Raw genomic sequence first — 110,456 nt, forward strand, 5'->3', positions numbered from 1 at the left:
ACGCCCTCCCCACTGCTATTTAATCCGGGTCCCCGCTTGAAATGGTGGGTGGGGGGGGGGGGGGCCGCAGTGGCCACCCCCTCCTCCTCGCTCACGTCCTGCCCGTCGGGGCTAGTCGGTGCCGGACTCCATCGCGGCGCGGTCCAGGAGCTCGTCGTCCTCGGAGACCTCGCCACGGGAGGCGATGACCTCGGCGCCACCCTCCGGCATTGCGCCGATCAGGCCGGTCGCCGCCGCCTGCGCGGCGCCGATCAGCTCGGGGTGCGTCGTGCCGACGATGCCGAGGCCCGCGTACTGCTCGAGCCGGGCGCGCGAGTCGGCGATGTCGAGGTTGCGCATGGTGAGCTGGCCGATCCGGTCCACGGGGCCGAAGGCCGAGTCCTCGGTGCGCTCCATCGACAGCTTGTCCGGGTGGTAGCTGAACGCCGGGCCGGTGGTGTTGAGGATCGAGTAGTCCTCACCCCGCCGCAGCCGCAGCGTCACCTCGCCGGTGACGGCCGAGCCGACCCAGCGCTGCAGCGACTCGCGGACCATCAGTGCCTGCGGGTCCAGCCAGCGGCCCTCGTACATCAGCCGCCCGAGGCGCCGGCCCTCGTTGTGGTACTGCGCGAGGGTGTCCTCGTTGTGGATCGCGTTCACGAGACGCTCGTACGCGGCGTGCAGCAGCGCCATGCCCGGGGCCTCGTAGATGCCGCGGCTCTTCGCCTCGATGATCCGGTTCTCGATCTGGTCGGACATGCCCATGCCGTGGCGGCCGCCGATCGCGTTCGCCTCCATGACCAGGTCGACGGCGGAGGCGAACGCCTTGCCGTTGATCGTCACCGGGCGGCCCTGCTCGAAGCCGATCGTCACGTCCTCGGCGGCGATCTCCACCGACGGGTCCCAGAACCGCACGCCCATGATCGGCTGAACGGTCTCCACGCCGGTGTCGAGGTGCTCCAGCGTCTTGGCCTCGTGGGTGGCGCCCCAGATGTTGGCGTCGGTCGAGTACGCCTTCTCGGTGCTGTCGCGGTACGGCAGGTCGTGGGAGACCAGCCACTCCGACATCTCCTTGCGGCCGCCGAGTTCCGTCACGAAGTCGGCGTCGAGCCACGGCTTGTAGATGCGCAGGTGCGGGTTGGCCAGCAGGCCGTAACGGTAGAACCGCTCGATGTCGTTGCCCTTGAACGTCGAGCCGTCGCCCCAGATCTGGACGTTGTCCTCGAGCATCGCCCGTACCAGCAGGGTGCCGGTGACGGCGCGGCCCAGCGGCGTCGTGTTGAAGTAGGCACGGCCGCCCGAGCGGATGTGGAACGCGCCGCACGCGAGCGCGGCCAGGCCTTCCTCCACCAGCGCCGCACGGCAGTCGACCAGGCGCGCGATCTCGGCACCGTAGGTCTTGGCACGGCCGGGCACCGACGCGATGTCGGGCTCGTCGTACTGGCCGATGTCGGCGGTGTAGGTGCACGGGACGGCACCCTTGTCGCGCATCCACGCGACCGCGACGGAGGTGTCGAGGCCGCCCGAGAAGGCGATGCCGACGCGCTCGCCGGCGGGAAGGGAGGTGAGAACCTTAGACATAGGAAGAGTATGCATCCCAAAGAATGATTATGCAAAGGGGGGTGTCCCTTTGCGACGCCTTCTTCTGTGACGCCTCCTTCATCGTGAACGCGGAGAAGGCGCGGCGCACCGCGGGGCGACCCGGGTTCAGGCCGCTTATCCCTGGGCGTCCCCGACGATCCCGTAGGTGAGCGCCGCGAGGCCGTCGCCGACGGTGCGGGTGTCGAGGAGGCGCAGCGACAGCTCGTCGCCTGTCTCGCCGAAGAGGCGCTCGCCGGCCCCCAGCACGACCGGGTGGACGATCAGCCGCAGCTCGTCGGCCAGGCCGTGCTCGAGCAGCGTGCGCACGAGCCTGCGGCTGGCATAGACGACGATGTCCCCGTCCAGCTCCCGCTTCAGTTTCGAGACCTCGGCGACCACCTCGCCGTCGAGGACCGACGAGTTGTTCCACACGGGGTCGACGAGGGTCGAGGACACGACGTATTTGGGCAGGGCGTTCAGCCGCTCCGCCCACGCGCCGCTCCGGGACGGCCACCGGGCCGCGAACCACTCGTAGGTCCGCCGGCCGAGCAGCAGCGCCTCCGTGCCGAGCGCCTCGTCGAACTCGACCTTGGTCCACTCCAGCCGGTCCTTGTCCGCCATCCGGTCGAACCAGCCCCCGCGCCTGAAGCCCTCCTCGCCGGTCGGGTCCTGGACGACCCCGTCGAGCGAGACGTTCTCGCTGATCACGATTTTTCCCATGTCGGTCTCCTTCGGTACGGGCTAGTGTCGGGGCGGCGCGTGACCCAAGAGGAGTGAGAAATGCCCGGTCGTACGCGCACGCTTTGACGCTGCAGGCCGTGATCGGCCCGTCATCGCGTGCTGCCCTTGTCGCGTGGCACAGCGAGCTCTCTCCTGCCTGAACCGTCGGTGCGCCTTCTGCGCGCCCGGTGGCGGGCCTCGTCGTCTGCACTGCAAGGGTTCCCTGTGCCCTCCGCGTCCTCTGGTTCGTCTGCGTCCTCTGGGTCCTCCGGTTTCTCTGCGGGATCCGCTTCCTCCGCCGGATCCGCTTCCGATCGGCCTGCTTCCCCAAGCCTGTGGCGGGACCGTGACTTCCGCCGACTCTGGGTGGGCCAGACGGTCTCCCAACTCGGCGAACACACAACTCTGGTGGTGCTGCCGCTCTGTGCCGTCCTGACGCTCGGCGCCGGCGCCGGTGAGCTCGGCGTCCTGCGCGCGGTGGGGCAGGCGCCGATCCTGCTGCTGTCGCTCCTGGCCGGCGCGTGGGTGGACAGGTGGCGGACCCGCACGGTGATGGTGCTGGCCGACGTGGGCCGCGCGCTGGTCCTGGGCGCCGCCGCCGCGGCAGGGCTCCTCGGCGCGCTCGGCCTGCCCGTGCTGCTCGTGACCGGCTTCGCCGTCGGGGCCTTCTCCGTGTTCTTCGACGTGGCCTACCAGGCATCTCTCGTACGGCTCGTAGAACGCGATCAGCTGGTGCGGGGCAACAGCGCGCTGGAGGGCAGCCGCTCCGCCGCCCAGATCGCCGGCCCCGCACTCGGCGGGGCGCTGGTCTCACTCCTGACGGCGCCGATCGCTGCCGCTTCCGGCGCTCTCCTCTTCGCGCTGTCGTTCCTGTCGATCCGACGGATCCGCCGCGGCGAGTCGGTCCAGGAGCCCACGCAAGAGCGCTCGCAGCGTCTCCAGGAGCCCACTCGACCGGCCTCGCAACGCCCTCCGCGGGTGTGGCGGCGGATCCGCGAGGGCCTTCGCTTCGTCGTCGGCGACACCTCGCTGCGGGCCGTGTGCCTTGCCTCGGCCGCGTTCCAGTTCTCGCTGGCGGCGACGATGACCGTCTATCTGCTCTTCCTGCCACGGGAACTGCATCTGTCCGGCACGGAGATCGGTCTCGCGCTCGCGGCAACGGGGCCGGGCGCGCTCCTCGGCTCGCTGCTGGCCGCCCGCCTGCCGGGCCGGTTCGGGCACGGTGTGGTGCTCGTGTCCGCGGCGGCACTCGGCGACGGCGTGTTCCTGTGTGTGCCCGCGCTGCACGGCTCCTCCGCGGCGACGGTTCTCGCCCTCGTCGCGGTCAACCTCGTGTTCGGGACCTTCGGCCAGCTGGTGAACGTCACGGTGATGGGCGTCCGGCAGGCCCTGACCCCGGACGGGATGCAGGGCCGGGCGGCGGCGACCATCACGTTCGTCGGCATGGGCCTGACCCCGCTCGGCTCCCTGCTCGGCGGTTTCCTCGCGGACGAGTGGGGGCTGCGCCCCAGCCTCGCGGTGACGGCGGCAGGGATGCTGCTGTCCCCGTTGCTGATGGCGCTGTCCCCGCTGGCACGCCTGGGACGGACGCTGCCGGTGCGCCGGGCTGTCATGGACTGATGCGGCAGCCAGGTTCCTCCGGGCGGGGTGCTGACCCCGTTCCTGGACGGGGCGGGTCTCAGGCGGTCCTTATCGACCGGTTTTCCTTGAACCGGCTGTAGATGCGCTCCGGCGTCAGGGGCAGTGCGCGACAGCGAACGCCCGTGGCGTCGTGGAGCGCGTTCGCCAGTGCGGGGGCCACCGGGTTGATGCAGCATTCCGCCATTCCCTTCGACCGCATGGGCCCGAAGGAATCCGCCGACTTCGCCAGGAGCAGTTCCGTGCGGGGGACGTCGGCGTAGGTGGGGATGCGGTAGTTGCGGAGGTTCGGGTTGGCCATGGCTCCGCCCGCGTCGACCTGGTAGTTCTCGGTCAGCGCGAAGCCGATGCCCTGGGCCACCCCGCCCTCCACCTGACCCCGGACCTGCGCCGGGTTGATGACGACGGCCGCGTCGGTGGCCTGAACGCTGTAGAGGATGCGGATCTCGCCCGTCACCTGGTGCACCGCGATCTTGAATCCCTGCGTGTTGGACACGACGCTCCGGGGCGATCCATAGGCCTTGCGTGCGGCGGTGAACCGGATTCCGCGCGCGCGGGCCAGCGCGACGAGTTCGGCCAGCGGCACGTGCTGGTCCCCGCAGACGACTTCCCCGTCGCCCAGTGAGCACATGACCACGTGGACACCCGTGTGCGCGGCGGCGAATTCGAGAATGCGGTCGCGTACGGCGTTGGCCGCGCGGAGTACGGCGTTGCCCGCCACGAAGAGTCCCGCGCTCGCGAACGCGCCCGTGTCGAATCCCGTGCGGTCGGTGTCCGACTGCACAAGGCGAATACGCGAAGGCGTCGTCCCCAGTTGGGTGGCCGCGATCTGGACGTGCGCGGTCGATGTGCCCTCGCCGAACTCGACCGTGCCGACGGCCAGTTCGTACACGAGGTCGTCGCCGAGCGTGACCCAGGCCTCGGAGATGTGCTCGGTCGGGGGCGCGGTCTCGTGCAGGGAACTCGCGACCCCGGAGCCCATGAGCCAACCGGAGCCGGGTGGCGGCTCGTTGGCGGTACGGGCCATGGCGTGATCCACGAGATCGATGCACTTGCCGAGCCCGTCCTCGTTGAACATCACGTCGTCGGGACCGTCGTGCATGGCGACGAGCGGATCGCCCGGCCGCACGATGTTGCGCCGTCGCAGTTCGAGCGGGTCGAGGTGCAGGGCGCGGGCCAGCTCGTCCATCGCCGACTCCACGGCGAACGCCGGCTGCGTCATCCCGTAACCGCGCAGCGCCCCGCTCGGCACTGTGTTGGTGTAGACGGAGAACCCGTCGTACTTCTTGTTCGGGCAGCGGTAGATCATGACGGCGGCGCCGCCCGCGTACAGGGTCTCGCCGCCGTGGTTGCCGTAGGCTCCCGTGTTCGACACATTGCGGACCTGGAGCGCCGTGAGGGTGCCGTCCGCCTTCGCGCCGAGCTTGACCGTCAGCTTCATCGGGTGCCGTGGCGAGGCCGTGGTGAACTCCTCCTCGCGGGTGTACTCGAAGCAGACGGGCCGCCCGGTGTCCAGGGCGGCGAGCGCCGCCAGATCCTCCGAGATCACTTCCTGCTTGCCGCCGAAGCCGCCACCCACCCGTTTGCAGAACACGCGGAGCTGGTCCGGGCGCAGCGCGAAGAGATGCGCGAGCTTGACCTTCGCGATCGACGGCGACTGCGAACTGGTACGCACGTTGAGACGGCCGTCTTCCAGCCAGGCGATGGAGCCGTGGGTCTCGAGATGCGCGTGCTGCACCCGGGGCGACGAGTACGTTCCTTCGTGGATCACGTGGGCCTCGGCGAACCCCGCGTCGACATCGCCGATGTGCGAATGGATCTCCAGCAGGGTGTTGCGGACGGAATCGCGGACGAACGGGTCGTCCGTACCGTGCAGTTGGGGAGCGCCGTCGGCCATCGCGGCCTCGGGGTCGAACACCGCCGGCAGCTCCTCGTACTCCACCTCGACCCTGCGGCAGCCCTCTTCCGCCGCGCCGACCGTGTCGGCGACGACTGCGACGACCCGCTGGCCGACGAAGCGGACCGTGTCGTCGAGGATGTACGTGTCGTCCGGATCGACGAGGTGGTCGGTGTGGATCGCCGTGGAGAACCGCCTGCGCGGCACGTCCTCCCAGGTGTAGACCCGATGCACGCCGGGCACCGCCAGCGCGGCGGTCTTGTCGATCGAGATGATCCGGGCGTGCGCGTACGGCGAGTGCAACACCTTGAGGTGCAGCATGCCTCCGATGCGAGTGTCCATCGTGAACTCGGCGCGACCGGTCACCACGTCCTCGGCCGCCGGTGCGCCGACGCTCGTGCCGACAGCCTTTCCCGGCGCGGCGGTCTCGACGCCGACGACGCCCTTCACCGCGTCCTCGATCGCCCGATAGCCGGTGCAGCGGCAGAGGTTGCCCTTCAGTGCGCGAGGCAGGTCCGCTTTCTGTGCCTCGGTGAAGGTCGCCGACGTCATGATCATCCCTGCCGTGCAGAATCCGCACTGGAATCCCGGCGCATCGCGGAACTGCTGCTGCATCGGGTGCAGTTGGCCAGGTGAACCGAGCCCTTCGATCGTGGTCACCTCACGGCCCTCGGCGCGGAAGGCGGGGGTGATGCAGCTGTGCACCGGACTGCCGTCCAGCCACACCGTGCACGCGCCGCAATCGCCCGCGTCGCACCCCTTCTTGACGCCGTGGTGGCCGAGCGACCGCAGGAAGGTCCGCAGGCACTGGCCGGGGTCCGGCTGTTCGTCGAAGTTCTTGCCGTTCACGAGGTAGGTCATGACACGTCACCGGCTGAGAGTTCGCGACGAATCTCCTCGGCGAAGTGCTTCGTCAGATGGCGCCGGTGATCTGGGGTCCCATTGGGATCTGCGAACCAGAGGCCGTCGGGAACAGCGTCGATACTCCGCCGCAGAGTTGAGGAATCGGGCATGGCGTCGAAAGCCATGCGTACGGGCCGTGTCGTACCGGCGGTGACGGTCAGCAGCAGGTCGCTCGTGCCCGGTGTCCGAGTACCGATGAGGAAGACCGTCGAACGGCCGAGGCGGGTCAGCGTGAAGCGGCGGTACGCGGCGCGTTTTCTGAGGGCATGCGCCGGAATCTCGATGCGTCGCAGTATTTCCCCGGGACGGAGAACGTTCTGATGGTCGCCGGTCACGAAGTCGAGGGCATCGACGGTGCGCGTGGACCCGTCGGCAGCCCACAGCTCGTACCGCGCCTCCAGGGCGACCGCCAGCGTGATCATGGGGCCGGCAGGCAGGGACAGGCAGATGTTGCCGCCCACGGTCGCCGAATTCCACACCTTGAACGACGACAAGAAGGCTTCGCAGCTTTTTGCGAAAAGGGCGCCCGCAGTCCAGTCACCCGGAAAAGCAAAGGAATGCAGATCGCGAATGGTGCACGTCGCACCGATTTCTAGGCCCGCCCGGCCCGGGACGAGGGGATCCCAGCACAGCGCCGTCAGGTCGACCAGCCGGCGCAGACTCGGCTGCTCCACGGAGAACAGCCACGTACCACCCGCAAGCCACGCATCGCCTTCACGCCAGTCCACGCCGGGCCAATCGAGCGGGCGCCGGACGACTTCCGTGATGGTGTTGAGGTCCATGGAGACTGATCTCTCGCGCGATCATCGTGCGACGGATATTCCCCGAGCGTCGTGAGAATTCAAGTGTCGTTGGAATTCCCTGTGAACTAGACTACGCCGTATGGGTATCCGTGCAAGCGGCTGTGCCACTGTCGTGACTTCCCAGAAGGTGCGGGACGGTCTCGACGAGGAGTACGACCGCTGGCAGGAGAAGGTGAACCGGGCCGTCCGCGACTTCGACGGATTCGAGGGGACCGAGACCTATCCACCCGGATCCGGCGAGGAACACGAATGGGTAGTGGTGTTCCGCTTCGCCGGCACGGACCAGCTCACCGCGTGGCTGGACTCGACCGCCCGCCGGGAACTACTGGCCGAAGGCCGGGCGCTGCTGGACGGCACCCCGACACAAGAGGTCCTCGCCGGCGGTCACATCGAGGAGCCCGACCCTGTGGAGGGGGTCACGGCGGTCATTTCGCACGACGTACGGCCGGGCAAGGAGGAAGATTTCGAGCACTGGCAGGAAAAGGTCCTGAGGGAGCAGGAGAAATATCCGGGCTTTATGGGGACGGAATTCTTCCGGCCCGTCGAGGGGATCCAGGACCATTGGGTGGTCGTTTTCCGGTACGACACCCGTGAACATCTGGACGCCTGGCTGGACTCCAGCAGAAGAGAGCACCTCTTGAAGGAAGGGCGTGACTACTTCGCGTCCTACGACGTCCGCAAGGTGGGGACGGCGTTCGGCGGCTGGTTCCGGTTCGGCGCGGGAGAGGAAGAGAAGGTCCCGCCCAACTGGAAACAGGCCATGACGGTCGTGCTGGCCCTCTATCCCACTGTCATGGTGCTGAATCTGACCGTGGGTCATGAGTTTGCCGTCCTGGGCGTACCCGGATACCTCGGCCTGTTCTTCAGCAACGTACTGAGCGTCAGCATTCTGAGCTGGCTGCTCATGCCCCTGGTGAACCGGGCTCTGGCCTTCTGGCTCCGGCCCGGCCGGACCCGCACCGTACGCGTCGACGTGGCGGGCGCTGCACTCGTGGCCCTGTGCTGGGCCCTGACCATCCTCATCTTCGCGCTGACGACGGGCTGACGCCCGCGTTCTTCCCGCGACACATGATCATTCGAGGAGACCGAATCATCTGAAGACGCCGTTCCGCCGGCCGGCACAAGGATCGTCGACCTCCTGTGGTCGCAGTGGCGGTGACCTGCGGCGAAGCCGTGCCGCGGGGCCGCAGGCGTAACCTTGAATGCAGACATTTCAGTACTGGGCAGGTCGCATGGCCACGATGCACGCATCATGCGAGACCGGTCATCAGAACCCTTTCGACACGACCACGGCAGCGATGATCGTGCTGGATGCGCAGGGGAGAGTGACTGGCTGGAGTCCTGGAGCCCGCAATCTCTACGGTGCCGACACCCGAGATGTGCTCGGTCGCTCGGTGAGCGAGGTGCTGCGCGATGTTCGGGCCCGGGGCGACACGCTGCAAGGCCTCGGGGCACCGGGGGCACCGGCACACGGGGACGCCCGGACCGAGAGACGTACCGTTCGACGCCCGGACGGGGCGCTGGTGGAGACGGTCCTGCGCGTCTTTCCGGTGGAGCAGGACCGGAGGAGGCCCGCCTGGGTCGTGATGGCGGCGGCGAGCGACCGCTATCAGAAGTGGGTGACCGACCAGTCGATGCTGTCCGGGCTCTTCACACAGGCCCCCGTGGGGCTCAGCGTCTACGGCCCTGACGCCCACCTCAACTGGGCCAACGACGTCGTGCAGCAGGTCATGGGCTGGCACGCCGGTGAATGGGAGGGCCAGGCCAACAGAGTGCTCTATCCACACGGCAGCATCCTGTCCCCTCCGGGTTACCACGAGACGGAGGAGGTACTGGAGGAAGTGCTGCGCACCGGCGAAGCCGTGCTCGACGTCCATTGGCGCGGGCCCACCCCCGCCGCCTGCGAGTACCACCGGGTCTACTCGTGCTCGTACTTCCGCCTGCAGGACGAGGCGGGCCACCCCCTGGGCGTCTGCGAGGCGTCCGTCGATGTCACCGATCGCTACGAGGCACAGACTCGCCTGGCGCTGCTCAGCCGAGCCAGCGGGATCGGTACCACGCTCGACGTCGGGAAAACGGCGGAGGAAGTCGCGGGCCTCGTGGTTCCGGATCTCGCCGACTCCGTACGCATCGAGGTCGCGGAGTCGGTCCTGGCCGGAGAAGAGGCCCCTTCCTCGGCCTCCGGCGCACCGACAGGGCTGCGGCTCATGGCAGAGCGCACCAGGAGCGCCCCGTCCGTTGCGCAGAGTGATGCGCTGCTGGGTGTCATCGGCAGTCGGCCGATGACCGCGCACCGACGCCTGCTGGCCGTGCCCCTGCTCCTGGGCGGCACCACGCTCGGCACGGTCACCCTCCTGCGGCGGCCGCCCCGCGCACCGTTCACCGAGGAGGACCGCGCCCTCGCCGAAGAACTGGCATCGCGCACCGCGGTGTGCGTGGACAACGCCCGCCGCTACGTCCGAGAGCACACCACGGCGCTGAAACTGCAGCGCGACCTCCTCCCGCGAGAACTGCCGCAACCCAGTGGCATCGAGCTCGCGCACCGCTACATCCCCACCACCGGTCCTCTCGGAGTCGGGGGCGACTGGTACGACGTGATTCCGCTGTCGGGCGCCCGCGTCGGGTTGGTGGTCGGTGACGTGGTGGGGCACGGGGTGGACGCCGCGGCCACCATGGGACGGTTGCGCACGAGCGTGAGAGCACTGGCCGCCCTGGACCTGCCGCCGGACGAACTCCTCACCCGGCTCGACGACTTGGTGGGGCAGGCGCGCGTCGGAATACACCGGACGCCGGGCGACGAGGGGACGGACAGGGCGCTCGGGGCGACCTGCCTGTACGCCCTGTACGACCCCACCTCCCGTACCTGCGCCGTGGCCAGCGCGGGCCACCTCCCGCCGGTCGCCACCGGCCGTGGGACAGGAACCCGGCACGCTGAACCGCTCGACCTGCCCACAGGTCCCCCACTGGGCATCGGCGGGCTGCCTTTCGAGAGCGTGGAATTCGAGTTCGCCGAGGGTGCTGTGCTCGCCCTGTTCACCGACGGAATCGTCAAGGCGCGCGGCCGGGACGTGGACGAGGGAGTGGCAGATGTGTGCGGCGCCCTGGACGCCTCGGCCGGATCCCTGCAGAAGGCGTGCGATGAGGTCGTCTCTCTGTGTGCCCAGGGATCCGCCGATGACGATGCCGCGCTGCTGCTGGTGCGCGTCCACGCCTTCCCCGAGGACAGCGTGGCCTCCTGGGATGTCGCCTCCGACCCGGCCGAGGTGGCCGGAGTCCGCGCACTCGTCCGGGGGAAGCTGGAGGACTGGGGGCTGGACGAGGCGGCGTTCGTCTCAGAGCTGGTCGTGAGTGAACTCGTCACCAACGCCCTCCGATACGGCCGCCCCCCTGTCTCCCTGCGCCTGCTTCGGGACGTCGACCGCACACTGATATGCGAGGTTTCGGACGGGGGCCACACCTCTCCGAATCTCCGACACGCCGGCGACGAGGACGAAGGAGGGCGGGGCCTCTTCCTGGTGGCGCAGCTCACCGCCATGTGGGGCACGCGCTACGAGCGCCAGGGCAAGACGATCTGGGCCGAGATCGGGCTGGGGCAGGAAGTACCGCTGGACCTGATTCTGGAGTCGTGAGTTCGACCCCTGGTCCGGCCAGGAATCCGAGGAGCCTCTCGCAGTGCGGAATCGCGCTCTCGGATCTTCCTCGCGTCCCTTTCGCCCCGACCTGACGTGACGTGACCGGGATCTCACGGCGCAGAGCCCCGGAATCCCACAGCGGACGACACCGTGACGGGAGTCCAAGCGCCGAAGTACGTCCGCGAGAGGGTGGTCACCCTGTCCCTTGTAACGCGCCGCGCGCGAGGGGGAGTTGCGGCCGATGGCCTGGGCCGGGATGAGCGCCCAGGCGTGCCGTGGGGCGGTGATGTGGAGGAGGTGTGTGTGGCGGACGACGTGTGAACCTTCATATAAACAGTGCGTGTTAGCCTGCCCGCGGTCGTGATCGAACGCATACGGGGGAGGCGCGGTGGGCTCGGACGGCTACCAGGTCAAGGCAGGTATGACCGGCCAGGCCCAGCAACTCGACGACGCCGGCACGGACATGGACGGCGTCAGCTCGGCCGTCAAGTCCCGCACGAGTTACTCGTACGACCACGTCGGCGGCGATGACGCCGCGTCGGCGCTGAACGCGTTCGTCAAGGCGTGGGAGGCGGAGACCAAGACACTGGCGTCGGCGTTGCACGAGCTCGGTGGCAAGGTGCAGTTGGCCAAGAAGACCTACCACGGCACCGACGGCCTGGTGAAGACGCACGCGGACAGCGTCCCCGTCGGCGGCACGAGCAGCCTCACCGGCACATCGACCCAGGGCGGGCGCACCTCGGCCCTGTCGAGCTACTGAGGAACGGGCCGATGTCGTTCTTCTCCTCTCCCCTCAACTCCCCTTCCTTCCGCCTCGCGTGGCTCGCCGGGCTGTCCAAGAAGATGCTCGGCGCCGGAAGCAAGAACGACCTCCTCGACCTGATCGACGACGCCCTCTCGGTACCCGAACCGGGCGGCGACCAGGGCGTGCTGGAGGGCCTGGCAAGTCTCTACCGAGGCCAGGCCGACCCGGTCGGCAGCGTCTTCGACCAGGTCGACCGGGTGGGCCGCAAGGGTCTTCCGGAGGTGTGGGTCGGCGACACGAGCGTCCTCGCCTCCGACGTGGTGAACGCCGCCGGGCGGTCCGCGACCCAGATGGGCGAGGCGTTCCAAGGCTGCGCCACGGTGCTGCTGACGCTGGCCGACGCGATCGGCGCCGCGCAGCGCAAGGACGAGCAGGGCCGCGGACAGCTGCTGGAGCAGAAGAAGACGCTCGGCGGCAAGGACGGATTCTTCGACGACCTGCACGAGAACGACGAGGAGGAGTGGGACCGCAAGAACGCCGCCCACTTCGGCTCCTACGCGGTCGACCTGATGCACGCCGCCGTCTCCGACGCGCAGGAGGCCACCCGCGTCGCGGCCCGGGACCTGAACAAGTGGGCCGCCGAGGCACGGGCCGGGAAGATGGAGACCAGCGAACTCACCGCCATCGACAAGCTGATGCTCGCCGACACCGGCGTCGCGGGTGCCGACACCGAGCTGAACGAGATCCTCACGGCCGGCGACCTGGCGCGCGCGTCGACGCGGATGGACCTGCTGAACCTCGACGACGAGACGGCCATGGAGCGGATGCTCGCGAAGTCCGACAACCCGCAGGAGCGGGCCTACCTGATGAAGGCCCTGGCCGCCGGCCACAGTGTCGCCGAGATCGGGACGTTCCAGGACAAGATCCACGGCAAGGACCCCGACTGGCTGCGCCGGCATCTCACTCCCGTGGTCACCGCCACGGACAGCATGAACGACGAGGGCCTGGCGTCGGACGGCTCGAACAACAACAAGGACTACGTCACTTTCGACGGCCAGCTGTGGATCCAAGGCGGCGACGGCTCCGAGGGCACCTGCGTGGCCTCGTCCACCGTCACGTCCCGCGCCATGGTCGACCCCCTGTACGCGCTCGACCTCACCGGCGGCCCCGACGGACAGCAGGACGACCCCGACGCCTTCAAGCAGCGCCTGGTGGCCGAACAGCACCGGCTGCACACCGAAGGCGACGGCGGTAAGAACTGGGGCGGCATGGGCCCCGAGGGTCAGGAACGGATCAACGACACCACCGTCGGCAGCGCCACCGGCACGGACTACCAGCGCCAGGACCTGAACAGCGCCGACGACCGCAGGGCGGCCCTCACCGAAGTCGAGAACTCGGTGGCGCAGGGACGGCCGGTCCCGGTCGACGTCTCGGGCAAGGAGGGCGCCCACGCCATGACCATCATCGCCCAGGAGGGTGACAAGCTTCAGGTGTACAACCCCTGGGGCCAGACCACCTGGGTCAGCGAGGACGACTTCATCAACGGCCACATGGGCAAGGCTTCCAACAGTGATCTCCCCAACGCGTACAGCGTCTATCTTCCGCGGTAGCAGGGGCGGTGCCGTGATCGCGGTGACCGCGCTCCTCGCTCTGGCCACGGGCTGCGGCTCGGGCACCGACGAACCGGCCGGCGGTTCCACCAGCACCGCGAGCCACCCCTCGGGCGCCACGGGCCGCCCGACGAACCACCCGGTGAAGGACACCAGCATCACCGCCGAGCCGGGCGAGCGCTTCACGCTCACCGTCGACCAGAACGCCTCCACGCGCGAGTACTGGTACCTCGTCGACCCCGAGCCCGACAGCTCGGTGCTGGTCAGCCGCGGCCAGGACGACGCGTCGGACTCCGGTGACGAGCCGGCGGCCGGCGCCGGCCACCGGCTCACCTTCACGTTCGAGGCCAAGGGCAAGGGGACCACCCGGTTCACGCTGCTGCACTGCACTTTCACCACCTGCCAGGGCAACACCTCGACCCTGCCCCCCGAGACAACCGGACCCTCCGCCACCCCGACCACGGGGGCGGCCACCCCCTCCCAGGCCCCCGAGCGCATCACCTACACCGTCACCGTCAACTGAGCCGCAGCGAACCAGTCAGATGAGACGAGACACCCGAGGCCCCGCCATGAACGACGACGCCCCGTACCCGCCGGACCGCACGGACGACGAGCTGGCCCGGCTCGACATCACCGTCCTGCTGCGTTACGGCCTCACCGCCGCACCCGGCACCCGGCGCACCGCCCTGTTCGGCGACGGCGCAGCGGCCGCAGCCGTCATCCTCGACCGCCTCGGCACCGAGCCGCGCTCGGTCGCCTTCCTCGCCGACACCGTGCGCGCCGGCGGACTCGCCCGCGCCGCGGAGCTGCCCGAGCCCCTGCCCCGCCGGGAGGCGGCCGTCCTCGTACGGGAGTGGCTGCAGGCCGGCACCGAACTCGTGGGCGGGATCGCCGCCGACGACACCGCGGCCGGCTGGCTGCACGCCGTCGCGACCATCATCGAACTGAAGCAGCTGGCCCGGGCGCGGGGCCGGTGTACGTGATCTGAGCAGCCGATCCGAGTACGGCGGCGGGTGTGAGGCCACCGGGCCTGATGTGTCGTCAGGAAGTAAGCATCTGATCAGTATCAGTCCTCGCACATTCCGGGACGGGTGTCCGAACAGGCGCTTGGCCGGCGGCGTCACAACAGCCTGGTTCGCGCGGAACCGCAGGCACGGGGCCTTCTCCCAGGAGTGAACCGATGTTTCCTCACACTCTTCGAGTCCGACGCGTGCCGATGTAGAGTGCAGAAGGCCCTTGACCTGCAAAAAGCGGGCAGGGAGCGAATTTCGGGAGTGCTGAATGCTGCGCACCATGTTCAAGTCCAAGATCCACCGTGCCACCGTCACCCAGGCCGACCTGCACTACGTCGGGTCCGTCACCATCGACCGCGATCTGCTCGACGCCGCCGATCTGCTGCCCGGCGAGCTCGTCCACATCGTCGACATCGACAACGGCGCCCGCCTGGAGACGTACGTCATCGAGGGGGAACGGGGGAGCGGTGTCATCGGGATCAACGGGGCCGCGGCCCATCTCGTGCATCCCGGAGACCTCGTGATCATCATCAGTTACGCTCAGGTCGACGACGCCGAGGCGCGTGCGCTGCGGCCCCAGGTCGTGCACGTGGACCGGGAGAACCGGATCGTGGCCCTGGGCGCCGACCCGTCCGAGCCGGTTCCGGGCGGGGACACGGAGCGCAGCCCCCAGGCGGTGGCAGCCACCGCCGGCTGACCGGCCGGCCGCAGACGCGAGGAGAGCCCATGAGCGACATCGAGATCCGCGACGAACGGGACAAGGGCCTCCTCGTGGCCGGTGCGGCGGGAGAGCCCGAAGGCGCCGTCTTCGGGTACATCGAGTACTTCGTCCTCGACTCGCCCGAGAGGGCCCTCGTGCCTGTGCACACCGTCGTGGAGCGCGAGCACGAGGGCCGGGGCATCGCAGGATCGATGGCCCGCGAGCTGTACGCCATCGCCGCCCGCGAGAGCATCGCCGTCGCGCCCCTGTGCCCGTTCGTGGTGGAGTGGGCCGCACGCCACCCCGGAGAGGCCCCCGTCGCCCCGCCCGAGCTGATGGACGCCGCACAGCGCGCGCTCGCCGACGACCCGTCCAAGTGGTGACCCCATGAGCCTCGCTCTTCTGCACACTTCCCCGGTCCATGTCCCCGTCTTCGACGCCCTGCGCGACACCGATCACCCCGGCCTCGCCCTGCGCCACCTCGTGGACGAGAGCCTGCTCGAACGGGCCAGGACCGCCGGGCCCGACGCCGTCGCGGACGACGTACGCGCGCTGCTCGAAACCGCCGTGGCCGACGGGGCGGACGCCGTGCTCTGCACCTGCTCGACCATCGGCGGCGTCGCCGAGGACCAGTCCGCCGCCGTCGGCGTCCCCGTCCTGCGCGTGGACCGGCCGATGGCCGCCGCCGCAGTCGAAGCCGGACGGGCCGTCGCCGTGGTCGCCGCGCTGGAGAGCACCCTCGCGCCGACCGTCGCCCTCGTCGAGGAGGAGGCCGCCCGCGCCGGCCGCCCGGTCGACATACGCACGGTGCTGGTGGCAGGGGCCTGGGAGCGTTTCGAGGCCGGTGACCGAGAGGGCTACCGGGACCTCGTGGCCGCCGGCGTGGACGCCCTCACCGATGTCGACGTCGTCGTGCTCGCCCAGGCCTCCATGGCACCCGCCGCCGACCGGACCACCGCGACGGTCCCCGTTCTCTCCAGCCCTCGCCCCGGCCTGCGCGCGGCGGCGGACAACACGGCCTACGCTGAGCCGAGTTCGTACCGAGTGACACCGGCTTGAGCTGAACGAGGAGAGCCAGATGGCCCAGGACGAGACCGGCACCGACGTCGTGATCAGCCCCACGGGCTGGGTCGCCGAGCAGGCCCGCCTGTACGAGGAGTCCGGCGGCACCGAGGGCACCACGATCCCCGGCCCGATGAGCGCGCCCTGTCTGCTGCTCGACTACCAGGGGCGTCACTCCGGTAAGTGGCGCCGCACAGTGCTGATCTACGACCGCGACGGCGACGACTACCTGATCGTCGCCTCGAAGGGCGGCGCCGACCAGCACCCCGAGTGGTACCTGAACCTGGAGGCCAACCCGGACGTGCGGCTGCGCGTCGAGACCGAGCGGTTCGCCGCCCGCGCCGAGACCCTCTCCCAGGAGGAAAAGGCCAGGGTGTGGCCCCATCTCGTGGAGATCTTCGCCCCGTACGCGGACTACCAGAAGAGGACCGAGCGGGACATTCCCGTCGTACGCCTCACCCGCATCAAGGGCTGAGAGTCGCCGGGGGCGGTGTGTGGACCCGGCGGGCGTGGGCACGCGTGCCGGGAGACAGTGGCAGGGACCGGCCGCGCCCCGCCCGGAGCGCGGCCGGCCTCCGACCCCCCTGGAGGAATCGATGACGCATCCCTTCCCCGACCCCGTCACCCCGCCGACGCCGGGGCCCGGCGTCCCCGATCCCGGGCCGTTCCCGGCCCCGATCCCGACGCCCCCGTCGCCCGGCCCCGGCCCCACGCCGCGGCCCTCGCCGCCCCCGCCGTCCCCGGGCCCGCCGAGCCCCGACCCGGAGCCGGCGCCGCCCGAGCCGGAGCCTTCACCCATTTGACGCCCTTCCCTGCCCGAGGGCAGGGAATTCCGGTCCGTACTGCTACGCCGTACCACCTTGGGTTCCTGTTTCACGGGCCTCTGCCGACCGGTGAGGGTCGGTCTTACAAGGCCTCCGCAGGCCTGACTTTCCGCCCGTCCGGCGGTAGATCCGACAACTCCGTTGTCGGACAAGGCGATCCTAGCCATGCCACTGCGCCCCTCCGGGCCGCTACGGGCAGGATGCCCTACACCTCCACCCTGAAGGGGGGAGGTGTAGGGCAAGTGTTCGGTAGCGGCAAGGTCTTACGCCGACACCTCGGACCGGTCGCCGCCCCACAGCGTGTGGAACGCGCCCTCGCGGTCCGTGCGGCGGTAGGTGTGGGCGCCGAAGAAGTCCCGCTGGCCCTGGGTGAGTGCGGCCGGGAGGCGGTCGGCGCGCAGCGCGTCGTAGTACGCGAGTGCGGCGGCGAAGCCGGGCGCCGGGACGCCCTCGACCGTCGCGGCGACCAGGACGGCACGCCAGTCGTCCTGCGCCGCGCCGATCTCCTGCGCGAACGTCTTGTCCGCGAGGAGGCTCGGCAGGTCGGGCCGGGCGTCGTACGCGGCGGTGATCCGGTCGAGGAACGCGGCCCGGATGATGCAGCCGCCGCGCCAGATCGAGGCGACGGCTCCCAGGTCGATGTCCCAGTCGTACGCCTCGCTGCCCGCCGTGATCTCGTGGAAGCCCTGCGTGTACGACACGATCTTCGACGCGTACAGGGCCTGCTCGACCCGGTCGGCGAACGCCGCCGCCTCCGGCTCGCTCAGCGTGGTCGGCGTCGGGCCCGCCAGGTCCTTCGAGGCGGCGCGCAGGTCCGCGTGGCCGGAGAGCGAGCGCGCGAAGACGGCCTCGGCGATGCCCGACACCGGGACGCCCAGGTCGAGGGCGATCTGCACGGTCCAGCGCCCCGTGCCCTTCTGCTCCGCCTCGTCGACGACGACGTCCACGAAGGGCTTGCCGGTCGCCGCGTCCACGTGCGACAGGACCTCGGCTGTGATCTCGATCAGATACGAGTCGAGCCGGCCCGTGTTCCACTTCCGGAAGATGTCGGCGATCTGCGCGGGGGAGTAGCCCGCCACGTCGCGCAGGAGCTGGTAGGCCTCGCCGATGAGCTGCATGTCGGCGTACTCGATGCCGTTGTGGACCATCTTCACGAAGTGGCCGGCGCCGTCCGGGCCGACGTGCGTCACGCACGGGGCGCCGTCCTTGGCCTTCGCGGAGATCTTCTCCAGCATCGGGCCGAGCGCCGCGTACGACTCCTCGCTGCCGCCCGGCATGATGCTCGGCCCGTTCAGGGCGCCCTCCTCGCCGCCGGAGACGCCCGTCCCGACGAAGTGGATGCCGCGCTCGCGCAGTTCGCGCTCCCGGCGCCGGGTGTCCGCGAAGTGCGCGTTGCCGCCGTCGACGATCATGTCGCCGGGCTCCAGGAGCGGCGCGAACTCCTGAATCACCGCGTCCGTGGGGTCGCCGGCCTTGACCATGATCACCAGGCGGCGCGGCCGTTCCAGCGCCGCCACGAACTCCTCCGCGGTCTCGGTGGGGACGAACTCGCCCTCGCCGCCGAATTCCGCCACGAGGTCGTGCGTGCGGGACGCGGTGCGGTTGTGCAGGGCGACCGTGTAGCCGTTCCTGGCGAAGTTCCGGGCGAGGTTGCGCCCCATGACAGCGAGCCCCGTGACACCGATCTGGGCTGACTTGCTCATGCCTGTCGCTCCTGACGTAGGGAGGTGATCGTTCTTGTTCATTTGTAGCGTGGTAAGGCGTACCGTGACGCTGCGACGCTCTCTCGAGCCCGCAGGACTCGCTGCGGAAGTCTCTACGGATATCTCTACGGAGAAGGAGCTGCCCGTGCCTCATTTCGACCTGCCGCCCGACGAACTGCAGTCCTACCGGCCGACATTGACGCGGCCCGAGGACTTCGACGCGTTCTGGGAGAAGACCCTGGCCGAGGCGCGGGAGCACGACCTCGACGCACGCTTCGTCCCGGTCGATGTGCCGCTGTCCGCGGTCGACGTCTTCGATGTTACGTACGCCGGGTTCGGCGGGCATCCGGTCAAGGGCTGGCTCGTCCTGCCGTCGGGGGCGACCGGGCCGCTGCCCGCCGTCGTCGAGTACATCGGCTACGGAGGCGGACGCGGCCTGCCGCACACGAACCTGATGTGGGCCGCGGCCGGCTTCGCGCACTTCGTCATGGACACCCGCGGCCAGGGCTCCGGCGGCCGGGTGGGCGACACCCCCGACCCGGTCGGCAGCGGACCCGCGCACTCCGGCTTCATGACGCGCGGCATCGAGGACCCGCACGAGTACTTCTACCGGCGTGTCTTCACCGACGCCGTGCGCGCCGTCGAGGCGGCCCGTGCGCACCCCATGGTCGACGCGTCGCGCGTGGCGGCCCTCGGGGGCAGCCAGGGCGGCGGCATCACGATCGCGGTCGGCGGCCTCGTGCCCGACCTCGTCGCCATCGCGCCCGACGTGCCGTTCCTGTGCCAGTTCCCCCGCGCGGCCACCCTCACCGAACGCCACCCGTACCGCGAGATCGCCCTGTATCTGAAGGCGCACATCGGCGCCGACGAGCAGGTCTTCCGCACGCTGTCGTACTTCGACGGCGTGCACTTCGCGGCGCGCGGCACCGCGCCCGCCCTCTTCTCGGTGGCGCTGGAGGACCAGACCTGCCCGCCCTCCACGGTCTTCGCGGCGTTCAACTCCTATGCAGGCCAGGACAAGACGATCAAGGTGTACACCTTCAACGACCACGAGGGCGGCGGGCCCTTCCACCAGGCCGCCCAACTCGACTGGCTGCCCTTGAGGTTGCGCGGCTGATTCGCGAACTACGCCTGGGGAAAGCCCCCTTGGCCCCTCTTGGCTGCCCGTGTCACCCCTGTGCGGGTCTTGTCATGAGTGTGCCGGAGCGGCTAACTTGCCGCTTCTGACGTGTGCCTGAGGGGGCTTCCATGGCCGTACGCGGTCGGCATCGCCGGTATCAGCCGAACCGGATCAACCGGGCGTCGCTCACCGTCACCGCGGGCAGCGCGGGTATGGCGATCCCTCTCATCGGCGCGGGCGTGGCGCACGCCGCCGACGCGAACACCTGGAACAAGGTCGCGGCCTGCGAGTCGAGCGGCAACTGGAGCATCAACTCCGGCAACGGCTACTTCGGCGGGCTCCAGTTCACACAGTCCACCTGGGAGGCGTACGGCGGCACCGCCTATGCCGTGCGCGCCGACCGCGCCACCAGGGACCAGCAGATCGCCGTCGCCGAGAAGGTCCTCGACGGGCAGGGTCCCGGCGCCTGGCCGGTCTGCTCGGCCCGCGCCGGCCTCACCCGCGGCGGCGACACTCCGGGACCGCACACCGAAACCGTCCGGCAGAAGCCCCAGCGCACCGTCAAGGATGTCAAGCCCGAGGTCACGCCCCAGTCGACGGCGGGCACGGCCCAGATGTACACGGTGGTCGGCGGCGACACCCTCTCCGGTATCGCCGACGCCCGCGAAGTGCCGGGCGGCTGGCGGAAGTTGTACGAGGCGAACCGCCGCACCATCGGCTCGGACCCCGACCTCATCCTGCCGGGACAGCGGCTCGCCCTGCGCCCGTCGGCGAAGCCGCGCGACCCGGCCGCCCCGCAGGGGCGTGAACGGCAGGCCCAGAAGCCCGCCGGGAAGCACGAGGAGACCGACAGGAAGAGCGACCAGAAACGGGACGCCGCCCCCGCTAAGAAGACCGGTACGACCACCGCCACCCGGTCGCGGACCGAGAAGCCGGCCGCGTCCCAGGACGTCATCGCCCCCGTCTCGGCGAGCCTCAGCACCCCCTACCGCGCGGCGGGTTCCTCCTGGTCGAAGGGCTACCACACGGGCGTCGACTTCGCCGTGTCCACCGGCACCACTGTCAAGGCCATCGCCGCGGGCCACGTCGTCTCCGCGGGCTGGGGCGGGTCGTACGGGTACGAGGTCGTGATCCGGCACGCCGACGGCAAGTACAGCCAGTACGGCCATCTCTCGGCGCTCAGCGTGAAGGCGGGACAGCGGGTCGTGGCCGGCCAGCGCATCGCGCGCTCCGGTTCCACGGGCAACAGCACGGGCCCGCATCTGCACTTCGAGGTGCGGACGGGGCCCGGCTTCGGTTCCGACGTCGACCCGCTGGCGTATCTGCGGGCGCACGGCGTCAGGATTTGATGCGCTCGTCGCGGGGGCTGTACCACTCGTCGTAACGGCCGCCCTTGCCCTTTCGGCCCCGCGGATCGGCGTCCCGCACGGGCGCCTCGACGCGCCGCATCAGCGGCTCGCCGTCGGTGATCGCGCGCGGTGACTTGGGCGTGGGCTGAGCGGGCACCACCGCTGCGACGACCGACTCGGCGGCCGCCTTGCGCGACCCGCTGATCCGCTCCGTCGTCAGCAGGATCAGGCCGCCCGCGGCGACGACACCGCACGCGAGCGCGAGGGCGGTGCCCGTCGTGCCGTATCGGAACGTTTCGCCGAACAGCGTGAGACCGACCGCCGCCGCGACCACCGGGTTCACGACGGTCACCGTGGCGAGCGGAGCCGCGAGGCCCGCGCCGCGGTACGACGCCTGGGACAGGAGCATGCCGGACGTGGCGAGCGCCGCTATCACCAGGAAGCTCGAGAACTGGGCGAACGTCCCGTCCTCCGTCCACTCCACCGCGACGGACTTCGTGAACACGGACGCGATGCCGAACGCGACGCCGGCCGCGCCCGCGAGGAGAATGCTGCGCACCACGGGGTGGCGGTGCACGGCGTGGGCGAGCGTCATCAGGGCGAGGACCGTGCCGGCCGTCACGAGGGCGACCATCAGCCGTTCCGTGCCTTCGAGGGACTGCTCGGACGCCGACCCCGTGAGGGAGAGCAGGCCGGCGAGACCCACCGTGGCCATGATCGCGCCACGCCAGGCGGTGGCCCCGGCCTTGCGGTGCACGAAGAGCGCCGCCATCGGCAGCGCGAACACGATCGTCAGCGCGCCCAAGGGCTGGACGAGGCTCAGCGGGCCGTACGCCAGGGCCACCACGTGCAGGAGCGCTCCCAGACCGTTGAGCGCGACCGCGCACCACCACACCGGGCGGCGCAGCGGCGCGTAGGTGTGCTGGGGCGTGGAGACCGCGACCCGCTCCTGGAGGATCGCGCCGCCCGCGTAAGCGACCGCGGAGACGAGGGAGAGAAGCACGGCCAGCGTGAGTGCGCTCATCGGCCGCTCCTCACTGTGCGGCAGCGCATCCCGTGGCGCGGCGAACGGTCGGTTTCCATACCTCTACGATCTCTCTTACCGGCGCTCACGTCGTCGTACCTGAGCACGCATTGGGTCCTACTGCCGATGGAGTACGACCCGCCCCCGGTCCTCCACCCGGCGGGGGACACGGGGTGCACCCCACCCGTGACCTGCGGACGCCTACTTGCTGTACTGAGGCCGTGACAGCCCACATCGACCTGCGCGAACTCGGTTCCCTCGGCGGATTCTTCGCCCTGTGTGACGCGAGCGCGGCAGAGAGTGATCTCTCGACCCTGGAGTGCGTTTATCAGACCGACGCACCGGTCCGCGACCCTCTCGCGTACCGCGTCGAGAAGGTCGCGCGGGCACTCTCCGTGCCCGAAGCGCGCGTTGCCGTGTCCGTCGCCCAACTCGGACTCGCGGCGCGCCTCTGGTCGCTGTCACTCGGCAGCGCCGCCCTCTTCGGGCGCGTCCCCGACCTCGACCCCCCGCTGCTGCACTGGAACCCCGACGCCGGTGCGCCCGACGACCTGTTCCTCGCCGGTACGGGCCAGCTCCCCGCCGACAGCGCGCACATCGCGGAGCTCGTACTCGACCGCCACCTCGAACCGCTGTCGGCCGCACTGCGCGCCCGCTACCGCGTATCGGCCCCGCTGCTGCGGGGCAACGCCGGGTCCGCGCTCGCCGGCGCGGCCCGCGAGATCAGCCGCTGGGCGCGCCGCGCGGGGCGCCCCGACGTCGCCGCCCGCGCCCGCCTCCTGACCACGGAACTCTTCGAGGACCCCCGCCTCGCCGCGACCGGCACGCGCACCGGCACCGCCTTCCGCCGCATGAGCTGCTGCCTCATCTACCGCGCCCCGGGCGGCGGTCTCTGCGGCGACTGCTGCTTCGAGCGGCCGCCGCAGCACTCTTCCCCACCGGCCGCTTCTGGGTGACCTTGACGCTCCCCTCCCTTCAGGGAGGGGATCCTTACGGCTCGCGCCGTGAGGTTTCCTGTTTCATCGCCGACTGCCCGCCCGGAGAACTCCGTTGAGGTCTTACATCAGCTCCGCAGGCTGCAACCGCCCGCCCGGCGGCCAAAAGGTTCTTCGCTGCGTTCACGTCCCGGTCATGGGTCATGCCGCACTCACACGTCCACGTACGGACGCTGAGCGGCATCTCGTCAGCCAAGGTGCCGCAGGAGGAGCACAGTTTCGAGGAGGGGAACCACCGGTCGACGGCGATCACCTCACGCCCGTACCAGGCGGCTTTGTACTCCAGCATGCTCCGGAACTGAGACCACGCGGCATCGCTGATGGCGCGGGCCAGTTTCCCGTTCTTGACCATGTTGCGCACGGTCAGGTCCTCGATCACGAGCGTTTGGTTGTCGCGCACGAGCCGAGTGGTGATCTTGTGGAGAGCGTCGCGTCGGCGGTCTGCGATCCGGGCATGGATCTTGGCCACTTTGCGCCGCGCCTTGGTCCGGTTCGCGGAGCCTTTGGTTTTCTTCGCCAGCCTGCGCTGAGCTTTCGCAAGGGCGACCCGGTCGCGGCGCTCGTGCCTCGGGTTGGCGATCTTTTCGCCCGTCGAGAAGGTCAGGAGGTGGTCGAGACCGGCATCGATGCCGATGGCGGCATCAGTGGTGGGCAGGCGCTTGATGCTGGGGTCGTCGCACAACAGGGAGACGAACCAGCGTCCGGCCGCGTCCTGCGACACGGTCACCGTGGAAGGGCTCGCACCGTCCGGCAGCGGTCTCGACCACGCGATGCGCAGGGACTCGCTCATCTTCGCGAGTCTCAGCTCACCGTCCTTGAAACGGAACGCCGAGGTGGTGTACTCGGCGGACTTCCGCGATTTCTTCCGGCTCTTGAAGCGCGGGTATTTAGCCCGCTTGCCGAAGAAGTTCGTGAACGCTCCTTGCAGGTGCCGCAGGGCCTGCTGGAGCGGGACCGACGACACCTCGTTCAGATACGCCAGTTCCTCGGTCTTCTTCCACGCCGTCAGCATCGCGGAGCTCTGGTTGTAGTTGATCCGCTCCTGCCGCGCCCACGCTTCGGTCCGGGCGGCAAGCGCCATGTTGTAGACCTTCCGCACGCATCCGAACGTGCGCGACAGCTCCGCTGCCTGCGCATCCGTCGGATAGAAGCGGTACTTGAACGCCCGCCTCACCTGGCTCGTGGTCACACTCGCAAACTACCGTCGCCACACCTGACGTTCAAACCTGCGGGTCACAGCATTGCGATCCACACTGGCCGCGAATCCCAGCCCGCTGCCCTGCTCCGCAGGAGTCCGATTCATCTCCGCCCTGAAGGGCAGAGTATCCACGGAGGTATCCGATGAGAGTGGGGCTGCTTACCCGGGAGTACCCGCCGGACGTCTACGGCGGCGCGGGCGTCCATGTCGAGTTCCTCGCAAGGGAGTTACGGTCCCTCGTCGACCTCGACGTGCACACCTGGGGCGAGGGCGGCGCCGAAGGGCTGCGCCGGCACCGCGCCTGGCAGGCGCTCGACGGGGCGAACGACGCACTGCGCACCTTCTCCGTGGACCTGTCCATCGCCGCAGCGCTCGAAGGCCGCGAACTCGTCCACTCCCACACCTGGTACGCCAATCTCGCGGGCCACCTGGGCAAGTTGCTCCACGGCATCCCGCACATCGTGACCGCGCACTCGCTCGAACCGCTGCGCCCCTGGAAGGCCGAGCAACTCGGCGGCGGCTACGCCCTGTCGGGCTGGGCCGAGCGCACCGCCGTCGAGGCGGCCGACGCGGTCATCGCCGTCTCCGGAGCCATGCGCGACGACATCCTGGCCTGCTATCCGGCGATCGACCCGGCGAGAGTCCGCGTCGTCCACAACGGCATCGACTCCGCCCTCTACCGCCCCGACCCCGCCACGGACGTCCTCGCCCGCATCGGCATCGACCAGGAGCGCCCGTACGTCGTCTTCGTCGGGCGCATCACCCGGCAGAAGGGCGTTCCCCATCTCCTGAGGGCGGCCAAGGAGTTGGACCCGTCGGCGCAGCTGGTCCTGTGCGCCGGAGCCCCCGACACCCCCGCCATCGGGCGTGAATTCCGCACCCTGGTGGACGAGTTGCGCGCCCTGCGGGACGGCGTCCACTGGATCCCGCAGATGCTGCCCCGCACCGAAGTGGTTCAACTCCTCACTCATGCACGGGCGTTCGTCTGTCCGTCGGTGTACGAACCCCTCGGCATCGTGAACCTGGAGGCGATGGCGTGCGGTACCGCCGTCGTGGCCTCCGCCGTCGGCGGCATCCCCGAGGTCGTCGCCGACGGGACGACCGGCCTCCTCGTGCCCTACGAGGAGCGGGACCCGCAGGCGTTCGAGAGCGGGCTCGCGCAGGCCCTGAACCGGCTGGTGGCCGACCCCGGAGAGGCGGCCCGCATGGGCGCCGCCGGACGTGAGCGCTCCGAGCGCGAGTTCGGCTGGGACATCGTGGCGCGGCGCACGGCCGAGGTGTACGACGAGATCCTCAAGGCGAAGTAGTCCGTCAACAAGGCCAATTAGATCCTCAAGGTGAAGCTGGGGGCTGGGATGCGCGGTGGACCTTCGGTGCTCGGGATCGTACTGGCGGGCGGGGAGGGCAAGCGCCTGCTGCCACTCACCGCCGACCGGGCGAAACCGGCGGTCACGTTCGGCGGCACGTACCGTCTCGTCGACTTCGTCCTGTCCAACCTCGTCAACGCCGACATCCTGCGCATCTGCGTGCTGACCCAGTACAAGTCGCACTCGCTCGACCGGCACGTCACGACGACCTGGCGCATGTCGAGCCTGCTCGGCAACTACGTCACGCCTGTCCCGGCCCAGCAGCGCCTCGGCCCGCGCTGGTACCTCGGCAGCGCGGACGCCATCCTCCAGTCCCTGAACCTGGTCCAGGACGAACAGCCCGACTACATCGCGGTGTTCGGCGCCGACCACGTCTACCGCATGGATCCGCGTCAGATGCTCCAGCAGCACATCGAGAGTGGTGCGGGTGTCACGGTCGCGGGCATTCGCGTACCCCGCGCGGACGCCTCGGCGTTCGGGATCATCACTCCGGCCGGTGACGGCACGCGCGTGGACCGTTTCCTGGAGAAGCCGGCCGACCCGCCCGGCATCCCCGGCTCCCCGCACCAGGTGTTCGCCTCCATGGGCAACTACGTCTTCACCACGAAGACCCTCATCGACGCGTTGCAGCAGGACTCCGAGACGCCCAACTCCGTTCATGACATGGGCGGTTCGATCCTTCCGATGCTCACCGAGCGCGGCGTCGCCCAGCTCTACGACTTCGACGGCAACCACGTCCCCGGCGAGACGCCCCACGAGCACGGCTACTGGCGGGACGTCGGCACCCTCGACGCGTACTACGAGGCCCACCTCGACCTGCTCTCGGACAAGCCCGCCTTCAACCTCGACAACCGGCGCTGGCCCATCTACACGCACCCCGGGCAGCTGCCGCCCGCCAAGTTCTGCGCGGGCGGCATCGCGGGCCAGTCGATCGTCAGTCCGGGCTGCGTCATCCGCGGCCAGGTCACCCGCTCCGTACTGTCCCCGGGCGTCACCGTCGAGGAGGGCGCAGTCGTCCAGGGCTCGGTCCTGCACGACAACGTCCGGATCGGCAGGGGCGCCGTGGTGCGCGGAGCCGTACTCGACAAGAACGTGGACGTCCCGCCGGGCGCGACCATCGGCGTCAACCCGGAGCGGGACGCCGAGCTGTACACCGTGTCGAAGGGCGGGGTGATCGCGCTGGGCAAGGGCCGACAGGTCGTGGCCTGACGGTTCCTGACCTCTCGTCCGCGGGTTCCGTCTGCCATGCATTGTTCGCAGGCTCCCGCTGTCGTGTCCCTTGACGAGTGCACGCACGTGACAGAAGAATGATCGCGCTGCGCTTTGACAACGTTGTCTAGGACTCGAGGAGGCGGTCTCGCCATGAGATGGACCCAACGGCTGCGCGGAGCGGGGACGGCGGTGGCGGCGGCCGCGCTCCTGGGCGGTGCGCTTGCCGTGCCGTCGGCCCAGGCGGCTGCGGCCTCCGACGAGGGCCGGCTCACCGATCTGGTCAACCCGTTCATCGGTACCGAGAACGACGGCAACACCTACCCGGGCGCCGCCGTGCCCTTCGGCATGGTGCAGTTCTCGCCCGACACGGGTCACAACACGGGCTACGACTACTCCGAGAACCACATCCGTGGCTTCTCCACCGTGCATCTGTCCGGTGTCGGCTGCGGCCTCGGCGGCGATCTGCCCGTGCTGCCCACGACCGGCGACATCACGTCGACCGACTACGCCAAGTACGCGGCCGAGTTCAGCCACGACGACGAGAAGGCGAGCCCGGGTTCGTACAAGGTCGGCCTGAAGACGGGCATCGAGGCCGAGCTGACCGCGACGAAGCGGACCGGCGTGCAGCGCTACACGTTCCCCGCCACCGACAAGGCCAACGTCCTCATCAACGCCGGCCAGTCGCTGCACAAGACCCTGAACACCAAGGTCGAGATCCTCGACAACCGCACCGTCCGCACGGCCATCACGGGCAGTGGCTTCTGCCAGGACACCAAGCCGTACACGGTGTACACGATCACCCGTTTCGACCGGCCGTTCAAAACCTCGGGCACGTGGAAGGGCGACGCGGTCACCGAGGGCTCGAAGGAGTCGACGGCCGGCGGTGAGCGCAGCGGCGCGTTCGTGCGCTTCGACACCTCCAAGGACCGCAGCGTCGAGGCGACCACGGCGATCTCGTACGTCGACGCGAAGGGCGCGGCGCTCAACCTCCGTTCCGAGGGCGGCCGTTCGTACGACCGCGTCGAGCGCGCCGCGCAGGCCGCGTGGGAGGACCGGCTCGACGACGTCAAGGCGCAGGGCGGCAGCGACACGCTCCGCCGCACCTTCTACTCGTCCCTGTACCGCTCGTTCCTCGCGCCGAACATCGGCAGCGACGTCGACGGCCGCTACACCGGCTGGGACCAGAAGATCCACCGGGCCAAGGGCTACACGTACTACCAGAACTGGTCCCTGTGGGACACCTACCGCACGCAGGCGCAGCTCCTGTCGCTGCTCGCGCCGCGTGAGTCCCGCGACATGGCGATCTCCGTCATCAAGATCGACGAGGAGAGCGGCTGGCTGCCCAAGTGGGGCTACGGCACGGTCGAGACGAACATCATGACCGGCGACCCGGTCACCCCGTTCCTCACCAACGCGTACCAGCAGGGTCTGCTCAAGGGCTACGAGGAGCAGGCGTACCGCGCGCTGAAGAAGAACGCCGACGGGGTCCCGCCGGCCGACTCCGCGCCGGTCGGCCGTGAGGCCAACAAGGAGTACATCGCGGACGGTTTCGCGCCGTACATCAAGGACCGCGCGCATGTGAAACCGGGCGACTCCGACTACGACCACGGCGCCTCCGCGACCCTGGAGTACGCGCTGTCCGACGCGATGCTCGGGCAGATGGCGAAGGACCTGGGCCACAAGGACGACGCGGCGCGGTACACGCAGCGGGCGCAGAACTACCGGAAGATCTTCGACAGTTCGACCGGCTTCTTCCGGGCGCGGGACGCGGCGGGCACCTTCACCGGCCCGGCCGACCCCGCCAAGAGCGAGGGCTTCCACGAGGGCACGTCCTGGCAGTACCAGTGGCTGGTCCCGCAGGATCTGCCCGGCATGGTCGGCCTGATCGGCGGCACCAAGTCGGCCAACGACCGCCTCGACTCGTTCTTCGCGTACGACCAGCTGGTGCAGGACCCCGCGAAGACCGCCCGTGAGGTGTGGGTCAACGGTCCCTACGACTACTACAACGCGGACAAGTACAACCCGCAGAACGAGCCCGACCTGATCGCGCCCTACACGTACCTCTCGACCGGCCAGCCCTGGAAGACGACGGACGTGGTGCACGCCGCGCTCACGCTCTTCACGGACGCCCCGACCGGCATGACCGGAAACGACGACCTCGGGACGATGTCCGCCTGGAACGTCCTGTCGTCGATCGGCATCTTCCCGGTGCAGCCCGGCACGGACACCTGGGGCCTGTCGACCCCGGTCTTCGAGCGGGTGGACGTGACCCTCGACCGGCGCTACTACCCGAACGGCCGCCTCGCGGTGAAGGCTCCGGGGACGTCGGATACGGCGCGATACATCCAGTCGGCGCAGACCGACGGGACCACTTTCGGGAAGACGTATCTGACGACGGATGACATCCGCGGGCTCCGGGAGCTGTCCTTCGCGGTCGGCGACAAGCCCTCCACCTGGGGTACTTCCGCCGACGCGGCGCCGCCCGCGCTGAAGTAACAGCACCACACGCCCCACCAGCACCACGAGACCCGCCCCTTCACCGAAGGGGCGGGTCTTAATCTGTTGTTTACTGTGTGTAGCTTGATCGTACTTGACCGTAATCACTGGAGAGCGGTTGACTGCTTTCCCCAGTCGTCGACGCGAGAGCGGCCTCAGTGAACTCTCAGCAGTCCCAGCACTCTCGGCCCGCGCCGAGCCCGGACCTCCTCGCGCCACTCGACCTGGCGTTCTGGAACATCGAGACCGCCGAACACCCGATGCACCTGGGCGCGTTGGGGGTGTTCGCCGCGGGGTCGCCGGGCGACGCCCGGCACGCGGTGGAGCTTCTCGCCGCCCGCGCCCCCGCGGTCCCCGGCCTGCGCATGCGCATCCAGGGGGTGCGGATCCCCGTGGGCGGCGCGGCGCGCGTGCCCGTACCCGACTTCGATCCACTCGACCACGTACGGCTCAGCGAGCCCACCGCGGACTTCCACGCGGCGGCCGGTGCCCTGATGGAGCGGCCACTCGACCGGGCCAGGCCCCCGTGGGAGGCGCATGTCCTGCCGGGCGCGGACGGCACCTCGTTCGCCGTCCTGTTCAAGTTCCACCACGCGCTGGCCGACGGACTGCGGGCGCTGACGCTCGCCGCCGGGGTGATGGACCCGATGGATCTGCCCGTCTCCCGGACGGCGCCCGCCGCCGAAGCGCCCCGCGGGTTCCGGCTGCCCTTCCCCGGCATGCGCGACCTCCGGCTCGGCGACCTCGACCCGCGCAAGCTCCCCGGACTCCTGCGGGACAGTGCCTCCAGCGCCGTCACGGCCCTCGACATCGGCACCTCCGTGGTCCGCGCCACCTGGGACGTGCACACCTCGCCCGCCCTCTCCTCGAACGCCACGGGCACCCGCTGCACCGAGGGCGTCGTCCTGGAGCTCGACGATGTGCACCGGGTGCGCAAGACGGTCGGCGGCACCGTCAACGACGTCCTCATCGCCGTCGTCGCCGGGGCGCTGCGGCGCTGGCTCGAGGAGCGAGGCAACGGCAGCGAAGGGGTGCGCCCACGGGCCCTGATCCCCGTCTCGCGTCGCCGTCCCCGTACCGCCCACCCCCAAGGCAACCGGCTCTCCGGCTACCTGGTGAAACTGCCCGTCGACGAGAGTGACCCACTCGCCCGGCTGCGCTCGGTTCGCACGGCCATGGACCACAACAAGGACGCGGGCCCGCAGCGCGGCGCCGGCGCCGTGGCCCTGCTGGCCGACCATGTGCCGCCGCTCGGCCACCTGATCGGCGGGCCCGTCGTCGCCCAGGCGGCCCGGCTCCTGTTCGACATCCTCGTCACGAGCGTTCCGCTGCCGAGCCTCGGCCTGCGGCTCGGCGGCTGCCCGCTCACCGAGGTCTACCCCCTGGCGCCGCTGGCCCAGGGGCAGTCCCTCGCGGTCGCGGTGTCGACGTACCGAGGGCGTGTCCACTACGGCCTGGTCGCCGACGCTGCCGCGGTCCCCGACCTGGACGTGCTCGCGGCCGGGATCCGCGAGGAGCTCGCGGCCCTCGTGCGGGCCTGCGAGGTGCAGGAGCGGCCCGTCTGACAGGGTCCGGCAGCCCGTCGCGTGGCGGCTTGGCGCCACGGCGCCTTTCCGCCCGCTCCGGGCGCCCCGCACGGGCCTCCGCGCTGGAATCCTTCCGTCCATCCGACCAGGTGGACAAGGGAGTTGGACAGTGCCCTCTTCGTGGCAAGTGCCCTCTGCGCGGCCCCCGATACACAGCTCGACAGAAAAGCCCAGCTCCACAGACAGGCCCGGCTCGGCAGACAGACCCGGCTTCACGGTCGGTTCGCCACGCGGCGCGAAGCGGTCCGCACGGCGCGGCAGATGGTCGGCGGCGGGTGCCTCGGTGCTCGCCGCCCTGCTCGTCGGCGCGGCGATACCCGCCACCGCCGCCGGGGACGCGCCCGTCTTCGCCGACCCGGGCGCCCAGGCGACCCCGACCGGCGGCCACACCGTCACTCTCCTCACTGGTGACGTCGTCACCTACAGCGGCACCGGCAACTCGCTCCAGATCGAACGGATCGTGCCCGGCGAGGGGCGCGAGGGCATGGGCTTCACACGCCACCATGTCGACGGGCACGAGTACGCCGTACCGATCGACGCCGCCGAGCAGATCGAGCGCGGACACGTCGACCAGCGGCTCTTCGACGTGACCGAGCTCGTGGCGTCGGGGTACGGCGACGGGGACACGAGCGCGCTGCGCCTCGTCGTCGGCGACGCGCCGTCCGTCGCGGGCGGGCCCCGGGCACCCGAGCACGCGCGCGTGGCCGACCGGTTCGACACCGCGCGGGCCGCCGTGCTCTCCGTACCGAAGAAGAACGCGGGTGCCGTCTGGGAGCAGCTGGCCACCACGTCGTCCGCCGCCCGCTCCGCCGGCATCGGCAAGGTGTGGCTCGACGGCCGGGTGAAGGCCAGCCTCGACGAGTCCGTGCCGCAGATAGGCGCCGACGAGGCCCACCGGCGCGGCGCCACCGGCAAGGGCGTTAAGGTCGCTGTCCTGGACACCGGCTACGACAAGGGGCACCCCGACCTCAAGGGCCGGGTGGTCGCCGAACAGGACTTCACCGAGGACGGTGAGGGCGTCCAGGACCGCCAGGGCCACGGCACCCACGTCTCGTCGATCGTCGCCGGGACGGGCGCGGCGTCGAGCGGCCGGTACGCGGGCGTCGCCCCGGGCGCCGACCTCGTCGAGGGCAAGGTCCTCGACAACAGCGGCCGCGGCTACGACTCCTGGATCATCGCCGGCATGGAGTGGGCGGCCGACCAGGGCGCCGGCATCGTCTCCATGAGCCTCGGCGCGAATCGCGCTTCGGACGGCACCGACGCGATGTCCGCAGCCGTCGACCGCATCTCCCGCGAGCAGGGCACCCTCTTCGTCATCGCCGCGGGCAACACCGGCGACCGCACGATCGGCGCGCCCGGCGCCGCCGACGAGGCCCTCACCGTCGGCTCCGTCACCAAGTCCGGGGCCCTGTCGTCCTTCTCGTCGCGCGGCCCGCGCGAGGGCCGCTGGGCGGTCAAGCCGGAGATCGCCGCGCCGGGCAGCTCCATCGTCGCGGCCCGCGCCGCCGGCACCCTCGGCGACGCCGCGGTCAGCTCCTCGTACGCGTCCCTGTCCGGCACGTCGATGGCGACACCCCATGTCGCGGGCGCGGCGGCGCTGCTCAAGCAGAAGCACCCGTCCTGGACCGGACAGCAGCTGAAGTCGGCCCTGGTCGGCGCGGCGTCCGACGTGCGGGGCACCACCGTCGACGAGACGGGCGGTGGGCTCGTCGACGTGCCCGCGTCCCTGGACGCCGAGGTGACGGCCGCACCCGCCACGCTCGCGGCCCGCGCGTCGGGCACTGCCGAGACCCGCGAGATCACCTGGACGAACACCACCGGCAAAGCGGTCCGCCTCCACGTCACCTCCGACAGCGACCTGGTGAAGCCCGGTCAGGAAAGCGTCACCGTCCCGGCGCGCGGCACCGCCACCACCACGGTGCGTCTCGCCCTCGCGCAAGTGGGCGCGGGTGCCTCGCTCGGCGGGCACGTCGTCGCCGACTGGCCCGGCAAGGGACACGTGAGCGTCCCCGTGTCCGTGACGGCCGCCGACGAGACCGGAGTCCTCACCCTCACCGGGCCTGCCCCGCGCGAGGGCGCCGAGGACACCTCGACCACCGTCGTCGTCCAGAACGAGAAGACGGGCGATTCCCTGCTCACCGGCGTCAGCGGCACCGGATCTCGCAACGCAACGCTCCCGCGCGGCAGTTACCGACTCCTCGTCAGCACCTGGGAGTACGACAAGGTCGGCAGGACCGTCGTGGGCCTGACCGCGATCCACTCCGTCCGGCACATCACCCTCGGCGAGAACGCCACCGTGCGGCTGTCGACCGACGGCGCGAAGCCCGTACACATGGGCGTCGATGACTCGGGAGTACGCACCACCACCAGCGGCGCTACCGGCCTCGTCTCCTCGCTCGGCGGCGGCGACACCGGCCTTGTCGCCACCAGCGCCGCGGGACCGTACGCGGTGCAGGTGGTGCCGACCCCCGAGGGGGAGACCTACGACGGGCTGATGCTGTTCGGCGGCACGTCCTGGCAGCAGCGTGAGATCGATGCGCACGAACCCGGCGGAAAGCCCGGTGACCTCGGGCTCCAGCTGTCGCAGTACAGCATCTACCGCTGGACGGGCAGCGTCACCGGCAAGGTCACCGACATCGGCGGCGGCACGGACGAGGAGCTCGCAGGCAAGGACCTCAAGGGCGCGATCGTGCTGTGGCAGCCCACGAAGTCCTCGCCCTCGGTCAACAACCCGATCTACCAGAAGCTCACGGACGCGGGCGTCGCCCTGATCCTGTACCAGGGCTACGGCCTGTCGGTGTACAAGCCGACACCGATCGCCGCCGTGAACGCGGAGTCGATGCCGTTGCTGAAGGACCGGCTCGCCCAGGGCCCGCTGACGCTGACCGTCGACGGCGTCGACACCTCCCCGACCGCGTACTTCCTCTTCCACAAGAGCGACGGCGCGATCCCCGCGGGCGCCGACTGGTACGACCGCCGGGCGGACCTCGCCCGCATCCGCACCACCGAGCGCACCCACGGCTACCCCGGCGACCCGAAGGGCCTCTACGCCTGGACGACCTGGCACGGCCTGCGGCTCGTGCAGCAGATGACGCGCTACCGCGTGCCCGCCGCACAGGACGTCTACGTCACGCCGGGCGTGCCGTGGACCACGGCGACCTTCCACTACCAGTACGACATCGGCGATACCGTGTTCCCGCTGGGCACCCTGCTGACCGCGCCCACCGTGTACGAGGCGGGCCGCACCTACGCCGACGACTGGATGTCGGCGCCCTTCAACCCGGCGCCCGGCGACAGCTCCGTCATGCGGGACGGCGACAAACTCCGGGTCGCGCTCCCGGTGTTCTCGGACGCGGCCGGGCACCAGTCCGAGTACGCGCCCCAGGCCGACCAGGGAACCACGGTCCTCGCCGCCGACGACGGCACCGTCGTCGACAAGAACGACCGCCCGGGCCAGGCCGTGTTCGACCTGCCGCGCGGCGACCGCTGGTACCGCCTCACCGTCGACGCCCAGCGCGACGGCGGCGACCCGGTCACGTGGCGCCTCGGCACCCGCATCACCAGCGAGTGGCGCCTGCGTTCTGGCCACGCGGCACATGTCACACCCGCCCGGCTCGTCGACCTCGACTACGACCTGCCGCTCAGCGGCACCAACTCGGTAGGAGCGAAGGACGACTTGAGGTACACGGTCGGCGCCGCGAAGGGGGACAGGCCCGTCACCTCGCTCAAGGTCTGGTACGCCACCGACGGTGCCACCTGGCACCGGGCCGACGTGGTGCGCGGTGACGGAGGGCACTGGAAGGTGACGGTCCCGGCCGCCGGTACGGCCAAGGTGTCGCTGCGCACCACAGCCACCGACACCTCCGGGGCCGCACTCACCGAAACCCTGACCGACGCCTATAACTCGGGCTGCCCCGACATGTGGTGCGACGAGCAGGGCTGATTTCGGCCCTTGATCAGGACCGGGCCCGCTGAGCGATGATCGGTGCATGACCGATGCACCAGGATCGCTCGGCGGGCTCGGCCTCGGCGCCGACGAGGAGAAGCTCTACCGGCGCCTCGTCGAAGAGGGGCCCGCGGACGCTGGACGCGACCCGGCCGCCGCCCGGCTCTGCGCCCTCGGACTCGCCGATGAGGCCGACGGTCTGCTCACGGCCGTATCACCCCAACTCGCCCTCACCGAACTGGTGCTGACCCAGGAGCGCGCCGTGCTCCAGGCCAGGGCGGGGGTCGAGGAGCTCACCGAGGTCTTCCGCAGGCGCACCGCGACCGCCGGCCCGGCCCTCGAAGTGGTGCGGGGGCGCGAGCGCGTCGGGCGCCTCATCCAGCACCGGCTGCGCGGTGCCCGCGGCGACGTCCGCTTCTTCGCCAAGCCGCCCTTCGCCGTCATCGGCGTCCAGGACACCAGCGACGCCGACGAGGCGGACCTCAGCCGGCGCGGCGTCCGCGAACGCCTGGTCATCGAGCGCGCCGTCCTCAACGAACCCGGGGCGCCCCAGGAGATCCGGGCCTCCCTCGACCGGGGCCAGGAGATCCGGTTCACACCCGAGCTGCCCTGCAAACTGCTCATCACCGACGACGACCTCGCCGTCGTCCAGCTCGACGCGAGCGGGGGCGACCGGGACGGGGTCCTGCTGGTGCGCCCCGGCGGGCTGCTCACCTCCCTCATCACACTCTTCGAGCTGCAGTGGGAGCGTGCGGTGCGGCTGCGTGAGGACGGCGCGGGCCGGCTCACGCCGAGCCCCGCCACGGCCGACGAACTCCCCGACGAGGAGGACCGCAGACTGCTCGCCCTGCTGCTCGCCGGGCACACGGACGCCTCCGCCGCCCACCACACGGGCCTGGGCCGCCGCACCGTGCAGCGCCGCATCCGCCGCCTGATGGACCTGGCGGGCACCGACTCGCGCATCCAGCTGGGGTGGTACGCGCGGGACAGGGGGTGGTTGTAGGGGGGGCGATGGGTGGTTGTCAGGGCGGCGGGCGCGATGCCCGCCGCTTTACGGATCACGTGTCTTCGGTCACACGGACGTCGCGCCCCGGCCGTGGCCCTGTCGGGGTTCGCCCTGCTTGCGCGGCCGCACCGGACCGAGGTCCAGGACCGGCGTTCCCGGTAGGGCCCGGGAGCGGGATAAACTGCCCACTTGGCGGAATGTCGACAGCAGGTTGTAAGGTCCCGCCTTTTGGGAGCATCGCGGTCACTCACAGCACGCCGCGGTCCGAGTGACGCGAGGAACGCAGCGGCGATGACGATGACAGAAGACAGCCCGACGGGCGCCACCGACGCCACGGTGGTGTCACAGGAGTCGTTCGGCCCCGGGATCGACCCCGAGCGGCTCGCCGTCTGCCTGAGCGTGCTCGACGAACTCGACAAGCTGGATGTCGACCACCCCGACGCGATCCAGGTCCGGCGGGCCACGGCCGGTGTCTACCGGACCGTGAAGCAGCGCCGCCGCCAGGACCGCCGCGCCGCGAAGACCGCCCACGACAAGGCCGTCACCGAGGCGACCGCGACCGGCTCCGCCGAGCGCATCGACGACGAGACCGAGGGTCTCCTGCCGTCCTCGCAGGTCCAGGAAGGCAAGCTCGCGGGGATACTCCAGCGTCCCCGCTCCTGCTACACCTGCAAGGCCCGGTACGTCGAGGTCGACTACTTCTACCACCAGCTCTGTCCCGAGTGCGCCGCCATGAACCGCGCCAAGCGCGACATCCGCGCGGACCTCTCCGGCAAGCGCGCCCTGCTCACCGGCGGCCGCGCCAAGATCGGCATGTACATCGCGCTGCGTCTGCTGCGTGACGGCGCGCACACGACGATCACGACGCGATTCCCCAAGGACGCCATCCGCCGCTTCAAGGCGATGGACGACTCGGCGGACTGGATGGACCGCCTGGAGGTCGTCGGCATCGACCTGCGGGACCCGGCCCAGGCCGTGGCCCTGTCCGAGCAGGTCGCCGAGCAGGGCCCGCTGGACATCCTCATCAACAACGCGACGCAGACCGTACGCCGGCTGCCCTCCGCGTACGCCGCCCTCGTCGAGGGTGAGAGCGCCCCGCTGCCGGCCGGTGAGCTGCCCGCCCACCACGTCATCGGCGCGTTCAACTCCGGCGCGGTCGACGGCCTGACCGCGCTGCCCGCCGGTATCTCCGGCATCGACGCCCAGAAGGTCGCCGATCTCGCCCTGGTCGCGGGCAACGCCAGCGTCGCCCGGCACCGCGACGGCAGCGCCATCGACGCGGGCGGCCTTGTCCCGGACGTCGTCGAGAGCAACACGTGGGTGCAGACGATCGAGCAGATCTCCCCGGTGGAGCTCCTCGAGACCCAGCTGTGCAACTACACGGCGCCGTTCATCCTGATCAGCGCGCTGCGCCCGGCGATGGCCGACGCCGCGAAAAAGGCGTCGAGCGGACGCGCCTACGTCGTGAACGTCTCGGCGATGGAGGGCGTATTCGGCCGCGGCTACAAGGGCGCGGGGCACCCGAACACGAATGCCGCGAAGGCCGCCATGAACATGGTGACGCGGACCAGCGCCCAGGAGATGTTCCAGACCGACGGCATCCTCATGACCTCGGTCGACACGGGATGGATCACCGACGAGCGCCCGCACTACGACAAGCTGCGCCTCGCCGACGAGGGCTTCCACGCCCCCCTCGACCTGATCGACGGCGCAGCCCGCGTCTACGACCCGGTCGTGCGCGGCGAGGCCGGCGAGGACCTGTACGGCGTCTTCCTGAAGGACTACGCGCCCGGCAAGTGGTAGCGGCTCAGCGAGTGTCCGGCAGCCGGTGACGGAGCTGCTGGTGGACGGCATCGGTCAGGCCCGGCGACGCGGCCCTGACCCGGGTTCCGCCGTCCACCAGGAAGTCGGCTCCCGTCACCCAGGCCGCCTCGTCCGACACCAGCCAGCGCACCGCCCGGGCCACGTCCTCCGGCTCCCCGATCCGGCCCAGCGGCAGCCCCGTCGCCACGGACTCCTCGGCGTGCTCCCACACGAAGCGCGCCATCTCCGTGCGGACGAGCCCGGGCGAGACGGAGTTGACCCGCACCAACGGGGCCAGTTCGCCCGCGAGTTGCTGCGTCAGGTGCAGCAGCGCCGCCTTGCTGGTTCCGTAGGCGCCCACGCGGGGGCCGACGTGCCCGGCGCCCTCGGTGCAGATGTTCACCACGGCCCCGCCGTGCTCCGACATCCAGGCTCGCCAGGCGCACTGGACCAGCCGCAGCGGCGCCTCCACGTTGACCGTGAACGCCTCGCGCCAGACCGTCGGGTCCGCCTCCATCAACGGCCCGTAGGGCTGGTTCGTGGCCGCGTTGTTCACCACGATGTCGAGGCGGCCGAAGGAGTCCAGCGCCCGCTCCGTCAGCTCCCACAGATGCGCGGGATCCGCGACGGACCCGGCCAGTCCCGTGGCTTCGGCGCCGCTCTTCGTCAGCGCGGCGACGGTCTCGCGGACCCCGTCCGGATCACGCGCCGTCACACACACTCGCGCCCCGGCACCCGCGAGCGCCACGGCGACGGCCCGGCCGATGCCCCGCGACCCCCCGGTCACGACGGCGACCCTGCCTTCCAGCGAGAGCTCCGAAGTCATGGGGCGTACGGTCTCATGACGAGGCGTCAGTCCGACATGTCAACTACGTAGGGATGGTGTGAAGTTGGTGGACCGATACCCCTGCGCCACCAGCTCCATCACTGGCCGCCAGTCCTCCATGACTCCGGCGTCGAGGCCCACCACCTTGCCCGCGTCGTCCGCCTGACGCAGCGTCACCGCATCGTCGGCCAGCGGGTCACGGGCGAACGCCAACGCCTCCTCGGGCGTCATCGGTCCGCCCTGCGTCTCCAGCGTCAGCGCGCTCTGCGGCGACAGGCCGCGTGCCGGGTCCGATGTCGCCAGGTAGCGCTTGGCCGGGACGTGCAGCTGCACCAGGCGCGCGACCCGCTCACCGAGCAGCCCCCGCACCGCGGCCGCCGCGGTGTCCGCGTGGCCCGCGTCGTCGCCGGGGCGCAGCAGGTGGCCTATGTCGTGGACGAGCCCCGCGAGCTGGAGCTCCTTGTCGCTGGGGTGGCCGCGGCGCAGCAGCGCGGCGGTCTGCAGCGCGTGGTCGTGCAGGTCGACGGGGTCGCCGCTGCGGTCGGGGGTGTCCCACGCGCCGCGGCAGGCGTGCAGGAGATCCATCAGTTCGTCGACGCTGCGCAGCTCGACCCGTGTCATGTGTGACTCCTCCCTGGGACCCGTATGCCGGTGTTCCGGCAGGACACCATGGCCATCTTTCGCCGGGGACAACGGGACATTAACGGCGCGTCCGGACCGGCGATAGGCTGACCGTCGGCAGTGATCTTCAGTGGTGGCGCGGCGCCGGGGCCGAGGAGGAGACAGGTACGGATGACAGGTGGGCACTCTCCGGCGGTGGACGAACCCCGTGATCCGGACGTCGATCTGCGCGTGCCGGCCCAGAGGCGCGCGGGCCTGCGGGCACAGGGCCCGATCGTGGCGGTCGTCTCGCTCGGCGGAGCCCTCGGCGCCTGCGCCCGCTACGGCGCCGCGCTCCTGTGGCCCACGTCGCCCGGGGCGTTTCCCTGGACGACGATGTGGGTGAACGCGCTCGGCTGTTTCGTGATCGGCGTGTTCATGGTGATCATCACCGATGTGTGGGCGGCGCACCGCCTGGTGCGGCCGTTCTTCGGCACCGGAGTCCTGGGCGGCTTCACCACGTTCTCGACATACGCGGTGGACATCCAGCAGCTGGCTGTCGGCGGCCGGGTCCGTACGGGCCTGGTCTATCTCGCGGCGACGCTTCTGGCGGCGTTCGCCGCGGTCGGGCTCGGGGCGGCGCTGACGCGCCGCGTACTGGCGTGGAGGAAGTGATGACGCGACTGACCGGGCGTGCCCTGCGACTGACGGTCTTCGTCGGTGAGAACCACACGTGGCACCGCAAGCCCCTGTACAGCGAGATCGTGCACCGGGCGCACAAGGCGGGACTCGCGGGGGCGAGCGTCTTCCGTGGCATCGAGGGGTTCGGGGCGTCGTCCCTGATCCACACCTCGCGGCTGCTCTCGCTCAGCGAGGACCTGCCCGTGGCCGTCGTGATCGTCGACACCGAGGCGCGGGTCCGGGCGTTCCTGCCGGAGCTGGACGAGCTGGTGTCGCAGGGCCTGGTCATGCTCGACGACTGCGAGGTCATCCGTTACGTGGGCCGGGAGAAGGGCGGAACGCGGGCGTGAACTGGCTCCTGGTGATCGCCGGCGCGATGGTCGGCGCACCCCTGCGCTATCTCACCGACCGGGCCGTGCAGACCCGCCACGACAGCGTCTTCCCGTGGGGGACGTTCACGGTGAACGTCTGCGGCTGCCTCGTCCTCGGCCTGCTGACCGGCGCCGTCGCCGCGGGCGCTGCCTCGTCGCAGGTGCAGCTGCTCATCGGCACGGGCCTGTGCGGCGCGCTGACGACGTACTCGACGTTCTCGTACGAGACTTTCCGCCTCGGCGAGGACGGGGCGCGGCTCTTCGCTGTGGCCAATGTGGCCGCGAGCGTCGTTGCCGGTCTCGGCGCCGCCTTCGCGGGGGTCGCACTCGCCGACGCCCTTTGGGGGTAGACCGAAATAGAGGGGCGCGAAAGTCTGAACGCCACGCCCGTCACGTCCGTACCCTCCCGTACCAACAAGTAGCTCGCCCCCGAGGCGAGTTGACGCCGGTATCGGGAGGATTGCTTGCGACGCATCAACGGGACCGCGCTCATCTTTGCCGCCCTGGTCGCCACCCTGGGCGCACTCGCCTTTCCGATCTGGTCGTACGCCGACCGCTCGGGCACCGGGCCGGCCAACCTGAACGCGGGCAGCGTGGCCACCCAGTGGGGTCCCCTGTCGGCCACCGACCGGGACTTCCTGGTCAAGGTGCGGCTCGCCGGGCTCTGGGAGATACCGGCCGGCCAGCAGGCCATGGAGCGGGCGCCGACGCAGGCGATCAGGATGGCGGGCGACCACCTCGTCGTCGGCCACACCGACCTCGACAAGCGTGTCCGCTCGGTCGCGGGCCGGCTCGGCGTCGAGCTGCCGAACCAGCCCAACCCGCAGCAGCAGGGCTGGCTCGACCAGCTGACCGCCGCGAGCGGCAAGGACTACGAGAACAAGTTCGCCAATCTGCTGCGCGACTCTCACGGCAAGGTCTTCGCGCTGATCGCCCAGGTCCGCCACACCACGCGTAACACCCTTGTCCGCGAGCTCGCCACGGACGCCAACCAGACCGTCCTCGACCACATCACGATGCTGGAGAACACGGGCGACGTGGACTTCGACGCCATCGCGAACGAGGCCGCGGGCACCGCGACCGCCAGCCCCACCGGACCGCCGCCCCCGGGAGGCGTGCTGCCACCCGCTCCGAACCCCGCCGAGCCCTCCGGCTCGCCCTATGTGACCTCTCAGCCGTCGGCCGAGCCGACCGACGATCCGGGGCGATCGATCAACACGGCCCGGCCGGACCCCACGTAGTCGTGGCCCAGTCGGGTGTCATATCTCCGGTGGCCGAATGAATCCCCGGCGACCCCCAGCCGTCTCTCTGGTTTCGGCCCCATCGAGCGGGACCCTGCTCATATGGTTACTCTGTCTGTAGCCGACGACAGCACAACGTGGTCCTACCAGTACCCGTGGTCCGTCGCGGGACGGCCCCATCCCGGGCCGCCCATGCAGAAAACCGGCGCCACCGCGCCCGAACCGGTATCGAAACCAGGCCCGACCGGGCGCCGGACGCCCGACGGGAACGCCGGGGCGGACGCGCCGGACAGGGTTACCCGACACACAAGGAGTGCGCGGTGACACCAGAGAAGACGAATCGCGAGCAGCGCCCCCGAGAACGCACGGAGCGCGCAGGGCGGCGGCCCGAGAAGCTGGGCAGCCTCGACGTGTGGGCCCGCTCGGCCCCGATCAGACTCGCGGGCTACGAGGACGACCTCGCGGAGCCCCACATCCTCCCGAGCGTGGACTGACCGGCCCCCCGGCCCCGTATCCGTCCCTGACCGGTCGCGTGCCAGAGTCACGTACATGCTGATCAGGGACGCAGAGGACAAGGACTGGGCGCAGATCTGGCCGTTCTGGCGGCAGATCGTCGGGTCCCGCGAAACGTACGCCTGGGACCCGAAGACCCCCGAGGCGCTTGCCCGGACCCTGTGGATGGGTCCGGGCAAGCGTGCGTATGTCGCCGAGGTGGACGGCGCTGTTGTCGGCTCGGCCTACGTCGCGCCGAACTACGGTGGTCCCGCCGCCGGCATCGCCAACGCGGGATTCATGATCGACCCCGCCCTGGGCGGCCGCGGCATGGTGTTCAACGCGGTCGTCGAGACCAACCCCGCCGTCGGCCTGTGGACCTCCCTCGGCTTCACGATCCTGGGCACGGTCCCGGACGCGTACGAGCACGCCCGGCACGGCCGGGTGGGGCTGAACATCATGTACCGCGCGCTGTGACGCGCCGACTCCCGACGGTGCCACGTCCCCGGAGACCGGTTTCGCGCCTTCTTCGCACGCGCTGACAGACGGCCGTTTTCGGACATTCGTTGCGGGTGCCGCTCTGGGCCCGGTGCCGATGAGCGGTCATCGGATCACTCTCTCAACTACCGCCTCTGCGCGGCCCATTGACGCGCTCACAGACCCCTACCATCATCAGACCTCCGATGAATGCCCAGCCTTGAGCCGCATCAGGGAGTGCTGAGTATGAGTTCGTACCCAAGACGCCAGGTCCTCGGGACGGCCGCAGCCGTGGCAGCCGCCGCCGCAGTGCCGCTCGCCGCCGCCGGTCCGGCGGCCGCGTCCGACGCGGCGGCCACCGCCCGGACCGCGTCCGCGGATGCCGACTGGGGGCCTGTCCCCGACCCGGTGCCCGTACCGCTCGACGCCCATTTCGACAACGACGGCGTCGACACCTCGGCCGCCCGTGGAGGCGACTTCGACGGCAGCGGCTACACCTTCCCCGGGGAGGAACTTCCCGCAGGGCCCGTCGAACTCGACGGGATCGCCTATGTCTTCCCGTCCTCGGCGGCGGGCGCGAAGAACAACGTCGTGGCCATGGGGCAGCGCGTCGACCTCCCCAAGGGCCGTTACCTGTCCGCCCTGTTCCTCACCGCGGGCAGCTACGGCAACGCGTCCGGCAGCGCGACCGTCCACTACGCCGACGGCTCCACCACGAGCGCCGGACTCGGCGGCGCCGACTGGTACTCCTCCGGCGGCCCGCTCTCCGCCGCCTACCGTTACAAGCCCGACGGCACCAAGGACACCAGCCGCGTCGGCATCGGCACCAGCGAGATCCCCCTCGACCCGCAGCGCGAGGCCGTCGCGATCACCCTGCCGAAGCTCAACCCGGCCGAGGCGAACAAGACCGCCCTGCACGTCTTCGCGCTGTCGCTCCAGCCGGCCGCGCAGGGCCGGGCGCTGGCGCTGCGCGACGCGCACTCCACGTTCTCGCTCCTGGAGTCCACCGGCGCGCAGAGCGTCGAGGCGACCGTCGTGAACGCGGGCACCGTCGGCATCGTCACCGCCGACGCCCTCACCGTCAGCGTCGACGTGCCCGGCGCGCGCACCGTCGAGCCCGCCCGCGTCAGGCGCCTCGCCCCCGGTGAGCAGGCCCGCGTCCGCGTCGGCATCCGCAACCGCGCGGGCACCGCGCCCGGCACCGTCCAGGACGGCAAGGTCGTCGCCACGGGGCGCGGACACCAGGCCGCGGCCAGCTCCGGGAAGCTCACGCTCGGTGTACCCGACTACGAGCCGACCGACGCGTCGCTCTCCGGCCACCAGGCCCCGTACTGGTTCCACTCCGCGAAGTTCGGCATCTTCATCCACTGGGGCGTCTACTCGGTGCCCGCGTGGGCGCCGGTCGGCAAGCAGTACGCCGAGTGGTACTGGGATCAGATGCAGGACCCGAACAACCCGACGTACGCCCACCACAAGGCCACGTACGGCGAGGACTTCGCGTACGACGACTTCATCCCGATGTTCACCGCGAAGAAGTGGGACCCGCGCGCGTGGGTCGAGCTGTTCCGGGACGCGGGCGCCCAGTACCACGTCCTCACGTCCAAGCACCACGAGGGCTTCGCGCTCTGGGACACCAAGCTGTCGGACCGCAACTCCGTGAAGATGGGGCCCAAGCGGGACATCATCAAGGAGCTCTTCGCCGCGTCCCGCCGCTATACCCCCGAGCTGCACCGCGGTCTGTACTTCTCGATGCCCGAGTGGTTCAACCCCGACAATCCGTGGATGGGGCACGCCCCGCGCAACCCCTACACCCTGGAGCCCGTCCCCTACACCGGCTACACGTCCGGCAAGGACTACGTGAAGGGCTTCCAGGCCCCGCAGATGCTGGAACTGATCCACGACTACGACCCGCAGCTCCTGTGGTGCGACATCGGCGGTGTCAACGACTCGCGCAACGTCCTCGCCGAGTTCTTCAACCACGGCAAGAACCGCCCGAAGCCGTACGAGGTCGCCGTCAACAACCGTTCCGGGATCGGCTTCCACGACTTCACGACACCCGAGTACACGACGTACGACAACACCGTCGTCGCCAAGTGGGAGTCGAGTCGCGGGCTCGACCCGTACAGCTACGGCTACAACGCCGAGACGCCCGACGACCGCTACATGAGCACCGAAGAGGTCGTGCACAGCCTCGTCGACATCGTGTCGAAGAACGGCAACTTCCTCCTCGACATCGGGCCGCGCGCCGACGGCACCATCCCGGAGATCATGCAGACCCGGCTGCGCGAGACGGGCCACTGGCTCAAGACCAACGGTGAGGCCATCTACGACACCACCTACTGGTCCCGGATGGCGCAGCTCGGCGAGGACCTGCGGTTCACGGTCAGGCCGAACAAGGCGTTCTACATCCACTCGCTCGCCGAGCCGGGCGCGACGCTCACGGTTGAGGCAGCGGTGCCGGTCAGGTCCGGGGACAAGGTCACGATGCTCGGCTACGACCGTCCGCTGAACTGGCGTACCACGGGCGGGTCGTTCGTCGTGGATGTGCCGGCGGCGGCACGCGCGGCGGGCGAGCACGTGTGGGTGTTCAAGGTGGAGTGGAAGGGCTGAGACGTGACGGGGTGAACCCGTGAGTGAGCGGCGGCGGGCGGGTGCGGGGTCCGTCCGCCGCCCGTCGTGCGTTCGGTAGCTCAGTCCTCTGATTCATCCGATGAGTTCTACGAGATGTCCAAGTAATCGCAAGGAACGATCCATTGACACTCCCTCCGGAGGGCTTGAATCATCGGACCTCATGACGGATCCGAGCTCCAAGATCGCGCCCCGGCGACGCAGACACCGACTGATCGGCACCGTAGCGGCGTTCCTCCTGCTTGCGGCACCGGCCCCCCTGGCGCGGGCGGCACCCCAGGACCCCATGCCCCGGACCTTGCCGAGCCTTGCCAACTGGACGTCAGGGCACGGTACTTACTCCTACGGTCCCGGCGCCCGCCTGGTCGCGCACGACGCCGCCTCGCGCCGCGTCGCCACCACCCTCGCCGATGACCTGCACGCCGCGGGCAAGGGCACCGTGCCGGTCACCGGCGGTCCGTCCCGCGCCGGCGACATCGTGGTCGATGTCGAGCCGTCACGGAGCGGATCCCTGGGCGCCGAGGGCTACGAACTCCGCGCCGCACAGCGGCTCGAGATCACCGGAGCGGCCGAGGCCGGAGCCTTCTACGGCACCCGCACCCTCCTCCAGCTTCTCGCCCAGGGCGACCAGGTGCCGGCCGGACGCACCGTCGACGTACCCCGGTACAAGGAACGCGGCGTCGGCGTCTGCGCCTGCTATGTGCACATCTCCACGGACTGGATGGAGAACCTGGTGCGCGACATGGCGTACCACAAGCTCAACCAGCTGCTCGTCGAGCTGAAGGTGAAGAGCGACCGGCACCCCGAGGCCAACACCTGGGGCTACTACTCCAAGAGCGAGATCCGCCGCCTCGTCGCGCTCGGCGAGAAGTACCACGTCACCATCGTTCCGGAGATCAACTCCCCGGGTCACATGGACCCCTGGATCGAGAACCGCCCCGACCTCCAGCTCACCGACTCCGACGGCAAGCCGCAGCCGTCCCGCCTCGACATCACCGCACCCGCGGCCTTCGACTACTACAAGAGCCTCATCGACGAGTACGGCGAGGTGTTCCCCGCCAAGTGGTGGCACATGGGCGCCGACGAGTACATGCTCGGTTCCGACTTCGCCAAGTACCCGCAGATCGACGCGTACGCGAAGAAGAAGTATGGCGAGAACGCCACGCCCCAGGACGCGTTCATCGACTTCGTCAACCGTGTCGATGAGTACGCCGCGAGCAAGGGCAAGCGGCTGCGCATCTGGAACGACGGCCTGACCGGCGCCAACACCGTCCCGGTGACGGCCGGCACGGCCATCGAGCACTGGCTCGGCGTCAAGGTGAAGCCCAGCGAGCTGATCGCACAGGGCTACCCTGTGATGAACGCCGCCTACGCCCTCTACCTCGTGCGCGGCGGCTTCCACACCGACACGCAGAAGCTCTACGACGAGCAGTGGGATCCGCGCAGCTTCGAGGGCGAGAAGCTCGCCTCCCGCGACGGCATCACCGGCGCCAAGATCAGCCTGTGGCCCGACAACGGGCGGGGCGAGACGGAGAACGAGGTCGCCGCTGCGGCCCGGCTGCCCCTGAGCCATATCGCGCAGGCGACGTGGAGCGACCCGCACCCCGACGCGACGTACGCCGGCTTCACCGCACGGGCCGAGGCCGTCGGCCGGGCACCGGGACAGCGGGACCTGACCCGGCCGCCCGTCTCCGACGGCACGTACACCCTCGCCGACACGCGCCACCGCACTCAGGCCGCAGGCTTCGAGCTCACCCGCACCCCGGACGGCTATCTCACCCTCAAGTCCACCGCGACCGGGAGCTGCCTGGAGACCCGCAGCGGAAGGCTCACCCTCAACGTGCCACTGCAGCCCGGATCGGCGGTCACGCAGGAGACCTGCGACGCGAAGAGCACCCTTCAGCGCTGGCAGGTGTCCTGCGCCGGCGGTGGCTACGTGCTCACCAACGCCATCACGCGCATGACGCTCAACGCGACATCCGACGGACGTCTGGTGCAGAACCCGCCCGACCAGCAGACCCCGACCATCTGGACGCTGACCCAGCGCTGAACCGGCGCTGTCCCGAAGGGATCCCACCCGCAGATGACCGTCAGCAGACGACTCTTCATGGCCGCCGCCGTGACCACTGCCGTGGCCGCGTCGAGCAACTCCCTCGCCCTGGCAGCGACCCGCACCACGGCGGAAGAACCCCACTACCGTATCCCCATCAGCACCGCGGATTCCCCGGAGGAACTGGTCGCCAAGGCCTCCCAGGTCCGCCCGACGAAGCGTCAGATCGCCTGGCAGAGCCTCGAGAAGACCGCCTTCCTGCACTTCGGCGTGAACACCTTCACCGGCCTCGAGTGGGGCACCGGCGACGAGGACCCGAACGTCTTCCAGCCGACAGGCCTCGACACCGACCAGTGGGCACGCGCGCTGCGCGACGGCGGATTCAAGCTCGCCATCCTCACGGTCAAGCACCACGACGGCTACGTCCTCTACCCGTCCCGCTACACCAAGCACAGCGTCGCGTCGAGCAGTTGGCGCGACGGCCGGGGCGACGTGCTGCGCTCCTTCGCCGACTCCATGCGCAAGTACGGCATCAAGGTCGGCGTCTACATCTCGCCCGCGGACGAGAACCAGTACCTCGACGGCGTCTACGCCAACGGCAGCAAGCGGTCCGCCCGCACCATCCCCACGCTCGTCGACGGCGACGACCGGGCAGGCAGCCACCCGCGCACGTTCACCCTCGACGCGACGGACTACGGCGCCCACATGCTCAACCAGCTCTACGAGGTGCTCACCGAGTACGGGCCCGTGGACGAGGTGTGGTTCGACGGCGCGCAGGGCCGCATCCCGCCGGAGAAGGTCGAGACGTACGACTGGGACAGCTGGTACGCGGTGATCCGCGCGCTCGCCCCCGGCGCCACCATGGCCGTGCGCGGACCGGACGTGCGCTGGGTGGGCAACGAGGGCGGGCTGGCGCGCGAGGACGAGTGGAGCGTCGTCCCGGTCAAGGACTCGGGCAACGGAAGCGTCGACTACGCCCTGCGGTACGACACGCCGGACCAGGGCAGCCGTGACGCGCTCGCGCAGTCGCGCTCCGTGGCCCAGTACCTCCAGTGGTGGCCCGCCGAGTGCGACGTGTCCATCAGGCCCGGCTGGTTCTACCACGCGGACCAACAGCCCAAGAGCGTCGACCAGTTGGCCGACATCTGGTTCCGGTCCGTGGGCCGCAACTCCGTGCTGCTGCTCAACATCCCGCCGGACACGGACGGCCTGTTGCCCGCGGCGGACGTGGCGCGGCTCGAGGAGTTCCGCGAGCGCATCGACCGCGAACTGCCCGAGGACCTGGCGGACGGCGCCCGTGTGCGCGACGACGGCGAGGGCACCCGCACCGTCGACCTGCGCACCGCCCGGGAGGTCGACCGGATCCGGCTAGCCGAGGACATCCGGCACGGCCAGCAGGTGGAGCAGTTCGTCGTCGAGGCCAAGACCGGCGGCGGCTGGACCGAGGTGGCGCGGGCCGGCACGATCGGCGCGAGCCGCGTCCTGGTCCTGCCGGCGCCGGTGACGGCCCGCGAGTGGCGCCTGCGGATCACGCAGACCCGCACCGGCCCGCACATCGCCCGGTTCGGGCTCTACCGCTCCCGGGTCTGAGGGCGGGGAACGGGACGTGGGGTGGCCCGCCGGACGCGGGCCGCCCCACGCGTGCGAGGATCGGCGGCATCGGTCCAGTGCGTTGCGTTTGCGTGTACGAGGCGGAACCTTGACATGCTCCCCCTCCTGAGGGGGATTCCTACGGCTCGCGTCGTGGGGTTTTCTGCTTCGTCGCCGACTGCCTGCCCGGAGTTCTCCGTTGAGGTCTTACACCAGCTCCACAGACTGTCACCGCCAGCCCGGCGGCCAGAAGGTTGCGTGCTGCGTTCACGTCCCGGTCGTGGGTCGTGCCGCAGTCACACGTCCAGATGCGGACGTTGAGCGGCATCGTGTCCTGCAAGGTGCCGCAGTGGGAGCACAGCTTGGACGAGGGGAAGAAGCGGTCGACCGCGATCACTTCCCGGCCGTACCAGGCGGCCTTGTACTCCAGCATGTTCCGGAAGTTCGACCACGCCGCATCCGAGATGGCGCGGGCAAGGCTCCGGTTCTTGACCATGTTGCGTACGGTCAGGTCCTCGATCACGATCGTTTGGTTTTCACGAACGAGACGAGTGGTCAGTTTGTGCAGGTGGTCGCGGCGACGGTCGGCGATCCTCGCGTAGATCTTGGCGACCTTGCGCCGGGCCTTGGCCCGGTTCGCACTGCACTGTTCCTTCTTCGCCATGCGGCGCTGAGCCTGGGCGAGGGCGGCACGGTCCTTGCGTTCGTGCCGGGGATTGGCGATCTTCTCCCCGGTGGACAGGGTCAGCAGGTGGTGTAGACCGACGTCGATTCCCACGGTCGAATCGGTAGCGGCAAGTGGCTTGACGGCCGGGTCCTCGCACAGCAGGGAGACGAACCAGCGCCCCGCGGCGTCCTGCGACACGGTCACCGTGGACGGGGACGCGCCCTCTGGCAGCGGGCGCGACCACACGATGTCCAGCGGCTGGGCCATCTTCGCCAGAGTCAGGCCACCGTCACGGAACCGGAAACCGCTGGTGGTGTACTCGGCGGATTTCCGCGACTTCTTCTTCGACTTGAAACGCGGATACCTTGCCCGCTGGGCGAAGAAGTTGGTGAACGCCGTCTGCAAGTGCCGCAGACACTGCTGGAGCGGCACGGAGGAAACCTCGTTGAGGAACGCCAATTCCCCGGTCTTCTTCCATGCGGTCAACATGGCCGACGTGGCGTTGTAGTTGACCCGCTCCTGCCGCGCCCACGCTTCGGAGCGGGCGGCAAGCGCGAGGTTGTAGACCTTGCGCACGCATCCGAACGTGCGCGACAGCTCGGCTGCCTGCGCATCGGTCGGGTAGAAGCGGTACTTGAACGCCCGCTTCACACACGTCGTGGCCACGCTCACAAACTAGTGTGACTGCCACATAAGACCAAACCTGCGGGTCAGAGCACGGTCTTTCGCCCTGGGAGCGAAAGACCACAACCTTGCCCTGCACCGCAGGAGTCCGTTTCCTCCCCTGCCTGAAGGCAGGGGTATCCACGGAGGAACCCGATGACTGCGGAAGACGTGACCCCGAAGGCCTGCTGCGCCGCGCGCCGCGAAGGCGGCGGCGATCCGCAGCCCGCACCCCTCGCCCCGACGGCCCGGCGCGCCTCCGGCAAGGGCATGGCGACCCTGCCCGGCGGCACGTTCCGCATGGGCAACGAGGACGACCGGGCCAACCCCGGCGACGGCGAGGGACCGGTCCGCGAGGTCACCGTCGGCCCCTTCCGGATCGACGAACACGCCGTCACGAACGCCCAGTTCGCGACGTTCGTCAAGGACACCGGCTTCGTGACCGCCGCCGAGCGGTTCGGCTGGTCGTACGTCTTCGCCGGCTTCCTCGACCCGCACGTCGCCCGCGCGGCGCCCGCCCCCGCCGGCACCCCCTGGTGGCGGGGCGTCGAGGGCGCGACCTGGCGCGCGCCCGAGGGACCGGGCTCCGGGATCGGGGACCGGTCGCGGCACCCCGTGATCCACGTCAGCTGGGACGACGCGAGCGCCTACGCCGCCTGGGCCGGCAAGCGGCTGCCGACCGAGGCCGAGTGGGAGTACGCGGCCCGCGGTGGACTCGACCAGGCCCGCTACCCATGGGGCGACGAGCTGACCCCGCGCGGCCACTGGCGCTGCAACATCTGGCAGGGCGAGTTCCCCGTGGTGAACACGGGCGAGGACGGCCACACCGGCACGGCGCCTGTCGACGCGTACCGGCCCAACGCCTACGGCCTCCACAACACCGTCGGCAATGTGTGGGAGTGGGTCGGCGACCGGTTCACCACTGACCACCCGGCGGCCCCGCTCACCGATCCGCGCGGTCCCGCCGAGGGTGACACACGTGTGATGCGCGGTGGCTCGTACATGTGCCACGACTCGTACTGCAACCGCTACCGCGTGGCCGCGCGCACCGCCAACACACCGGACTCCAGCAGCGGGAACTGCGGTTTCCGGTGTGCGGCGGACGTGTAGGAACCGGTTACTCGGCGGCGTACACCCGCTCGCCGCCCACGAACGTCTCCAGGACGCGCGTCGCGCCGATCTCTTCCGTGGGCGCCGCGAACGGGTCGCGGTCGAGGACCACCAGGTCGGCGAGGCGCCCCGCCGTGATCGAGCCGGTCACGTCGTCGAGGTGGTTCACGTACGCGCTGCCCGCGGTGTACGCAGTGAGCGCCGCGTCCAGTCCGATCCGCTGCTCCGGCAGGAACACCGGGGTGCCGGGCGCCGCGTCGGGCAGGACGCGGTTGACCGCGACATGGATGGCCTCGATCGGGTCCGGGCTGCTCACCGGCCAGTCGCTGCCGGCCGCGAGCGTCGCCCCCGAACGCTGAAGATCACCGAACGGGTACTGCCACGCGCTGCGCTCGGGGCCGAGGAACGGGATCGTCAGGTCGTCCATCTGCGGCTCGTGCGCCGCCCACAGCGCCTGCATGTTCGCCGTCGCGCCGAGCTCCCTGAACCGGCCGATGTCGTCGGGGTGGACCACCTGGAGATGGGCGAGGTGCGGGCGGGTGTCGGTGCGCCCGTTGGCGCGGCGCGCCGCTTCGACGGCGTCGAGTGCCTCGCGCACCGCCCGGTCGCCGAGGGCGTGGAAGTGCACCTGGAAGCCGCGCGCGTCCAGCTCGGTCACGTACTTCTGGAGGTCGAGCGGCGGGACGAAGCTGATGCCGCTGTTGTCGGAGGCGCAGCCGCAGCCGTCCAGGTAGGGGCCGAGGAGGGCCGCCGTGCCGTTCTCGGCCACGCCGTCCTGCATGATCTTCACCGTCGTGCAGCGTAGCCGCCCGCGCGTGCCGGCCGCGCGACGCGCCACGAGCTCGTCGATCTGCTCGGTGCCGCGCGAACGGTCCCACCACAGCGAGCCGACGACCCGCGCGGTGAGGCGCCCGTCCGCGGCGGTCGCGAGATACGCGTCCGTGGGGTCGGTGAGGTTGGCGTGCTCGCCGAGGAGGGCGTCCTGCCATGCGGTGACGCCGAGGGAGTGCATCAGCGCCTGGGCCCGCAGCAGGCCCGTGATCCTCTGTTCCAGCGTGACGGGGGGCAGCAGCCGTCCGATCAGGTTCGCCGCGCCCTCCTGGAGCATGCCGGTCGGCGCCCCGTCGGCGTCGCGCTCGATGCGGCCGTCGGCGGGGTCGGGGGTGCGGGCGTCGATCCCGGCGGCCTGCAGGGCACGGGAGTTGACCCAGGCGCCGTGGTGGTCGCGGTTGACGAGGTAGGCCGGGCGGTCGGGCACGAGGGAGTCGAGCTCGGCGGCCGTGGGCAGGCCGCCGGGGAACGCCTCCATCGACCAGCCGCCGCCGGTGATCCACTCGGTGTCGGGGTGCGCCTGCGTGTACGCGGCGATGCGGCGCCGGTACTCGTCGAGGGTCGTCGCGCCGCTCAGGTCGCACTGGCCGAGCTCCAGGCCACCGCCGACCGGATGCGCGTGCGCGTCCTGGAAGCCGGGGATGAGCAACTTGCCCTTCAGATCCACCACTTCGGTGGACGGGCCGACGAGTTCGCGTACCTCGTCGTGGCCCACGGCGACGATCCGCTCGCCGCGCACGGCCACCGAGGTCGCGCGCGACCGGGCGGGGGAGAGGGTGTGGACCGGGCCGCCGGTGAAGACCAGATCGGCGGGGGCGGTGTCGGGCATGGGACGTGACTCCTTGTGGTGAGGGGACGGGTGCTGGTCAGGAACGTTCGGCGGTCAGGGGGGCCGTCTCGGGAGCGGTGGCACCGCCCTTGACGAAGTACGGGGAGCGGCGCACGTACTTGGCGTACGCGGCCATCACCAGGCCGGACGCGACGATGGCGACCGGTACCGACAGCATGAACCACCCGTTGTCCGGGCTGAGTTCGAAGCGGTCGCTCATCGTCACGTACGAGCGGGCGAGGTAGACGCCGATTCCGAGGAGCGCGATGCCGCTGACCCCGGGTGCCACGACCGCGCGCAGCGCACCGGACAGCGGACCGCGCAGGGCGGCGCGGAAGCGGACCGCGCAGGCGAGCGCCGTCAGGCCGTAGTACAGGGCGACGACCAGGCCGATGGAGTTGACGGCGGCGAGGATCATCTCGTTGAGCTTGGGGATGGCCAGCGCGAGCACGGAGACCGCGGCGGAGATCGACATGATGAGGACCGTGCCGAGGGCCGGGGACTCGTAACGCGGGCTGACGCGGGTCCATATCTGGCCCATCGTGCGGTCGCGGCCCATGGCGAGGAGGCCGCGGGCCGTCGGGATGACGCTCGACTGGAGCGAGGCCACCGCGGAGAACATGAGCGCGAGCAGCGGCAGCGTCGCCCACGGCTCGTCGGCGAGCTTCGCGCCCAGATAGGTCAGGCCCTGCGGGCCCTGGGCGACCAGCTCGGGCAGGCTCATCTCGCGCTGGAAGGCCACGGCACCGTAGAGGAACATCGCGAGCATCGTGAACAGCGCGATGAAGCCGCCCCGGCCGGCGTCGCGCACGTTCTTCGTCTCCTCCGTGACGCTGAACGCCGCGTCCCAGCCCCAGAAGAAGAACACCGCGAGGACGAGGCCCTGGGCGAAGGCCGTGCCGTCGTGGATCGCGAAGGGGTTCAGCCACGACCACTGGAAGGCGTGGCTGCCCGAGACCAGGGCCCAGCCGCAGAACGCCAGCAGGACCGCGTACTCGAAGACGAGCAGCCAGGTCTGGAGCCGGGTGGCCTTGCGGACGCCGGTGATCGCCGTGTACGTCACGACGGCCAGGACCAGGAGGCCGACCACGGTGCTCAGGGCCGTCGAGTTCGGGTCCAGCGTGAGTCCGAGGGCGTGGTGCCAGCCGGCCTTGTTCGCGAACTGGAGGAAGACCGACCCGGTCACGGCGCTGGTGTACGCCATGAAGATGACCGTGCCGACCAGGGTGACCCAGCCCGTGATGAAGCCGGGCCACGGGCCGAGCGACTTGCCGACCCACACATAGCCGCTGCCCATGTTCGGCTCGGAGCGGTTGAGGCGGGCGTACGCGGAGGCGATGCCCAGGATCGGAAGGAACGCCACAAGCAGGATCGCCGGGGCCTGGAGGCCCACCGTCGCGGCGAGCGCACCCATGCCGATCCCGATGCTGGTGGTGGCCGCGGTACTGGACGCGGCGATGGCGACGCCGTCGACGACACCGAGGGAACGGCGCAGGCCAGGGGGTTCGCTGCTCATTCGGACACTCCTGAAACCGGAGGAGGGGAGGGAGGGTGCGATCAAACAGGCCTTGTCAATGTTGCGTCAATGGTGTTGACATAAGGCGAACGGGCAGCGCGGACGGAAGGGGATTCGGTATGACCGAAGGGCGGATTCCGGTGGAGCGGCGGCGCCGCAAGCCGACCAAGTCGGGGGTGCTGCTCTCCGCCGACCTGATCGTCGACTGCGCCCTGCGCCTGGTCGGCCAGCACGGGCCCGACGCGCTGAGCGTGCGCAGACTGGGCGCCGCGCTCGGCTGCGACCCGAGCGCGGTCTACCGCTACTTCCACAACACGGACGACCTGCTCCTCGCCGTCGCCGACCGGATCATCGGCGAGAGCATGGCCGGCTTCGCACGGAGCGACGACTGGGTCGCGGACCTGCGGACCATGGCGCGACGGATCCATCGCGCCTACAGCGAGCACCCGCGGATCGCGGCCATGGCCGCGTACCGGGTGACGCGTCGGATCAACGAGGTCAAGGCGGTGGAGACGGGAATCGGGCTGCTGCGGAGCGCGGGCTTCGACGCGGCCACGGCCGTGCGGTACTACGCGGCGTTCGTCGACACGGCGCTCGGGCACGCGGCCCTGGACGCCTCCCATCTGGCGCTGCCGCCCGAGCGGCGCGCCCAGGACCACAGTGCCTGGACGGACACGTACCAGTCGCTCCCGGCGGACACGTACCCCCAACTCGACGCCGTGCGAGAGCACTTGCCCCTGATGGCGGAGAGCTCCTTCGAGACGGCCCTGGGGCTCCTGCTCTCGGCGCTGGCAGCACAGGCGCCGCGCTGACCCTCCTTCTTGCCGGGCGTGCTCAGGCCGGTTCGGCGTCGAGCTGGCTGCGCATCCAGGCCTCGACCTCGCCCACATGGGCCGCCGCCGCGGCGCGCGCCGCCTCCGGGTCGCGGGCGACCAGCGCGCGGTGGATGCGGGCGTGCTCGCGGCCTGTGCGCTCGAAGGCGCCCTCTTCCTGGTAGCCGCGCCACACTCGGGCCCGGAACGTCCGTGACGACAGCCCCTCCAGGATCGCGGCCATCGTGTCGTTGCCCGCGGCCGTGGCGATCACCCGGTGGAACGCGAGGTCGTGAGAGAGGATCTCCTCGGGGTCGTCCGTCGCCGCCATCGCCGCCAAGTGCAGCTCGACCTCGGCGAGTTGCTCCGGCGTGATGCGCGCGGCTGCCAGCGCGGTCGCGGTCGACTCGAGCACGCGGCGCACCTCCATCAGCTCCACAAGACGGGCGCCGCGCGAGAGATCGGCGACGACGCCGAACGTCTCCAGGAGGTCCCCGGCGTTCAACTGCGTGACGTAGATGCCCGATCCGTGCCGCGCCTCCAGGACGCCGAGGACCGTGAGCGCCCTGATCGCTTCACGCATGGAGCTGCGCGAGATGCCGAGCTGGGTTGCCAGGTCCCGCTCCGTCGGCAGCCGCTGGCCCGGCTCGAGCAGTCCCTCGCCGATCATCGCCTTGATCTGCTCGATGGCCCGCTGCGTCACGGTGCCCTTCTGCGGGGCTGTCTGTTCCACGGACGCTCCTCAATATGCCGGGTGCGCCGCAGTCTAGCCAGAGATGTGGTCCGACCACTACGGCCTGAAACACGGAAAAGTTGGCGCCGAGGGGTGTTGTGGCCGCCAAGTGGTCTGATAAATATTTCCGCCATCAGGTACCAGAAGTCGCTCGATCTCGCTCGATGAGGAGCCGTCAGATGGCCGGCAGAACAATGCGCAAGCGGAACAGGTCGCGGATCGTCGGCGCGGCGGCGGTCGCCGCTTGCGCCGCCCTGGTGCTCTCCGCGTGCGGCAGCACGAAGGACGACGTCGCCTCCGGCGGCAAGGGCGGCGGCGACGGAAAGGGCAAGGTCGGGGTCATCCTGCCCCTGCTCACCTCGCCGTTCTGGCAGTCGTACAACGACTACGTACCGAAGATGGCGAAGTCCGAGAGCGTGGACGCGCTCAAGACGGTCAACTCCAACAGTGACCCCTCGCAGCAGATCACGGACATCAACAACCAGCTCAACCAGGGCGTCAAGGGCCTCGTCGTCGCGCCCCTCGACAGCGCCGCGATCTCCGCCGGCCTCGACCAGGCCGAACGCAAGGGCGTCCCCGTCGTCGCCGTGGACGTCGCGCCCGAGAAGGGCAAGGTAGCCATGGTCGTACGCGCCAACAACGTCGCGTACGGCGAGAAGGCCTGCGAGTACCTCGGCCAGCAGGTCAAGACCGGCAAGGTCGTCCAGATCATGGGTGACCTCGCCTCCGTGAACGGCCGCGAACGCTCGCAGGCGTTCCGCGACTGCGTCAAGAAGAAGTACCCGGACCTCAAGGTCCTGGAGATCCCCGCCAAGTGGGAGTCCGACACCGCCGCGTCCAAGCTGGACACCCTCCTCAACGCCAACCCCGACATCAAGGGCATCTACATGCAGGCGGGCGGCGTCTACCTCGCGCCCACCCTGCAGACCCTCAAGTCCAAGGGCCTGCTGAAGAAGACCGGCGAGAAGGGCCACATCACGATCGTCTCGAACGACGGCATCCCGCAGGAGTTCGCCGCGATCCGCAAGGGCCAGATCGACGCGACGGTCTCCCAGCCCGCCGACGCCTACGCCAAGTACGGCATGTACTACATCAAGGCGGCGATGCAGGGGAAGACGTTCAAGCCCGGTCCCACCGACCACGACTCGGAGATCGTCAAGCTGCCCAGCGGCATCCTCGAGGACCAGCTGCCCGCGCCGCTCGTCACCAAGGACAACGTCGACGACCCGAAGCTCTGGGGAAACACGGTCAAATGAGCACCTCGACGACAACCACGCCGGCGGTCAGGCCGCTGGTCGAGGCGTCGGGCATCGCCAAGCGGTACGGTCCCACGGTCGCCCTGCAGGACGGTCGCCTGACCGTCCTGCAGGGCGAGTCCCACGCACTCGTGGGCCGCAACGGCGCCGGCAAGTCCACCCTGGTCACGGTCCTCACCGGCCTCCAGGCACCGGACGCGGGCACCCTCCTGTTCGACGGCGAGCCCGCGCCCCCGCTCAGCGACCGCGACGCCTGGCGCGCCAAGGTCGCCTGCGTCTACCAGAAGCCGACCGTCGTTCCCGAACTCACGGTCGCCGAGAACCTCTTCATCAACCGGCAGCCCGGCAGCCGCCACGGCTTCTTCTCCTGGCGCAAGCTCCAGGAGGAGGCCGCGCAGGTCCTCGACACCTGGGACATCCACGTCGACCCCGACGCCCGCACCGCCGACCTCAAGGTCGAGGACCGCCAAATGGTGGAGATCGCACGGGCGTTGAGCGGCGGCGCCCGCTTCATCGTCCTCGACGAGCCCACCGCCCAGCTCGACAACCGCGAGATCGACCGCCTCTTCACCCGCATGCGGGCACTCCAGGAATCCGGCGTCACGTTCCTGTTCATCTCGCACCACCTCCAGGAGGTGTACGAGGTCTGCCAGACGGTGACCGTGCTGCGCGACGCCCGCTGGATCACCACGGCGCCCGTCGCGGAACTGCCGCGCGCCGCGCTGGTGGAGGCGATGGCAGGCGAGGTCATCGCCGAGGAACGCGCGGCAGCCCGCGCCGCCGTGGAACACGAGCCCGACGCCACCGTCCTCCTCGACGCGCGCGGCCTCACCTCGGAGGCGTACCACGACGTCGACCTGGCCATCCGCAGCGGCGAGGTCGTCGGGCTCGCCGGATCCAGCGGCAGCGGCAAGATCCAGCTCGCCGAGGCGTTCGCCGGACTGCACACGCCGTCCGCGGGAACGGCCCGACTGGACGGCAGAAAGCTGCCGTTCGGTGATGTGGGCGCCGCGCTCGCGGCGGGCGTCGGCTGCGTGCCGCGCGACCGGCACGACCAGGGACTCGTCACCGGCATGACCATCGGCGACAACGCCACCATGAGCGTCCTCGGCCGCCTGGGCCGCTACGGCTTCGTCGGCACAGACCGCAAGCGCCGCTTCGCCGCCGACCTGATCGACCGCCTCGACATCCACGCGGAGGGCCCCGACCAGCCCGTGTCCGACCTCTCCGGCGGCAACGCCCAGAAGGTCGTCATGGCCCGCGCCCTCGCCTCCGACCCCCGCCTTCTCGTCCTCATCAACCCCACCGCGGGCGTCGACGTGAAGTCCAAGGAGTCCCTGCTGTCCCGCATGGACAGCGCCCGCGAGGACGGCACCGCGGTCCTCGTCGTCTCCGACGAGCTCGACGACCTGCGCCGCTGCGACCGGGTCCTCGTCCTCTTCCACGGGAAGGTCGTCGCCGAGCACGCGGCCGGCTGGAACGACCACGAGCTGATCGCCTCCATCGAAGGAGTGGACCATGGCTGACACCAAGGCCCCGTCGGCCTCACCAGCCACCCCCGTACGGCTGCCCGGCAAAGGGTCCGCGAAGACGGTCCTGCTGCGCCGGGCCCGGGAACTCGCCCTCGTACCTGCACTGTTGCTGCTGATGGTGCTCGGAGCGGTCGTCAACGACTCGTTCCTCACCGAACGCAACCTGATCTCCATCCTCGGCGCGTCCGCCGCCCTCGCGATGGTCGTGCTCGCCGAGTCTCTCGTCCTGATCACGGGCAAGTTCGACCTGTCCCTGGAGTCCGTGGTCGGCATCGCACCCGCCGTCGGCGCCCTGCTCGTCCTGCCGGTCGCCCAGTCCGGATTCGGCACCGAGTTCCCGACCGTGCTCGCGCTGCTCGCGATCCTCGTCGTGGGCGCGGCGATCGGGGCCTTCAACGGCATCCTCGTCGTGAAGTTCAAGCTCAACGCCTTCATCGTGACGCTCGCGATGCTGATCGTCCTGCGCGGACTGCTCGTCGGCGCGACCAAGGGCAAGACGCTGTTCGGAATGCCCGACGCGTTCTTCTCCCTCGCCACCACGACGTTCCTGCGGATCCCGATGTCGGTGTGGCTGGCCGCCGTTGCCTTCGGCGTGGTGGGCCTCATCCTGAAGTACCACCGGATCGGCCGCGCCATGTACGCGATCGGCGGCAACGCCGACGCCGCACGCGCGGCGGGAATCCGCGTCGAGCGCGTGATGCTCGGCGTGTTCGTCGTCGCGGGTGTCCTCGCCTCGGTCGGCGGGATCATGCAGACCGGCTACGTCGGCGCGATCAGCGCCAACCAGGGCAACAACATGATCTTCACCGTGTTCGCGGCGGCGGTCATCGGCGGCATCAGCCTCGACGGCGGCAAGGGCACCATGTTCGGCGCGCTCACCGGCGTCCTGCTGCTCGGCGTCGTCCAGAACCTGCTGACCCTCGCCCAGGTTCCGTCGTTCTGGATCCAGGCCATCTACGGCGGAATCATCCTCCTCGCCCTGATGATCGCCCGTGTGACGACCGGCCGCGCCCAGGACTGACCCCCGCCTCAGCAAGAAAGGCCACCCGTGTCTCCAACTGCCGCCCGAATCATCGCGGTTGACACCTTCGACATCCGGTTCCCGACCTCCAGGGAGCTGGACGGATCCGACGCCATGAACCCGGACCCCGACTACTCCGCCGCCTACGTCGTGCTCCGCACCGACGCCGCCGACGGAGTCGAGGGGCACGGATTCACGTTCACCATCGGTCGTGGCAACGATGTCCAGGTCGCCGCGATCGACGCCCTGCGGCACCACGTCGTCGGCCGGGGGGTCGACGAACTGTGCGCCGACCCGGGGACGTTGAACCGCGACCTGATCGGCGACAGCCAGCTCCGCTGGCTCGGCCCCGAGAAGGGCGTGATGCACATGGCGATCGGTGCCGTCGTCAACGCCGTGTGGGACCTGGCGGCCAAGCGCGCCCGCAAGCCGCTGTGGCAGTTCCTGGCCGACGCGACGCCCGAGTGGCTCGTCTCGCAGATCGACTTCCGCTACATCACCGACGCGCTCACCCCCGACGACGCCCTCGCGCTCCTCAGATCGGGCCGTGAGGGCGCGGCGGAACGCGAGAGCGCCCTGCGCGAGCGCGGCTTCCCCGGCTACACCACCTCACCCGGCTGGCTCGGCTACTCCGACGAGAAGCTCGGCCGACTCGCCCGACAGGCCGTCGCCGACGGCTTCCGGCAGATCAAGCTGAAGGTCGGCGCGGACCTCGCCGACGACATCCGGCGCTGCCGCACCGCCCGCTCGGTGATCGGCCCGGACATCCGCATGGCGATCGACGCCAACCAGCGGTGGAACGTCGGCGAGGCCATCGAGTGGACCAAGGCGCTCGCCGAGTTCGACCCGTACTGGGTGGAGGAGCCGACCAGCCCCGACGACGTCCTCGGCCACGCCTCGATCCGCAGGGCCGTCGCCCCCGTGAAGGTGGCCACCGGCGAGCACGTCCAGAACCGCATCATCTTCAAGCAGCTCCTCCAGGCCGGCGCCATCGACATCCTGCAGATCGACGCGGCCCGCGTCGGCGGCGTCAACGAGAACCTCGCCATCCTGCTGCTCGCCGCCAAGTTCGGCGTCCCCGTGTGCCCGCACGCGGGCGGCGTCGGACTGTGCGAACTCGTCCAGCACCTCTCGATGTTCGACTACATCGCCGTCGCGGGCACCACACAGGACCGCGTCATCGAGTACGTCGACCATCTGCACGGCCACTTCATCGACCCCGTCGTGATGCGCGACGGCCACTACACGGCGCCCACCGCGCCCGGCTTCTCCGCCGCGATGCGGCCCGAGTCCATCGCGGAATACACCTACCCCGACGGCGCGTTCTGGGCCGCCGACCTCGCCCGGCAGGGCACCACCGACCAGAAGGGTGCAGCGGCATGACCGACGCCAGCGACGTGCAGGACTTCGCGGGGCTCAAGGCCCTCGTCACCGGCGGAGCGTCCGGGATCGGCCGGGCCACCGCCGAACTCCTCGCCGCCCGCGGCGCGAGCGTCGCCGTGCTCGACCTCGACCCGGGCAGCGTCGACAAGCCGCTGCGCGGCTACACCGCCGACGTCAGCGACGACGCCTCCGTCCGCGCCGCCGTGGCCGCCGCAGTGGCGGACCTCGGCGGCCTCGACGTCCTCGTCAACAACGCGGGCATCGGCGCCCAGGGCACCGTCGAGGACAACGACGACGACCAGTGGCACCGCGTCCTCGACGTCAACGTCCTCGGCATCGTCCGCACCACGCGCGCAGCCCTGCCCCACCTGAGGAGCTCCGCACACGCGGCGATCGTCAACACCTGTTCCATCGCCGCGACGGCCGGCCTCCCGCAGCGCGCCCTGTACTCGGCGTCGAAGGGCGCCGTGCACTCCCTGACACTCGCCATGGCCGCCGACCACGTCCGCGAAGGGGTACGCGTCAACTGCGTCAACCCGGGGACGGTGGACACCCCATGGGTCGGCCGGCTGCTGTCCGCCGCCCCCGACCCGGCCGCCGAGCGCGCGGCCCTCGCATCCCGTCAGCCCACCGGCCGTCTCGTCTCCGCCGCCGAAGTCGCGGGCGCCGTCGCGTACTTGGCGAGCCCGCTGTCCGGCGCCACCACGGGCACCGCCCTGGCCGTCGACGGCGGGATGCAGGGCCTGCGGCTGCGCCCCGCGGGCCAGTGACCGCCATGCGCACCCGCGCCCTGGGCCGCAGCGGCGTCGACGTCACCGAGCTGTCCTTCGGCGCCGCCGGTATCGGCAACCTGTATGCGCCCGTCACCGACGAGGAGGCCCGGGCCGCTGTCGACGCGGCCTGGGACGCGGGCATCCGCTACTTCGACACGGCGCCGCACTACGGCATCGGCCTGTCCGAGCGGCGTCTCGGCGAGGCACTCGCGGCCCGGGACCGGTCGGCGTACACCGTCTCCACCAAGGCGGGACGCCTCCTCGTACCGGCCGGGGATAGCGGGAGCGACGACCTGGAGAACGGGTTCGCCGTGCCCGCCACGCACCGCCGTGTCTGGGACTTCAGCGCGGACGGGGTGCGCCGCTCCCTGGAGGACAGCCTGACGCGGCTGGGCCTCGACCGCATCGACGTCGTCTACCTGCACGACCCGGACGACCACGGTGAGCAGGCGTTCCGCGAGGCCTACCCGGCGCTTGAGCGGCTGCGAGCCGAGGGTGTCGTCGGGGCGATCGGCGCCGGCATGAACCAGGCCGCGATGCTCACCCGGTTCGTCCGCGACACCGATGTGGACGCCGTCCTGTGCGCGGGCCGCTACACCCTCCTCGACCAGGAGGCGCTGACGGAACTACTGCCCGAGGCGCAGGCGCACGGCACGTCGGTCGTCATCGGCGGCGTGTTCAACTCCGGCCTCCTCGCCGACCCGCGGCCGGGCGCGACGTACGACTACGCGACGGCACCCCGCGAAGTCCTCGACCGTGCCTACCGGTTGAAGGATGTGGCGCAGCGGCACGGCATCACCCTGCGGGCGGCAGCGCTCGCCTTCCCGTTCGGTCATCCGGCGGTGGCGAGCGTCCTGGTCGGCACCCGCTCGCCGCACGAAGTCTGCGACACCGCAGAGCAGTTCACCGTCGCCGTACCGGCCGCGTTCTGGAAGGACGCCCGCGCCGCGGGACAACTTGCCGACGGCGTCCCCGTACCCGGAGAGGAGCACGCGTGAGAATCGCCCTGCACACCAAGGTCCGCGCCGACCGCGTCGACGCGTACGAGGCCGCCCACCGCGAGGTCCCGGCCGAACTCCGGAAGGCCATCCGCGCGGCCGGTGCCACGTCGTGGACCATCTGGCGCAGCGGGACCGACCTGTTCCACGTCCTGGAGTGCGAGGACTACGCCCGCATGCTCGCCGAGCTGGACAAGCTCCCGGTGAACATCGCCTGGCAGGCCCGGATGGCCGAACTGCTCGACGTCGTCCACGACTACTCGGCCGACGGCGCCGACGCGGGCCTGCCCGTCGTGTGGGAGCTGTGATGCCCGCGATCGTCGACGCGCACCACCACGTCTGGGACCTCTCCGCGCGCGACCAGGACTGGATCACCGGTGACCAACTCGCCCCGATTCAGCGGAACTTCACCCTGGACGACCTGGCACCCCTCGCGCGCAAGTCCGGTGTCACGGCCACCGTCCTCGTGCAGACCGTCACCGTCGAGGAGGAGACCCCGGAGTTCCTCGCCCTCGCGCACGACAGCGACCTCGTGGCCGGCGTAGTCGGCTGGGCCGACCTCACGCGCCCGGACATCGGCGACGCCCTGGCCCGGCTCGCCGAACTCCCGGGCGGGCGTTACCTGAAGGGCATCCGCCACCAGGTCCAGGGGGAACCCGACCCCGAGTGGCTGCTGCGGCCCGACGTGCGCCGGGGCCTCGAGGCCGTCGCCGACGCCGGTCTGGTCTACGACCTGGTGGTCCTGCCGAACCAGCTCCCCGCCTGCGCCGCGGCGGCCGCCGCTCTGCCCGGCCTCACCTTCGCCCTCGACCACTGCGGCAAGCCGCCCATCGCGTCGGGCGTCACCGAGCCGTGGACCGACGACCTGCGCGCGCTGGCGGCCCTCCCCAACACGGTCTGCAAACTCTCCGGCCTGGTCACCGAGGCCGACTGGGCGACCTGGACGCCGGGGGCGCTTCGGCCGTACACCGACACGGTTCTGGAGGCGTTCGGGCCCGACCGCGTCATGTTCGGCTCCGACTGGCCGGTGTGCACCCTCGCCGCGACCTACGAGCACGTCATGGAAGCAGCACAGGAGTTGACCGGATCGCTGACCACCCCTGAGCGTGACGCGGTCTTCGGCGGCACGGCGACCCGCGCCTACCGGCTCTGAATCCGGGAGGCGGCAAGGCGCGTCGGCCTCAGGAACTCGCGTACGTACGTCCGCTCCCAGCAGGCACCCGTCGCCCGCAATTCGCGCCACGTGGTGAAGCGGTAGCGGTAGAGCCGGGCCCGGACGTACGTGGGCGGGGCGTCGGCGGGGAACGGGGAGCGGCGCAGCAGCCGCAACGTGTCGCGGTCGCCGGTCAGGAGGCGCTCCACCAGGCCTCCGAACCAGGACTCGGCGTACATGGGGGAGAGCGCGGCGAACCACATCATCCAGTCGAGCCGCAGATGGTAGGGGGCGAACTGGCGTGGCCAGCGCCCCGGATCGCCCGGCTTGCCCCTGAACTCGTAGACCAGCCAAGGGGATTCCTCGCGCGGCAGCGGGTCGGCCGTGCCCTCGATGACGATCTCGTGCCGGATGCGCCCGACGGAACCGAAGGCGCCGTACGCGTTGACGAGGTGCAGGGAATCGTAGGAGCGGTTCATGGACTGGCGGCGCGACAGCAGGTTGCGTGCCGGGCGGTAGCTCAGCGCGACGACGAGTGCGGTGAAGGCGATGACGGCGCACTCGTACCAGAGCGGGGCGGTGGCCAGGTGCGGCGGCTCGCGCAGGAGGGAGAAGTCCACCGCCGTCACGGCGAGCAGGATCGTCAGCCAGTTCAGCCACGAGAAGTTGCCCGACAGGACCAGCCACAGCTGGGTGAGGATCATCAGGCAGGCCGCGCCAGTCGCGATCGGCTGCGGGGTGAACAGGAGCACGGGCACGACGAGTTGGGTCACGTGGTTGGCCCCGGCCTCGACGCGGTGCAGGGGGCGCGGGAGCCGGTGGAAGAACCAGCTCAGCGGGCCCGGCATCGGCTGTGTCTCATGGTGGTAGTAGAGGCACGTCAGCTTCCGCCAGCACTCGTCGCCGCGCATCTTGATCAGGCCCGCGCCGAACTCGACGCGGAAGAGGACCCAGCGCAGGAGCACCAGTACGAGCAGTGGTGGTGCCACCCGCTCGTTGCCGAGGAAGACGGCGAGGAAGCCCACCTCCAGCAGGAGTGACTCCCAGCCGAACGCGTACCAGGTCTGCCCGACGTTCACGATCGACAGATAGAGCACCCACGGCACCACCCACAGGGCCATGGCTGCCCACAGGGGCACCCGGTCGGCGAGGCCCGCGACGAGCGCGGCCGACACCGCGGCCCCGCCCCAGGCGACGCCCGCGAAGAACCGGTCCGAGTAGTGCGCCCTGAACAGCGTCGGCGCCTGCCGCCACGGCACCCGTGCCAGATAGCGCGGAACCGGCAGCATCCCGCGCTCGCCGATCAGCGCCCGGAACTGCAGCGCCGCCCCCACGAAGGCCACGAGATAGAGCGCCGCCAGACCGCGCTGGAAGATCAGGCGGCCGAGCCAGTACCCGGGCGAGCTGAACCACTCCACCTCTCCAGTGTGACGGAGGGTGAGCGCAAAGCGCGTGCGGGATCGCATTGCGCTTGCGAGATGCCAGATTTCGCCGCAGACAATGGGGCAAAGTGCCCATATGTAGGCGGGAGAACACGGTGCGCTCACCCACCAGGACCTTCGTCACTGCCTTTGCGATATCCGCCGCGCTCCTGGTCGCCGGATGCTCGGGGAACAGCGGCAACAACGCGTCGGCCGACAAGGGGGAGCTCTTCCTTCTGCCCGTGGCCGAGACGGGCCCCGACCCGTTCACCGACTCCACCGCCAAGACCACCGAGACCCCCGCGCCCGTCACCCGAACGCCGCAGCCGCCGTCACCGAGCGGCACCGCCTCAGCGACCAAGCAGGGCATGCACCCCGTCGACGGCGCGACCCCCGGCCTCTACGGCGGCACGCAGTCCGTCGGAAGCTGCGACGTCGAGAAGCAGGTCACCTTCCTCACCGCGGACCCGACCAAGGAACGCGCCTTCGCCGACGTCGAAGGCATCTCCGCGGCCTCCGTCCCGGACTTCCTGCGCGGCCTCACGCCCGTCGTCCTGCGCGCCGACACCCGCGTCACCAACCACGGCTACCGCTCCGGAGAGGCGACGAGCTACCAGTCCGTGCTCCAGGCGGGCACCGCCGTCCTCGTCGACGACCGCGGGATGCCCAGGGTGCGGTGCGCGTGCGGCAACCCGCTGAAGCCGCCCGTCGCGTTCAAGGGGACGCCGAACACCCAGGGACAGCAGTGGTCCGGCTACCGGCCCACGCAGGTCGTGGTCGTCACGCCGGCCCCGGAGGTCATCACGAACATCGTCATCGTGAACATCACCAACAACACATGGATCGAGCGGAAGGTCGGTGACGACGGGCAGCACGACAAGCGCGTACCGCCGCCCCCGATGCCGAAGCCCCACCCCTCCGACAGCTCGGACAGCTCCGCGTCGCCCTCGCCGTCGTCCACGTCGCCGAGCTCGAGCAGCAGCACCGGCCCGTCGGAGTCCTCCAGCAGCGCCAGCCCTCCGTCGTCACAGCCGCCCTCCCCGGAGAAGTCGGCGCCGGCCTCTGAGCCCGCGAGCCCACCGACCAGCGCGCCCGGCGACACCGGCGCCCCCACGGACTCGCCTCCCGGCGACACCGGCGCGCCCACGGACTCGCCTCCTGGCGACGGCTCCAGCGACCTCGGCCCGGACACCGTTCCCGACAGCCCCGACCTGCCCGACGGCAGCGGGCTCATCCCCGACGTGCCGTCCGCCGCGAACGTCTTCGACGGCTGACGGGCCCCATCCCCCGCGAAGCGCGTCGCCGGTGGTCGGCGCACCGACGGCTCCCGGCGCGCTCCGGGGTGCGCCCAGGCCCGTCCGGAGTACGCCGTGCCCCGCATGCGAGTGATTCGCTCTGCGCCTAGCGTGGCCCCATGGAAGCCGCCGGTACGGGGGGCGGGGAGCCGATCGACTGCACGCACTGCGGCAGTGCGACAGGGGGCGCCGCCTGCTGCTTCCTCGCCGAGTTCGGGGACCACCTGGGCATCGGCAGCTTCGACTGGGACCTCGACACCGGCCTGATGCACATGGACGCAAAGGCCCACGAGATCTTCGACGTACGCCCCGACGAGTACGACGGGCGTCCCGAGTCGCTCGACATCCGCATCCCCCCGACCGAGGCCACCCGCCTCGACGAAATCGTGTCCACGGCCCTCAAGAGCAGCGACGAGAACTACGGCGCCTACTTCCGCATCAAATGCCGCGACGGCAGGATGCGCTGGACCCACACCCAGGGCTACATCAGACGCGACGACATCGGCCGCCCGCGCCGCATCATCGGCATCGTCCGCGACGCCACCCAGGAACTCAGCGACAGCTCGGCCCGCCGTGAACAGGACGCCCTGCGCCGCCGCCAGACCAGCGTCGTCCAGGGCACCACCGCCGCCCTCGCGCACGCCCGCACCGTCCAGGACGTCATCGACGTGCTCAAGGACAGCCACGGCCTCCAGCACCTCGGCGCGACCAGCCTCGTCATGGGCCTCGTCAGGGCCGGCCGCATCCATCTGGTCGCCGACGGCCCCGAGGGCAGCTTCGTGCCCGGCACCAAGGTCACGCGGATCGACGAGCCGTACCCCATGGGCGACGTCGTGCGCACGCTCGCGCCCCGCTTCATCGAGTCCCCCGACGATTTCGCCGATTCCTACCCGCTGCTGTGGCCGCACATCACCCAGCTCGAGATCACGGCCGCGGCCTACCTGCCGCTCATCGCCCAGGCCCGCCCCATCGGTGCGCTCGGCCTGCTCTACACGGACAAGCGCGGCTTCACCGAAGAGGAGCGCAACGTCCTCGTCGCCCTCGGCAGCAGCATCGCCCAGAGCCTCCAGCGCGCGATGTTCTACGAGCAGGAGAAGGACCTCGCCCAGGGCCTCCAGCAGGCCATGCTGCCCCGCACCATCCCCGCCGTCTCCGGCGCCGACATCGCCGTCCGCTACCGCTCGGCCGCCCTCGGCCGCGACATCGGAGGCGACTGGTACGACGTGATCCCACTGCCCGGCGGACGTGTCGGCGCCGTCATCGGCGACGTCCAGGGACACGACACCCACGCCGCCGCCGTCATGGGACAGCTGCGCATCGTGCTGCGCGCGTACGCCGCCGAGGGGCACACGCCCGCCACCGTCATGGCCCGCGCCTCCGTCTTCCTCCACGAACTCGACACCGAGCGGTTCGCGACCTGTCTGTACGCGGAGGCCGACCTGTCGACCGGGGTCGTCCAGCTCGTGCGTGCGGGGCACCTGGACCCGCTGCTGCGCCTCACCGACGGGACCTGCCGCAGACTGTCCGTCGACGGCGGCCTGCCGCTCGGCCTCTCCGCCGAGTTCGGCCAGCTCGAATACCCGGTCGGGACCGTCGAACTCGACCCGGGCCAGGCGCTGATCCTGTGCACCGACGGCCTCGTCGAACAGCCGGGCACCGACCTCGACGACGGACTGCAGGCCCTCACGGCCCTCGTCGGCACCGGCCCCCACGACCTCGGCGACCTCGGGGACCTGCTGTGCGAGAGCGTCGACGAACGCGGCGGTGACGACGACGTCGCCCTGCTCCTGCTGCGCCGCCGCGGCATCGGCGCGCCCCAGTCCGGCGGCCGCCTCCAGCAGCACGTCGCGCCGAACGACCCCGAGGCCCTGAGAGAGGCCCGGCACATGATCAGGGCCGCCGTCCGGGCCTGGGGCGCGGGCGGGCGGGCGGACGAGATAGAGCTCGTCGCCGACGAGATGATCACCAACGCGCTGATGCACACCGACGGCCCCGCGGTCGTCACCCTCCGCGTGATCACCGCGTCCGACCGCAGACTGCGCGTGGACGTCGAGGACACCTCCAGCGCGCTCCCGCGCCGGCGCGATGCGGGCGAGGACGGCGTCTCGGGGCGCGGCCTGCTCCTCGTGGACCGGCTCGCGGACGTGTGGGGCGTGGAGGCGCGGGGGAGCGGCAAGTGCGTGTGGTGCGAGTTCGTGGTGCCGGCCAGGGACTGACCGGGGCCGTGGCGATGGCTCACCTGGCGGTGTCGGTGCCCGGTGGCACTCTGGACGTATGCCGGAACTTCCCGAGGTCGAAGCGCTGACGGACTTCCTCACCGAGCATCTGGTGGGGCACGAGATCGTCCGCGTCCTGCCCGTCGCCGTGAGCGTCCTGAAGACGTACGACCCGCCGCCCGCCGCCCTGGAGGGCCGCACGGTCACGGGCGTGACGCGGCACGGCAAGTTCCTCGACCTCGACGCGGACGGGCTGCACCTCGTCACGCACCTCGCCCGCGCGGGCTGGCTCCACTGGAAGGACCGGCTCCCCGACGGCCCGCCGCGCCCCGGCAAAGGACCGCTCGCCCTGCGCGTCGCCCTGGAGGACGGGGAGGGCTTCGACCTCACCGAGGCGGGCACCCAGAAGAGCCTCGCGGTGTACGTCGTCCACGACCCGGCCGATGTCCCCGGCATCGCGAGACTCGGCCCCGACCCGCTCGCCGACGGCTTCGACGAGGCGCGCTTCGCCGCCCTCCTGGACGGCGAGCGGCGGCAGATCAAGGGGGCGCTACGCGACCAGAGCCTCATCGCGGGCATCGGGAACGCGTACAGCGACGAGATCCTGCACGCCGCGAAGATGTCCCCCTTCAAGCTCGCGTCGAGCCTGACCGCCGACGACGTGTCCGTCCTCCACAAGGCCCTGCGCTACACGCTGACCGAGGCCGTCGAGCGCTCCCGCGGCGTCGCGGCCGGGCGACTCAAGGCCGAGAAGAAGAGCGGGCTGCGGGTGCACGGCAGAGCGGGCGAGGAGTGCCCGGTGTGCGGTGACACGATCCGTGAGGTGTCCTTCCACGATTCGTCGCTCCAGTACTGCGCGACCTGCCAGACGGGCGGCAAGCCGCTCGCGGACCGCAGGATGTCGAAGCTCCTGAAGTGACCGCCCTTGGGGGCGCTGCCCGAAGTCGCAGGCCAGGAACGGAGGTTCACGGCATAGGGATGGTCACCAGACGCGTTCCGTCCGTGGTGCGTACCTCGAAGCGGGCGATCTCCTGAGGATGGAGCGCCACCGCGCTCTGCGTCGTGGTCGCCGCGGCGTCATGGGCCCGCGCGGCCCAGGTCGTCACCGTCTGCCGCGAACCGTCCTTGCCGACGGCCACGAGCTCGCACACGCGGGGACCACGCGCGTCGCGGACCTCGATCCCCAGCGCGGTGCCCCACTCGCGGCCGGACGCCGTCACAGACGCCGACACCCCGGTCCGGGCGTCCCGCGCGTCCAGACGCACGGCGCCGTCGCCGGATCCGCCCAGGACCACAACACCCGGCCCCGCAACGGCGAGCACGACCGCCGCCGCCATCGCACACAGCCACCGCCTGCGCCCCGCCCGGCGCACCCGCTCCATTCGCGAGACCAGTCCGTCCAGGAGCACGGAACCCGCCTCGGCCACGGTCTCCACGGCGGGCGGCGTCGCCCGCGCGTACAGCGCGAGAGCCGCCGTCGTGGACCCGAACTCCCTGACCCGCGCCACGCACCGGGGACACTGCCCGAGATGGTCCTCGAAGCGGAACCGGTCCGCCTCGTCGAGGACGCCCAGCGCGTAGGCGCCGACGTCGCGATGCCGATCCAGGGACCTCATGCCGTTCCTCGCGTCGTACGTGTCTGACCTCTGACCGGACGGTGTGTGCCGCTCGCCCTCCCGTACGCAACCGGCCGCCGAATCACTCAAGTCCCACCAGGATTGGCCACCACGGGACAACCACCTACACTCCAGCCGCATGCTGCGCGTACTGGCCGTCGACGACGAGGAACCCGCACTCGCCGAGCTGCTCTACCTGTTGCGGGCCGACCCGCGGGTGCGCGCCGCCGAGGGCGCCACCGACGCGAACGAGGCACTGCGCCGCATCGGCCGCGCCCTGGACGCGGGAGGCGACGACGCCAACGCCATCGACGTGCTCTTCCTCGACATCCAGATGGCCGGGCTGACGGGCCTCGACGTGGCGCGGCTCCTCGCCGGGTTCGCCAAGCCGCCGATGATCGTCTTCGTCACCGCCCACGAGGACTTCGCCGTGCAGGCCTTCGACCTGAAGGCCGTCGACTACGTCCTCAAACCCGTGCGCAGGGAGCGCCTCGCGGAGGCCGTGCGGCGCGTCGCCGAACAGGCCGCCGTCGCCAGGCCCGCAGTGGACCTCTCCGCCGACCGGATTCCTGTCGAACTCGGTGGCGTCACCCGCCTCGTGGCCGTCGCCGACATCGCGTACGCCGAGGCCCAGGGCGACTACGCGCGCCTGCACACCGCTGACGCCAGCCACCTCGTGCGCATACCGCTGACCACCCTGGAGGAGCGCTGGCAGCCGTACGGGTTCGTCCGGATCCACCGCAGCCATCTCGTCGCCCTGCACCGCATCGACGAACTCCGCCTCGACGGCGGTGGCATGAGCGTGCGGATAGGCGACGCCGAACTCGCCGTGAGCCGCCGCCACGCGAGCCGCGTGCGCGAGCTGCTCATGCGGCGCGCGAGCGGCTGACCGGAAACCGCGTGACCTGGGCCGATACCCGTCGACCCCTTTCGCTCGGCCCGCACCGCCGCCTACACTCCGGCCGTGTCCGCCAGCGCTGAGCCCGCACCCCGCCGCGAGGTCGTGACCGGCGAGCCGCGCGCGGTGCGCCGGCTGCCCGGCCACCCCACCCAGTGGGAGATCGACGAACAGACGACGCTGGGCGCGGCCTATGTCCGTTCCCTGATGCGCAGTCAACTCCGCACCGGACTCACCGCGTTCGCGGTCCTCGCCCTGCCCGTGGTGACCCTGCCTCTCTTCTTCGGCGCCCTTCGCAACACCACCGTCGTCTGGATCGTCCTGGGCTTCGGCTGTTACCCGGTCCTCGTCCTCATCGCCTGGTGGTACGTGCGCCGGGCCGAGCGCAACGAACGTGACTTCGCGCGCCTCGTGCACGGCCGGGCCGTCCGCGACCGCCACGGGGCGTCGTGAACGAGGCGTACGCGATATCCGCCGTGGCCGTGGTCGTCCTGGCCACGGTCTTCATCGGCGGTTTCGGCCTGCGCATCTCCCGCACCACCTCCGACTTCTACGTCGCCTCGCGCACCGTGGGCCCCGGCCTCAACGCCGCCGCGATCAGCGGCGAGTACCTCTCCGCGGCCTCCTTCCTCGGCGTCGCCGGACTGCTGCTCGTGCACGGCCCCGACATGCTCTGGTACCCCGTCGGTTACACCGCCGGATACCTCGTCCTGCTCGTGTTCGTCGCGGCCCCGCTGCGCCGCTCCGGCGCCTACACGCTGCCCGACTTCGCCGAGGGCCGCCTGGAGTCCCGCAGCGTCCGCAGGGTCGTCAGCATGCTGGTGGTCGGCGCGGGCTGGCTCTACCTCGTGCCCCAACTCCAGGGCGCGGGGCTCACGTTGCAGATCCTCACGGGCGCGCCGCGCTGGTTCGGCGGGGCGCTCGTCGCGGCCGTCGTCGTCCTCGCGGTCGCCGCGGGCGGCATGCGTTCCATCACCTTCGTCCAGGCCTTCCAGTACTGGCTGAAGCTGACCGCGCTGCTCGTACCCGCGTTCTTCCTGATTCTCGCCTGGCACGGCGACGGCGGCGCCCCGCCGCCCGCCGACGGCCTGCCCTGGTCCGGCGCGGGCTCCGGGCAGCCGCTCGCCACCAGCCGCGCTGACCACCCGCTGTACGCGACGTACGGTCTGATCGTCGCCACGTTCCTCGGCACGATGGGCCTGCCGCACGTCGTCGTCCGCTTCTACACGAGCCCGAACGGCCGTGCGGCCCGCCGCACCACGGTCGCCGTGCTCGCCCTCATCGGGCTCTTCTATTGTCTGCCGCCGGTCTACGGCTGGCTCGGCAGCCTGTACGCGCCCGAACTGAGCGCCACCCAGGACGCCGACGCGGCCGTCCTGCTCCTGCCGGGGCGGGCCGTCGGCGGCCTCGGCGGGGACCTGCTCGGGGCGCTCGTGGCGGGCGGCGCCTTCGCCGCGTTCCTGTCGACCGCGTCGGGCCTGACGATGGCCGTCGCGGGCGTGCTCAGCCAGGACGTGCTGCCGGCCCGCGGCGTACGGCACTTCCGCCTGGCGACACTCCTCGCGATGACCGTGCCGCTGGGCGGGGCGCTCCTGGTCAGCGGGGTGCCGGTGGCGGACGCCGTAGGGATGGCGTTCGCGGTGTCGGCGTCCTCGTTCTGCCCGCTGCTCGTCCTCGGCATCTGGTGGCGGCGGCTCACCCCGCCCGGCGCGCGGGCCGGGCTGCTCCTCGGCGGCGGCTCCGCGCTCGTCGCGGTCACCCTGACCGTCGCCGGCGTCGCACAAGGCGGCTGGCTGCACACGCTGCTCGCCTGGCCCGCCGTGTGGTCGGTGCCGGTCGGCTTCCTCGCCATGATCCTCGTGTCGCTCGCCACCCAGGACTCCGTGCCGCCGCACACCAGCGCCACGATGACGCGACTCCACCTCCCGGAGTCGCTCAGCGCGCACGGGACGATCGCCACGGGCGAGCCGGGAGCCCGGTCGTGACCGCCACCGCGGTGCTCCTCGCCCTGTGCCCGCTCCTCCTCGCGGGAGGCTTTGTCCTCGGCCGGCGCACCGCGCACCCCGGGGGCCGCAGCGACGTGGGTACGCCGGTGGAGCGGGCCACCTTCGACACCCTGCACACCGCCTCGCTTGCCGCGCCGCCGCTGCGGGCCGGGCTGACCGAGGAGTCGGCGCGCAGGTCGGCCCGCAGGCTGCGCACACTCCTCGGCACCGACGCGCTCTGTCTGACCAATCGCGCCGCCGTGCTCGCCTGGGACGGCGCGGGGGACCAGCACGGCAAGCAGGTCATGGGGCAGCTCGAGGGGCTGCTCGACACCGGGCGCAGCGCCGCGTTCGGCTGCGGATGCGGCGCCGTGGACTGCCCGCTGCGCTGGGCCGTGGCCGCCCCGATCGTCACCGACGGACGGGTGCTCGGTGCCCTTGTCGCGTACGCGCCCCGCGAGTCGGCCGTCCTCGCCCGGGCCGCCGACGAGGTCGCCCGCTGGATCTCCGTACAGCTGGAGTTGGCCGAACTCGACCGCTCCCGCACCCGGCTCATCGAGGCGGAGATCAAGGCGCTGCGCGCGCAGATCTCGCCGCACTTCATCTTCAACTCGCTCGCCGCCATCGCCTCGTTCGTCCGCACCGATCCCGAGCGGGCCCGTGAACTCCTCCTGGAATTCGCCGACTTCATCCGTTACTCGTTCCGCCGTCACGGCGACTTCACCACGCTCGCCGACGAGTTGCACTCCATCGACCAGTATCTGGCCCTGGTCCGGGCCCGGTTCGGAGACCGGCTCTCGGTCACGCTCCAGATCGCGCCCGAGGTGCTGCCGGTGGCGCTGCCCTTCCTGTGCCTCCAGCCTCTCGTCGAGAACGCCGTGAAACACGGCCTGGAGGGCGCCGTCACCCGCAGCCGCATCACGATCGGCGCCCGGGACGCGGGCGCGGAGGCGGAGGTCGTCATCGAGGACGACGGGGTCGGCATGGACCCGGGCGAGCTGCGCGCGATCCTGCGCGGCGAGGGCGGCACCTCGACCGGGATCGGCCTGTCGAACGTCGACGAGCGGCTCAGGCAGGTGTTCGGCGACGACTACGGCCTCGTCATCGAGACCGGCACCGGCGCGGGCATGAAGATAACCGTGCGGATCCCCAAGTACCGTGCGGGCGTGCACTCTTCAGGCGTCGAGGTCGAGTAGCGGGCGCAGAGGCCGCAGGGGCCTCAGAACAGATGGATCGCCAGATGGCCCAGCGGCAGCCCGAGCTGCCACGCGGGTGTCCACACCTGCGGTCCGTCGTCCTCTTCGTCGGGCAGCGGCCCGCGGCCCGGCACGGAGTCCAGATCGGGCGCGAGCAGCTCCGTCTCCTCCAGCCATCGCCACGCCGCCTCGGCCAGTTCGAGGTCCGGCGAAGGTCTGTTCTCATCGAGCGCCTGCGCGGCAAGGCGCCCCATGTGCTCCCGCACCCAGTACTGCCACGGCTGGTCGTACGCCGTCAGCGACAGCCAGGTCTCCAGCTGGGACACGACCCGGATGCCGGACAGCTCGCCGTCCGTGTCCGACAGGAAGATCGTCAGTGCGAGTGCGTCGCGCCCGGCCCGGAACTCGAAGGACGTGGGCGGCATCAGATCACCGGTGCGCAGCAGCTCATCGGCGATGTACTCGGCGTACAACCACGCCATCGGCACCGTCAGTTCGCCGCCGCCGGCGCCCGATGTGCCTTCCTTGCTCCCGTGCAACATCCCTTCCTGCCTTCCTCCGGTCCGTGCGCTCCGCCGGCCCTCGGTCCCTCGCGCCCGACCGAGCAGGGGAGGACAGCCGATTACTCAACCGAGGACCGGGGCACCGGGCAAGGCGCTTTACGGAGGCTTGACCTGCCGTCCGGTTTCAATGCGGGCCGGCCGTGTTCGCCTCATAGCCCGGGAGCACCCTGCGCAGTGCGCGCAGCGCGTAGTACGCGCGGGACTTCACGGTACCGGGCGGGATCCCGAGCGCCGCGGCCGCCTCGGCCACGGAGGCGCCCCGGAAGTACACGTGGAGGAGCACCGCCCGGTGCTCCGGGCTGAGCGTCGCCACGGCCTCGCGGACATCGAGCGCGGCCGCCGAGCGCTCCGAGTGGTCGGCGCAGACCCGCGCGCTCTCCAGGACCGTGCCGCCGATCTCCGGGGGCCGGGCGAGCCGCGCGCGCCGGGCGTCTATGGCGAGCCTGCGGCCGACGGTGAACAGCCATGGCCGCACGGACTCGTAGTCGGCGCGCAGCGCCTCCGGATGCTGCCAGGCGCGTACGAACGTCTCCTGGACCAGGTCTTCCGCCCGTTGCCGGTCGCCGTCGCACAGTCGCAGGAGGAAGGAGAGAAGCGGCCTGCCGTGCTCGCGCTGGAGCTCGGCCAGCACGTGTTCTGCCGTGTGGTCGGGTCCTTCGGTCTTCATGGCGGTCGTCATGGCCGTATGGCAGCGCAGCGCGCGGCTGACGCCCAGAGCGTGGGCAGCGGTCTGCGACGGGCGGTCGATGCGGTCGGCGAGCGGTGCGGTGAACGGGGCCGACTGCCGCGGAACGTGACGCCGTTCCGGGGACTGCGGCGGTATGGAGCCTTGACTCGGCCTGACGCTCGTACGTCTATGCCTATGTCGAAAATCGCCATATTCACCGAATCGGGAGCTTGGTCGATGACGAATCGCAGACGCGGCGCAAGGCACACGGGACACACCCGGCACGCGCACAGGACACGGCACGCACGGCAGGGCACGGCGGTCCTGGCCGTCGCACTGATCGCGGCGGGCGCGGGCTGCTCCGCGCCCGAGGACGGCACACACCGCGCGGCCCCCCACGCCACGGGCGCCCCGGCGCCGTCGGCCGCCGGCGGCGCCACCGACGGGCGGCGCGGCTTCACGCTGGTCGCCTCCGGCGACGTACTGCCTCACGCGTCGATCATCAAGCAGGCGAAGACCGACGCGAGCGGCGACGGCTACGACTTCGCGCCGATGCTGTCCGCCGTGAAGCCGGTCATCTCCAAGGCGGATCTGGCGATCTGCCACATGGAGACGGTCTACGGCGCCGGCGGCCACTACACCGGCTACCCGACCTTCAAGTCCCCGCCCGAGGTCGCCAAGGGGCTGAGCGACACGGGCTACGACGCCTGTTCCACGGCCTCGAACCACGCCCTCGACGACGGTGCCGCCGGCATCGACCGCACCCTCGACGCCATGGACCGCGTGGGCATCCGCCACACGGGCTCGGCCCGCACCGCCGCCGAGGGCAGCAGCCCCGCGTGGCTGCGCGCCGGTGGCGCCAAGGTCGCCCACCTCGCGTACACGTACGACACGAACGGCCTCCCGATGCCCAAAGGGCACCCGTGGGCCGTGAATATGATCGACCGTCAGAAGATCGTCGACGACGCTCGGGCGGCCCGGAAGGCGGGCGCGGACGTGGTCGTCCTCTCCCTGAACTGGGGCACCGAGTGGCAGGACGAGCCGGACGCGGACCAGCTGAGGCTCGGCGACGAGCTCACCGCGTCGCGCACGGACGGCCGCCCGGACATCGACCTGATCCTCGGCACGCACGCGCACGTCCCGCAGGCGTACGAGAAGGTCAACGGCACCTGGGTGGTCTACGGCATGGGCGACCAGATCGCCGGCGACATGTTCAACGACGACGGCGCCAAGGACGCGCGCGGCAACGAGGGCACCATCGGCCGCTTCACCTTCGCGCCGCCGAAGCGGCCCGGCGGGCGCTGGGAGGTGCGCAAGGCCGAGTTCATCCCGCAGTGGTTCAACCTCGGCTCGAACCGCGTGATCAATGTCAACCAGTCCATCCGCGGCGGCCTCGGCCTGACGGACGTCCGCGACCGGATCAGTCAGGCCGTCCTCAGCCGCGGTGCGGCCAAGGACGGCCTGACGATGGGCCGGTAGACGACGGGCGGGTGGCGGTCAGGACTTCGTCAGCGGGTCCGTCTTCGCCAGCTCCGACCTCTTGTACGAGTAGCTGAAGTAGATGACGAGCCCGACGGCGAACCACACGGCGAACCGCACCCAGGTCTGCCACTGCAGGAAGGTGATGAGCCAGATCGAGAAGACGACCCCGAGCGCGGGCACCACCGGCATGGCGGGTGTACGGAACGTGCGGGGCAGGTCGGGCTGCCTGTAGCGCAGCACGATCACCGCGATGCACACCACGACGAACGCCAGCAGGATGCCGATGTTGGTCAGCTCGGCCGCCTCCCCGATCGGCAGGAACCCGGCGATGACGGCCGACGCGCACCCGACGATCCACGTCACGCGCGTCGGCACGTGCCGGGTCGGGTGGGTCTTCGCGAACCACTTGGGCAGCAGCCCGTCGCGGCTCATCGAGAACCACACACGGGTGACACCCAGCATGAAGGTGAACATCACCGTGAGGATGCCGATGATCGCGCCCACCGCGATGACATTCGCGAGACCGCTCAGGCCCACCGACTTGAACGCCGTCGAGAAGCCGCTCTCCGGGTCGATGTCCTTGTAGTTCTGCATGCCGGTCAGGACCAGGCACGCCAGCACGTACAGGACCATCGAGATCGCGAGCGAGTAGAGGATCGCCTTCGGCATGTGGTGCTGCGCGTCCTTGGACTCCTCGGCGGCGGTCGACATGGCGTCGTACCCGAAGACCGCGAAGAAGACGGTGGCCGCGCCCGTGAACGCCCCACTGACGCCGAACGGGAAGAACGGCGTGTAGTTGCCCGTGTCGATGTGGAAGAAGCCCACGCCGATGACCAGCAGCACCACCAGGACCTTCAGGACCACCACGACGGTCTCGAAGCGCGCCGCGTTCTTGATGCCGAGCGTCAGGAGGTACGCGATGAGCAGGCACAGCAGCGCGGCGAACAGGTCGACCTTGTGGCCGTCGCCCGTGCCCGGCGCGCCCAGCATCCAGTGCGGCAGGTCGAGCCCCATCTCGCCGAGCAGGAAGCTGAAGTAGCCCGAGATGCCGATGGCGACGACCGCGACGATCGCTGTGTACTCCAGGAGCAGGTCCCAGCCGATGAACCAGCCGACCAGCTCGCCGAGGACCGCGTACCCGTACGTGTAGGCGGACCCGGCCTTCGGGATGAGGCCGGCGAACTCCGCGTACGACAGCGCGGCGCACGCGCTCGCGACGCCCGCGACGAGGAACGAGATCAGGACCGCGGGCCCCGCCGTGCCGTTGGCGACCGTGCCCGCGAGGGTGAAGATGCCGGCGCCGATGATGCCCCCGACGCCGATCGCGGTGAGCTGCCACAGACCGAGGGAGCGGGTGAGCTGCTGCTCCCCGCCGCCCTCCGGCTCCTCGATGTGTTCGATGGGTTTGCGGCGCAGTACGCCCTGCCCCATCCGAAGTCCTCTGAGACCGGCCATGGGTTCCACCTCTTCGCGGACGGCGGTCGGCTGACGGGCGATCATGATGGCCCAGCCGCGACGGCGACGGAAGACGGCACGCCCCATGGGGCGTGAGGGTTCGCGTGAGTTTGAGGTGGTTACGGGACCACGGTGACGGGCCAGCGCCCGGCTTTCACCAGCCGGATCGCGACCGACCCGACGATGCGGTGTCCCGCCTGCTCGGACGCGCCGACGACCACGGCGTCCGCCTTGAGCTCGTCGGCGGCGGTGACCAGGCCGTTGTAGGGGTCGCCGCGGAAGGTGTGGAACTCCCAGCGCACCTCGAATATGCCCTTGACCCGCTCCGCCGCCTCCCTGATCTCGGCGATCAGGCCCTCGGCGATCTCGTCCGTGGTGTCGGCCACGGGGACGCCTAGTGCGGCGCCGGTGGCCATGATCGGCTGGATGTAGACGACGGCCAGGAGAGCGCGCTGGCGTCGCGCGAGGCCTCCGGCGTAGGACGCGGCGCGCAGCGAGGAGTCGGAGCCGTCCACCCCGACCACGATCACCTTGGGGCCGTCCGTGCCGCGTTCGAACTGGTGTGGCTGCTGTGCATTCACAGCGGTGAGGCTAGCGGAAACCGCAGGTCCCACAGCTGTTGGGGGCGGTACTTCCTGTCTGGGCGCGCCGCCGGAGCTGCTGGTCCCATCGGGTGCTTTCGCCAAGGGGCGCGGCGCTGGAATGCGACCCGCGACGGGCGCCGTGCAACGCATAAGTCAAGAAATCGGATCAGAACAATCCAGGGCGGCGGGCACTGTTCCGCGGCGCAGCGCTCCTCGGCCTCGGCGCCGTCGCCGGCTGCACCGGCCGCGCCGGCGCCCCCGGCCGCCCGGCCGCCCCCAGGGCTCCTGCCGCGGGACCGCAGGCCGCGAAGGCGATGCGGCCGTCCACGTACCGCCTCCAGCGAGTTGCCCGCCTGGTTCCGCGCGCCGTACGGCGCCTGGAACCGCAACGCGTTCCGCATCGGCGCCGAGCTCGACATGGAACCCTTCGCGTGGACCGTCGACACCAACGACTGGGCGGAGCCGGGCACCCGCTCCATCGTCCGGGCGGTCCGGGACGGGGCGGCCCCCGGCGTGGTGGTCCTCAGTCATGACGCGGGTGGCAACCGCTCCCAGAGTGTTGCCGCCCTGCGCACCTATCTGCCGGAACTCCTCGACTCGGGCTACCGCATCACGGTGCCCAGGCGCCGGGGAGTCTGAACCGGGCTTTCGCCCGCCGGATCAACGCACCTCGACCAGGCGGGCGAAGACGACGACATTCCCGTCGTAGCCGTTCTGCTTGGAGAATCCGCCGCCGCACGTGATCACCCTCAGCTCGGGCGCTCCCTTACTGCCGTAGACGCGGTTCCCCGGGAAATTCGCCTTCTCGAAGACCTCGATGCCGTAGATCTCGAACACGGCGGTCTTCCGGTCCTTGCGCACGACCTGGACGCGGTTTCCCTTTTTGAGCGAGCCGAGGCCGTAGAAGACCGCGGGCCCCTGCTGGTTGTCGACATGGCCGACGATGACAGCGGTGCCCTTCTCGCCCGGAGTCACGCCACCGGTGAACCAGCCCGCGAGATTCGGGTCCTCGGGCGGCGGGGCTTCCACCCAGCCGTCCGCATCGACCCCTACGGGCATGACCGGGGCATCCACCTGGATCGTCGGGATCTGCACCCGTTCCGCCACGGAGAACGGCAACGGCTTCGGCGCCGTCGCGCCGGGACTGGACGCGGCGCGGAGATCCGCTGCCGCCGCCGAAGCGGGCTGCGGGGGACCGATGCCGGATTCCCCCGATCCATTGCGGATCAGCGCGAGTCCGGTGAGCAGAACCAGCGCGATCACGCCCCACGGCGCGCGCTTGCTCTGCTGACCCTCCTCGTCGGCCGGCTGGGACGAAGACATTCGTTCACCCCTCTCGACGCGGCGGCGAGACCGCGACAGTTGCGCTTACGGAAACGCTAAGCGCGGCGCACGCGGCGGGCGACAGCGCAGGAGCGAACGGGTGGCGGCCAGGAGGGCAGTGCGCTATACGGGTCCGTGTCGCCAGAAGCGCTCGGTCCGCGGCTCCACCACCACCGGCGCCACAACGGTGTGCGCCGGTCAGGCGACAGGGCGGTGCGGTGACGGCTCGTCGGGTCCCATCGTGTGCCATACGTGCGGGCCCGCGCCGCGCCACTCGACCAGATGGGGATCGTCGAGCGTCATGTCGGACTCGCCGAGCCCCGCCGAGCGCAGCAGCCGGATCAGGTCCTGATCGCTGTGCGCGAGCCCGACGGCCCGCCCCCGAACGGTGACGTGCCGCCCGCCCTCGGGTGCGGGAGGGTGTACGACGATAGGGGTGTGCCAGGCAGTCATGGCACCAGAGTGCGTCGCCGGGGCGCCGGGCGCAGCCCGCGCCCCGCGGGGAGAGGCAGGCAGTGATGACGGACGGCACGGCATCCACCGGTTTCCCGCGCGGGATCGGCGCTCCGGCGCTGCGCGCGCTGAACGGGGCCGGATACTCGGAACTCGCCCAGCTCGCGGACGTGCCCGTGAACGAGCTGAAGGCGCTGCACGGGATGGGGCCCAAGGCGCTGCGGGTCCTCGGTGAGGCGCTGGCCGAGCAGGGGCTGGCGCTGGGCGGGCCGCGCTGACCGGGAGGTGAGCGCGGCCCGCCGGTCTCATCCCCCGGCGTGCGGAAACAGCATGAGGAACGGTTCCACAGTGGCCGCGACCCCGCGGCTGTAGGGCGCGTCGAGGTCCCAGACCAGGAAGAGCAGGAATGCGATCAGCGCCGAGAAGAGCCCGGCGAGGATCAGTTCGCGTGCCGTCCGGCGGATCTGGAGCGCGAAGACCATGCCGATCGTGACGAGCCCTCCCGCGATGAGGCCGAACCACACGACGCCCGGCATCGTGGCACCGGTGGAGTCCGCGCGCGCGTTGCGGGCGTCGTCCGCGGCGGTGATCTGGTCGAGCAGCGGCTGGTAGGCCTGCGCCTCGAAGTCGGTCTTCGGCTGGTAGTCGGTGACGTCGTGGCGCACCTTGTCGAGGAGCCGGGTGCCCTCGGCGGTGAGATGGCCCTGGTTCTTCATCGTTCGCCACTCGGTCGTGACGACATGGCTGACATAGGTGTCGACATCCGCGCGGATGCGGGTCCTGACCTCCGTCGGGTAGACGCGGACGCGTTCATGGACCTCGTGCAGGGCCTGCGCCTCGTTGCGTACGTGGTCCTGGGCGGCGCTGCGGCCCTCCCAGACACCCGCGATGGCGAGGCCCAGGACGATCGCGTACACCACGCCGATCATCATCGTCATGTACTCGATGACGTCCGGGGTCTCGTTGGGGTCGTCGTCGTCACCGATCCTGCGCTGCTGAAGGACGGTCACGGCGAGCACGACCGCGCAGGCGGCCACCATCGCGAGGGTGAGAACAAGCCATTCCGACATCGGGACCTCCGGGCGGTCAGCGCGGGCGCAGGGCGGCTACGGCGAGCACCGCGGGCGCGGTGATGAGCAGGGTGAGCGAGACCAGGGACGGCCCGCCGCTCGGCGGCGCCTTGCGGGGCGCTGGGCGGTATTCGGGGTAACTCACCGGAGCCGGTGAGGGCTTGGGGCGCACCGTCGGCTTCGGAGCGGGTGGCGGCGGTGCCTTCACGGGTGGCGGGGGAGGCGGCGGCGGAGGTGGTGGTGGGGGAGGCGGCGGCGGTGTGGGTGGGGGCGGTGGCTTGGGGGCCGGTGGCGGCGCGGGCTTGCGCGGCGGTGGCTTGACGGGGCCCGCCCGGCAGACGACGCCGTCCCCGGCGCGGGCTGTCGCGTCGCCGCCCTTGCCGATCGAGGCGTACGCGCAGTTGTCGGCCGGGGTCAGTGCGGCCGCCGTGGTGCCGGCCGCGGGCGAGCCCATCAGCCAGGCCAGCGCGAGCACCGCCACCACCCGTGTGACCAGGGTCGACCTGGCCCCTCTGGATCCGTACACAACGGAGATCATGGGCGGCGGGAGGCGCCGCCACGCCCCGGCCGCCGAGGATTGGTCCGAAGGTGGGGAGATGGGGGGCGCCAGGTTTGCCTGCGGCCACCGGAGCGCACGCTGGCCCGCCCCGGATGCGTCCCGCGCACCGTCGCCCAAAAGAAATTTCCGGCCCCGTTGAACACATCCGCCGTCGCCGCGCGTACCTAGGGCCATGTGCGGCCCCTTCCGGGAACGCACAACACCCAAGCAAACAGCGGGAGTTGGCAATGAACACCTGGCGGAACGCCTCACTCGTAGCGACCGCTGCGGCCCTGCTGGCGCTGACGACGGCGTGCGGTCAGGACCAGGGCTACCAGTCGCAGGGCGGCCAGCCCGTGGGCAACGCCGCCCCGGCGCAGGGCGGTTACGGCAACGGGGACGCGTACGGCAGCGGGGACGGTTACGGGGACGCGGGGGCGGCCAAGGCGAAGCCGGCCGGCCAGCTCGCGACCTGGGACAGCAAGAAGCTGGGCGAGGTCCTCACGGACAGCGCGGGCTTCACGATGTACCGCTTCGACAAGGACACCGCGCAGCCGCCCAAGTCGAACTGTGACGACGCCTGCCTCAAGGCCTGGCCCGTGGTGCCCGCGGACGGCGCCAAGGCCGCGCCCGGCGTCGACCAGTCGCTGCTCGGGGAGGTCACCGCGGCCGACGGCACCAAGCAGCTGACGATCGACGGCTGGCCCATGTACCGGTACGCGATGGACACCAAGCCGGGCGACGCGAAGGGGCAGGGCGTCGGAGGCGTCTGGTACGCCGCCGGGCCGGACGGCAAGAAGGCGAGCCCCGCCGCCGCGCAGCCCGCCGACCTCGCCGGCCTGTCCACGCGCAAGGACCCGAAGCTCGGCGAGATCGTCGTCGACAAGAACGGCATGACCGTCTACCGGTTCCTCAAGGACTCGGCCTGGCCCATCAAATCGAACTGTGTCGACACCTGCGCGGAGAACTGGCCGGCCGTCGCACCCGTCGCTAAGAACGACACCAAGGGCATCCTCAAGAAGGGCTTCATGACGTACAACCGCCCCGACGGCGGCAAGCAGCAGACGATCAACTGCTGGCCGGTCTACACCTACTCCGGCGACAAGAAGCCCGGCGACACCAATGGGCAGGGTGTGGGCGGCACTTGGTACGCCGCTTCGCCCGAGGGAAAGCCCGTGGGCGCGCCGAAGTAGAGGCACGGCGTAGAGTCTGCGACGGATTTGGCTAATCGCCGGTCTGTTCCTTCCGTGATCACGCGGAGGGAACAGGCCGGTTCTTTTCCGTTGCAACAGAGAGGGTTTCGGGGTGATTTCGGGTCATTGCCATTCGGCACTTGCCGGAGGCAGTGACCGAGAACGGACGGTCAATTTCCGTTTTGACTCGCTCCATTGGCGGGCGATCAGTAGCCTCAGCTCGAACACCGGCTCGCCTACGCCTTGGAGACATTGATGGAGCGTCCCGCCTGGGCCCCTCAGGGCATCGACATCTCGGTGCCCAGCGTGTCCCGGATCTACGACTACTACCTGGGCGGTTCGCACAACTTCGAGGTGGACCGCGAGGCGGCCCGCAAGGCGATGGAGTTCATGCCGGGGCTCCCGAAGATCATGCAGGCGAATCGTGCCTTCATGCGCCGGGCGGTGCGTTACGCGGTGCAGCAGGGCGTCACCCAGTTCCTGGACATCGGATCCGGAATCCCCACCTTCGGCACCGTGCACGAAGTGGCCCAGGCGGCCGACCCCGAAGCGCGCGTCGTGTACGTCGACCACGACCCGGTCGCCGTCGCGCACAGCCGGGCCGTCCTCGACGGCAACGACAGCGCGGCCGTCGTGACCGCCGACCTGCGCAAGCCCCGGGAGATCCTCGCGGCACCCGAGGTCGGTGAACTCCTCGACCTGGCCAAGCCGGTCGCCCTGCTCCTCGTCGCCGTCCTGCACTTCGTCGAGGACGCCGACGACCCGCAGGGCGCCGTCGCCGAACTGCGGGACGCCCTCGCGCCCGGCAGCCTCCTGATCGTCACGCACGCCGCGTACGAGGGCATCCCCGTGCCCGCCGCGCGCGCCGCGGGCACGGTCGACGTGTACAAGAACATCCGCAACCCGCTGATCATGCGCTCGCGCGAGGAGATCGCGCGGTTCTTCGAGGGATACGAGATGGTGGAACCCGGACTCGTGCAGATGCCCGACTGGCGGCCGGAGAGCGCGCCCGCGGACGAGGATCCATACGCCTTCTCGGGCTGCGCCGGCGTGGGGCGCAAGGCGTGAGCGGCGAACCGGACGGGCCCGAGGACAGATTGCGCAGGTTCGCCACCATCTGGAGCCGGGCGATCTTCCCGGTGACGGCGACCTCCCTGACCCGGGTCGAGTTCGAGAAGGAACTCATGCCGCTCGCGCGGCGGTTGCGGGACGCGCTCGGCGAGAGGACCCTGGACGCGCCCGCGGCCCAGGCCGTCGGCGCGGCCCTGATCGGCGTGCACTGCACCGACCCCGAGGCGCTCACCCGCACCCTCGACGTCGTCGACGCCTACCTCGTCCTGTACTGCCGTGCCGACGAGGACCGGCGCGAGGACGAGCTGCGGGCGCGCTGCGCACGGCTTCAGCACGCCGTCGCGGCCGGCTTCGCCCAGGCCCTGCGCGAGCGGACCCTCGTCGAGCAGGAGGCCATCTCCCGGGCGGCTCTGAGCGCGCGCAGCGCGGTCGCCGAGGCCCTGCACGCGAGCGAGGCCCGGTTCCGCGCGGTGTTCCACGGCGCGGCCATCGGCATCGGCATAGCCGACCTCGAGGGCACGGTCCTGGAGGCCAACGACGCGCTGGTGCGCATGTTCGGCGGCGCCGAGAACCTGGTGCGCGGCCGCAACGTCGTCGAGTGGACCCACCCCGACGACGCCCCGCACGTGTGGCGCCTGTACGAGGAGCTGGTGCGCGGCGAGCGAGAGCACTACCGCGTGGAGAAGGCGTTCTACCGCCCCGACGGCACCGCCCTGTGGACGAACCTGACCGTCTCCCTCCTGCGGGACGCCGACGGAGTGCCGCAGTACCAGCTGGCACTCGTGGAGGACACCACCGAGCGCCGCCTCCTGAACCTGCGGCTGCGCTACGAGGCCACCCACGACGCGCTCACCGGGCTTCCCAACAGGACGCTGTTCTTCGAGCGTCTGGAGAAGGCGCTCGCGGCCGGCGACGGCATGCGCTTCGGCCTGTGCTACCTGGACCTCGACGGCTTCAAGACCATCAACGACAGCCTCGGCCACGCGGCGGGCGACCGGCTCCTCGTCGAGGTCGCCGACCGGCTCCAGGGCTGCGCCACCGCGCCCGGCGAGATGGTGGCGAGGCTCGGCGGCGACGAGTTCGTCGCGCTGACCACCGGCCGTGACACCGCGGCCGAGGTCGACGACCTCGCCGGACGCATCATGCACGCGCTGGCCGCCCCCATCCGCATCGACGGGCGCGAGCTGACCGTGCGCGGCTCCATCGGCATCGTGGAGGGTCCCGCGGCGGGGGAGCGCAGCCCCGCGGAGGTGCTGCGCAGCGCCGACATCACCATGTACCGGGCCAAGTCGGCGGGCGGCAACCGCTACGAGCTCGCCGACCCCGAGGCCGACGCGCGTGCCATCACCCGCCACGGCCTCACGACCGCGCTGCCCACGGCTTTGGAGCGCGCCGAGTTCTTCATCGAGTACCAGCCGCTCGTGCACCTCGGCGACGGCAGCGTGCGGGGCGCCGAGGCGCTCGTGCGGTGGCTGCATCCGCAGCACGGTGTGCTCGGGCCCGACCAGTTCATCCCGCTCGCCGAGGACACCGGACTCATCGTGCCGCTCGGGCGCTGGGTCCTGGAGGAGTCCGTGCGCCAGGCCCGGGTCTGGCAGGAGCGTTACGAGGACGCCGGGCCTCTGCGCATCAACGTGAACCTGTCCCCGATGCAGCTCACCCACCCGGGCCTCGTCTCCGACACCGTCGACATCCTGCAGCGCTTCGGACTCGAACCCGGCGCGCTCTGCCTCGAAGTCACCGAGTCCGCCCTGATCGGCGCCGACGACGATCTCCTCAAGCCGCTGCGGCGCCTCGCCGAGATGGGCGTGGACATCGCGCTCGACGACTTCGGTACGGGCTACTCGAACCTCGCGAACCTGCGCCGGCTCCCGGTGAGCGTCCTCAAGCTGGACCGCTCCTTCACGCAGGGCATGCAGCGGTTCCCCGCCGACCCCGTCGACCTGAAGATCGTCGAGGGCATCGTCGCGCTCGCGCACAGCCTCGACCTCTCGGTCACCGTGGAGGGCGTGGAGACGGGCGCGCAGGCCGAGCAGCTGCGCGACCTGGGCTGCGACACCGCGCAGGGCTGGTACTACGCCCGCCCCGGCCCGCCGGACCGCCTGCACGAGCTCGCCCTGTGCGACGCGACGGGGTGAGGGCCCGGTGATCCACTGGGCGTACGCCTTCATCGACCGGCCGGAGGCGCACTTCGAGGCGGCCTGCGACTTCTGGACGAGGGTCACGGGGACGCGGCTGTCCGCGCCCCGCGGTGACCACGACGAGTTCGTGACGCTGGTGGCGGACGGCCCCGCCGATCCGTACCTGAAGGCGCAGGCGGTCACCGGCACCGGAGGCGCACACCTGGACTTCGCGGTGGACGACCTCGCCCGGACGGCGGGCCTGGCACGCCGCCTCGGCGCGACGCCCGTCCACACGGAGGACGGCCTGGAGGTCCTGCGCTCACCCGGCGGCCAGCCGTTCTGCCTGGTCCCGTGGTCCGGTGAGCACCGGCGCCCCGCCCCCGTCACGGCCCCCGACGGGTCGACGAGCCGCCTGGACCAGGTCTGCGTCGACCTGGCCCCGGCGGTGTACGAGGCGGAGATCGACTTCTGGACGAGCTTCACCGGATGGACCTCGGCGCCGGGCACGCTCCCGGAATTCCACACGATCCGCCCCCCGGCGGAACTCCCGGTACGAATCCTGCTGCAACGCCTCACGGACGCCCGCCCCACCGGCGCCCACCTGGACCTGGCCTGCACGGACATAGAGGCAACGCGCACCTGGCACGAATCGCTGGGCGCGACGCTCCGGTCAAGGGGCGCGCACTGGCTGGTCCTGCAGGACCCATCGGCAACGACGTACTGCCTGACGTCCGGACCCCCCGAGTAACCAACAGCCCTCAACCCCACGACCGGGGGCGCGGGGAGCCGCGCAAACCATCAGGGGCGCGGGAACTGCGCAAACCCCCAAGACGACCCGCACACAACCACCCGCCAAAATCGTGTCACCGCTCCAGCAACATCCGCTGAAGCTCCCGCGCGGCCCGCGGCGGAGCCACATCGCTGCGATGGGCCAGCGCAATGGTCCGGTGCAGCCCGGGACGGGCCAGCGGAGTCACTCGCAGATCGGCCCCCGCCCGCGTCGCGACCATATGCGGCACGACGGCCACCCCGAGCCCTGCCCGCACGAACCCCAGCACCGCATCCATCTCCCCGCCCTCCACCGCGAAATCCGGCTCGAACCCCTCCGCACGGCACGCGGAAACGGTCAGTTCCCGCAGGTCATAGCCGTGCCGGAACATCACAAGCCGCTCACCCTCAAGATCGGAAATGCGCACGGACCGCCCCCGCCCGGGCCGCGGCGCGTCCGGCGACGACACGACCACCAGATCCTCCCGCAGCAGCTCCACGGTCGTCAGCGCGGGCGCCGGCGCGGGCAGCGGAAGCACCACGAGCGCCAGATCCAGCGCGCCGCGAGCGAGTTCGCGTACGAGGTCGTGGGAGCCGCCCTCCTCGATCATCAGGCGGATGCCGGGATACCGGTCGTGGAAGGTGCGCAGCACATCGGGCAGCAGGCCGGTGCACAGTGAGGGCGTGGCGCCGAGCCGCACCCGGCCGCTCTTGAGCTGCGCCAGCTCGTGCACCTCCTGCCGGGCCGTGTCCGCGTCGGCGAGGATGCGGCGGGCCAGCGGAAGGAGCGCCTCGCCCGCGTCGGTGAGCGTGATGTTCCCGCGGGCGCGCAGGAAGAGATCCGCGCCCAGCTCCCGTTCCAGGGTGCGGATCTGCTGGGACAGCGACGGCTGGGCGACATGGACCACTTCGGCGGCCCGGGTGAAGTGCCGGGTCTCGGCGACCGCGACAAAGTACTGGAGCTGCTGGAACTGCATGACCCCCACAGTAATCGCTCGATAGTCTGCGCCTATGGAAATGAGCCGGACCATGTCTTGGACCGATCGGGCCTTTCGGCTCTAGCGTGCGTGACATGGCTCTGGCAACACGGACGGACCGACGGCCGTCCATGACGCGTACGCTCTGGGACTCGTCCGTCGGCAAGAAGACAGTGATGGCCGTGAGCGGCCTGATCATGCTGCTCTACTTGGTCGTCCACATGATCGGCAACCTGAAGATCTTCTTCGGGTCGGGCGAGTTCAACCACTACGCCCACTGGCTGCGCACCGTCGGTGAGCCGTTCATGCACTACGAGTGGACGCTGTGGCTCGTCCGCGTCGTGCTCGTCGTCGCCGTCGTCGCGCACGCCACGTCCGCGTACCAGCTGAGCCGCCGCGACATCAAGGCCCGCCCGGCCAAGTACGTGCACAAGAAGGCCCGTTCGAGCTACGCCACGCGCACCATGCGCTGGGGCGGCATCATCCTCGCGCTGTTCATCGTGTGGCACATCCTCGACCTGACGACCGGCACCGTGCACCCGGGCGGCTTCCAGCCGGGCCACCCGTACCAGAACGTGATCGACACCTTCTCCACCTGGTACGGCAACGTCGTCTACATCGTCGCGATGCTCGCACTCGGCCTGCACGTCCAGCACGGCTTCTGGAGCGCGGCGCAGACCCTCGGCGTGGGCAGCGCGACCCGCGACCGCGTCCTGAAGACCATCGCCAATGTTCTCGCGCTGCTGCTCACGGCCGGCTTCATCGCCGTACCCGTGGGCGTCATGACCGGAGTGGTGAGCTGACCCATGAATTCCTACGCGGAGTACGCGACCGGTGAGCCGGTCGTCGACACCAAGGCACCCGAGGGCCCCGTCAACGAGCGCTGGGACACCCGCCGCTTCGAGGCGAAGCTGGTCAACCCGGCCAACCGCCGCAAGCACACCGTGATCGTCGTCGGCACCGGCCTGGCCGGCGGCTCCGCAGGCGCCACGCTCGCCGAACAGGGCTACCACGTCGTCCAGTTCTGCTACCAGGACTCCCCGCGCCGCGCCCACTCGATCGCCGCTCAGGGCGGCATCAACGCGGCGAAGAACTACCGCAACGACGGCGACTCCGTCCACCGCCTGTTCTACGACACGGTCAAGGGCGGCGACTTCCGCGCCCGCGAGTCGAACGTCCACCGCCTCGCGCAGATCTCCGTCGAGATCATCGACCAGTGCGTCGCGCAGGGCGTCCCGTTCGCCCGCGAGTACGGCGGCCTGCTCGACACCCGCTCCTTCGGCGGCGTCCAGGTCTCCCGTACGTTCTACGCCCGCGGCCAGACGGGCCAGCAGCTCCTCCTCGGCGCGTACCAGGCGCTGTCCCGGCAGATCGCCGCCGGGAACATCGAGATGCACGCGCGCACCGAGATGCTCGACGTGATCGTCGTCGACGGCAAGGCGCGCGGCATCGTCGCCCGCGACCTGATCACCGGGAAGATCGACACGTACTTCGCCGACGCCGTCGTCCTCGCGTCCGGCGGCTACGGCAACGTCTTCTACCTGTCGACGAACGCCATGAACTCCAACGCGACCGCCGTGTGGCGGGCGCACCGGCGCGGCGCCTACTTCGCCAACCCGTGCTTCACCCAGATCCACCCCACCTGCATCCCGCGCACCGGCGACCACCAGTCGAAGCTGACGCTGATGAGCGAGTCGCTGCGCAACGACGGCCGGATCTGGGTCCCGAAGGCCAAGGGCGACGACCGCCCGCCGAACAAGATCCCCGAGGACGAGCGCGACTACTACCTGGAGCGCATCTACCCGTCCTTCGGCAACCTCGTGCCCCGTGACATCGCCTCGCGCGCCGCGAAGAACGTGTGCGACGAGGGCCGGGGAGTGGGTCCCGGCGGCCAGGGCGTGTACCTGGACTTCGCCGACGCGATCAGCCGCATGGGCAAGAAGGCTGTCGAGGAGAAGTACGGCAACCTCTTCGACATGTACGCGCGGATCACCGCGGAGAACCCGTACGAGGTGCCCATGCGGATCTACCCCGCCGTGCACTACACGATGGGTGGCCTGTGGGTCGACTACGACCTCCAGACCACGATCCCGGGCCTGTTCGCGGTCGGCGAGGCCAACTTCTCCGACCACGGTGCCAACCGCCTGGGCGCGAGCGCCCTCATGCAGGGTCTGGCCGACGGCTACTTCGTGCTTCCGTCGACCATCAACGACTATCTCGCGCGCAACCCGCACCATGTCGAGGTCGGCGCCGAACACCCCGTCGTCCAGGAGGTGCTGGCCGAGACCGAGGACCGGATCAACCTCCTCCTCGCCGTCGACGGCGACCGCACCCCCGACTCCTTCCACCGTGAACTCGGCGAACTCATGTGGGAGTTCTGCGGCATGGCCCGTACGGAGGAAGGCCTGCGCAAGGCCCTCGACCGGATCCCGCAGATCCGCGAGGAGTTCTGGCGCCGCATCAAGGTGCCGGGCACCGGCGAGGAGTTCAACCAGTCGCTGGAGAAGGCCAACCGCATCGTCGACTACCTGGAGCTCGCCGAGCTCATGTGCCTCGACGCCCTGCACCGCGCCGAGTCCTGCGGCGGCCACTTCCGCGAGGAGTCCCAGACCCCGGACGGCGAGGCCGCCCGCCGTGACGAGGAGTTCTCCTACGCGGCCGCCTGGGAGTTCACCGCCACCGGCGACGCCCCCGTCCTGCACAAGGAAGACCTCGTCTTCGAGTACGTCCACCCCACTCAGCGGAGCTACGCATGAAGCTCACCCTGCGCGTCTGGCGCCAGAAGAACGCCGACGCCGAAGGCGCCATGTCCACGTACGACGTGGACGGAATCTCGCAGGACATGTCGTTCCTGGAGATGCTCGACACGCTCAACGAGGAGCTCATCCTCAAGGGCGACGACCCCGTCGCGTTCGACCACGACTGCCGTGAGGGCATCTGCGGGGCCTGCTCGCTCGTCATCAACGGCGACGCGCACGGCCCCGAGCGCACCACGACCTGCCAGCTCCACATGCGGTCCTTCCAGGACGGCGACACCATCGACATCGAGCCGTGGCGCGCCTCCGCCTTCCCCGTGGTGAAGGACCTGGTCGTCGACCGCACCGCCTTCGACCGGATCATCCAGGCCGGCGGCTACATCAGCGCGCCGACCGGGGCCGCGCCCGAGGCGCACGCGACGCCCGTGCCCAAGCCCGACGCGGACTTCGCGTTCGAGCACGCCGAGTGCATCGGCTGCGGCGCGTGCGTGGCGGCCTGCCCGAACGGCTCGGCGATGCTGTTCACCTCGGCGAAGGTCAACCACCTCAACGTCCTGCCGCAGGGCGCGCCCGAGCGCGAGACCCGCGTCCTGGACATGGTCGGGCAGATGGACGCCGAGGGCTTCGGCGGCTGCACGCTGACCGGCGAGTGCGCGACGGCGTGCCCGAAGGGGATCCCGCTGCCGTCGATCGCCGCCATGAACAAGGAGTGGCTGCGGGCGACCCGCAAGGTCAGCCGCTGATCCACGCGATGGCGTCCCGCGAGAAGCGCGGGGTGGGCGGGACCGGGAGTGGTGCTCAACCCCCGGTCCCGTCTGGCCGTCCGGCCCGCCCCGGGGATTCAGCATCCGCACACGCGGACAAGGCACGCTCGACACGTACACGCCAACCGGCGTCGGAAGAACTGAGTCACCAGCCGTCAGGCCCGTGACCAGGAGTGAGCCATGCCCGGCGCCATCACCGTCCCCAGCCCCGCCCGTCCCGCCACACCCACCCGCTACACCGTCGGTCTCGCCCGCGACGAGGAGGACGTCCAGGCCGCTCAGCGACTGCGCCACGACGTCTTCGCCGGGGAGCTCGGTGCCCTGCTCCGTACGCCCCGACCGGGCCTCGACATCGACGCGTTCGACGCCCATTGCGACCACCTTCTCGTCCGCGAGGAGTACAGCGGCCAGGTCGTCGGTACCTACCGGATGCTGCCGCCCGAGCGCGCCGCGACGGCCGGGCGGCTCTACTCCGAGGGCGAGTTCGACCTCACGTCGCTCGACCCGATCCGGTCGGGACTCGTCGAGGTCGGCCGCTCCTGCGTGCATCCTGACCACCGCGACGGCGCCGTCATCGGGCTGATCTGGGCCGGCATCGCCCGCTACATGACCGATCGCGGCCACGACTGGCTGGCGGGCTGCTGCTCGATCCCGCTCGCCGACGGCGGCGCCGTCGCGGCCGCCACCTGGGACCGGGTGGCGGCCAGGCATCTCGCGCCGGAGCAGTATCGGGTCCACCCGCACCGGGAGTGGATCGCCGACGGCGTCCCGCGCCCCGCGGGCCGCACCGACCTGCCGCCCCTGCTGCGCGGCTATGTGCGGCTCGGCGCGTGGGTGTGCGGCCGGCCGGCGCACGACCCCGACTTCGGTGTGGCCGATCTGTACGTGCTGCTGTCGATGAGCCGGATGAACCCCCGCTACCTCAACCACTTCCTCTCCCTGGTCCCCGCGTGACGAGCGTCTGGCAGCCGACGGCGCCTTGTTCCATCGGGGCCTGCGTACGGGGTGGGAGCACGGCACTGGCGTTGCCCAGGGCGGTGCTGCGGATCACGGCGGTGGTGGCGCTGCTGCTGGTGGGCGTCGTCCTCCTGCCGGTGGGGCGGCGGTTGCCCGCCGCCTGGGTGCGGCTCTACTGCCGGGTGATGGTGCGCGCCACAGGGGTGCGACTGCGCCTGAGCGGCAGTGCCCCGCAGTCCGGCGGCGTGCTGCTGGTGGCCAATCACATCTCCTGGATGGACATCCCGCTCCTCGCCGCCGTCCGGCCCGCCCGGATGCTGGCAAAGAAGGAGATCCGGCGGTGGCCGGTGGCGGGCGCACTGGTGGCCGGAAGCGGGGCGATCTTCATCGACCGCGACCGGTTGCGGGCACTGCCGGGGACAGTGGCCCAGCTGGCGGCCGTGCTCCGGGCCGGGGGCGCGGTGGGTGTCTTCCCCGAAGGCAGCACCTGGTGCGGCCGAGCCCAGGGCACCTTCCGAAGGGCTGCCTTCCAGGCGGCACTCGACGCGGGTGCGCCGGTGCAGCCGGTGCGGCTGCGCTACCTCCTCCCGGACGGCACGGTCAGCACGGCACCCGCGTTCGTCGGCGACGACACCTTGGCCGCGGGCGTGTGGCGGGTGGCGTCCACCCGCCGGATCGTGGCCGAGGTGGAGGTCGGGGCACTGATCCCGGCCGACAGCCATCCGGACCGGCGTTCGCTCGCCGGGGCGGCGCAGCTGACCGGGGAACGTGCGGCGGGACACCCGTGACGAGGCGTGCGCGGTGGAGTTCGTGACCACCCTGCCGCGCACGCCGACCGGGAAGCCGGCCAAGGGCAGGCTCCGGTCAGCCGCTCAGTAGCCGCGCCAGATAGGGGGCCGTGCGGCTGTCGGGCGCGTCGGCCACGGAGCGCGGCCGGCCCGCGACGACGACCTGCCCGCCCTCGTCGCCGCCCCCGGGACCCATGTCGACGACCCAGTCGGCGCCGGCCACCACTGCCATGTCGTGCTCGACGACCACGACCGTGTGGCCCGCGTCGACCAGGCCGTGCAGCTGCCGCAGCAGCACCTCCACGTCGGCCGGGTGCAGGCCGGTCGTCGGCTCGTCGAGGAGATAGAGGGTGTGGCCGCGCCGCACCCGCTGCAACTCGCTGGCCAGCTTGATGCGTTGGGCCTCGCCGCCGGAGAGCTCGGTGGCCGGCTGGCCGAGCCGGAGGTAGCCGAGCCCCACGTCCAACAGCGTGCGCAGGCTGCGCAGTACGGGCCGCGCCGCGTCGTCGTCCGCCGCCGTGAAGAACCCGGCCGCGGCCTCCACGGTGAGGTCGAGCACCTCCGCGATGTTCCGTCCCCGGTACGTCACTTGGAGTGTCTCGGGGTTGTAGCGCGCGCCCGCGCAGTCCGGGCACGGTGTGTACGTGCTCGGCAGGAAGAGGAGTTCGACGCTGACGAAGCCTTCGCCCTGGCACGTCTCGCAGCGTCCGCCCGCCACGTTGAACGAGAACCGGCCCACCCCGTATCCGCGCGCCCGCGCCTCCTCGGTGCCCGCGAAGACCTTACGTACGACGTCGAACAGGCCTGTGTATGTTGCCAGGTTGGAGCGCGGCGTGCGCCCGATCGGCCTCTGGTCCACAACCACGAGCCGCCTGACCCCGTCGAGCTCCTCCGAGATCTCGCCGATCAGCGTCGACTTGCCGGACCCGGAGACGCCCGTGACAGCCGTGAACGCGCTCAGCGGGAACTCCGCGCTCACGTCCCGCAGATTGTGCCGGGTCACCGGTCCGATCTTCAACCAGCCCTGGAGTGGGCGGACTTGGCGCTCGGGCGCGGGGGAGTCGTCGAACAGGAAGCGGGCTGTTGCCGAGTCCGCGACGCCGCGCAGGGCGTCGACCGGGCCGCTGTGCAGCACCTGCCCGCCGTGCTCCCCGGCCTGCGGACCCACGTCGACCAGCCAGTCCGCGCGGCGCATCACGTCCAGGTGGTGCTCGACCACGAACACCGAGTTCCCCGCCGACTTCAGCCGGTCAAGGACGGTCAGCAGTGATTCCGTGTCCGCCGGATGCAGTCCCGCCGACGGCTCGTCGAGCACGTAGACGACGCCGAACAGTCCGGACCTCAACTGTGTTGCCAGACGCAGGCGTTGCAGTTCTCCCGTCGAGAGTGTGGGGGTCGGCCGGTCGAGGCCGAGATAGCCGAGGCCGAGCTCCGTGACCGTCGCGATCCGCGCCCGCAGATCGTCCGTGAGGACCCGGGCCGTCTCGGAGGCGTCCTCGCCCCGGGCGAGGATCCCGGCCAGCTCCGCCAGCGGCAGCCGGGCCAGCTCGGCGATCGTGCGGCCCTCGAACGTCACCGCCAGCGCCTCCGCCCGCAGCCGCGCACCCCCGCACGCGGGGCACGGCGCACTGTCCAGGAACTTCTCCGCCTTCGCGCGCAGTGTCTGGCTCTTCGAGTCGGAGAACGTCTTCAGCACATAGTGGTTCGCGCTCATGTACGTGCCCTGGTACGGGCGTTGGATACGATCCGCGTCCCGCACCGGGTGCACCGTGACGACCGGCTGCTCGTCCGTGAACAGGATCCAGTCGCGGTCCGCCTGCGCCAACTCCCGCCAGGGGAGGTTCACTTCGTGACCGAGCGCGTCGAGGATGTCGCGCAGGTTCTTGCCCTGCCAGGCGCCCGGCCAGGCGGCGATCGCGCCCTCGCGGATCGACAGCGACGGGTCGGGGACGAGGAGTTCCTCGGTGGTGCGGTGCACTCGGCCCAGGCCGTGGCACTCCGGGCAGGCGCCCGCCGCCGTGTTCGGCGAGAACGCGTCCGAGTCGAGCCGCTCGGCGCCCTCCGGATAGGTGCCCGCGCGCGAGAACAGCATCCTCAGCGAGTTCGACAGCGTGGTCACCGTGCCGACCGATGACCGTGACGTCGGCGCCGAACGGCTCTGCTGGAGCGACACCGCGGGCGGCAGGCCCGTGATCCCCGCGACCTTGGGGGCGCCGACCTGGTGGATGAGGCGGCGCGCGTACGGGGCGACCGACTCGAAGTAGCGGCGCTGAGCCTCCGCGTAGATCGTGCCGAAGGCCAGCGACGACTTCCCCGAGCCGGACACCCCCGTGAACACCGCGAGGACGTCGCGGGGGATGTCCACGTCGACCCCGCGCAGATTGTGCTCGCGGGCCCCGCGCACCCGCACGAAGCCGTCGTGGCGGGGGTCGGGCGGGGCGGTGTCGGACACGGGGGGCATGCGATGCGGCTCCAGGTCGTACGGCGGTCGGGGCCCGGGCCGGGCAGCGGCCGGGGCAAACCCCACGATTCTAGGCCGCGGTCAGGTGCGCGACCCGGGCCAGCCTCCGGTACGACTCCAGCAGCCCCTCGCGGTCGTACGTACTGGTCGTGACCAGCACTTCCTGCGCTCCACTGTCCTTGATCACGGTCTTCAGTTCGTTGGCGACCTGGTGCTCCGTGCCCGCGATGTGGCCCTGCAGCCCGGACTCGTACAGTTCGCGCTCCTTGGCGGTCATCTCCAGGGTCGCGACGCGCTCGGCGGGCGGCAGCGGCGGGAACGTGCCGTGGGTGCGCGAGTACGCCATCGACCAGGCCTCGGGCACGAGCAGCCTGCGGGCCTCCGGCTCGCTGCCGGCCACGGCGACGGTCCCGGAGACCACCACGTACGGCTCATCGGCCCAGGCCGAGGGGCGGAACTCGGCGCGGTAGCGGTCGATGCCGCGCAGCATCTTCTCGCGGCTGCGGAAGTCGCCGATCACCATGGGCAGGCCCGCGCGGGCGGCGATCGAGGCGCCCTCGCCCATCGCGAGCACGAACGGCGGCACCGTAAGGCCCTCCGCCGGGCGGGCGTGGACGCGCGTGGCCGACGTGCCGGTGAAGAACGCGAGGAGTTCGTCGAGTCGGCCCGCGAAGTCACCGGCGTCGTCCTTGTCCCGGCCCAGCGCCCTTCGGACACCGTCCGTGAACCCGACGGAACGGCCCAGGCCCATGTCGATACGGCCCGGGAACAGCGACTCCAGCACCCCGAACTGCTCGGCCACGACGAGGGGTTGGTGGTTGGGAAGCATCACGCCGCCGGTGCCGACGCGGATGGTGCGCGTTGCCGCGGCGACCGCCGCCGCGAGCACGGTGGGCGCGGAGCCCGCGACGCCGGGCACGCCGTGGTGCTCGGAGACCCAGACCCGGTGGTAGCCCAGGCGCTCCAGGTCCTGGGCGAGCGCGACGGTGTCGCGCAGCGCGTCCGGGCCGGTGTGGCCCTCGCGGGTGCGGGACCGGTCCAGGACGGAGAAGCGGGTCGTTTCGATCATGGTGCTCACGTCCTGGTTCAACGTCGTGGCGCCGTGAGGATTCCCGCACCCCTCGTCCGGGCCCTCGTCCGGGCCGTCCTTAGGCTAGGGCCCATGGCCCAGGACACACGACCTCTCGCAGTCTTCGACCTCGACAACACCCTCGCCGACACGGCCCACCGCCAGCGCTTCCTGGAGCGTACCCCGCGCGACTGGTCGGCCTTCTTCGCGGCCGCGCCCGACGATCCGCCGCTCGCGCGCGGCGTCGAGCTGGCGCTGGAGAGCGCCCGCGAGTGCGAGGTCGTCTACCTCACGGGCAGGCCGGAGCGGTGCCGCGCCGACACCGTGGCCTGGCTCGCCGAACAGGGCCTGCCCGAAGGGCGCGTCTGGATGCGCCGCAACGACGACCGCAGGCCCGCGCGCCGCACCAAACTGGAGACGCTGCGCACGCTCTCCCGCGGCCGCGAGGTCCGCATGCTGGTCGACGACGACGAGCTCGTGTGCGACGAGGCCGAACGGGCGGGCTTCACCGTCGTACGCGCCCGGTGGGCGAGCAGGTCCGAGGCGCTCACGGACGCCCAGGAGCGCGAGGGCCGGACCTGAGCGGACCCGGCAAGCGGGTTCAGGGCCGGACCCGAGCGGACCCGGCGCACGCTCAGGCTTCGTCCTCCAGCCGGAAGCCGACCTTCAGACCGACCTGGTAGTGCTCGATCTGCCCGTTCTCGATGTGGCCGCGTACCTGGCACACCTCGAACCAGTCCAGGCCGCGCAGCGTCTGCGAGGCGCGGGTGATGCCGTTGCGGATGGCCTGGTCGACTCCCTCGTGGGAGGTGCCGACGATCTCTGTGACCCGGTACGTGTGATCGGACATGAAGGCCTCCTCGGCCCGTGCGGTGGACGTCTCTCCACGGTGCCTCAGGTCACCGCGGACCGCGAGCGAGAGGGCAGATGTTCGACTTACCTGCCGTCACCCCCTTGACCGTTCGATTGGTCCATACCAAAATCCAGCCACACCCGTGCGAGCGTCACGCTCATCCCCCACGTCGGGCCGCCCCTCCCTGTCCGCAGGCAGAAAGTGACCCACGTGAAGTACCGCCGCACCGCCGCGTCCCTCATCCCCCTCGCCCTCGTGTCCGCCTCGCTGCTCACGGGCTGCGCCTATCTGCCGGGCGGGGGCGACGAACAGCGCACGGTGACCGTCTGGCTGATGAAGGACAGCGCGTCGGACGCGTTCCTGAAGCGGTTCACGAAGAGCTTCGAGGACAAGAACCCCGGCCTGCGCCTGGACATCCGTATCCAGGAGTGGACCGGCATCGGCGAGAAGGTGAGCGCGGCCCTGGGCCAGGCGGAGGGCGACCCGGCGAGCAAGGACGCGGCGGACGGACCGGCCCCCGACGTCATCGAGGTCGGCAACACGCAGGTCCCCCAGTACGTCGACGAGGGCGGACTGCTCGACCTCAGTCTGGAGTCCGCGCGCGACTTCGGCATGGAGGACTGGCTGCCCGGACTCGCCGAGCCCGGCATGTTCCACTCACGCCAGTACGGCATCCCCTGGTACGCGGCCAACCGGGTGGTGATCTACAACAAGGACCTGTTCGCGAAGGCGGGCATCAAGCGGCCACCTCGCACCCGCGCCGAGTGGCTCGACGTCACGCGGCGCCTCAACACCCACGGTGACCAGGGCATCTACCTCGCCGGCCAGGACTGGTACACGCTCGCCGGGTTCATCTGGGACGAGGGCGGCGACCTCGCCACGGAGGACGGCGGCATCTGGGAGGGCAGCCTCCAGTCACCGGCGGCGCTGCGCGGCATGGAGTTCTACCGGCAGCTCCAGGAGTTCGGCCGGGGCCCCAAGGACGCCGACGAGGAACACCCGCCGCAGTCGGGCGAGTTCGCCAAGGGTGACGTCGGTCAGATCGTCGCCGTGCCGGGCGTCGCCCAGGCCGTCGAGCAGCAGAACCCCGAACTCAAGGGAAAGCTGGGCTACTTCCCGATCCCGGGCAAGACGGCGGCCAAGCCGGGGTCCGTCTTCACCGGCGGCTCCGACCTGGTCGTGCCCGAGAACACCGACGACCGCGATGGAGCCGTCGCGGTCGTCAAGGCCCTGGCCGGCGAGAAGTGGCAGAAGGACCTCGCCAGGACCATGAACTACGTGCCCAACAAGACGACGCTGAGCGACGCCGTCGCCGACGAGCCGGGCGTGGCCGCGATGGCGGCGGGCGCCGCACGCGGCCGGGCCACGCCCGTGTCCCCGCTGTGGGCGAGGGTCGAGGCCGACAACCCGATCAAGGCGTACATGTCGAAGGTGCTCGCCGGGGCCGCCCCGGCCGAGGTGGCCCGGGCGGCTTCCCGCCGGATCACGAAGGAGCTGGACGCCAGCGGGCCGTGACCCGACCGCCGCCCGGCGCCCCGGCCGTCAGTCGACGCGGCTGAGGGAGAGCGCGAAGCGGTTCTGCGCGTCCGTCCACCAGTGCGTCATGCGCAGCCCCGCGCCCGCCAGTTCGGCCCGCACGCCCTCCTCGCGGAACTTCGCCGAGATCTCCGTGCGGATCTCCTCCCCGTCCTCGAAGTCGACCGCGAGGCCGAGCGCCGGGATCTTGACGGTCTGCGCGGCCGTGGAGCGCAGCCGCATCTCGATCCACTCGTTGTCCGCGTCCCACAGGGCGACGTGCTCGAAGGCGCCCGGGTCGAAGTCGGCGCCCAGGTCACGGTTGATGACGCCGAGCACGTTCTTGTTGAACTCGGCCGTCACGCCCGCCGCGTCGTCGTACGCCGCGACGAGGACCGACTCGTCCTTCACCAGGTCCGTGCCGAGCAGCAGCATGTCGCCGGGCCGCAGCAGGGCGCGCACGGCGGTCAGGAACGCGGCGCGCTCGGCCGGCAGGAGGTTGCCGATGGTGCCGCCGAGGAACGCGGCCAGGCGCGGCCCGGGGGCGTCCGGCAGGGTGAGCCCCAGCGTGAAGTCGGCGATCAGCGCATGGATGCGCAGCCCGGGGCGTTCGGCGCCGAGCGCCTCGGCGGCGCCCCGCAGCGCGCTCTCGCTGACGTCCACGGGGACGTACGCCTCCAGGTCCGGCAGGTCGTCGAGCAGATGGCGGGTCTTGTCCGACGAGCCGGAGCCCAGCTCGACGAGGGTGCGGGCGCCGGTGGCCTCGGCGATCTCCTGCGAGCGGGCCAGCAGGATCTCCCGCTCGGCGCGCGTCGGGTAGTACTCGGGCAGCGTCGTGATCTCGTCGAACAGCTCGCTGCCGCGCGCGTCGTAGAACCACTTGGGCGGCAGCGTCTTCGGCGTGCCGGTCAGGCCGCTGAGGACATCGGCGCGCAGGGCGGCGCCAGTGGCGTCCTCGGGCAGGGTGCGGGTCAGCTGGTACGGGCTCACGCGGTGGGCTCCTTGAGCGGGGTCAGCAGGACGTCGGTGCGGCTCGCGGCGAGCAGGGTGCGGTCCGGCACCTCGCGCCAGTGCGGATCGTCGTCGTAGGGCTCGGAGGCGACGACGGTGCGGCGGCCGGGTTCGGCGAGATACCAGAGGCTGTCACCCCAGGCGGTCGCGGTGATCGTCTCGCCGTCGGTCAGCAGGAGGTTGAGACGGGATCCCGGGGCGGCCTCGGCGACCTCCAGGACGGTGTCGGCCAGGGCCTGCCCCTGGTCGTCGCCCGAGCGCAGCCGGTACAGCAGCAGCGCCCAGACGAACGCCGAGTCGCAGCGCGCCTCCAGGGACAGCAGGTCGACGGGCGGCACCGCTGTGGTCAGCGGGGCGAGCGAGCGCGGCCAGCCGGTCACCGCGCCGTTGTGGGAGAACAGCCACGGGCCGCAGGCGAACGGCGCCGCCGCGGCCTCACCGTCCGCGCCGCCGAGCGTGGCGTCGCGGACCGCGGCGAGCACGGCCCCCGAGCGCACGACCCGCGCGAGGTCGGCGAAGGACTGGTCGCCCCAGATGGGCCCGGCCCTGCGGTAGCGCGCGGGCACCGGGTCCCCGTCCGCGTACCAGCCCACGCCGAAGCCGTCGGCGTTCACGGTCCCGTGCCGCTGACGGCGCGGCTCCCAGGACTGGCGCAGCAGGCTGTGGGGCGGCGCCACGAGCACGTCGCCGAGCGGCGCCGCAGGGCCCAGGTAGGCCAGTTGCCGGCACATCAGGCACCCTCCCCGTCGCGCGCGGTGCGGAAGCCGGCGAAGATCTGCCGGCGCACCGGGTAGTCCCAGTTGCGGAACGTGCCGCGGCACGCCACCGCGTCCACGGCGAACGAGCCGCCGCGCAGCACCTTGTGGTCCGGGCCGAAGAACACCTCCGAGTACTCCCGGTACGGGAAGGCCGCGAACCCCGGGTACGGCAGGAAGTCGCTCGACGTCCACTCCCACACGTCGCCGATCAACTGCCGTACGCCCAGCGGGGATTCCCCTGACGGGTAGCTGCCCGCCGGGGCCGGGCGCAGGTGGCGCTGGCCGAGGTTGGCGCGCTCCGGCGTCGGGTCCGCGTCACCCCACGGGTAGCGCATCGACCGCCCGGACGCGGGATCGAAGCGGGCCGCCTTCTCCCACTCGGCCTCGCTGGGAAGGCGCCGGCCCGCCCAGCGCGCGTACGCGTCGGCCTCGTACCAGCTGACGTGCACGACGGGCTCGTCCGGCGGGACCACCTCGGTCACCCCGAAGCGGCGCCGCAGCCACTGACCGGCCTCACGCCTCCAGAACAGCGGAGACCGCAGACCGTTGTCCCGAACCAGAGCCCAGCCCTCGGGCGTCCACCAGCGGGAGTCGTCGTAGCCACCGTCGTCCATGAAGGCCAGATACGCGCCGTTCGTGACCGGCGCGGTGTCGATGTGGAACGGCGGGACGAGGCGCGCGTGCGCGGGGCGCTCGTTGTCCAGCGACCACGGCTCGGTGGTCGTGCCCATCGTGAACGGGCCACCGGGCACCAGGACTTCGGACGGTCCGCGAAACGCCGGCGAGACGGGTTCGGGATCCGGGGCCGTCAGCACCGGAGCGCCCGCCCGGAGCTGATGGGTGATCAGCATCGTCTCGTCGTGCTGCTGTTCGTGCTGGGCGATCATCCCGAACGCGAACCCCGCCTCGGTGAGCCGGGTGCCGTGGAACGGCGTGCTCTCCAGGACGTCGAGCGCGCGCCCCCGCACCTCGGCCGCGTAACCGCGGGCCTCCTTCGGGGCGAGCAGCGGCAACTTCGGACGCTCGGAGCGAGGGTGCTCGAAGGCGTCGTACAGCGGGTCGATCTCCGGGCGCATCGCCTCACGGCCCGCGACCGCGCGCAGGAGCCACTGCTCCTCCTGGTTGCCGATGTGCGCCAGGTCCCACACCAGCGGCGACATCAACGGCGAGTGCTGCGCGGTCAGTTCGGGCCCCTCGACACAGCTCGTGAGCAGCGTCGTGCGGTCCCGCGCGATGAGCAGCGCGGTCCGCGCGCGCTCCCGCAGTGCCTCGGGGTCCGGGGCGGTGTCTTCGCTCTGTACGGTCATGAGGTGACGGTCCTCCCGGGTGCGGGGGCATCGATGTGGTCGAGCACGTCGTCGGCGGGGCACCGGCCGCGCACGACATAGCGGTCCATGAAGGCGGAGACGGTGGCGAGCACCCTGGGGGACGCGCCGAGCCTCGGCAGCGCGTCGAGCGCCGCCGCGAAACAGGTCACGGCCACCTCGGCGAGCTCGGGGTCCGAAGGGCCGAGCCGCGCCGCGTCGCGCCACAGCTGATTGTGCGGCGCGGGCAGCGGGCCCGCCCGTTCGGACAGCGGCTTCACGGTGCGGTACGCGGTCTCGGCGGCCTCCGGGTCGTCGAACAGCGCGGTCGTCACGGCGAGCGGCACGATCCAGCCGTCGTCTCCCGACTGGGCGTCGATCATGCGCAGTTCGAGGTGGCCGCGCGGGCGCACCGGCGGGAAGAGGGTGCTCACGTGGTAGTCGACGTCACTGCGCGTGACGGGCCTCGGCCTGCCGGTCCGCAGCCATGTCCGCAAGGACATGCCGTCCGGCACGTCCCACGGGCCGCTGTCCTGGCGGACGCACATCACCGGCGCGTCCAGGACATGCCGCACCCAGGCCTCGCGCGGCTCCGCATCGAGGGGCGGCGCCCCGGACCTGCCGGGGTCGATCTCCTCCCACACGGCCTGGCGGGTGGAGCGCCAGCCGGTCGGACGCCCCCACAGCATCGGTGAGTTGGCGAACGCGGAGACCAGGACGGCGCCCAGCAGATGCGAGAGCCGCCAGCGCCTGCCGTGGCCGAGCGGCCCCGGCTCCTCGTACCCGGAGTCGAGGCAGACCTGCACGGACGCCGACGAGCACATCATGGCGCGCCCCGCCGGCCCGGCCCGGTCGAGCCAGGTCTCCATGGCGTCGTAGCGCGGCTCGTGGAGCAGCCGCCGCGGGGGACGCCAGGGGTCCGTGCCGAGGCCGGTCAGCGCGAGGCCACGGGCGGCGAGTGCGGTGCGGACCGCTGCCAGATCGGCCGAGACGGCCGAGACACAGTCCATGAGCGAGGCGGCGGGCAGGGAGCTGAGCTCCAGCTGGCCGCCGGGTTCGACGGTGAGCGCCGAGCTGAGGGGCAGGGCGCCCAGTGCGGCGTACGCCGCGTCGAGCCGTTCGGGTGATAGGGGGAGCCGTGGCCTGCGCGGCTCGTGGACGAGCCATTCCACTTCGACACCCACAGTGCGAGGCGGTCCGGTCTTGAAGCAGATCCCGCGGACCAGCGCCTCGACGTCGGCCTCGGTGACCAAGGCCGCCGCGCCGAGCTCCGTACAGTCTCCTTCGGGCATGTTCAGGATCCTCCTGATCCGTACGCCTTCATAGTCCCCGGTAGGGGCCAAGCCGTCGACTCGACGGGGATGGGCCGGGCCGGGGCAGTGCTCGTACCACCCAAAACCCTCACGGCGAATCGCACAAGAGTGCCCCTCCGAGAGTGAAAATCTGTTGCTCGCCGTGTCGCCCGGCGCACATCATGAGTTCATGAGAACGACCACGGGGGAGCGGGCGTGAGCGCTCGGCTGCGGGGGATCGCGCAGCAGACGGAGGAGATCGTCGCGGCGGGACGGTACACGGCGCCGGGCGGCGCGGTCGTGCCGATCGCGGCGGCGGTGGCTGCCGCGCGGGACGCGACACGGACGTACGGACCGGCTCCGATCGAGGTGCCTGAGCCCGGCCGGCCCGCGGCTACGGCCGTCGAGGTCACCGGCGAGTCCAGCCTGGAGGCCGGGCGCCGCCTGGTCACCGCCGGGCAGGACCCCGTCGCCGTCCTGAACTTCGCCTCGGCCCGCAACCCCGGCGGCGGCTATCTCAACGGCGCGCAGGCCCAGGAGGAAGCCGTGTGCCGGGCCTCGGCCCTGTACACGTGCCTGCTGCGGGCCCGCGACTTCTACGACCACCACCGCGAGAACCGCGACGCCTTCTACACGGACCGTGTCATCCACTCGCCGGGCGTCCCCGTCTTCCGGGACGACCGCGGACGGCTGCTCGACGAGCCGTACGCCGTCGGCTTCCTCACCTCGCCCGCGCCGAACGCGGGCGTCATCCGCCGCCACACCCCGGAGCGGGCAGGAGAGATAGCAGGTGCCCTCGCGTCACGGGCGGAGCGGGTCCTGGAGACGGCCGCGGCCCATGGCTACCGGCGCCTCGTGCTCGGTGCCTGGGGCTGCGGCGTGTTCCAGAACGACCCGGCGCAGGTCGCCGCCGCGTTCCGGGCGCTCCTCGACGAGGGCGGCCGGTTCTCGGGCCGCTTCGACCACATCGTGTTCGGCGTCCTGGACCGCACGCCGGACGCGCGGACCAGGACGGCCTTCGAGCGGGCCTTCGCGGCCGTGCCGGCGGTCAGCGCCAGCCGTACCGCTCCCTGAGGCGCAGCACCACGAGGTTGAACCGCATCCGGTCCAGGGCGCAGGCCTCGCGCCGCATGCCCCGTTCGTGGACCCGCAGGACGCGGTCGATCGCCACCCAGGAGTCGCGGCCCCCGGCGTCCCACGGCCCGCTGCCGATCGGCACCCACTCCCTGTCGTGGTCGTGCCGTTTGCTCGACAGCTGTACGGCGAGCAGCGTGCCGGCGGCCTCCCTGGCGACGACGAGCACGGGACGGTCCTTGCCGCGGCCGTCGTTCTCCTCGAACGGCACCCACGTCCAGACGATCTCACCGGGATCGGGGTCGCCGTCGTGGGCGGGCGCGTACTCGGTGCGCACCCGGCCCACGTCGCGCGGCGCGGCCTCGACCGTGGCGGTGGCGCCGGCACGGCCGGGGTGCTCGTGGGCATGCGGGTCATCGATGAAGGCAGTCACGCAGGTCACGTTAGGGCCTGACTGGCCCAACCCGCAGAGCGGGCCCGGCCGGTGGGACACCGGGCGGTGCTCGCCCGTGGCGTCTGACCCGCTCTACGAGCCGGTCCGCGACTCCTGGTGGTTCTCGGGCCACTTCTCGAACCACCGCTGATCCGCTTCGAGTTGGGCCGCCAGCGAGATGAGCCGCGGTTCGCTGTTAGCCGGGCCCAGCAACTGCGCGCCGACGGGGAGCCCGTCGCCGGTGAAGCCCGCGGGTACGTTCACGCCGGGCCAGCCGAGGACGTTCCACGGCCACGCGTACGGGCACGCCGCGATCATCGCCCGGTCGGTGCGCCAGCCGTTGAGTGACGCCATCGCGCCGATACGAGGCGGGGGAGCGGCCGTCGTCGGCGCGAGGACCACGTCGTACGTGTCGAAGACCGCGCCGACCCGGCGCTGGAGCGAGGCCTCGGCGCGCCGGGCGAGCCGCAGGGGAGCGCCGCCGAGGACCCGCCCCATCCGGGCGGACTCCCGCGTCCGCGCGTCGAGCAGCGCGGGGTCGGGAACGTCGCGCAGCCGGTCCGCGACGCCTGCGGTGGCGCGCGGCACGAAGGCGAGGCCGATCTGCCCGTAGCGCGGGTCTGCCTCCTCCACGTCGTGCCCGAGCGCGGCGAGCCGTTCCGCCAGCGCGACGACCCGGGCCCTCACAACGGGGTCCAGGCGCTTGGGAGTTGCGGTGAACGGCATGCGCAGGGAGAGCGCGACGCGCAGCTTGCCCGGCTCGTCGCGTGCCGCCTGCGCCGCCGCGATCCGCGGCGGACGGTGCAGGTCGCCGTCGTGCGAACCGCTCGCCGCGTCCAGGAGCAGCGCCGCGTCCTCGACGGTCCTGCCGAGCGTGCCGTTCACGGTGATCCCGTGGAAGGACTCCGCCCAGGGCCACGTGGAGATCCGGCCGCGTTGCGGCTTGATGCCGACGAGGTGCGTCCACGCGGCGGGGATACGGACACTGCCCGCCCCGTCCGAGCCGAGCGCGGCCGGCACGATCCCCGCGGCGACGGCCGCCGCCGAGCCGCCCGACGAACCGCCGGGCGTGTGCCCGCGATTCCACGGGTTGCGGGTGTCGCCGAACGCGGGCCCCTCGGTGAACGGCCACTGACCCAGTTCGCACGTGTTCGTCTTGCCGATGACGATCGCGCCGGCCGCGCGCAGACGGCGTACGGCCTCCGCGTCCTCGGTCTTCGGCGGGAAGTCACCGGGGCAGCCGAACGCGGTCGGCTCGCCCGCCACGTCCATGTCGTCCTTCACGGCCAGCGGCACGCCGAGCAGCGGCCGGCGTCCGCCCGCCGCGCGTTCGCGGTCCGCGGCGTCCGCCTCGGCGAGGGCGGCCTCCCCGCGGACCGTGCGGAAAGCGTTCAGGACAGGCTGCGTCGCCTCGATGCGCTCCAGGGCCTCCTCGACGAGGACGCGCGACGACACGTCCCCGTCGGCGAGCGCGCGGGCGGTCGCGGCGAGCCCGGCGGCACGGTCGGACGTCATGCGGACACCTCCTCGGACAGGACTTCGGAACTCCGGAACTTCACGACTTCGAACCGCTCGAGTGCACGCACGTTAGCGGTCGCGGGCCCCAACCGGTATGCCCGGCCGGGAACACGGCCGTACCCGTCTGGAAAGATGCGGTGCGTCATGGTGCAGATACCGAAGCCGCAGTCCGCCCGCACATCACGGGAGTCCGCCGCGCCGAGCCCGGCGCCGACGAGCGCCGACGTCGCCCGCCTCGCCGGGGTCTCGCGCGCCACCGTCAGCTACGTCCTGAACAACGCCAGCGCCGTCAGAATCAGCGAACCCACCCGGCGCCGCGTCCACGAGGCCGCGAAGGAGCTCGGCTACGTGCCGCACGCGGCGGCCCGCAGCCTGCGGGCCGGACACACCCGCATCGTTCTGATGCCCTCCCCGAGCGTCCCCGCCGGACCGCTCTACAACGCGTTCTTCAACGACCTCCAGTGGGCGCTGAGCCGCCTCGACTACACGGTCGTGCAGTACGGCAGCGTCAGTCTGCGCGGCGACGACGCGGCGCGCGCCTGGGCCGAGCTGCGCCCGGTCGCCGTGCTCACACCTCCTGACCTGGGCACCGAGGGCGTCGAGGTGCTCCGCCGCTCCGGCGCCAGGGCCGTCATCACGCTCGGTCCGGAGCGCGCCGAGGGCGCTCACGCGCTGCTCATGGACCACCGTGAGGTCGGCCGTAGCGCGGGCACCCACCTCGTCGAACGCGGCCGGCGCCGCATCGGCGTCGTACTGCCGACGGAGCCGGGCCTCGACCACTTCGCGCGGCCGCGCCTCGACGGTGTACGGAACGCGGTCCTCGGCACCGGCGCCGAGGTCTTCGAGCTGCCTCTCACGTACGACGAGGAGTCGGCCGCCCAACTGGTGCCGAAAATAGGCGAGTTGGGGCTCGACGCCGTGTTCGCGTACAACGACGAGTACGCGATGCTCCTGATGCGGGCGCTCCAGGACGCGGGCGTCGGCATCCCGGAGGAGACTGCTGTCATCGGGGCCGACGACCTGATGCTCGGGCGGCTGCTGCGGCCCCGGCTGAGCACGGTCCGTATCGAGCTGCCGTCCGGGCAGGAGCTCGCCGCGCTCGTCGACCGCCTGGTACGCGACCCGGGCGCCGTGACCGAGTCGCACGACATGCTCCGGGCCCGCGTCGTGGCCCGGGAGTCGACCTGACGGCCGGGGTCGCGTGGGGCCCACGCGACTAGGATGTTGCGTGCTCAACAACATGGGTCGGCGCACCGTCCCACGCGCCGCCCCGGAGATCAGTGACCGATCGGAGATCCGGCATGTCCTTGCTCGACCCGAAGACCTGGCAGGCCCGCCCGCTGTCGGGCGATGAGCACGCGGTCACGGAGCCCGCCACGGGCGAGCGCCTCGCCACCGTCACGCTCGCCGCCCCGGACGACGTCCGCGCCGCGGCGAGGGCCGGCGCAGCGGCCCAGGGCGACTGGGCCCGGCAGCCCCACTTCGCGCGCGCCGCCGTCCTGCGCCGCGCGGGCGACCTGTTCACCGAGCACGCCGACGAGCTGCGCACCTGGCTCGTCCGCGAGTCGGGATCCATCCCGGGCAAGGCCGACTTCGAGCTGCACGTCGCCGCCCAGGAGTGCTACGAGGCCGCCGCCCTCGCGTCCCGGCCCACCGGCCAGGTCCTGCCCAGTGAGGCGCCCCGCCTTTCGTACACACGCCGCGTCCCGGCCGGTGTCGTCGGCGTCATCGCCCCGTTCAACGCCCCGCTCATCCTCTCCATCCGCTCCGTCGCCCCGGCCCTCGCGCTCGGCAACGCCGTCGTCCTCAAGCCGGACCCGCGCACCGCGGTCTGCGGCGGGCTCGCCCTGGCGGCCGTCCTCGCCGCCGCGGGCCTGCCGGAGGACGTCCTCCATGTGCTCCCCGGCGGGGCCGACGCCGGCCAGGCGCTCGTCGCCGACCCGGACGTCCCCGTCATCTCCTTCACCGGCTCCACCGGCGCGGGCCGGGCCGTCGGCGAGGCCGCGGGGCGCCACCTCAAGCGGGCGCACCTGGAACTGGGCGGCAACTCCGCCCTGATCGTCCTGGCGGACGCCGACCTCGACGCCGTCATCTCCACCGCGGCCTGGGGCTCCTTCTTCCACCAGGGCCAGATCTGCATGACGACCGGCCGCCACCTCGTCCACGCCTCGCTCTACGAGGAGTACGTCGAACGCCTCGCCGCGAAGGCCGAGTCCCTCGCCGTCGGAGACCCGCACCGCGACCAGGTCCACCTCGGCCCCGTCATCGACGCGGCCCAACTCGCCAAGATCCACGGCCTGGTGGAGGCCAGCACCGCCGCGGGGGCGAAGCTCGCCGCGGGCGGCACGCACCGCGACCTCTTCTACCGGCCGACGGTCCTCGCGGGCGTGGACGACAGCACACCCGCGTACGCCGAGGAGGTCTTCGGCCCCGTTGCACCCGTCCGGTCCTTCACCGACACCGACGAGGCGGCCGCGCTGGCCGCCGCGAGCCCGTACGGCCTCGCCCTCGGCATCGTCACCCGCGACCCGGCGCGCGGCCTCGACCTCGCCGAGCGCATCCCCACCGGCATCGTCCACATCAACGACCAGACGGTGAACGACGAGGCGGTCGCTCCCTTCGGCGGGGTCGCGGCGTCCGGCACGGGCGCCCGCTTCGGCGGCGAGGCGAACATCGAGGCGTTCACCGAGACCCGGTGGACGACGGTGCGCGGCGACGTGGCGGGCTATCCGTTCTGACCCCGCGCACATGATCGTGAAACGGCAGCCGGGGGCCGGCGGCAGGTGAGGCCCCCCCGGCCGGGGGGTGTGGGGGTGGGGAGGGCCGGGGGCCGGCCCCCCCCCCCACCCCCCCCCAGGGCGGCG

Annotated in this window: 96 protein-coding genes and 1 pseudogene; 64 read left to right on the top strand and 33 right to left on the bottom strand. The window is 71.1% G+C overall.

Going from position 1 to position 110,456, the window contains the following annotated elements; translation table 11 throughout:
• Window positions 1-111: 111 nt before the first annotated feature.
• Together argG and ACWFR4_RS37835 are read right to left on the bottom strand one after the other, a co-directional pair.
• Complete coding sequence (argG, locus tag ACWFR4_RS37830; RefSeq protein ID WP_116506170.1) at window positions 112-1,560, bottom strand: argininosuccinate synthase; 1,449 nt, start codon at window positions 1,558-1,560, stop codon at window positions 112-114.
• Window positions 1,561-1,695: 135 nt separating this feature from the next.
• Window positions 1,696-2,280, bottom strand: coding sequence for a dihydrofolate reductase family protein (locus ACWFR4_RS37835; RefSeq protein ID WP_453466749.1), 585 nt, complete (start codon window positions 2,278-2,280; stop codon window positions 1,696-1,698).
• Window positions 2,281-2,613: 333 nt separating this feature from the next.
• Here ACWFR4_RS37835 and ACWFR4_RS37840 point away from each other — a divergent pair, with 333 nt between their 5' ends.
• A complete protein-coding gene (locus tag ACWFR4_RS37840) occupies window positions 2,614-3,900 on the top strand; it encodes an MFS transporter (protein WP_453656374.1) in 1,287 nt (428 codons plus the stop codon).
• Window positions 3,901-3,958: 58 nt separating this feature from the next.
• Here ACWFR4_RS37840 and ACWFR4_RS37845 read toward each other — a convergent pair whose 3' ends face one another.
• Together ACWFR4_RS37845 and ACWFR4_RS37850 are read right to left on the bottom strand one after the other, a co-directional pair.
• The gene (locus tag ACWFR4_RS37845) at window positions 3,959-6,676 is read right to left on the bottom strand and encodes a molybdopterin-dependent oxidoreductase (RefSeq protein WP_453656328.1); all 2,718 of its coding nucleotides are present in this window, start codon (window positions 6,674-6,676) and stop codon (window positions 3,959-3,961) included.
• Window positions 6,673-7,500, bottom strand: a complete 828-nt coding sequence (locus ACWFR4_RS37850; protein ID WP_453656329.1) for an FAD binding domain-containing protein — start codon at window positions 7,498-7,500, stop codon at window positions 6,673-6,675. Before ACWFR4_RS37850 ends, ACWFR4_RS37845 begins: the two co-directional genes overlap by 4 nt.
• Window positions 7,501-7,600: 100 nt before the next feature.
• Between ACWFR4_RS37850 and ACWFR4_RS37855 the strand changes: the two genes are divergently transcribed.
• From ACWFR4_RS37855 to ACWFR4_RS37900, 10 genes are all read left to right on the top strand, one after another.
• Entirely contained in the window at window positions 7,601-8,566 is a 966-nt protein-coding gene (locus ACWFR4_RS37855) for an antibiotic biosynthesis monooxygenase (protein ID WP_453466755.1), read from the top strand.
• A gap of 196 nt (window positions 8,567-8,762) precedes the next feature.
• Window positions 8,763-11,150 (top strand): SpoIIE family protein phosphatase, encoded by a 2,388-nt coding sequence (locus ACWFR4_RS37860; protein WP_453466757.1) that lies wholly within the window; start codon window positions 8,763-8,765, stop codon window positions 11,148-11,150.
• Window positions 11,151-11,541: 391 nt separating this feature from the next.
• Window positions 11,542-11,913 carry a hypothetical protein gene (locus ACWFR4_RS37865; protein WP_453466758.1) on the top strand — a complete coding sequence of 124 codons (372 nt, stop codon included), beginning with the start codon at window positions 11,542-11,544 and terminating at the stop codon, window positions 11,911-11,913.
• Window positions 11,914-11,924: 11 nt separating this feature from the next.
• On the top strand, window positions 11,925-13,508 hold the full coding sequence (locus ACWFR4_RS37870) for a peptidoglycan-binding protein (RefSeq protein WP_453656330.1): 1,584 nt from the start codon (window positions 11,925-11,927) through the stop codon (window positions 13,506-13,508).
• A 13-nt stretch (window positions 13,509-13,521) separates the two neighbouring features.
• Complete coding sequence (locus tag ACWFR4_RS37875) at window positions 13,522-14,031, top strand: protease inhibitor I42 family protein (RefSeq protein WP_453656331.1); 510 nt, start codon at window positions 13,522-13,524, stop codon at window positions 14,029-14,031.
• Between the two features lie 46 nt (window positions 14,032-14,077).
• Window positions 14,078-14,491: a hypothetical protein gene (locus ACWFR4_RS37880; protein WP_453656332.1), complete on the top strand. Its 414-nt coding sequence runs from the start codon at window positions 14,078-14,080 to the stop codon at window positions 14,489-14,491.
• Window positions 14,492-14,789: 298 nt separating this feature from the next.
• The gene (gene panD / locus ACWFR4_RS37885; RefSeq protein WP_453466766.1) at window positions 14,790-15,218 is read left to right on the top strand and encodes an aspartate 1-decarboxylase; all 429 of its coding nucleotides are present in this window, start codon (window positions 14,790-14,792) and stop codon (window positions 15,216-15,218) included.
• A gap of 29 nt (window positions 15,219-15,247) precedes the next feature.
• On the top strand, window positions 15,248-15,604 hold the full coding sequence (locus ACWFR4_RS37890) for a GNAT family N-acetyltransferase (protein WP_453466768.1): 357 nt from the start codon (window positions 15,248-15,250) through the stop codon (window positions 15,602-15,604).
• Between the two features lie 4 nt (window positions 15,605-15,608).
• Window positions 15,609-16,280 carry an aspartate/glutamate racemase family protein gene (locus ACWFR4_RS37895; RefSeq protein ID WP_453466770.1) on the top strand — a complete coding sequence of 224 codons (672 nt, stop codon included), beginning with the start codon at window positions 15,609-15,611 and terminating at the stop codon, window positions 16,278-16,280.
• 19 nt (window positions 16,281-16,299) lie between these two features.
• Window positions 16,300-16,758: a nitroreductase family deazaflavin-dependent oxidoreductase gene (locus tag ACWFR4_RS37900; protein ID WP_453656333.1), complete on the top strand. Its 459-nt coding sequence runs from the start codon at window positions 16,300-16,302 to the stop codon at window positions 16,756-16,758.
• 612 nt (window positions 16,759-17,370) lie between these two features.
• Here ACWFR4_RS37900 and gndA read toward each other — a convergent pair.
• On the bottom strand, window positions 17,371-18,810 hold the full coding sequence (gene gndA / locus ACWFR4_RS37905) for an NADP-dependent phosphogluconate dehydrogenase (protein ID WP_453467799.1): 1,440 nt from the start codon (window positions 18,808-18,810) through the stop codon (window positions 17,371-17,373).
• Window positions 18,811-18,955: 145 nt separating this feature from the next.
• Here gndA and ACWFR4_RS37910 point away from each other — a divergent pair, with 145 nt between their 5' ends.
• A complete protein-coding gene (locus ACWFR4_RS37910; RefSeq protein WP_453656334.1) occupies window positions 18,956-19,927 on the top strand; it encodes an acetylxylan esterase in 972 nt (323 codons plus the stop codon).
• A 131-nt stretch (window positions 19,928-20,058) separates the two neighbouring features.
• Window positions 20,059-21,279, top strand: coding sequence for a transglycosylase family protein (locus ACWFR4_RS37915; protein ID WP_453656335.1), 1,221 nt, complete (start codon window positions 20,059-20,061; stop codon window positions 21,277-21,279).
• On the opposite strand, the gene ACWFR4_RS37920 is transcribed toward ACWFR4_RS37915, so the two are convergent.
• Window positions 21,269-22,303, bottom strand: a complete 1,035-nt coding sequence (locus ACWFR4_RS37920) for a DMT family transporter (protein ID WP_453656336.1) — start codon at window positions 22,301-22,303, stop codon at window positions 21,269-21,271. The genes ACWFR4_RS37915 and ACWFR4_RS37920 overlap by 11 nt on opposite strands.
• 221 nt (window positions 22,304-22,524) lie before the next feature.
• Here ACWFR4_RS37920 and ACWFR4_RS37925 point away from each other — a divergent pair, with 221 nt between their 5' ends.
• The gene (locus ACWFR4_RS37925; RefSeq protein ID WP_453656337.1) at window positions 22,525-23,259 is read left to right on the top strand and encodes a (2Fe-2S)-binding protein; all 735 of its coding nucleotides are present in this window, start codon (window positions 22,525-22,527) and stop codon (window positions 23,257-23,259) included.
• 34 nt (window positions 23,260-23,293) lie between these two features.
• Here ACWFR4_RS37925 and ACWFR4_RS37930 read toward each other — a convergent pair whose 3' ends face one another.
• Window positions 23,294-24,487 carry an RNA-guided endonuclease InsQ/TnpB family protein gene (locus tag ACWFR4_RS37930; protein ID WP_453467809.1) on the bottom strand — a complete coding sequence of 398 codons (1,194 nt, stop codon included), beginning with the start codon at window positions 24,485-24,487 and terminating at the stop codon, window positions 23,294-23,296.
• A 152-nt stretch (window positions 24,488-24,639) separates the two neighbouring features.
• On the opposite strand from ACWFR4_RS37930, the gene glgA reads away from it, so the two are divergent.
• The 7 genes from glgA (at window position 24,640) to ACWFR4_RS37965 (ending at window position 37,912) form a co-directional block, all read left to right on the top strand.
• Complete coding sequence (glgA, locus tag ACWFR4_RS37935) at window positions 24,640-25,803, top strand: glycogen synthase (RefSeq protein ID WP_453656338.1); 1,164 nt, start codon at window positions 24,640-24,642, stop codon at window positions 25,801-25,803.
• Window positions 25,804-25,851: 48 nt separating this feature from the next.
• Window positions 25,852-27,072, top strand: a complete 1,221-nt coding sequence (gene glgC, locus ACWFR4_RS37940) for a glucose-1-phosphate adenylyltransferase (protein WP_453467813.1) — start codon at window positions 25,852-25,854, stop codon at window positions 27,070-27,072.
• 153 nt (window positions 27,073-27,225) lie between these two features.
• Window positions 27,226-29,571 carry a GH92 family glycosyl hydrolase gene (locus ACWFR4_RS37945; protein WP_453656339.1) on the top strand — a complete coding sequence of 782 codons (2,346 nt, stop codon included), beginning with the start codon at window positions 27,226-27,228 and terminating at the stop codon, window positions 29,569-29,571.
• Between the two features lie 158 nt (window positions 29,572-29,729).
• Window positions 29,730-31,136: a wax ester/triacylglycerol synthase family O-acyltransferase gene (locus ACWFR4_RS37950; protein ID WP_453469427.1), complete on the top strand. Its 1,407-nt coding sequence runs from the start codon at window positions 29,730-29,732 to the stop codon at window positions 31,134-31,136.
• 304 nt (window positions 31,137-31,440) lie between these two features.
• Window positions 31,441-35,100: a S8 family peptidase gene (locus ACWFR4_RS37955; protein WP_453656340.1), complete on the top strand. Its 3,660-nt coding sequence runs from the start codon at window positions 31,441-31,443 to the stop codon at window positions 35,098-35,100.
• Window positions 35,101-35,146: 46 nt separating this feature from the next.
• Window positions 35,147-36,106 carry a TrmB family transcriptional regulator gene (locus ACWFR4_RS37960; protein ID WP_453468239.1) on the top strand — a complete coding sequence of 320 codons (960 nt, stop codon included), beginning with the start codon at window positions 35,147-35,149 and terminating at the stop codon, window positions 36,104-36,106.
• A 294-nt stretch (window positions 36,107-36,400) separates the two neighbouring features.
• On the top strand, window positions 36,401-37,912 hold the full coding sequence (locus tag ACWFR4_RS37965) for an SDR family NAD(P)-dependent oxidoreductase (RefSeq protein ID WP_453468238.1): 1,512 nt from the start codon (window positions 36,401-36,403) through the stop codon (window positions 37,910-37,912).
• A gap of 4 nt (window positions 37,913-37,916) precedes the next feature.
• On the opposite strand, the gene ACWFR4_RS37970 is transcribed toward ACWFR4_RS37965, so the two are convergent.
• Both ACWFR4_RS37970 and ACWFR4_RS37975 read right to left on the bottom strand, forming a co-directional pair.
• Entirely contained in the window at window positions 37,917-38,738 is an 822-nt protein-coding gene (locus ACWFR4_RS37970; RefSeq protein WP_453468237.1) for an SDR family oxidoreductase, read from the bottom strand.
• A 39-nt stretch (window positions 38,739-38,777) separates the two neighbouring features.
• On the bottom strand, window positions 38,778-39,359 hold the full coding sequence (locus ACWFR4_RS37975) for an inositol oxygenase family protein (RefSeq protein WP_453656341.1): 582 nt from the start codon (window positions 39,357-39,359) through the stop codon (window positions 38,778-38,780).
• Between the two features lie 171 nt (window positions 39,360-39,530).
• Here ACWFR4_RS37975 and ACWFR4_RS37980 point away from each other — a divergent pair, with 171 nt between their 5' ends.
• From ACWFR4_RS37980 to ACWFR4_RS38020, 9 genes are all read left to right on the top strand, one after another.
• A complete protein-coding gene (locus ACWFR4_RS37980; protein ID WP_453468235.1) occupies window positions 39,531-40,013 on the top strand; it encodes a fluoride efflux transporter FluC in 483 nt (160 codons plus the stop codon).
• Window positions 40,013-40,369, top strand: coding sequence for a DUF190 domain-containing protein (locus tag ACWFR4_RS37985; RefSeq protein ID WP_266556335.1), 357 nt, complete (start codon window positions 40,013-40,015; stop codon window positions 40,367-40,369). The genes ACWFR4_RS37980 and ACWFR4_RS37985 overlap by 1 nt, the downstream gene beginning before the upstream one ends.
• On the top strand, window positions 40,366-40,740 hold the full coding sequence (crcB, locus tag ACWFR4_RS37990; protein ID WP_453468234.1) for a fluoride efflux transporter CrcB: 375 nt from the start codon (window positions 40,366-40,368) through the stop codon (window positions 40,738-40,740). Before ACWFR4_RS37985 ends, crcB begins: the two co-directional genes overlap by 4 nt.
• 114 nt (window positions 40,741-40,854) lie before the next feature.
• Window positions 40,855-41,631 (top strand): DUF4142 domain-containing protein, encoded by a 777-nt coding sequence (locus ACWFR4_RS37995; protein ID WP_453656342.1) that lies wholly within the window; start codon window positions 40,855-40,857, stop codon window positions 41,629-41,631.
• A 320-nt stretch (window positions 41,632-41,951) separates the two neighbouring features.
• Window positions 41,952-42,125: a hypothetical protein gene (locus ACWFR4_RS38000; RefSeq protein ID WP_100592955.1), complete on the top strand. Its 174-nt coding sequence runs from the start codon at window positions 41,952-41,954 to the stop codon at window positions 42,123-42,125.
• A gap of 55 nt (window positions 42,126-42,180) precedes the next feature.
• The gene (locus tag ACWFR4_RS38005) at window positions 42,181-42,600 is read left to right on the top strand and encodes an N-acetyltransferase family protein (protein WP_453656343.1); all 420 of its coding nucleotides are present in this window, start codon (window positions 42,181-42,183) and stop codon (window positions 42,598-42,600) included.
• 246 nt (window positions 42,601-42,846) lie between these two features.
• Window positions 42,847-45,210: an alpha-L-fucosidase gene (locus tag ACWFR4_RS38010; RefSeq protein ID WP_453656344.1), complete on the top strand. Its 2,364-nt coding sequence runs from the start codon at window positions 42,847-42,849 to the stop codon at window positions 45,208-45,210.
• A gap of 181 nt (window positions 45,211-45,391) precedes the next feature.
• Complete coding sequence (locus ACWFR4_RS38015; protein WP_453656345.1) at window positions 45,392-47,278, top strand: family 20 glycosylhydrolase; 1,887 nt, start codon at window positions 45,392-45,394, stop codon at window positions 47,276-47,278.
• A gap of 33 nt (window positions 47,279-47,311) precedes the next feature.
• Window positions 47,312-48,868 (top strand): alpha-L-fucosidase, encoded by a 1,557-nt coding sequence (locus ACWFR4_RS38020; RefSeq protein ID WP_453468467.1) that lies wholly within the window; start codon window positions 47,312-47,314, stop codon window positions 48,866-48,868.
• A 139-nt stretch (window positions 48,869-49,007) separates the two neighbouring features.
• On the opposite strand, the gene ACWFR4_RS38025 is transcribed toward ACWFR4_RS38020, so the two are convergent.
• A complete protein-coding gene (locus ACWFR4_RS38025) occupies window positions 49,008-50,201 on the bottom strand; it encodes an RNA-guided endonuclease InsQ/TnpB family protein (protein WP_453468468.1) in 1,194 nt (397 codons plus the stop codon).
• Window positions 50,202-50,354: 153 nt separating this feature from the next.
• Here ACWFR4_RS38025 and ACWFR4_RS38030 point away from each other — a divergent pair, with 153 nt between their 5' ends.
• On the top strand, window positions 50,355-51,308 hold the full coding sequence (locus tag ACWFR4_RS38030) for a formylglycine-generating enzyme family protein (protein WP_453656346.1): 954 nt from the start codon (window positions 50,355-50,357) through the stop codon (window positions 51,306-51,308).
• 7 nt (window positions 51,309-51,315) lie between these two features.
• On the opposite strand, the gene ACWFR4_RS38035 is transcribed toward ACWFR4_RS38030, so the two are convergent.
• Together ACWFR4_RS38035 and ACWFR4_RS38040 are read right to left on the bottom strand one after the other, a co-directional pair.
• Window positions 51,316-52,968: an amidohydrolase gene (locus ACWFR4_RS38035; protein ID WP_453468720.1), complete on the bottom strand. Its 1,653-nt coding sequence runs from the start codon at window positions 52,966-52,968 to the stop codon at window positions 51,316-51,318.
• Window positions 52,969-53,005: 37 nt separating this feature from the next.
• Window positions 53,006-54,484: an APC family permease gene (locus ACWFR4_RS38040; RefSeq protein ID WP_453656347.1), complete on the bottom strand. Its 1,479-nt coding sequence runs from the start codon at window positions 54,482-54,484 to the stop codon at window positions 53,006-53,008.
• Between the two features lie 119 nt (window positions 54,485-54,603).
• Between ACWFR4_RS38040 and ACWFR4_RS38045 the strand changes: the two genes are divergently transcribed.
• Complete coding sequence (locus ACWFR4_RS38045; protein ID WP_453468722.1) at window positions 54,604-55,296, top strand: TetR/AcrR family transcriptional regulator; 693 nt, start codon at window positions 54,604-54,606, stop codon at window positions 55,294-55,296.
• A 22-nt stretch (window positions 55,297-55,318) separates the two neighbouring features.
• Here ACWFR4_RS38045 and ACWFR4_RS38050 read toward each other — a convergent pair whose 3' ends face one another.
• Window positions 55,319-56,029 (bottom strand): FadR/GntR family transcriptional regulator, encoded by a 711-nt coding sequence (locus ACWFR4_RS38050; protein ID WP_266556309.1) that lies wholly within the window; start codon window positions 56,027-56,029, stop codon window positions 55,319-55,321.
• 179 nt (window positions 56,030-56,208) lie between these two features.
• Between ACWFR4_RS38050 and ACWFR4_RS38055 the strand changes: the two genes are divergently transcribed.
• Genes ACWFR4_RS38055 through ACWFR4_RS38090 form a run of 8 tightly spaced genes read left to right on the top strand, consistent with a single transcriptional unit; the run spans window position 56,209 to window position 64,145 of the window.
• A complete protein-coding gene (locus ACWFR4_RS38055) occupies window positions 56,209-57,285 on the top strand; it encodes a sugar ABC transporter substrate-binding protein (RefSeq protein ID WP_453468723.1) in 1,077 nt (358 codons plus the stop codon).
• Window positions 57,282-58,811, top strand: a complete 1,530-nt coding sequence (locus ACWFR4_RS38060; RefSeq protein WP_453656348.1) for a sugar ABC transporter ATP-binding protein — start codon at window positions 57,282-57,284, stop codon at window positions 58,809-58,811. Before ACWFR4_RS38055 ends, ACWFR4_RS38060 begins: the two co-directional genes overlap by 4 nt.
• Complete coding sequence (locus ACWFR4_RS38065; RefSeq protein ID WP_453465245.1) at window positions 58,804-59,838, top strand: ABC transporter permease; 1,035 nt, start codon at window positions 58,804-58,806, stop codon at window positions 59,836-59,838. Before ACWFR4_RS38060 ends, ACWFR4_RS38065 begins: the two co-directional genes overlap by 8 nt.
• Window positions 59,839-59,865: 27 nt before the next feature.
• Complete coding sequence (locus ACWFR4_RS38070) at window positions 59,866-61,221, top strand: L-fuconate dehydratase (protein ID WP_453656349.1); 1,356 nt, start codon at window positions 59,866-59,868, stop codon at window positions 61,219-61,221.
• A gap of 14 nt (window positions 61,222-61,235) precedes the next feature.
• On the top strand, window positions 61,236-61,991 hold the full coding sequence (locus tag ACWFR4_RS38075; RefSeq protein WP_453465251.1) for an SDR family NAD(P)-dependent oxidoreductase: 756 nt from the start codon (window positions 61,236-61,238) through the stop codon (window positions 61,989-61,991).
• Between the two features lie 5 nt (window positions 61,992-61,996).
• Window positions 61,997-62,992, top strand: coding sequence for an aldo/keto reductase (locus ACWFR4_RS38080; protein WP_453656350.1), 996 nt, complete (start codon window positions 61,997-61,999; stop codon window positions 62,990-62,992).
• The gene (locus tag ACWFR4_RS38085; protein WP_100592968.1) at window positions 62,989-63,300 is read left to right on the top strand and encodes an L-rhamnose mutarotase; all 312 of its coding nucleotides are present in this window, start codon (window positions 62,989-62,991) and stop codon (window positions 63,298-63,300) included. Before ACWFR4_RS38080 ends, ACWFR4_RS38085 begins: the two co-directional genes overlap by 4 nt.
• The gene (locus tag ACWFR4_RS38090) at window positions 63,300-64,145 is read left to right on the top strand and encodes an amidohydrolase family protein (RefSeq protein ID WP_453656351.1); all 846 of its coding nucleotides are present in this window, start codon (window positions 63,300-63,302) and stop codon (window positions 64,143-64,145) included. The genes ACWFR4_RS38085 and ACWFR4_RS38090 overlap by 1 nt, the downstream gene beginning before the upstream one ends.
• On the opposite strand, the gene ACWFR4_RS38095 is transcribed toward ACWFR4_RS38090, so the two are convergent.
• A complete protein-coding gene (locus ACWFR4_RS38095; protein ID WP_453656352.1) occupies window positions 64,133-65,563 on the bottom strand; it encodes a lipase maturation factor family protein in 1,431 nt (476 codons plus the stop codon). The two genes, ACWFR4_RS38090 and ACWFR4_RS38095, sit on opposite strands and share 13 nt — an antisense overlap.
• 119 nt (window positions 65,564-65,682) lie before the next feature.
• Between ACWFR4_RS38095 and ACWFR4_RS38100 the strand changes: the two genes are divergently transcribed.
• From ACWFR4_RS38100 to ACWFR4_RS38110, 3 genes are all read left to right on the top strand, one after another.
• Window positions 65,683-66,840: a DUF6777 domain-containing protein gene (locus ACWFR4_RS38100; RefSeq protein ID WP_453465232.1), complete on the top strand. Its 1,158-nt coding sequence runs from the start codon at window positions 65,683-65,685 to the stop codon at window positions 66,838-66,840.
• Between the two features lie 140 nt (window positions 66,841-66,980).
• Window positions 66,981-69,077 (top strand): SpoIIE family protein phosphatase, encoded by a 2,097-nt coding sequence (locus ACWFR4_RS38105; RefSeq protein WP_453465230.1) that lies wholly within the window; start codon window positions 66,981-66,983, stop codon window positions 69,075-69,077.
• Between the two features lie 58 nt (window positions 69,078-69,135).
• The gene (locus ACWFR4_RS38110; RefSeq protein ID WP_453656353.1) at window positions 69,136-69,996 is read left to right on the top strand and encodes an Fpg/Nei family DNA glycosylase; all 861 of its coding nucleotides are present in this window, start codon (window positions 69,136-69,138) and stop codon (window positions 69,994-69,996) included.
• A 46-nt stretch (window positions 69,997-70,042) separates the two neighbouring features.
• Here ACWFR4_RS38110 and ACWFR4_RS38115 read toward each other — a convergent pair whose 3' ends face one another.
• A complete protein-coding gene (locus tag ACWFR4_RS38115) occupies window positions 70,043-70,693 on the bottom strand; it encodes a zf-HC2 domain-containing protein (RefSeq protein WP_453465226.1) in 651 nt (216 codons plus the stop codon).
• A 139-nt stretch (window positions 70,694-70,832) separates the two neighbouring features.
• Here ACWFR4_RS38115 and ACWFR4_RS38120 point away from each other — a divergent pair, with 139 nt between their 5' ends.
• The 4 genes from ACWFR4_RS38120 (at window position 70,833) to ACWFR4_RS38135 (ending at window position 74,772) form a co-directional block, all read left to right on the top strand.
• The gene (locus ACWFR4_RS38120) at window positions 70,833-71,582 is read left to right on the top strand and encodes a LytR/AlgR family response regulator transcription factor (protein WP_453465224.1); all 750 of its coding nucleotides are present in this window, start codon (window positions 70,833-70,835) and stop codon (window positions 71,580-71,582) included.
• 114 nt (window positions 71,583-71,696) lie between these two features.
• Window positions 71,697-72,044, top strand: coding sequence for a hypothetical protein (locus ACWFR4_RS38125; protein WP_453465249.1), 348 nt, complete (start codon window positions 71,697-71,699; stop codon window positions 72,042-72,044).
• The gene (locus tag ACWFR4_RS38130; protein WP_453656354.1) at window positions 72,041-73,576 is read left to right on the top strand and encodes a sodium/solute symporter; all 1,536 of its coding nucleotides are present in this window, start codon (window positions 72,041-72,043) and stop codon (window positions 73,574-73,576) included. Before ACWFR4_RS38125 ends, ACWFR4_RS38130 begins: the two co-directional genes overlap by 4 nt.
• Window positions 73,573-74,772, top strand: a complete 1,200-nt coding sequence (locus ACWFR4_RS38135; RefSeq protein ID WP_453465220.1) for a sensor histidine kinase — start codon at window positions 73,573-73,575, stop codon at window positions 74,770-74,772. The genes ACWFR4_RS38130 and ACWFR4_RS38135 overlap by 4 nt, the downstream gene beginning before the upstream one ends.
• A gap of 23 nt (window positions 74,773-74,795) precedes the next feature.
• Here the strand turns inward: ACWFR4_RS38135 and ACWFR4_RS38140 are convergent, their stop codons facing one another.
• Both ACWFR4_RS38140 and ACWFR4_RS38145 read right to left on the bottom strand, forming a co-directional pair.
• A complete protein-coding gene (locus ACWFR4_RS38140) occupies window positions 74,796-75,314 on the bottom strand; it encodes a hypothetical protein (RefSeq protein WP_453465217.1) in 519 nt (172 codons plus the stop codon).
• 145 nt (window positions 75,315-75,459) lie between these two features.
• Complete coding sequence (locus tag ACWFR4_RS38145) at window positions 75,460-76,014, bottom strand: sigma-70 family RNA polymerase sigma factor (protein ID WP_453656355.1); 555 nt, start codon at window positions 76,012-76,014, stop codon at window positions 75,460-75,462.
• Window positions 76,015-76,239: 225 nt separating this feature from the next.
• On the opposite strand from ACWFR4_RS38145, the gene ACWFR4_RS38150 reads away from it, so the two are divergent.
• On the top strand, window positions 76,240-77,481 hold the full coding sequence (locus ACWFR4_RS38150) for a CapA family protein (RefSeq protein WP_453656356.1): 1,242 nt from the start codon (window positions 76,240-76,242) through the stop codon (window positions 77,479-77,481).
• 18 nt (window positions 77,482-77,499) lie between these two features.
• Here the strand turns inward: ACWFR4_RS38150 and ACWFR4_RS38155 are convergent, their stop codons facing one another.
• Both ACWFR4_RS38155 and ACWFR4_RS38160 read right to left on the bottom strand, forming a co-directional pair.
• A complete protein-coding gene (locus ACWFR4_RS38155) occupies window positions 77,500-78,939 on the bottom strand; it encodes an amino acid permease (RefSeq protein WP_453469481.1) in 1,440 nt (479 codons plus the stop codon).
• A gap of 119 nt (window positions 78,940-79,058) precedes the next feature.
• Window positions 79,059-79,520 (bottom strand): universal stress protein, encoded by a 462-nt coding sequence (locus ACWFR4_RS38160; protein ID WP_453469480.1) that lies wholly within the window; start codon window positions 79,518-79,520, stop codon window positions 79,059-79,061.
• Window positions 79,521-79,856: 336 nt separating this feature from the next.
• On the opposite strand from ACWFR4_RS38160, the pseudogene ACWFR4_RS38165 reads away from it, so the two are divergent.
• Window positions 79,857-80,162 (top strand): annotated as a pseudogene (locus ACWFR4_RS38165) (polysaccharide deacetylase family protein); the annotation flags it as partial.
• Between the two features lie 21 nt (window positions 80,163-80,183).
• Here the strand turns inward: ACWFR4_RS38165 and ACWFR4_RS38170 are convergent.
• Both ACWFR4_RS38170 and ACWFR4_RS38175 read right to left on the bottom strand, forming a co-directional pair.
• Entirely contained in the window at window positions 80,184-80,846 is a 663-nt protein-coding gene (locus tag ACWFR4_RS38170) for a class F sortase (RefSeq protein ID WP_453469850.1), read from the bottom strand.
• Between the two features lie 198 nt (window positions 80,847-81,044).
• On the bottom strand, window positions 81,045-81,299 hold the full coding sequence (locus ACWFR4_RS38175; RefSeq protein WP_453469849.1) for a hypothetical protein: 255 nt from the start codon (window positions 81,297-81,299) through the stop codon (window positions 81,045-81,047).
• A gap of 65 nt (window positions 81,300-81,364) precedes the next feature.
• Between ACWFR4_RS38175 and ACWFR4_RS38180 the strand changes: the two genes are divergently transcribed.
• Window positions 81,365-81,577, top strand: a complete 213-nt coding sequence (locus ACWFR4_RS38180) for a DNA-binding protein (RefSeq protein WP_453656357.1) — start codon at window positions 81,365-81,367, stop codon at window positions 81,575-81,577.
• 27 nt (window positions 81,578-81,604) lie between these two features.
• On the opposite strand, the gene ACWFR4_RS38185 is transcribed toward ACWFR4_RS38180, so the two are convergent.
• Both ACWFR4_RS38185 and ACWFR4_RS38190 read right to left on the bottom strand, forming a co-directional pair.
• The gene (locus tag ACWFR4_RS38185; protein WP_453466118.1) at window positions 81,605-82,369 is read right to left on the bottom strand and encodes a bestrophin-like domain; all 765 of its coding nucleotides are present in this window, start codon (window positions 82,367-82,369) and stop codon (window positions 81,605-81,607) included.
• Window positions 82,370-82,385: 16 nt separating this feature from the next.
• Window positions 82,386-82,895 (bottom strand): hypothetical protein, encoded by a 510-nt coding sequence (locus ACWFR4_RS38190; RefSeq protein ID WP_453466120.1) that lies wholly within the window; start codon window positions 82,893-82,895, stop codon window positions 82,386-82,388.
• A 260-nt stretch (window positions 82,896-83,155) separates the two neighbouring features.
• On the opposite strand from ACWFR4_RS38190, the gene ACWFR4_RS38195 reads away from it, so the two are divergent.
• The 4 genes from ACWFR4_RS38195 to ACWFR4_RS38210 all read left to right on the top strand — a co-directional run bounded on the left by ACWFR4_RS38195 (window position 83,156) and on the right by ACWFR4_RS38210 (window position 88,042).
• Window positions 83,156-84,100: an SCO0930 family lipoprotein gene (locus ACWFR4_RS38195; RefSeq protein ID WP_453656358.1), complete on the top strand. Its 945-nt coding sequence runs from the start codon at window positions 83,156-83,158 to the stop codon at window positions 84,098-84,100.
• 255 nt (window positions 84,101-84,355) lie between these two features.
• Window positions 84,356-85,168 carry an SAM-dependent methyltransferase gene (locus ACWFR4_RS38200; protein WP_453656359.1) on the top strand — a complete coding sequence of 271 codons (813 nt, stop codon included), beginning with the start codon at window positions 84,356-84,358 and terminating at the stop codon, window positions 85,166-85,168.
• Window positions 85,165-87,309 carry a putative bifunctional diguanylate cyclase/phosphodiesterase gene (locus tag ACWFR4_RS38205; protein WP_453656360.1) on the top strand — a complete coding sequence of 715 codons (2,145 nt, stop codon included), beginning with the start codon at window positions 85,165-85,167 and terminating at the stop codon, window positions 87,307-87,309. Before ACWFR4_RS38200 ends, ACWFR4_RS38205 begins: the two co-directional genes overlap by 4 nt.
• Window positions 87,310-87,316: 7 nt before the next feature.
• Window positions 87,317-88,042, top strand: coding sequence for a VOC family protein (locus tag ACWFR4_RS38210; protein WP_453656361.1), 726 nt, complete (start codon window positions 87,317-87,319; stop codon window positions 88,040-88,042).
• Window positions 88,043-88,157: 115 nt separating this feature from the next.
• Here ACWFR4_RS38210 and ACWFR4_RS38215 read toward each other — a convergent pair whose 3' ends face one another.
• On the bottom strand, window positions 88,158-89,039 hold the full coding sequence (locus ACWFR4_RS38215) for a LysR family transcriptional regulator (protein ID WP_453466130.1): 882 nt from the start codon (window positions 89,037-89,039) through the stop codon (window positions 88,158-88,160).
• A 131-nt stretch (window positions 89,040-89,170) separates the two neighbouring features.
• Between ACWFR4_RS38215 and ACWFR4_RS38220 the strand changes: the two genes are divergently transcribed.
• From ACWFR4_RS38220 to ACWFR4_RS38240, 5 genes are all read left to right on the top strand, one after another.
• On the top strand, window positions 89,171-89,842 hold the full coding sequence (locus ACWFR4_RS38220; RefSeq protein WP_453656375.1) for a succinate dehydrogenase: 672 nt from the start codon (window positions 89,171-89,173) through the stop codon (window positions 89,840-89,842).
• A 3-nt stretch (window positions 89,843-89,845) separates the two neighbouring features.
• Complete coding sequence (locus tag ACWFR4_RS38225) at window positions 89,846-91,795, top strand: fumarate reductase/succinate dehydrogenase flavoprotein subunit (protein ID WP_453466131.1); 1,950 nt, start codon at window positions 89,846-89,848, stop codon at window positions 91,793-91,795.
• The gene (locus tag ACWFR4_RS38230) at window positions 91,792-92,538 is read left to right on the top strand and encodes a succinate dehydrogenase/fumarate reductase iron-sulfur subunit (protein ID WP_116506030.1); all 747 of its coding nucleotides are present in this window, start codon (window positions 91,792-91,794) and stop codon (window positions 92,536-92,538) included. The genes ACWFR4_RS38225 and ACWFR4_RS38230 overlap by 4 nt, the downstream gene beginning before the upstream one ends.
• 201 nt (window positions 92,539-92,739) lie before the next feature.
• The gene (locus ACWFR4_RS38235) at window positions 92,740-93,513 is read left to right on the top strand and encodes a GNAT family N-acetyltransferase (RefSeq protein WP_453466133.1); all 774 of its coding nucleotides are present in this window, start codon (window positions 92,740-92,742) and stop codon (window positions 93,511-93,513) included.
• Window positions 93,510-94,304, top strand: a complete 795-nt coding sequence (locus ACWFR4_RS38240; RefSeq protein ID WP_453656362.1) for a lysophospholipid acyltransferase family protein — start codon at window positions 93,510-93,512, stop codon at window positions 94,302-94,304. The genes ACWFR4_RS38235 and ACWFR4_RS38240 overlap by 4 nt, the downstream gene beginning before the upstream one ends.
• Window positions 94,305-94,380: 76 nt before the next feature.
• Here the strand turns inward: ACWFR4_RS38240 and ACWFR4_RS38245 are convergent, their stop codons facing one another.
• Complete coding sequence (locus tag ACWFR4_RS38245) at window positions 94,381-96,765, bottom strand: ATP-binding cassette domain-containing protein (protein ID WP_453656363.1); 2,385 nt, start codon at window positions 96,763-96,765, stop codon at window positions 94,381-94,383.
• A gap of 70 nt (window positions 96,766-96,835) precedes the next feature.
• The gene (locus ACWFR4_RS38250) at window positions 96,836-97,834 is read right to left on the bottom strand and encodes an LLM class flavin-dependent oxidoreductase (protein ID WP_453656364.1); all 999 of its coding nucleotides are present in this window, start codon (window positions 97,832-97,834) and stop codon (window positions 96,836-96,838) included.
• A 93-nt stretch (window positions 97,835-97,927) separates the two neighbouring features.
• Between ACWFR4_RS38250 and ACWFR4_RS38255 the strand changes: the two genes are divergently transcribed.
• Window positions 97,928-98,416, top strand: a complete 489-nt coding sequence (locus tag ACWFR4_RS38255; protein ID WP_453656365.1) for a phosphatase domain-containing protein — start codon at window positions 97,928-97,930, stop codon at window positions 98,414-98,416.
• Window positions 98,417-98,468: 52 nt separating this feature from the next.
• On the opposite strand, the gene ACWFR4_RS38260 is transcribed toward ACWFR4_RS38255, so the two are convergent.
• The gene (locus ACWFR4_RS38260) at window positions 98,469-98,684 is read right to left on the bottom strand and encodes a dodecin (protein WP_266556220.1); all 216 of its coding nucleotides are present in this window, start codon (window positions 98,682-98,684) and stop codon (window positions 98,469-98,471) included.
• A gap of 213 nt (window positions 98,685-98,897) precedes the next feature.
• On the opposite strand from ACWFR4_RS38260, the gene ACWFR4_RS38265 reads away from it, so the two are divergent.
• Window positions 98,898-100,202 carry an extracellular solute-binding protein gene (locus ACWFR4_RS38265; RefSeq protein ID WP_453656366.1) on the top strand — a complete coding sequence of 435 codons (1,305 nt, stop codon included), beginning with the start codon at window positions 98,898-98,900 and terminating at the stop codon, window positions 100,200-100,202.
• Between the two features lie 27 nt (window positions 100,203-100,229).
• Here the strand turns inward: ACWFR4_RS38265 and egtD are convergent, their stop codons facing one another.
• The 4 genes from egtD to egtA are packed head-to-tail and all read right to left on the bottom strand — an operon-like array spanning window position 100,230 to window position 104,567.
• Window positions 100,230-101,192, bottom strand: coding sequence for an L-histidine N(alpha)-methyltransferase (gene egtD / locus ACWFR4_RS38270; RefSeq protein WP_453656367.1), 963 nt, complete (start codon window positions 101,190-101,192; stop codon window positions 100,230-100,232).
• Window positions 101,189-101,944 carry an ergothioneine biosynthesis protein EgtC gene (gene egtC, locus ACWFR4_RS38275; RefSeq protein ID WP_355696314.1) on the bottom strand — a complete coding sequence of 252 codons (756 nt, stop codon included), beginning with the start codon at window positions 101,942-101,944 and terminating at the stop codon, window positions 101,189-101,191. Before egtC ends, egtD begins: the two co-directional genes overlap by 4 nt.
• Window positions 101,944-103,278, bottom strand: coding sequence for an ergothioneine biosynthesis protein EgtB (gene egtB, locus ACWFR4_RS38280; RefSeq protein WP_453656368.1), 1,335 nt, complete (start codon window positions 103,276-103,278; stop codon window positions 101,944-101,946). The genes egtC and egtB overlap by 1 nt, the downstream gene beginning before the upstream one ends.
• On the bottom strand, window positions 103,275-104,567 hold the full coding sequence (gene egtA, locus ACWFR4_RS38285; RefSeq protein ID WP_453656369.1) for an ergothioneine biosynthesis glutamate--cysteine ligase EgtA: 1,293 nt from the start codon (window positions 104,565-104,567) through the stop codon (window positions 103,275-103,277). The genes egtB and egtA overlap by 4 nt, the downstream gene beginning before the upstream one ends.
• 216 nt (window positions 104,568-104,783) lie before the next feature.
• On the opposite strand from egtA, the gene ACWFR4_RS38290 reads away from it, so the two are divergent.
• The gene (locus tag ACWFR4_RS38290; protein ID WP_453656370.1) at window positions 104,784-105,641 is read left to right on the top strand and encodes a TIGR02452 family protein; all 858 of its coding nucleotides are present in this window, start codon (window positions 104,784-104,786) and stop codon (window positions 105,639-105,641) included.
• Here ACWFR4_RS38290 and ACWFR4_RS38295 read toward each other — a convergent pair.
• Entirely contained in the window at window positions 105,616-106,074 is a 459-nt protein-coding gene (locus ACWFR4_RS38295) for a type II toxin-antitoxin system PemK/MazF family toxin (protein ID WP_453468629.1), read from the bottom strand. The two genes, ACWFR4_RS38290 and ACWFR4_RS38295, sit on opposite strands and share 26 nt — an antisense overlap.
• Before the next feature lie 93 nt (window positions 106,075-106,167).
• Window positions 106,168-107,589, bottom strand: a complete 1,422-nt coding sequence (locus ACWFR4_RS38300) for an amidase (RefSeq protein WP_453656371.1) — start codon at window positions 107,587-107,589, stop codon at window positions 106,168-106,170.
• A gap of 147 nt (window positions 107,590-107,736) precedes the next feature.
• Here ACWFR4_RS38300 and ACWFR4_RS38305 point away from each other — a divergent pair, with 147 nt between their 5' ends.
• On the top strand, window positions 107,737-108,780 hold the full coding sequence (locus ACWFR4_RS38305; RefSeq protein ID WP_453656372.1) for a LacI family DNA-binding transcriptional regulator: 1,044 nt from the start codon (window positions 107,737-107,739) through the stop codon (window positions 108,778-108,780).
• A 113-nt stretch (window positions 108,781-108,893) separates the two neighbouring features.
• Window positions 108,894-110,330 carry an aldehyde dehydrogenase family protein gene (locus ACWFR4_RS38310; RefSeq protein WP_453656373.1) on the top strand — a complete coding sequence of 479 codons (1,437 nt, stop codon included), beginning with the start codon at window positions 108,894-108,896 and terminating at the stop codon, window positions 110,328-110,330.
• Window positions 110,331-110,456: the final 126 nt, after the last annotated feature.

The sequence above is a fragment of the Streptomyces sp. NPDC055140 genome, assembly GCF_053607285.1.

Bases quoted from the DNA above. Each gene is read 5' to 3' on its own strand.
- ACWFR4_RS38245 (WP_453656363.1), bottom strand. From the start codon at position 96,765: ATGCCCCCCGTGTCCGACACCGCCCCGCCCGACCCCCGCCACGACGGC.
- ACWFR4_RS38055 (WP_453468723.1), top strand. From the start codon at position 56,209: ATGGCCGGCAGAACAATGCGCAAGCGGAACAGGTCGCGGATCGTCGGC.
- ACWFR4_RS37980 (WP_453468235.1), top strand. From the start codon at position 39,531: ATGACAGGTGGGCACTCTCCGGCGGTGGACGAACCCCGTGATCCGGAC.
- ACWFR4_RS38180 (WP_453656357.1), top strand. From the start codon at position 81,365: ATGACGGACGGCACGGCATCCACCGGTTTCCCGCGCGGGATCGGCGCT.
- ACWFR4_RS38300 (WP_453656371.1), bottom strand. From the start codon at position 107,589: ATGACGTCCGACCGTGCCGCCGGGCTCGCCGCGACCGCCCGCGCGCTC.
- gndA (WP_453467799.1), bottom strand. From the start codon at position 18,810: ATGAGCAAGTCAGCCCAGATCGGTGTCACGGGGCTCGCTGTCATGGGG.
- ACWFR4_RS37900 (WP_453656333.1), top strand. From the start codon at position 16,300: ATGGCCCAGGACGAGACCGGCACCGACGTCGTGATCAGCCCCACGGGC.
- ACWFR4_RS37960 (WP_453468239.1), top strand. From the start codon at position 35,147: ATGACCGATGCACCAGGATCGCTCGGCGGGCTCGGCCTCGGCGCCGAC.
- ACWFR4_RS38260 (WP_266556220.1), bottom strand. From the start codon at position 98,684: ATGTCCGATCACACGTACCGGGTCACAGAGATCGTCGGCACCTCCCAC.
- ACWFR4_RS37985 (WP_266556335.1), top strand. From the start codon at position 40,013: ATGACGCGACTGACCGGGCGTGCCCTGCGACTGACGGTCTTCGTCGGT.
- ACWFR4_RS38005 (WP_453656343.1), top strand. From the start codon at position 42,181: ATGCTGATCAGGGACGCAGAGGACAAGGACTGGGCGCAGATCTGGCCG.
- ACWFR4_RS37920 (WP_453656336.1), bottom strand. From the start codon at position 22,303: ATGAGCGCACTCACGCTGGCCGTGCTTCTCTCCCTCGTCTCCGCGGTC.
- glgA (WP_453656338.1), top strand. From the start codon at position 24,640: ATGAGAGTGGGGCTGCTTACCCGGGAGTACCCGCCGGACGTCTACGGC.
- ACWFR4_RS38015 (WP_453656345.1), top strand. From the start codon at position 45,392: ATGACGGATCCGAGCTCCAAGATCGCGCCCCGGCGACGCAGACACCGA.
- ACWFR4_RS38020 (WP_453468467.1), top strand. From the start codon at position 47,312: ATGACCGTCAGCAGACGACTCTTCATGGCCGCCGCCGTGACCACTGCC.
- ACWFR4_RS38040 (WP_453656347.1), bottom strand. From the start codon at position 54,484: ATGAGCAGCGAACCCCCTGGCCTGCGCCGTTCCCTCGGTGTCGTCGAC.
- ACWFR4_RS38065 (WP_453465245.1), top strand. From the start codon at position 58,804: ATGGCTGACACCAAGGCCCCGTCGGCCTCACCAGCCACCCCCGTACGG.
- ACWFR4_RS38030 (WP_453656346.1), top strand. From the start codon at position 50,355: ATGACTGCGGAAGACGTGACCCCGAAGGCCTGCTGCGCCGCGCGCCGC.
- ACWFR4_RS38225 (WP_453466131.1), top strand. From the start codon at position 89,846: ATGAATTCCTACGCGGAGTACGCGACCGGTGAGCCGGTCGTCGACACC.
- ACWFR4_RS38140 (WP_453465217.1), bottom strand. From the start codon at position 75,314: ATGTTGCACGGGAGCAAGGAAGGCACATCGGGCGCCGGCGGCGGCGAA.
- ACWFR4_RS38250 (WP_453656364.1), bottom strand. From the start codon at position 97,834: ATGATCGAAACGACCCGCTTCTCCGTCCTGGACCGGTCCCGCACCCGC.
- argG (WP_116506170.1), bottom strand. From the start codon at position 1,560: ATGTCTAAGGTTCTCACCTCCCTTCCCGCCGGCGAGCGCGTCGGCATC.
- ACWFR4_RS38310 (WP_453656373.1), top strand. From the start codon at position 108,894: ATGTCCTTGCTCGACCCGAAGACCTGGCAGGCCCGCCCGCTGTCGGGC.
- ACWFR4_RS37915 (WP_453656335.1), top strand. From the start codon at position 20,059: ATGGCCGTACGCGGTCGGCATCGCCGGTATCAGCCGAACCGGATCAAC.
- ACWFR4_RS38255 (WP_453656365.1), top strand. From the start codon at position 97,928: ATGGCCCAGGACACACGACCTCTCGCAGTCTTCGACCTCGACAACACC.
- ACWFR4_RS37870 (WP_453656330.1), top strand. From the start codon at position 11,925: ATGTCGTTCTTCTCCTCTCCCCTCAACTCCCCTTCCTTCCGCCTCGCG.
- ACWFR4_RS37890 (WP_453466768.1), top strand. From the start codon at position 15,248: ATGAGCGACATCGAGATCCGCGACGAACGGGACAAGGGCCTCCTCGTG.
- panD (WP_453466766.1), top strand. From the start codon at position 14,790: ATGCTGCGCACCATGTTCAAGTCCAAGATCCACCGTGCCACCGTCACC.
- ACWFR4_RS38170 (WP_453469850.1), bottom strand. From the start codon at position 80,846: ATGTCTTCGTCCCAGCCGGCCGACGAGGAGGGTCAGCAGAGCAAGCGC.
- ACWFR4_RS37895 (WP_453466770.1), top strand. From the start codon at position 15,609: ATGAGCCTCGCTCTTCTGCACACTTCCCCGGTCCATGTCCCCGTCTTC.
- ACWFR4_RS38120 (WP_453465224.1), top strand. From the start codon at position 70,833: ATGCTGCGCGTACTGGCCGTCGACGACGAGGAACCCGCACTCGCCGAG.
- ACWFR4_RS38235 (WP_453466133.1), top strand. From the start codon at position 92,740: ATGCCCGGCGCCATCACCGTCCCCAGCCCCGCCCGTCCCGCCACACCC.
- ACWFR4_RS38115 (WP_453465226.1), bottom strand. From the start codon at position 70,693: ATGAGGTCCCTGGATCGGCATCGCGACGTCGGCGCCTACGCGCTGGGC.
- ACWFR4_RS38010 (WP_453656344.1), top strand. From the start codon at position 42,847: ATGAGTTCGTACCCAAGACGCCAGGTCCTCGGGACGGCCGCAGCCGTG.
- ACWFR4_RS38195 (WP_453656358.1), top strand. From the start codon at position 83,156: ATGAACACCTGGCGGAACGCCTCACTCGTAGCGACCGCTGCGGCCCTG.
- ACWFR4_RS38230 (WP_116506030.1), top strand. From the start codon at position 91,792: ATGAAGCTCACCCTGCGCGTCTGGCGCCAGAAGAACGCCGACGCCGAA.
- ACWFR4_RS38045 (WP_453468722.1), top strand. From the start codon at position 54,604: ATGACCGAAGGGCGGATTCCGGTGGAGCGGCGGCGCCGCAAGCCGACC.
- ACWFR4_RS37975 (WP_453656341.1), bottom strand. From the start codon at position 39,359: ATGACACGGGTCGAGCTGCGCAGCGTCGACGAACTGATGGATCTCCTG.
- ACWFR4_RS37880 (WP_453656332.1), top strand. From the start codon at position 14,078: ATGAACGACGACGCCCCGTACCCGCCGGACCGCACGGACGACGAGCTG.
- ACWFR4_RS38175 (WP_453469849.1), bottom strand. From the start codon at position 81,299: ATGACTGCCTGGCACACCCCTATCGTCGTACACCCTCCCGCACCCGAG.
- ACWFR4_RS38220 (WP_453656375.1), top strand. From the start codon at position 89,171: ATGACGCGTACGCTCTGGGACTCGTCCGTCGGCAAGAAGACAGTGATG.
- ACWFR4_RS37860 (WP_453466757.1), top strand. From the start codon at position 8,763: ATGCACGCATCATGCGAGACCGGTCATCAGAACCCTTTCGACACGACC.
- ACWFR4_RS38110 (WP_453656353.1), top strand. From the start codon at position 69,136: ATGCCGGAACTTCCCGAGGTCGAAGCGCTGACGGACTTCCTCACCGAG.
- egtA (WP_453656369.1), bottom strand. From the start codon at position 104,567: ATGCCCGAAGGAGACTGTACGGAGCTCGGCGCGGCGGCCTTGGTCACC.
- ACWFR4_RS38105 (WP_453465230.1), top strand. From the start codon at position 66,981: ATGGAAGCCGCCGGTACGGGGGGCGGGGAGCCGATCGACTGCACGCAC.
- egtC (WP_355696314.1), bottom strand. From the start codon at position 101,944: ATGTGCCGGCAACTGGCCTACCTGGGCCCTGCGGCGCCGCTCGGCGAC.
- ACWFR4_RS38155 (WP_453469481.1), bottom strand. From the start codon at position 78,939: ATGGCCGGTCTCAGAGGACTTCGGATGGGGCAGGGCGTACTGCGCCGC.
- glgC (WP_453467813.1), top strand. From the start codon at position 25,852: ATGCGCGGTGGACCTTCGGTGCTCGGGATCGTACTGGCGGGCGGGGAG.
- ACWFR4_RS38150 (WP_453656356.1), top strand. From the start codon at position 76,240: ATGACGAATCGCAGACGCGGCGCAAGGCACACGGGACACACCCGGCAC.
- ACWFR4_RS37945 (WP_453656339.1), top strand. From the start codon at position 27,226: ATGAGATGGACCCAACGGCTGCGCGGAGCGGGGACGGCGGTGGCGGCG.
- egtB (WP_453656368.1), bottom strand. From the start codon at position 103,278: ATGACCGTACAGAGCGAAGACACCGCCCCGGACCCCGAGGCACTGCGG.
- ACWFR4_RS38080 (WP_453656350.1), top strand. From the start codon at position 61,997: ATGCGCACCCGCGCCCTGGGCCGCAGCGGCGTCGACGTCACCGAGCTG.
- ACWFR4_RS38200 (WP_453656359.1), top strand. From the start codon at position 84,356: ATGGAGCGTCCCGCCTGGGCCCCTCAGGGCATCGACATCTCGGTGCCC.
- ACWFR4_RS38305 (WP_453656372.1), top strand. From the start codon at position 107,737: ATGGTGCAGATACCGAAGCCGCAGTCCGCCCGCACATCACGGGAGTCC.
- ACWFR4_RS37845 (WP_453656328.1), bottom strand. From the start codon at position 6,676: ATGACCTACCTCGTGAACGGCAAGAACTTCGACGAACAGCCGGACCCC.
- ACWFR4_RS37970 (WP_453468237.1), bottom strand. From the start codon at position 38,738: ATGACTTCGGAGCTCTCGCTGGAAGGCAGGGTCGCCGTCGTGACCGGG.
- ACWFR4_RS37850 (WP_453656329.1), bottom strand. From the start codon at position 7,500: ATGGACCTCAACACCATCACGGAAGTCGTCCGGCGCCCGCTCGATTGG.
- ACWFR4_RS38185 (WP_453466118.1), bottom strand. From the start codon at position 82,369: ATGTCGGAATGGCTTGTTCTCACCCTCGCGATGGTGGCCGCCTGCGCG.
- ACWFR4_RS38035 (WP_453468720.1), bottom strand. From the start codon at position 52,968: ATGCCCGACACCGCCCCCGCCGATCTGGTCTTCACCGGCGGCCCGGTC.
- ACWFR4_RS37835 (WP_453466749.1), bottom strand. From the start codon at position 2,280: ATGGGAAAAATCGTGATCAGCGAGAACGTCTCGCTCGACGGGGTCGTC.
- ACWFR4_RS38090 (WP_453656351.1), top strand. From the start codon at position 63,300: ATGCCCGCGATCGTCGACGCGCACCACCACGTCTGGGACCTCTCCGCG.
- ACWFR4_RS38215 (WP_453466130.1), bottom strand. From the start codon at position 89,039: ATGCAGTTCCAGCAGCTCCAGTACTTTGTCGCGGTCGCCGAGACCCGG.
- ACWFR4_RS37965 (WP_453468238.1), top strand. From the start codon at position 36,401: ATGACGATGACAGAAGACAGCCCGACGGGCGCCACCGACGCCACGGTG.
- ACWFR4_RS38060 (WP_453656348.1), top strand. From the start codon at position 57,282: ATGAGCACCTCGACGACAACCACGCCGGCGGTCAGGCCGCTGGTCGAG.
- ACWFR4_RS37855 (WP_453466755.1), top strand. From the start codon at position 7,601: ATGGGTATCCGTGCAAGCGGCTGTGCCACTGTCGTGACTTCCCAGAAG.
- ACWFR4_RS38145 (WP_453656355.1), bottom strand. From the start codon at position 76,014: ATGACGACCGCCATGAAGACCGAAGGACCCGACCACACGGCAGAACAC.